Annotated in this window: 105 protein-coding genes, 4 tRNA genes, 2 pseudogenes and 1 riboswitch (2 of these 112 cut by a window edge); of the genes and pseudogenes, 92 read left to right on the top strand and 19 right to left on the bottom strand. The window is 63.5% G+C overall.

Annotated features, from left to right (window positions below; genetic code table 11):
- The 10 genes from AAGW05_RS10560 to AAGW05_RS10515 all read left to right on the top strand — a co-directional run.
- Nucleotides 1-788, top strand: partial view of a hypothetical protein gene (locus tag AAGW05_RS10560; RefSeq protein ID WP_411804472.1) — the 3' portion only. The gene continues 208 nt to the left of window position 1, outside the view; the window shows 788 of its 996 coding nt (coding positions 209-996); its start codon lies off the left edge, out of view; the stop codon is at nt 786-788.
- Nucleotides 789-866: 78 nt separating this feature from the next.
- Complete coding sequence (locus AAGW05_RS10555; protein ID WP_411804471.1) at nt 867-1,337, top strand: ribose-5-phosphate isomerase; 471 nt, start codon at nt 867-869, stop codon at nt 1,335-1,337.
- A gap of 179 nt (nt 1,338-1,516) precedes the next feature.
- Nucleotides 1,517-2,536 carry an Fpg/Nei family DNA glycosylase gene (locus tag AAGW05_RS10550; RefSeq protein ID WP_411804470.1) on the top strand — a complete coding sequence of 340 codons (1,020 nt, stop codon included), beginning with the start codon at nt 1,517-1,519 and terminating at the stop codon, nt 2,534-2,536.
- Nucleotides 2,537-2,659: 123 nt separating this feature from the next.
- Nucleotides 2,660-2,733: transfer RNA gene (locus AAGW05_RS10545), tRNA-Gly, on the top strand.
- Between the two features lie 200 nt (nt 2,734-2,933).
- Nucleotides 2,934-3,006, top strand: a tRNA-Pro gene (locus tag AAGW05_RS10540).
- An 89-nt stretch (nt 3,007-3,095) separates the two neighbouring features.
- The gene (gene tig, locus AAGW05_RS10535) at nt 3,096-4,469 is read left to right on the top strand and encodes a trigger factor (RefSeq protein WP_411804469.1); all 1,374 of its coding nucleotides are present in this window, start codon (nt 3,096-3,098) and stop codon (nt 4,467-4,469) included.
- 288 nt (nt 4,470-4,757) lie between these two features.
- Nucleotides 4,758-5,378: an ATP-dependent Clp protease proteolytic subunit gene (locus AAGW05_RS10530; protein WP_411804468.1), complete on the top strand. Its 621-nt coding sequence runs from the start codon at nt 4,758-4,760 to the stop codon at nt 5,376-5,378.
- 42 nt (nt 5,379-5,420) lie between these two features.
- Nucleotides 5,421-6,095 carry an ATP-dependent Clp protease proteolytic subunit gene (locus AAGW05_RS10525; protein WP_411804467.1) on the top strand — a complete coding sequence of 225 codons (675 nt, stop codon included), beginning with the start codon at nt 5,421-5,423 and terminating at the stop codon, nt 6,093-6,095.
- A 190-nt stretch (nt 6,096-6,285) separates the two neighbouring features.
- Nucleotides 6,286-7,572, top strand: coding sequence for an ATP-dependent Clp protease ATP-binding subunit ClpX (gene clpX / locus AAGW05_RS10520; protein WP_411804465.1), 1,287 nt, complete (start codon nt 6,286-6,288; stop codon nt 7,570-7,572).
- 114 nt (nt 7,573-7,686) lie between these two features.
- Nucleotides 7,687-8,313 (top strand): DsbA family protein, encoded by a 627-nt coding sequence (locus AAGW05_RS10515; RefSeq protein WP_411804464.1) that lies wholly within the window; start codon nt 7,687-7,689, stop codon nt 8,311-8,313.
- Between the two features lie 410 nt (nt 8,314-8,723).
- Here the strand turns inward: AAGW05_RS10515 and valS are convergent, their stop codons facing one another.
- Complete coding sequence (gene valS, locus AAGW05_RS10510; protein ID WP_411804463.1) at nt 8,724-11,345, bottom strand: valine--tRNA ligase; 2,622 nt, start codon at nt 11,343-11,345, stop codon at nt 8,724-8,726.
- A 350-nt stretch (nt 11,346-11,695) separates the two neighbouring features.
- On the opposite strand from valS, the gene AAGW05_RS10505 reads away from it, so the two are divergent.
- From AAGW05_RS10505 to ndk, 6 genes are all read left to right on the top strand, one after another.
- A complete protein-coding gene (locus AAGW05_RS10505) occupies nt 11,696-12,043 on the top strand; it encodes a DUF488 domain-containing protein (protein WP_411804462.1) in 348 nt (115 codons plus the stop codon).
- A gap of 711 nt (nt 12,044-12,754) precedes the next feature.
- Complete coding sequence (locus AAGW05_RS10500) at nt 12,755-13,510, top strand: SDR family oxidoreductase (RefSeq protein ID WP_411804461.1); 756 nt, start codon at nt 12,755-12,757, stop codon at nt 13,508-13,510.
- A gap of 323 nt (nt 13,511-13,833) precedes the next feature.
- Nucleotides 13,834-17,124, top strand: a complete 3,291-nt coding sequence (gene ileS / locus AAGW05_RS10495; protein ID WP_411804460.1) for an isoleucine--tRNA ligase — start codon at nt 13,834-13,836, stop codon at nt 17,122-17,124.
- Nucleotides 17,125-18,507 carry a bifunctional folylpolyglutamate synthase/dihydrofolate synthase gene (locus AAGW05_RS10490; protein WP_411804459.1) on the top strand — a complete coding sequence of 461 codons (1,383 nt, stop codon included), beginning with the start codon at nt 17,125-17,127 and terminating at the stop codon, nt 18,505-18,507.
- Nucleotide 18,508: 1 nt separating this feature from the next.
- On the top strand, nt 18,509-18,955 hold the full coding sequence (locus AAGW05_RS10485) for a DUF4233 domain-containing protein (protein WP_411804458.1): 447 nt from the start codon (nt 18,509-18,511) through the stop codon (nt 18,953-18,955).
- A 42-nt stretch (nt 18,956-18,997) separates the two neighbouring features.
- Entirely contained in the window at nt 18,998-19,414 is a 417-nt protein-coding gene (ndk, locus tag AAGW05_RS10480) for a nucleoside-diphosphate kinase (protein WP_411804457.1), read from the top strand.
- Between the two features lie 161 nt (nt 19,415-19,575).
- On the opposite strand, the gene AAGW05_RS10475 is transcribed toward ndk, so the two are convergent.
- Nucleotides 19,576-20,211 (bottom strand): vitamin K epoxide reductase family protein, encoded by a 636-nt coding sequence (locus tag AAGW05_RS10475; RefSeq protein ID WP_411804456.1) that lies wholly within the window; start codon nt 20,209-20,211, stop codon nt 19,576-19,578.
- A gap of 368 nt (nt 20,212-20,579) precedes the next feature.
- Between AAGW05_RS10475 and AAGW05_RS10470 the strand changes: the two genes are divergently transcribed.
- The 18 genes and pseudogenes from AAGW05_RS10470 (at nt 20,580) to AAGW05_RS10385 (ending at nt 39,351) form a co-directional block, all read left to right on the top strand.
- Nucleotides 20,580-24,134, top strand: coding sequence for an Rne/Rng family ribonuclease (locus AAGW05_RS10470; protein ID WP_411804455.1), 3,555 nt, complete (start codon nt 20,580-20,582; stop codon nt 24,132-24,134).
- A 117-nt stretch (nt 24,135-24,251) separates the two neighbouring features.
- Nucleotides 24,252-24,350: riboswitch (TPP riboswitch) on the top strand.
- Entirely contained in the window at nt 24,340-25,959 is a 1,620-nt protein-coding gene (gene thiD, locus AAGW05_RS10465) for a bifunctional hydroxymethylpyrimidine kinase/phosphomethylpyrimidine kinase (protein WP_411804454.1), read from the top strand. (Overlaps the previous riboswitch by 11 nt.)
- Nucleotides 25,960-26,351: 392 nt before the next feature.
- Complete coding sequence (gene rplU, locus AAGW05_RS10460) at nt 26,352-26,660, top strand: 50S ribosomal protein L21 (RefSeq protein ID WP_044573640.1); 309 nt, start codon at nt 26,352-26,354, stop codon at nt 26,658-26,660.
- A gap of 60 nt (nt 26,661-26,720) precedes the next feature.
- Nucleotides 26,721-26,975: a 50S ribosomal protein L27 gene (gene rpmA, locus AAGW05_RS10455; RefSeq protein ID WP_411804453.1), complete on the top strand. Its 255-nt coding sequence runs from the start codon at nt 26,721-26,723 to the stop codon at nt 26,973-26,975.
- A gap of 140 nt (nt 26,976-27,115) precedes the next feature.
- Nucleotides 27,116-28,492 (top strand): annotated as a pseudogene (obgE, locus tag AAGW05_RS10450) (GTPase ObgE); the annotation flags it as partial.
- Nucleotides 28,493-28,731: 239 nt separating this feature from the next.
- Entirely contained in the window at nt 28,732-29,913 is a 1,182-nt protein-coding gene (gene proB, locus AAGW05_RS10445; RefSeq protein WP_411804452.1) for a glutamate 5-kinase, read from the top strand.
- Between the two features lie 55 nt (nt 29,914-29,968).
- Nucleotides 29,969-31,249, top strand: coding sequence for a glutamate-5-semialdehyde dehydrogenase (locus tag AAGW05_RS10440; RefSeq protein ID WP_411804451.1), 1,281 nt, complete (start codon nt 29,969-29,971; stop codon nt 31,247-31,249).
- A 133-nt stretch (nt 31,250-31,382) separates the two neighbouring features.
- Entirely contained in the window at nt 31,383-31,631 is a 249-nt protein-coding gene (locus AAGW05_RS10435) for a hypothetical protein (protein ID WP_411804450.1), read from the top strand.
- A 13-nt stretch (nt 31,632-31,644) separates the two neighbouring features.
- Nucleotides 31,645-32,298, top strand: a complete 654-nt coding sequence (nadD, locus tag AAGW05_RS10430) for a nicotinate-nucleotide adenylyltransferase (RefSeq protein ID WP_411804449.1) — start codon at nt 31,645-31,647, stop codon at nt 32,296-32,298.
- Nucleotides 32,299-32,305: 7 nt separating this feature from the next.
- Nucleotides 32,306-33,850, top strand: coding sequence for a hypothetical protein (locus AAGW05_RS10425; RefSeq protein WP_411804448.1), 1,545 nt, complete (start codon nt 32,306-32,308; stop codon nt 33,848-33,850).
- Between the two features lie 26 nt (nt 33,851-33,876).
- Entirely contained in the window at nt 33,877-34,311 is a 435-nt protein-coding gene (rsfS, locus tag AAGW05_RS10420) for a ribosome silencing factor (RefSeq protein ID WP_411804447.1), read from the top strand.
- A gap of 39 nt (nt 34,312-34,350) precedes the next feature.
- Nucleotides 34,351-35,100 (top strand): histidine phosphatase family protein, encoded by a 750-nt coding sequence (locus AAGW05_RS10415; RefSeq protein ID WP_411804446.1) that lies wholly within the window; start codon nt 34,351-34,353, stop codon nt 35,098-35,100.
- A 110-nt stretch (nt 35,101-35,210) separates the two neighbouring features.
- Nucleotides 35,211-35,286: transfer RNA gene (locus tag AAGW05_RS10410), tRNA-Ala, on the top strand.
- A gap of 58 nt (nt 35,287-35,344) precedes the next feature.
- Nucleotides 35,345-35,420, top strand: a tRNA-Ala gene (locus AAGW05_RS10405).
- 87 nt (nt 35,421-35,507) lie between these two features.
- Complete coding sequence (locus AAGW05_RS10400; RefSeq protein ID WP_411804445.1) at nt 35,508-36,281, top strand: FadR/GntR family transcriptional regulator; 774 nt, start codon at nt 35,508-35,510, stop codon at nt 36,279-36,281.
- Nucleotides 36,278-36,679, top strand: a complete 402-nt coding sequence (locus AAGW05_RS10395) for a YchJ family protein (protein WP_411804444.1) — start codon at nt 36,278-36,280, stop codon at nt 36,677-36,679. Before AAGW05_RS10400 ends, AAGW05_RS10395 begins: the two co-directional genes overlap by 4 nt.
- Before the next feature lie 110 nt (nt 36,680-36,789).
- Nucleotides 36,790-37,974 (top strand): class I SAM-dependent methyltransferase, encoded by a 1,185-nt coding sequence (locus tag AAGW05_RS10390; RefSeq protein ID WP_411804443.1) that lies wholly within the window; start codon nt 36,790-36,792, stop codon nt 37,972-37,974.
- Nucleotides 37,975-38,145: 171 nt separating this feature from the next.
- Complete coding sequence (locus tag AAGW05_RS10385) at nt 38,146-39,351, top strand: ROK family protein (RefSeq protein WP_411804494.1); 1,206 nt, start codon at nt 38,146-38,148, stop codon at nt 39,349-39,351.
- Nucleotides 39,352-39,365: 14 nt separating this feature from the next.
- Here AAGW05_RS10385 and AAGW05_RS10380 read toward each other — a convergent pair whose 3' ends face one another.
- Complete coding sequence (locus tag AAGW05_RS10380; RefSeq protein ID WP_411804442.1) at nt 39,366-39,563, bottom strand: hypothetical protein; 198 nt, start codon at nt 39,561-39,563, stop codon at nt 39,366-39,368.
- A 58-nt stretch (nt 39,564-39,621) separates the two neighbouring features.
- Here AAGW05_RS10380 and AAGW05_RS10375 point away from each other — a divergent pair.
- The 4 genes and pseudogenes from AAGW05_RS10375 to AAGW05_RS10360 all read left to right on the top strand — a co-directional run.
- Nucleotides 39,622-39,801, top strand: a pseudogene (locus AAGW05_RS10375) (AAA family ATPase); the annotation flags it as partial.
- 783 nt (nt 39,802-40,584) lie between these two features.
- Nucleotides 40,585-41,568, top strand: a complete 984-nt coding sequence (locus AAGW05_RS10370; protein ID WP_411804441.1) for a methylenetetrahydrofolate reductase — start codon at nt 40,585-40,587, stop codon at nt 41,566-41,568.
- A 43-nt stretch (nt 41,569-41,611) separates the two neighbouring features.
- The gene (gene metE, locus AAGW05_RS10365; protein ID WP_411804440.1) at nt 41,612-43,927 is read left to right on the top strand and encodes a 5-methyltetrahydropteroyltriglutamate--homocysteine S-methyltransferase; all 2,316 of its coding nucleotides are present in this window, start codon (nt 41,612-41,614) and stop codon (nt 43,925-43,927) included.
- Nucleotides 43,928-44,106: 179 nt separating this feature from the next.
- Nucleotides 44,107-45,519, top strand: a complete 1,413-nt coding sequence (locus AAGW05_RS10360; protein ID WP_411804439.1) for an aldehyde dehydrogenase family protein — start codon at nt 44,107-44,109, stop codon at nt 45,517-45,519.
- Between the two features lie 42 nt (nt 45,520-45,561).
- On the opposite strand, the gene AAGW05_RS10355 is transcribed toward AAGW05_RS10360, so the two are convergent.
- Nucleotides 45,562-46,494, bottom strand: coding sequence for a LysR family transcriptional regulator (locus AAGW05_RS10355; RefSeq protein ID WP_411804438.1), 933 nt, complete (start codon nt 46,492-46,494; stop codon nt 45,562-45,564).
- Between the two features lie 256 nt (nt 46,495-46,750).
- On the opposite strand from AAGW05_RS10355, the gene AAGW05_RS10350 reads away from it, so the two are divergent.
- The 10 genes from AAGW05_RS10350 to AAGW05_RS10305 all read left to right on the top strand — a co-directional run bounded on the left by AAGW05_RS10350 (nt 46,751) and on the right by AAGW05_RS10305 (nt 54,755).
- Nucleotides 46,751-47,341 (top strand): TetR/AcrR family transcriptional regulator, encoded by a 591-nt coding sequence (locus AAGW05_RS10350; protein WP_411804437.1) that lies wholly within the window; start codon nt 46,751-46,753, stop codon nt 47,339-47,341.
- A gap of 8 nt (nt 47,342-47,349) precedes the next feature.
- On the top strand, nt 47,350-48,570 hold the full coding sequence (locus AAGW05_RS10345) for an MFS transporter (protein WP_411804436.1): 1,221 nt from the start codon (nt 47,350-47,352) through the stop codon (nt 48,568-48,570).
- 327 nt (nt 48,571-48,897) lie between these two features.
- The gene (gene nrdH, locus AAGW05_RS10340; protein ID WP_411804435.1) at nt 48,898-49,152 is read left to right on the top strand and encodes a glutaredoxin-like protein NrdH; all 255 of its coding nucleotides are present in this window, start codon (nt 48,898-48,900) and stop codon (nt 49,150-49,152) included.
- 128 nt (nt 49,153-49,280) lie between these two features.
- Nucleotides 49,281-49,757 carry a class Ib ribonucleoside-diphosphate reductase assembly flavoprotein NrdI gene (gene nrdI, locus AAGW05_RS10335; protein ID WP_411804434.1) on the top strand — a complete coding sequence of 159 codons (477 nt, stop codon included), beginning with the start codon at nt 49,281-49,283 and terminating at the stop codon, nt 49,755-49,757.
- Nucleotides 49,758-49,771: 14 nt separating this feature from the next.
- Nucleotides 49,772-51,892, top strand: a complete 2,121-nt coding sequence (gene nrdE, locus AAGW05_RS10330; protein ID WP_411804493.1) for a class 1b ribonucleoside-diphosphate reductase subunit alpha — start codon at nt 49,772-49,774, stop codon at nt 51,890-51,892.
- A gap of 109 nt (nt 51,893-52,001) precedes the next feature.
- Nucleotides 52,002-52,979, top strand: a complete 978-nt coding sequence (gene nrdF / locus AAGW05_RS10325) for a class 1b ribonucleoside-diphosphate reductase subunit beta (protein ID WP_411804433.1) — start codon at nt 52,002-52,004, stop codon at nt 52,977-52,979.
- A 288-nt stretch (nt 52,980-53,267) separates the two neighbouring features.
- Nucleotides 53,268-53,480 (top strand): YiaA/YiaB family inner membrane protein, encoded by a 213-nt coding sequence (locus tag AAGW05_RS10320; protein WP_411804432.1) that lies wholly within the window; start codon nt 53,268-53,270, stop codon nt 53,478-53,480.
- A 46-nt stretch (nt 53,481-53,526) separates the two neighbouring features.
- Nucleotides 53,527-54,078: an NUDIX domain-containing protein gene (locus tag AAGW05_RS10315; protein ID WP_411804431.1), complete on the top strand. Its 552-nt coding sequence runs from the start codon at nt 53,527-53,529 to the stop codon at nt 54,076-54,078.
- Nucleotides 54,071-54,340, top strand: coding sequence for a hypothetical protein (locus tag AAGW05_RS10310; RefSeq protein ID WP_411804430.1), 270 nt, complete (start codon nt 54,071-54,073; stop codon nt 54,338-54,340). The genes AAGW05_RS10315 and AAGW05_RS10310 overlap by 8 nt, the downstream gene beginning before the upstream one ends.
- A gap of 13 nt (nt 54,341-54,353) precedes the next feature.
- Nucleotides 54,354-54,755 carry a hypothetical protein gene (locus AAGW05_RS10305; RefSeq protein ID WP_411804429.1) on the top strand — a complete coding sequence of 134 codons (402 nt, stop codon included), beginning with the start codon at nt 54,354-54,356 and terminating at the stop codon, nt 54,753-54,755.
- Nucleotides 54,756-54,794: 39 nt separating this feature from the next.
- On the opposite strand, the gene AAGW05_RS10300 is transcribed toward AAGW05_RS10305, so the two are convergent.
- Entirely contained in the window at nt 54,795-55,400 is a 606-nt protein-coding gene (locus AAGW05_RS10300) for a class I SAM-dependent methyltransferase (RefSeq protein WP_411804428.1), read from the bottom strand.
- A 34-nt stretch (nt 55,401-55,434) separates the two neighbouring features.
- Nucleotides 55,435-57,069, bottom strand: a complete 1,635-nt coding sequence (locus AAGW05_RS10295; protein WP_411804427.1) for an AMP-binding protein — start codon at nt 57,067-57,069, stop codon at nt 55,435-55,437.
- A gap of 66 nt (nt 57,070-57,135) precedes the next feature.
- Between AAGW05_RS10295 and AAGW05_RS10290 the strand changes: the two genes are divergently transcribed.
- From AAGW05_RS10290 to AAGW05_RS10275, 4 genes are all read left to right on the top strand, one after another.
- On the top strand, nt 57,136-57,360 hold the full coding sequence (locus tag AAGW05_RS10290; RefSeq protein ID WP_411804426.1) for a hypothetical protein: 225 nt from the start codon (nt 57,136-57,138) through the stop codon (nt 57,358-57,360).
- 95 nt (nt 57,361-57,455) lie between these two features.
- Nucleotides 57,456-57,998 (top strand): DedA family protein, encoded by a 543-nt coding sequence (locus tag AAGW05_RS10285; RefSeq protein ID WP_411804425.1) that lies wholly within the window; start codon nt 57,456-57,458, stop codon nt 57,996-57,998.
- Nucleotides 57,999-58,043: 45 nt separating this feature from the next.
- On the top strand, nt 58,044-58,865 hold the full coding sequence (locus AAGW05_RS10280) for a thioesterase family protein (protein WP_411804424.1): 822 nt from the start codon (nt 58,044-58,046) through the stop codon (nt 58,863-58,865).
- Entirely contained in the window at nt 58,862-59,587 is a 726-nt protein-coding gene (locus AAGW05_RS10275; protein WP_411804423.1) for a biotin/lipoate A/B protein ligase family protein, read from the top strand. Before AAGW05_RS10280 ends, AAGW05_RS10275 begins: the two co-directional genes overlap by 4 nt.
- Nucleotides 59,588-59,675: 88 nt before the next feature.
- On the opposite strand, the gene AAGW05_RS10270 is transcribed toward AAGW05_RS10275, so the two are convergent.
- The 3 genes from AAGW05_RS10270 to AAGW05_RS10260 form a co-directional block, all read right to left on the bottom strand.
- Entirely contained in the window at nt 59,676-60,296 is a 621-nt protein-coding gene (locus AAGW05_RS10270; protein WP_411804422.1) for an MBL fold metallo-hydrolase, read from the bottom strand.
- Nucleotides 60,293-61,381: an S-(hydroxymethyl)mycothiol dehydrogenase gene (locus tag AAGW05_RS10265; RefSeq protein ID WP_411804421.1), complete on the bottom strand. Its 1,089-nt coding sequence runs from the start codon at nt 61,379-61,381 to the stop codon at nt 60,293-60,295. The genes AAGW05_RS10270 and AAGW05_RS10265 overlap by 4 nt, the downstream gene beginning before the upstream one ends.
- A gap of 90 nt (nt 61,382-61,471) precedes the next feature.
- Nucleotides 61,472-61,729, bottom strand: coding sequence for a mycoredoxin (locus tag AAGW05_RS10260; RefSeq protein WP_411804420.1), 258 nt, complete (start codon nt 61,727-61,729; stop codon nt 61,472-61,474).
- Between the two features lie 97 nt (nt 61,730-61,826).
- On the opposite strand from AAGW05_RS10260, the gene AAGW05_RS10255 reads away from it, so the two are divergent.
- The 5 genes from AAGW05_RS10255 (at nt 61,827) to AAGW05_RS10235 (ending at nt 65,680) form a co-directional block, all read left to right on the top strand.
- On the top strand, nt 61,827-62,552 hold the full coding sequence (locus AAGW05_RS10255) for an SOS response-associated peptidase (RefSeq protein ID WP_411804492.1): 726 nt from the start codon (nt 61,827-61,829) through the stop codon (nt 62,550-62,552).
- 150 nt (nt 62,553-62,702) lie between these two features.
- A complete protein-coding gene (locus AAGW05_RS10250; protein ID WP_411804419.1) occupies nt 62,703-63,749 on the top strand; it encodes a WXG100 family type VII secretion target in 1,047 nt (348 codons plus the stop codon).
- A gap of 87 nt (nt 63,750-63,836) precedes the next feature.
- Complete coding sequence (locus AAGW05_RS10245; RefSeq protein WP_411804418.1) at nt 63,837-64,502, top strand: hypothetical protein; 666 nt, start codon at nt 63,837-63,839, stop codon at nt 64,500-64,502.
- A gap of 89 nt (nt 64,503-64,591) precedes the next feature.
- The gene (locus AAGW05_RS10240) at nt 64,592-64,861 is read left to right on the top strand and encodes a hypothetical protein (protein WP_411804417.1); all 270 of its coding nucleotides are present in this window, start codon (nt 64,592-64,594) and stop codon (nt 64,859-64,861) included.
- An 87-nt stretch (nt 64,862-64,948) separates the two neighbouring features.
- Nucleotides 64,949-65,680 (top strand): VIT family protein, encoded by a 732-nt coding sequence (locus AAGW05_RS10235; RefSeq protein WP_411804416.1) that lies wholly within the window; start codon nt 64,949-64,951, stop codon nt 65,678-65,680.
- 13 nt (nt 65,681-65,693) lie between these two features.
- Here the strand turns inward: AAGW05_RS10235 and AAGW05_RS10230 are convergent, their stop codons facing one another.
- The gene (locus tag AAGW05_RS10230) at nt 65,694-66,116 is read right to left on the bottom strand and encodes a VOC family protein (RefSeq protein ID WP_411804415.1); all 423 of its coding nucleotides are present in this window, start codon (nt 66,114-66,116) and stop codon (nt 65,694-65,696) included.
- An 8-nt stretch (nt 66,117-66,124) separates the two neighbouring features.
- On the bottom strand, nt 66,125-66,631 hold the full coding sequence (locus tag AAGW05_RS10225) for a GNAT family N-acetyltransferase (protein ID WP_411804414.1): 507 nt from the start codon (nt 66,629-66,631) through the stop codon (nt 66,125-66,127).
- Between the two features lie 275 nt (nt 66,632-66,906).
- Between AAGW05_RS10225 and AAGW05_RS10220 the strand changes: the two genes are divergently transcribed.
- From AAGW05_RS10220 to pdxS, 6 genes are all read left to right on the top strand, one after another.
- Nucleotides 66,907-67,239 carry a hypothetical protein gene (locus tag AAGW05_RS10220; protein WP_411804413.1) on the top strand — a complete coding sequence of 111 codons (333 nt, stop codon included), beginning with the start codon at nt 66,907-66,909 and terminating at the stop codon, nt 67,237-67,239.
- Nucleotides 67,232-70,687: a DNA polymerase III subunit alpha gene (locus AAGW05_RS10215; RefSeq protein WP_411804412.1), complete on the top strand. Its 3,456-nt coding sequence runs from the start codon at nt 67,232-67,234 to the stop codon at nt 70,685-70,687. Before AAGW05_RS10220 ends, AAGW05_RS10215 begins: the two co-directional genes overlap by 8 nt.
- 53 nt (nt 70,688-70,740) lie before the next feature.
- Nucleotides 70,741-72,768: a threonine--tRNA ligase gene (gene thrS, locus AAGW05_RS10210; RefSeq protein WP_411804411.1), complete on the top strand. Its 2,028-nt coding sequence runs from the start codon at nt 70,741-70,743 to the stop codon at nt 72,766-72,768.
- A complete protein-coding gene (locus AAGW05_RS10205; RefSeq protein ID WP_411804410.1) occupies nt 72,765-73,367 on the top strand; it encodes an HIT family protein in 603 nt (200 codons plus the stop codon). Before thrS ends, AAGW05_RS10205 begins: the two co-directional genes overlap by 4 nt.
- Complete coding sequence (gene pgsA, locus AAGW05_RS10200; RefSeq protein ID WP_411804409.1) at nt 73,360-73,986, top strand: phosphatidylinositol phosphate synthase; 627 nt, start codon at nt 73,360-73,362, stop codon at nt 73,984-73,986. The genes AAGW05_RS10205 and pgsA overlap by 8 nt, the downstream gene beginning before the upstream one ends.
- A 103-nt stretch (nt 73,987-74,089) precedes the next feature.
- On the top strand, nt 74,090-74,992 hold the full coding sequence (gene pdxS / locus AAGW05_RS10195) for a pyridoxal 5'-phosphate synthase lyase subunit PdxS (RefSeq protein ID WP_411804408.1): 903 nt from the start codon (nt 74,090-74,092) through the stop codon (nt 74,990-74,992).
- A 112-nt stretch (nt 74,993-75,104) separates the two neighbouring features.
- Here pdxS and AAGW05_RS10190 read toward each other — a convergent pair whose 3' ends face one another.
- The 3 genes from AAGW05_RS10190 to asnB form a co-directional block, all read right to left on the bottom strand.
- On the bottom strand, nt 75,105-75,782 hold the full coding sequence (locus tag AAGW05_RS10190; RefSeq protein ID WP_411804407.1) for a GNAT family N-acetyltransferase: 678 nt from the start codon (nt 75,780-75,782) through the stop codon (nt 75,105-75,107).
- Nucleotides 75,783-75,786: 4 nt separating this feature from the next.
- The gene (locus AAGW05_RS10185; protein ID WP_411804406.1) at nt 75,787-77,799 is read right to left on the bottom strand and encodes a M3 family metallopeptidase; all 2,013 of its coding nucleotides are present in this window, start codon (nt 77,797-77,799) and stop codon (nt 75,787-75,789) included.
- A gap of 101 nt (nt 77,800-77,900) precedes the next feature.
- Nucleotides 77,901-80,585: an asparagine synthase (glutamine-hydrolyzing) gene (asnB, locus tag AAGW05_RS10180; protein ID WP_411804405.1), complete on the bottom strand. Its 2,685-nt coding sequence runs from the start codon at nt 80,583-80,585 to the stop codon at nt 77,901-77,903.
- Nucleotides 80,586-80,718: 133 nt separating this feature from the next.
- On the opposite strand from asnB, the gene pdxT reads away from it, so the two are divergent.
- The 9 genes from pdxT (at nt 80,719) to AAGW05_RS10135 (ending at nt 90,675) form a co-directional block, all read left to right on the top strand.
- Nucleotides 80,719-81,417, top strand: a complete 699-nt coding sequence (gene pdxT / locus AAGW05_RS10175; protein ID WP_411804404.1) for a pyridoxal 5'-phosphate synthase glutaminase subunit PdxT — start codon at nt 80,719-80,721, stop codon at nt 81,415-81,417.
- A gap of 2 nt (nt 81,418-81,419) precedes the next feature.
- Complete coding sequence (locus AAGW05_RS10170) at nt 81,420-82,175, top strand: YebC/PmpR family DNA-binding transcriptional regulator (RefSeq protein ID WP_411804403.1); 756 nt, start codon at nt 81,420-81,422, stop codon at nt 82,173-82,175.
- 3 nt (nt 82,176-82,178) lie between these two features.
- Nucleotides 82,179-82,766, top strand: coding sequence for a crossover junction endodeoxyribonuclease RuvC (gene ruvC, locus AAGW05_RS10165; protein ID WP_411804491.1), 588 nt, complete (start codon nt 82,179-82,181; stop codon nt 82,764-82,766).
- 76 nt (nt 82,767-82,842) lie between these two features.
- On the top strand, nt 82,843-83,478 hold the full coding sequence (ruvA, locus tag AAGW05_RS10160; RefSeq protein ID WP_411804402.1) for a Holliday junction branch migration protein RuvA: 636 nt from the start codon (nt 82,843-82,845) through the stop codon (nt 83,476-83,478).
- Nucleotides 83,479-83,490: 12 nt separating this feature from the next.
- Nucleotides 83,491-84,612 (top strand): Holliday junction branch migration DNA helicase RuvB, encoded by a 1,122-nt coding sequence (gene ruvB / locus AAGW05_RS10155; RefSeq protein ID WP_411804401.1) that lies wholly within the window; start codon nt 83,491-83,493, stop codon nt 84,610-84,612.
- 219 nt (nt 84,613-84,831) lie between these two features.
- Entirely contained in the window at nt 84,832-85,272 is a 441-nt protein-coding gene (gene yajC, locus AAGW05_RS10150) for a preprotein translocase subunit YajC (RefSeq protein WP_411804400.1), read from the top strand.
- 114 nt (nt 85,273-85,386) lie between these two features.
- Nucleotides 85,387-87,156 (top strand): protein translocase subunit SecD, encoded by a 1,770-nt coding sequence (gene secD, locus AAGW05_RS10145; RefSeq protein WP_411804399.1) that lies wholly within the window; start codon nt 85,387-85,389, stop codon nt 87,154-87,156.
- Entirely contained in the window at nt 87,156-88,160 is a 1,005-nt protein-coding gene (gene secF, locus AAGW05_RS10140) for a protein translocase subunit SecF (protein ID WP_411804398.1), read from the top strand. The genes secD and secF overlap by 1 nt, the downstream gene beginning before the upstream one ends.
- A 145-nt stretch (nt 88,161-88,305) precedes the next feature.
- Nucleotides 88,306-90,675 carry a RelA/SpoT family protein gene (locus AAGW05_RS10135; protein ID WP_411804397.1) on the top strand — a complete coding sequence of 790 codons (2,370 nt, stop codon included), beginning with the start codon at nt 88,306-88,308 and terminating at the stop codon, nt 90,673-90,675.
- Here AAGW05_RS10135 and AAGW05_RS10130 read toward each other — a convergent pair.
- From AAGW05_RS10130 to AAGW05_RS10120, 3 genes are all read right to left on the bottom strand, one after another.
- Nucleotides 90,642-91,280, bottom strand: a complete 639-nt coding sequence (locus AAGW05_RS10130) for a hypothetical protein (RefSeq protein WP_411804396.1) — start codon at nt 91,278-91,280, stop codon at nt 90,642-90,644. The two genes, AAGW05_RS10135 and AAGW05_RS10130, sit on opposite strands and share 34 nt — an antisense overlap.
- Nucleotides 91,281-91,528: 248 nt before the next feature.
- Nucleotides 91,529-93,031, bottom strand: coding sequence for a DUF349 domain-containing protein (locus AAGW05_RS10125; RefSeq protein WP_411804395.1), 1,503 nt, complete (start codon nt 93,029-93,031; stop codon nt 91,529-91,531).
- A gap of 120 nt (nt 93,032-93,151) precedes the next feature.
- Nucleotides 93,152-93,952: a peptidylprolyl isomerase gene (locus tag AAGW05_RS10120; RefSeq protein ID WP_411804394.1), complete on the bottom strand. Its 801-nt coding sequence runs from the start codon at nt 93,950-93,952 to the stop codon at nt 93,152-93,154.
- A gap of 235 nt (nt 93,953-94,187) precedes the next feature.
- Between AAGW05_RS10120 and hisS the strand changes: the two genes are divergently transcribed.
- From hisS to AAGW05_RS10105, 3 genes are all read left to right on the top strand, one after another.
- Nucleotides 94,188-95,534: a histidine--tRNA ligase gene (hisS, locus tag AAGW05_RS10115; RefSeq protein ID WP_411804393.1), complete on the top strand. Its 1,347-nt coding sequence runs from the start codon at nt 94,188-94,190 to the stop codon at nt 95,532-95,534.
- Between the two features lie 97 nt (nt 95,535-95,631).
- Nucleotides 95,632-97,428 carry an aspartate--tRNA ligase gene (aspS, locus tag AAGW05_RS10110; RefSeq protein ID WP_411804392.1) on the top strand — a complete coding sequence of 599 codons (1,797 nt, stop codon included), beginning with the start codon at nt 95,632-95,634 and terminating at the stop codon, nt 97,426-97,428.
- Between the two features lie 181 nt (nt 97,429-97,609).
- Entirely contained in the window at nt 97,610-97,732 is a 123-nt protein-coding gene (locus tag AAGW05_RS10105; RefSeq protein ID WP_411804391.1) for a hypothetical protein, read from the top strand.
- Between the two features lie 124 nt (nt 97,733-97,856).
- On the opposite strand, the gene AAGW05_RS10100 is transcribed toward AAGW05_RS10105, so the two are convergent.
- A complete protein-coding gene (locus AAGW05_RS10100) occupies nt 97,857-98,462 on the bottom strand; it encodes an acVLRF1 family peptidyl-tRNA hydrolase (protein ID WP_411804390.1) in 606 nt (201 codons plus the stop codon).
- Between the two features lie 40 nt (nt 98,463-98,502).
- Here AAGW05_RS10100 and AAGW05_RS10095 point away from each other — a divergent pair, with 40 nt between their 5' ends.
- From AAGW05_RS10095 to nusB, 14 genes are all read left to right on the top strand, one after another.
- Nucleotides 98,503-99,960 carry a replication-associated recombination protein A gene (locus tag AAGW05_RS10095; protein ID WP_411804389.1) on the top strand — a complete coding sequence of 486 codons (1,458 nt, stop codon included), beginning with the start codon at nt 98,503-98,505 and terminating at the stop codon, nt 99,958-99,960.
- A 351-nt stretch (nt 99,961-100,311) separates the two neighbouring features.
- On the top strand, nt 100,312-100,938 hold the full coding sequence (gene rpsD, locus AAGW05_RS10090; protein WP_411804388.1) for a 30S ribosomal protein S4: 627 nt from the start codon (nt 100,312-100,314) through the stop codon (nt 100,936-100,938).
- Between the two features lie 164 nt (nt 100,939-101,102).
- Complete coding sequence (locus AAGW05_RS10085) at nt 101,103-101,477, top strand: DUF948 domain-containing protein (RefSeq protein ID WP_411804387.1); 375 nt, start codon at nt 101,103-101,105, stop codon at nt 101,475-101,477.
- Nucleotides 101,478-101,501: 24 nt separating this feature from the next.
- A complete protein-coding gene (locus AAGW05_RS10080) occupies nt 101,502-101,747 on the top strand; it encodes a hypothetical protein (RefSeq protein ID WP_411804386.1) in 246 nt (81 codons plus the stop codon).
- Nucleotides 101,748-101,860: 113 nt separating this feature from the next.
- Complete coding sequence (gene alaS, locus AAGW05_RS10075) at nt 101,861-104,542, top strand: alanine--tRNA ligase (protein WP_411804385.1); 2,682 nt, start codon at nt 101,861-101,863, stop codon at nt 104,540-104,542.
- 7 nt (nt 104,543-104,549) lie between these two features.
- Nucleotides 104,550-105,140 carry a Holliday junction resolvase RuvX gene (gene ruvX, locus AAGW05_RS10070; RefSeq protein ID WP_411804384.1) on the top strand — a complete coding sequence of 197 codons (591 nt, stop codon included), beginning with the start codon at nt 104,550-104,552 and terminating at the stop codon, nt 105,138-105,140.
- A complete protein-coding gene (mltG, locus tag AAGW05_RS10065; protein WP_411804383.1) occupies nt 105,137-106,462 on the top strand; it encodes an endolytic transglycosylase MltG in 1,326 nt (441 codons plus the stop codon). The genes ruvX and mltG overlap by 4 nt, the downstream gene beginning before the upstream one ends.
- Entirely contained in the window at nt 106,463-107,386 is a 924-nt protein-coding gene (locus tag AAGW05_RS10060; RefSeq protein WP_411804382.1) for a shikimate dehydrogenase, read from the top strand.
- 5 nt (nt 107,387-107,391) lie between these two features.
- Entirely contained in the window at nt 107,392-108,591 is a 1,200-nt protein-coding gene (gene aroC / locus AAGW05_RS10055) for a chorismate synthase (protein WP_411804381.1), read from the top strand.
- Nucleotides 108,591-109,163, top strand: a complete 573-nt coding sequence (locus tag AAGW05_RS10050; RefSeq protein ID WP_411804380.1) for a shikimate kinase — start codon at nt 108,591-108,593, stop codon at nt 109,161-109,163. The genes aroC and AAGW05_RS10050 overlap by 1 nt, the downstream gene beginning before the upstream one ends.
- Nucleotides 109,164-109,166: 3 nt before the next feature.
- Nucleotides 109,167-110,276, top strand: coding sequence for a 3-dehydroquinate synthase (aroB, locus tag AAGW05_RS10045; protein ID WP_411804379.1), 1,110 nt, complete (start codon nt 109,167-109,169; stop codon nt 110,274-110,276).
- Between the two features lie 2 nt (nt 110,277-110,278).
- Nucleotides 110,279-110,779 carry a tetratricopeptide repeat protein gene (locus AAGW05_RS10040; protein WP_411804378.1) on the top strand — a complete coding sequence of 167 codons (501 nt, stop codon included), beginning with the start codon at nt 110,279-110,281 and terminating at the stop codon, nt 110,777-110,779.
- A 150-nt stretch (nt 110,780-110,929) separates the two neighbouring features.
- Nucleotides 110,930-111,493, top strand: coding sequence for an elongation factor P (efp, locus tag AAGW05_RS10035; protein WP_411804377.1), 564 nt, complete (start codon nt 110,930-110,932; stop codon nt 111,491-111,493).
- Nucleotides 111,493-111,939 (top strand): transcription antitermination factor NusB, encoded by a 447-nt coding sequence (gene nusB, locus AAGW05_RS10030; protein WP_411804376.1) that lies wholly within the window; start codon nt 111,493-111,495, stop codon nt 111,937-111,939. The genes efp and nusB overlap by 1 nt, the downstream gene beginning before the upstream one ends.
- 92 nt (nt 111,940-112,031) lie before the next feature.
- Here the strand turns inward: nusB and AAGW05_RS10025 are convergent, their stop codons facing one another.
- Nucleotides 112,032-113,387, bottom strand: coding sequence for a PrsW family intramembrane metalloprotease (locus AAGW05_RS10025; RefSeq protein WP_411804375.1), 1,356 nt, complete (start codon nt 113,385-113,387; stop codon nt 112,032-112,034).
- A gap of 187 nt (nt 113,388-113,574) precedes the next feature.
- Here AAGW05_RS10025 and pyrR point away from each other — a divergent pair, with 187 nt between their 5' ends.
- The 3 genes in view from pyrR to AAGW05_RS10010 are tightly spaced (each overlapping or abutting the next) and all read left to right on the top strand, a layout consistent with a single transcriptional unit that may run on beyond the window.
- Complete coding sequence (pyrR, locus tag AAGW05_RS10020) at nt 113,575-114,186, top strand: bifunctional pyr operon transcriptional regulator/uracil phosphoribosyltransferase PyrR (RefSeq protein ID WP_411804374.1); 612 nt, start codon at nt 113,575-113,577, stop codon at nt 114,184-114,186.
- Nucleotides 114,183-115,193 (top strand): aspartate carbamoyltransferase catalytic subunit, encoded by a 1,011-nt coding sequence (locus AAGW05_RS10015; RefSeq protein ID WP_411804373.1) that lies wholly within the window; start codon nt 114,183-114,185, stop codon nt 115,191-115,193. Before pyrR ends, AAGW05_RS10015 begins: the two co-directional genes overlap by 4 nt.
- Nucleotides 115,190-115,343, top strand: partial view of a dihydroorotase gene (locus AAGW05_RS10010; protein WP_411804372.1) — the start only. The gene runs 1,163 nt beyond the window's last position; only the first 154 of its 1,317 coding nucleotides appear in the window; the start codon lies at nt 115,190-115,192; its stop codon lies off the right edge, out of view. Before AAGW05_RS10015 ends, AAGW05_RS10010 begins: the two co-directional genes overlap by 4 nt.

The following is a 115,343-nucleotide window of genomic DNA, read 5'->3' as shown; positions in this document are numbered from 1 at the left end:
CAATCCTGGTCCTCGGCGCCGGACTGGGCAGCTTCGGCGCACGCACCACCCTGTCCCGCATGCTGCGGCGGATCCTACTGGGCCTTGCCATGGCCCTGCAATTGGCGGCCTGCACACTTTTCGCCGCGACCCTGCTGGCACAGGCAGGCCAAAGCCAGCCGCCAGTCGAGCGCGTCGACGGCTACGTCCTACTCATGGGCTGCGGCCTCGCGGCGGCCATGGGTGTGGTGCTCGCGCTGACCTTCAAACCCGAGGAACAATGGAGCCCGGCCGATGACGAGGCCCTCGCCGCCGTCCTGGCCGACGCCGCCGAGGACCCCGCCGCCAAGGACACCATGGCCTACTTCGTCCGCCCGCGCGGCTCGGTCATCATGATGATCCTGCTCGGCTTTATCCTGCCCGGGGTGTTCCTTGCGCTGATACTGCCGTGGATTCTGCCTGCCGCCATCGTTGCCGCCCTGCTGGCCGTCGGCATGCTGTCGGCAACCGTCCGGGTTGACAGGCGCCAGCTCACAGTGAAGCTGCTCGGCGTTGTCCCCGTGCTGGTGGCCCCCTGCGAAGGCGTGGATACGGCCCTCTCCCTTGACATCATCGCCGGTGACTACGGGGGTTGGGGTTTGAGGCGCCACGGCGCTTCCGCCAGCTTCCTTGCCTACTCCGGTGCCGCCGTCGTGCTTCACCTCACGGGGGGAGCCAGCGTTGTGGTGAGTGCGCCGAGCCTTGACATGGCCGATGACCTGTCGGCGATCCTGAACCGCCGCGCCGGGAAAACGCCTGGCCACCGGTAGCGGACGGGCGGCCGGGGCATGCCGCCGTCATGGGTAGGCTTGAGGGAGCATCACTTACCTCGAGAACAAGGAACCCTCATGCGCGTTCACATCGCAACAGACCACGCCGGCATGGAGCTCAGCGCCCACCTCATCACCGCCCTCACCGCCAAGGGCTACGAGATGGTTGACCACGGCCCGCAGGAATACGACGCCGAGGATGACTACCCCTCGTTCTGCATCACTGCAGCACTCGCCGTCGTGGCAGACCAGGCTGCCGGCGTCGACGCGTTGGGCATTGTGCTCGGCGGCTCCGGCAACGGCGAGCAGATTGCCGCGAACAAGGTCAAGGGCGTCAGGGCCGCACTGGCCTGGAACCTGTCAACGGCCCAGCTGGCCCGCGAGCACAACGACGCCAATGTTGTTGCCGTTGGCGGACGCCAGCACAGCGTGGAGGAAGCCACCGAAATCATCGAGGCGTTCCTGTCAGAACCCTTCAGTGACGCCGAACGGCACGTGCGCCGGATCCGCAAGATCGCCACGTACGAGACAACCGGCGAAGTCGTCTAACACCGCTTAGGGGGAGGAAACCATGGGCAGGCAGTTGAAATCCGGCGCTGGAGCAATAGCTGGAGCAATAGCTGGCGGCAGGACGCTGCGCATCGGAGCGTGGCCCGTGGTTCCCTCGGCGCCCGGGCGGTTCGCCCCGATGGCGTGCCAGGAGCCGGAGCCACATCCGGGGGGCCGCAATGCCTGAGGGCCATTCCGTCCACCGCCTGGCCCGGCAGTTCCGGGACGTCTTTGGCGGTGCTGCGCTCGCGGTCTCCAGCCCGCAGGGCAAGTTTTCCGCCGGCGCCGCCCGGATTGACGGGCACGTCCTGGAGCGCGCCGAGGCCCACGGCAAGCAAATGTTCCTTTACTTCTCCCACGACCTCGTCATGCGGGTCCACCTTGGCCTGTACGGCGCCTGGGACTTCGGCGGGGATTCCACCTTCACCGGAGCCTCAAGCATTGGCGCACCGCGGCGGATCGGCGAGCAGGAACTCGGGGCGGAATCCCCTGACGATGACCAGGCCTCCGTGTCCGGGGGACCCGCAGCGGGCTTGCTGACTGTGGCAGGACCGGGGGACTATGACGGGCCGCCGGAGCCCACGGGCGCCGTGCGTGTCCGGCTTGTCTCCGACCACGGGTGGGCTGACCTCCGCGGGCCCACCGCCTGCGAGGTTCTCACACCCGCCGAAGCGGCTGCGGTGCGCCGGAAATTGGGACCTGATCCGCTGAACCATGGGCAAGGCGATGAGGAGGAGTTCGTGCGCAGGATCCGCAAGAGCACTACCTCCACTGCGCTGCAGCTCATGAAGCAGGATGTCCTGGCCGGGGTGGGCAACGTCTACCGTGCCGAGGTCCTGTTCCGGTTGGGCCTTGACCCCATGCTGCCCGGCACGAGCCTGCAGCGTGAAGAAGCCCAGGCGCTGTGGGAGGACATCGCGCGCATCATGGCCGACGGCGTCCGCGACGGCCGCATTATCACCACCGAACTCCGTGACCGCCCCAGCGGCGTTGGGGTGGACGTGGGCTGCGGACCGGCGTCCCGCGGCGGGATGGGCGACGGCCTGCCACGTCGGCCCAACAAGGACGTCCCGGCGGAGGATTCCCACTACGTGTACAAACGTGAAGGCCTGCCCTGCCGGCACTGTGGCAGCCAAATTGCCATGAAGGACCTGGGCGGGCGGAAATTGTACTGGTGCCCGTCCTGCCAGGCGGGCTGATCCCAAAATCCCGCAAGCAGCGGCTTTTTTGAGGGATCCGCCGGTTCGATTTGCGAGACTGGCAAAGTCGTTGATAGTGTTACGGAGTTGATCCGGCGAAAGCCCGCAACAGCCCCAGAACATGGGGGCGTAGCTTAGTGGTAAAGCCTCAGTCTTCCAAACTGATGATGCGGGTTCGATTCCCGTCGCCCCCTCCAAGTATCAAGGAACCCCGGTCATCTGGCCGGGGTTTTTGCTTTTCGCTGCCCCGGTTTCCGCGGGAGAGGGCATCGCCCGGCGGTGTCCGGCGTCGGGCCTGGAAATCGCCGCATTGCGCGCATCGGCACGCGAAAAGCCGCACATGGATGGCCGATTGTGCATCTGGGAACTTTTGCCCGTAGACTGTTCCGGGCAACTACGGGGCGTAGCGTAGTGGCTAGCGCGCCTGCTTTGGGAGCAGGAGACCGCAGGTTCGAGTCCTGTCGCCCCGACTTCAGCATTATCCGGATCACGTTTGGTCAGTGACTGCCCATGTGCTGGGCCCTAATATCCATCAACAGACCATCAGGAGTACCACGCCGTGAAGAGCGCTGTCGAAAACCTCACACCCACTCGGGTAAAGCTCGATGTTGAGGTTTCCTTTGAGGAATTGAAGCCCAGCATCACTGAGGCTTATACGACAATCGGTGCACAGGTGCAGGTACCTGGCTTCCGTAAGGGCAAGGTCCCGAACACGCTGATCGATCAGCGTGTTGGCCGTGGCTACGTTCTGGAAACGGCAATCAACTCCGGCCTGAACGGCTGGTACCAGGAAGCTGTTGTCGAGAACAAGCTCATTCCCTTGAGCCGTCCCGAGGTTGAAATCACCGAGGTTCCGGACCCCACAGGCACCGATGGTGTGGTCAAGTTCCACGTTGAGCTGGACATCCGCCCCGAGATTGAACTGCCTGACTACGCCGGCATCGAGGTTGAGGTTGCCGCTGTTGAGGCATCCGAGGAAGACACCGTCAAGGCCCTGGATGAACTCCGCGGTCGCTTCGGCACCCTGAAGGCTGAAGACCGCCCGGCAGTCGAGGGTGACTTCCTCACCATCGACATCGCCGCCAAGATCGACGACGTCGAGGTCGACTCCGCAACGGATCTGTCCTACCAGATCGGTGCCGGCAACATGCTGGACGGCCTGGACGAGGCAGCAACCGGCCTGTCCGCCGGCGAAGAAGCCATCTTCAGCACCAAGCTTGCCGGTGGCGAGCACGCAGGCGAAGAAGCCCAGGTCACCGTCAAGGTTTCCTCCGTGAAGGTCCGGGAACTGCCCGAGGCAAACGATGACTTCGCACAGCTGGCTTCCGAATTCGACACCATTGCCGAACTGAAGGAAGACCTGGCCAAGCAGGCTGCCGAGTCCAAGACTGTCGAGCAGGGTGTTGAGGCCCGCGACAAGGTCCTCGAGAAGCTCGTTGAGCTCGTCGAGGTTCCCGTCCCGGACTCCGTGGTCGCTGACCAGCTGGAGCAGCACTTCAAGCCGGAGAACTCACACGGCGCCGAAGAGCACGACACCGAAGATCACCGCGCAGAAGTCAAGGAAAACACCGAGAAGGCGTTCCGCAACGAGATCATCCTCGATGCCATCGCCGAGAAGGAAGAGATCGGCGTCAGCCAGGCTGAACTGATCGACTACATCGTTTCCTCGGCCAGCCAGTACGGCATGGACCCGAACCAGTTCGCACAGATGCTCGATTCCTCGGGCCAGGTCAACATGATTGTTGGCGAAGTCCGCCGCCGCAAGGCCCTTGCCGCTGTTCTGGGCAAGGCAACAGTCAAGGACTCCGACGGTGCCGTCGTGGACCTGACCGACTTCGTGTCAGTTTCTTCCGACGAAGAAGAAGAGATTGTTGGCGAGGACGAGGTCATCGAACCTACTGCAGTGACCGATCCGGGCGAAGTCCGCATCTAACTGACTCCCCTCCGAGGGGGTAGTGAAGTCTTTCAAGCCGTTGCCGGCTCCTTGAACAAGGGGCCGGCAACGGCTTTTTAAGCACAGGGCGCAATCATGTTCTTGATGCTTCGCGGCCCCGGATTTATTCCCCCTCCCGTGCGTATTCGGGTATCGTGCGCCTACAGCGAACAGTGTCCGGATGGGCACCAAGGAGCCGCCAAATAGGGCTACTGTCCAAGTAGTGAACATTAGTGATGGTCACGTTGGGCACGCCCAACGGGCCACACGAAGGAGAGGTAAACCACCATGGCACAGCACACCACCCCCACGATGGCCAGCGCGGACCCGTCCGGATCGGACCAGTACATTTATAACCGCCTGCTCAAGGAACGCATCATTTGGCTGGGGTCCGAGGTTCGCGACGACAACGCCAATCTGATCTGCTCGCAGCTCCTACTGCTCTCGGCCGAGGATCCTGAAAAGGACATCTTCCTTTACATCAACTCACCCGGCGGTTCGGTGACTGCTGGCATGGCTATCTACGACACCATGGAGTTCATCCCGAACGACGTCGTCACTGTCGCCACCGGCTTGGCAGCCTCCATGGGGCAGTTCCTGCTCTCCTCCGGCACCAAGGGCAAGCGCTACGCGACGCCCAACGCACGCATCCTCATGCACCAGCCCTCAGGCGGCATTGGTGGAACGGCGTCGGACATTAAGATCCAGGCCGAACTGATCCTGCACATGAAGAAGGTCATGGCCGAACTGACGGCCGAGCAGACGGGGCAGACGATTGAGAAGATCCTGGTCGATAACGACCGCGACAAGTGGTTCACGGCCACGGAAGCGCTGGAATATGGCTTCTTCGACAAGATTGCCCGCCACGCAGGAACCGTTGCCGGTGGCGGCGGAACCAACGCCAAGTAAAGCAACGCCAAAGAAAATCTTAGATTTCAGGAGCAACCAGACATGACTTACAACTTTGGCAGCACAGCGTTTGGCCGCACTGCCGGCAACCTGCCCACCAGCCGCTACGTGCTTCCCCAGTTCGAGGAGCGCACACCCTACGGCTTCAAACGCCAGGACCCGTACACGAAGCTCTTTGAGGACAGGATCATTTTCCTGGGTGTCCAGGTTGATGACGCATCGGCCGACGACGTCATGGCACAGCTGCTTGTGCTGGAAGCCGACGACACCGACCGCGACATCACGCTGTACATCAACTCTCCCGGCGGATCGTTCACGGCCATGACGGCCATTTACGACACCATGCAGTTCATCCGTCCGGAAATCCAGACGGTCTGCCTGGGCCAGGCAGCCTCCGCGGCCGCTGTGCTGCTCGCGGCCGGTGCCCCCGGCAAGCGCCTGGCACTGCCGAACGCCCGCGTGCTGATCCACCAGCCGGCACTCTCCGGCGGCCAGGGCGGCCAGGCCTCAGACCTGGAGATCCAGGCCAACGAGGTCATGCGCATGCGTGAATGGCTCGAGAACACCCTTGCCGACCACTCCGGCCGCACGCCTGAGCAGGTCAGCAATGACATCGAGCGCGACAACATCCTGACGGCCGCGCAGGCCAAGGACTACGGCCTGATCGACGAGGTGCTGGCACCGCGCAAGATCAAGCCCGCAGCCATCACGCGCTAAACAGCCTGAAGCAACGCCGGGGCAGGGGATAAGGAAAATCCCTTGTTCCGGCGTTTGTCTTCCACTCAATGTCCATGCCGTGGCTTAGAGTGGAATGTAACTCGTAGGACGTTCTCCGGCACCGGCCGGGAACTAACAAGTTTCAGAGATAATTACGCCGCCGGCGGGTTATTCGCGGAAGGACACATCAATGGCCAGGATCGGCGAAAGCACAGATCTGCTGAAGTGTTCCTTCTGTGGAAAAAGCCAGAAGCAGGTTCGCAAGCTGATAGCCGGACCCGGCGTCTACATTTGCGACGAATGCATTGAATTGTGCAATGAGATCATCGACGAGGAACTGGCCGAAGTGGCCGACCTTGACGCCTTTGAACTGCCCAAGCCGCGTGAGATCTTTAACTTCCTGCAGGAATACGTCATCGGCCAGGAGCCCGCCAAGCGGTCCCTGGCGGTTGCCGTGTACAACCATTACAAGCGCATCCAGTCCGGGCACGCCGTCAAGTCGAACACCATTTCCTCCGGCATCCACGATGAAGTTGAGATCGCCAAGTCAAACATTCTGCTGGTCGGTCCCACCGGGTGCGGCAAGACCTACCTGGCGCAGACCCTTGCCCGGCGCCTGAACGTGCCCTTCGCCGTCGCCGACGCCACGGCCCTCACCGAGGCCGGCTACGTGGGTGAGGACGTTGAAAACATCCTGCTCAAGCTGATCCAGGCCGCCGATTTTGACATTAAAAAGGCTGAGCAGGGCATCATCTACATTGACGAGATCGACAAGATTTCACGCAAGTCCGAAAACCCCTCCATCACCCGTGACGTTTCCGGTGAAGGCGTGCAGCAGGCATTGCTGAAGATCCTTGAAGGCACCGTAGCATCGGTGCCGCCGCAGGGCGGGCGCAAGCACCCGCACCAGGAATTCATCCAGATCGACACCACCAATGTGCTGTTCATTGTTGCGGGGGCCTTCGCCGGACTGGAGGAGATCATCGGGTCCCGTGCGGGCAAGAAGGGCATCGGCTTTGGTGCCCCGCTGAGCGCACTGAAGCAGACGGAGGCAAGCTATGCAGACGTCATGCCCGAAGACCTGCTCAAGTTTGGCCTGATTCCGGAGTTCATTGGCCGCCTGCCAGTCATCACGACCGTCACACAGCTTGACCGCACGGCCCTGATCCAGATCCTGACCGAGCCCAAGAACGCACTCGTCAAGCAGTATCAAAAGATGTTCACGCTGGACGGCGTCGACCTTGAGTTTGATGAGGAGGCACTGAGCGCCATCGCCGACCTCGCACTGGCCCGGGGGACAGGCGCCCGTGGCCTGCGCGCCATCCTCGAAGAGGTTCTCCAGCCCGTCATGTTCGACCTGCCCAGCCGTGAGGACATAGCCACGGTTGTCATTACCGCCGACGCAGTGGGCAAGAAAGCGGAGCCCACACTCATAGCGCACGAGGTCATTGCCAAGCGCCGGAACAAGTCCGCCTAATCCCTGCCGGTCTGCTGCTTGGTGCGGAATAGATTCTCTGTGTCGCCTGTTACGCACTATGAGGGTGCAAACCCACCTAGCCTACGATTCCAAGCCCCATATAGGAGATTAGTCGTGTCCGAAAGTCTTGAAGTTGTCACTGAAACAGCGGATTTCTGGTTTGATCCCACCTGCCCCTTCGCCTGGGTCACCTCCAGATGGATTGGCGAAGTTGAGCAGGTCCGCAACATCAATGTGGACTGGCACGTCATGAGCCTCTCGGTTCTCAACGAAAACAATGAGGACCTCCCGGCCGAATACAAGGAGCACATAGCCAAGGCATGGGGACCTGTCAGGGTCATCACCGCGGCGGTTGCAGCCCACGGCAAGGAATTCATCAAGCCCCTGTACGACGCCATGGGCTCGCAGATCCACAACAACGGCAACAAGGACCTGGGCGACGTCATCGCCAAGTCACTTGCCGAGGTTGGCCTGCCCGCCGAGCTTGCAGCCGCCGCGACCACCGACGCCTACGACGTTGCGCTGCGCGCAAGCCACAACGAGGGCATCAGCCAGGTTGGCCAAGACGTGGGAACGCCCGTCGTTGCCTTCAACGGCACAGCATTCTTTGGCCCCGTCATCACCCGTATTCCGCGTGGCGAGGACGCAGGCAGGTTGTGGGATGCCACAGTGACACTGGCCAGCTTCCCGTACTTCTTCGAGATCAAGCGCAGCCGCACAGAGTACCCCCAGTTCGACTAGGGTTCGTGCCGGAAAAAAGACGAAGTTTCCTGCCGCCAAGGCTTGTTTTGCCTTGGCGGCAGGAGCATACTTGTTCTTACCCAATCCGCCAAGGAAAGGGCTGGAAGGCACCAGAAATTCAGTGGCCGAACCGCTTGATAGTAGAGTCACCGTTTCGGCGGGATACTCGAAAAGGTTCATTGGCACCGGTGACGCGGTGAAGGGTCCTGAAACTCAATGGCAGCTCTCCAGGCCGCCAACGTCACGTAGCGGCATGAAAGCCGAAGCCCCACCGACGGCAATGTAGCCGATGGGGCTTCCCCTTTGCCGAAAAACTTTTCCCCACCCAATGGAACCGGCCCGCAGAAAACGCCGAAAATCACGTCAAAAGTGTGAATTTTCGCCGTTGTCTGCGGGCCAGTCTGTTTAAGCTAAGCCTGCGCGGGCTCCTCGGCCGGCGCCAGCACGACGTCGGACACGGTGAGTTCGCCTTCGCCAACGCGAACGGTCAGCTCCAGCGCGTTGGCTGCAGCCTTGAGGTCGCCCAGGCCTGCGGCAAGCTGTGCTGCCTGAACCTCGCCAGCGGTCACAGTCGCGGAGAGCACCTGGGTGCGCTGCTTGACCTTGGCCTCCGACTTGGCCTTGCGGATGCCGCTGAGCGCGTCCCCGACCGTCGCGAGCAAGGAGGTGTCGCCGTCGTCCACGGAAACGGCGGCGGGCCACGGTGCGCGGTGCACCGAACCGGCACGCCACCAGCTCCACACTTCCTCCGTTGCAAAAGGCAAGAAGGGTGCGAACAGGCGCAGCAGCGAGTCGAGCGTGGTGGCGAGGGCGGCAAGCACCGAGGCCTGCCCCTCCTCGCCGGAAGCACCGTAAGCGCGGTCCTTGATGAGCTCGACGTAGTCGTCGGTGAAGTGCCAGAAGAAGCTCTCGGTGATCTGTAGGGCCTTGGCGTAGTCGTACTTTTCAAACGCGGAGCTTGAAGCCTTCACGACCTCCGCCAGCTGGGCCAGCAGCGCACGGTCCAGCGGGTTCCTCAGCTCTGCGCTGTCCGCGGTGAGCACGTTGGACTCCGTGGCGCCAAGGTTCAGCACGAACTTTGAGGCGTTCAGGAGCTTGATGGCCAGGCGGCGGCCGATCTTCATCTGCGCAATCTCGTACGCCGTGTCGGCGCCGAGCTTGGCGGAGGCTGCCCAGTAGCGGACGGCGTCGGCACCGAAGTCGTTGAGCACGTCGGTGGGGACCACCACGTTGCCCTTGGACTTGGACATCTTCTTGCGGTCAGGGTCAAGGATCCAGCCGGAGATGGCGGCATGCTTCCACGGGGCGCTACCTTGGAGGGCGTCGGCACGCACTGCGGAGGAGAACAGCCAGGTACGGATGATGTCGTGGCCCTGCGGACGCAGATCGAACGGGTACACGGTGGAGAACAAGTCCTCGTCCACGCCCCAGCCGCCCACAATTTGCGGGGTCAGGGAGGAGGTGGCCCAGGTGTCGAGCACGTCGGCATCGCCCACGAAGCCGCCGGCCACGTTGCGCTGGTCCTCGGTGTACCCCGGGGCCGCATCCGCTGCGGGGTCAACCGGCAGCATCTCGGTGGTGGGCAGGATCGGGTGGTCGTAATCAGGGTTCGCGTCGGCATCTAGCGGGTACCACACGGGAACCGGCACGCCGAAGAAGCGCTGGCGGGACACGAGCCAGTCCCCGTTCAGGCCCGAGATCCAGTTGTCGTAACGTGAGCGCATGAACGCGGGGTGGAACTCGATTTCCTTGCCGCGGCTGATCAGCTTCTCGCGCCGGTCCTCGTCGCGGCCGCCGTTGCGGATGTACCACTGGCGTGAGGAGACGATCTCCAGGGGCTTGTCGCCCTTTTCGAAGAAGTTCACCGGGTGCATGATCTTCTTGATTTCGCCGTCGAGCAAATCAGCCTCAGAAAGCATCTCAACAACTCCTTCCTTGGCGCTGAAGACTGTCTTGCCGGCAATCTTGGCGTAGTTTTCGCGGCCTTCCTCGGTGGTGATCCACTCGGGGGTGTCACCGAGGATGCGGCCGTCACGGCCAACAATGGCACGGGCGGGCAGCTGCAGTTCACGCCACCAGATGACGTCGGTCAGGTCGCCGAAGGTGCAGACCATGGCGATGCCCGATCCTTTGTCGGCCTTGGCCAGGGCGTGCGGGCGGACCTCGACGTCGACGCCGAACAGGGGTGAGGTGACCTTCTTGCCGAACAGCGGCTTGTAACGCTCGTCGTCAGGGTTGGCGACCAGGGCCGAGCAGGCGGCCAGGAGTTCCGGGCGCGTGGTCTCGATGTAGATCTTGGTGCCGTCTTCGGCGTAGAACGGGTAGCGGTAGTACGCGCCGGGCATTTCGCGGTCTTCAAGCTCCGCCTGGGCAACAGCCGTGCGGAAGGTGACATCCCACAGGGTGGGTGCCTCGGCCATGTAGGCGTCGCCGGCGGTCAGGTTTTCAAGGAAACCGCGCTGGGACACTGCACGTGAGTGCTCGTCAATGGTCCTGTACGTCAGGTCCCAGTCAACGGACAGGCCCAAGGTTTGGAAGAGGTGCTCGAAGACCTTCTCGTCCTCAACGGCCAGTTCTTCACACAGCTCGATGAAGTTCCTGCGTGAGACGACATCGAAATCACGCTGGTTCTTGGCCGGCGTCGCCGGAGCGCGGTAGTCGGCGTCGTAGGAAATCTTCGGGTCGCAGCGCACACCGTAGTAGTTCTGCACGCGGCGCTCGGTGGGCAGGCCGTTGTCGTCCCAGCCCATGGGGTAGAAGACGTTCTTGCCGTTCATGCGCTGGAAGCGGGCCAGCACGTCAGTCTGCGTGTAGGAGAACATGTGACCAACATGCAGGGAACCGGAGGCCGTGGGCGGGGGAGTGTCAATGGAGTACACCTGCTCACGGGTGGTCTCACGATCAAACTTGTAGGTGCCCTCTTCGAGCCAGCGCTTGGTCAGGGACTCCTCGAGACCCTCCAGGACGGGCTTATCGGGAACGTTGCTTGTGGTGGGTGCGGGCGTGTCTGTGCCCGGAATGATTTCAGCCATGCGGCAATTCTTTCATGAGTTGGTGCCGATACCGGATTCGGCATTAGTGGGTGGGTGGAGTTTCCGGAAAATGCTGTGAAAATATGGGAAATGGCGGAGCTGGAATGGGGCGGGATCGAACCCGAAAGTGCCGGGTACGCCGCCCGCACGCTGACGCTCTATGGGCGCCCGACGGCGGTGGCGGAAAACGGGCCATGCGTATCTACACGCCCAAGGGTGTGTCCTGTTGTGCGTTGAACTCGCAGTCGGCACAGGCGCAGAACAGTGTTGTGCGCCAAGACCGCCACCAATTCAACGCACAACGGGGCATTCGCACGCCTTGTCATCGGCTGTGGGGCTATGATGCGACTATGGGCACAGTACGGATATTGCGTGTTTATGAGGAGCCGGATCCTGGGGAGTTCAGGGTCCTGGTGGACAGGCTGTGGCCGCGCGGGGTCAGCAAGGACAGGATCGACCGCTGGCTCAAGGACGTGGCTCCCAGCGCCGAAGTCCGTAATGCCTTTGGCCACGTGCCGGAGCATTTCGAGGCGTTTGTCCGGGACTACACGGCGGAGCTGAAGGCCAATGCGGCCGTGGACCAACTGCGCGTGCTGGCGGCTTCCCACGAAAAAGTTGTCCTGCTCTATGGAGCCAGGGACCACCAGCAAAACCAGGCCGCCGTGCTGTTAGATTTCCTCCAGAGCACCGCAGGTTAGATGGGCCGTAGGAGCCACGCCACGACGATGATCGACAGCGATTTCCCCGTCGTCCCGGCGTCCGTCAAGGAAAAGAATCGGGAGCTGGCAGCAGTGATTCGTCAGAATCCGGAGGTCTTTGAAGCATGAGTTTCCGTGGCCTTGGGAAACCTTTCGGTTCAATCACCGGGATCACTGTGGCACAGGACAAGTTCGCGAAACCAGACGTGGTGATTTCAACGGACGGTGGCCTCCTTCTGGGATTGGAGGCAAAGTTGGCCCTTGGGCTGAGTCGGGAGCAGTTGCTGAGTCGGGAGCAGTTGGCGAAGGAAAGTGCCGCGGTCGACTATTTGTACCTCGTGGTTTTGGACCGCATGGATGTGCCCTCTCACCTGGGGGTCTTGTCCGTGGGGTCTTCCTCTGGAGCGAGCTGATCGACGCTTTCCCGGAATCTCGACTGAATCTTGAGGACGCGGCACAAACCTCGAACGATCCAAAGCTGGTTGCACCGCGACATTTCAACTGTGCACTGCAGGGCATTTCTGTCCCCGAAGGTTGGAGCTTGGAAGCAGGCGCTGGAAACGGTGGGCGTCCATCGATCACCATCACGGCGCCCAAGTGTTCCTCCGGGCGAATTCTCATGGCGCAAAATGAGTCCAAAGATCCGGTGGCCGGAGGATCCAGGTCCAGGACCTTTTCTGAGCGGAACCCCGGGCACGCTACATTTAAACCATGTCTGAAAACAATTCCAAACACGCAGTTGTCACAGGAGCCAGCACGGGCATCGGCGCGGCCACCGTACGCAAACTCCGCTCCGAGGGATGGCACGTTGTGGCAGTGGCCCGCCGCGCCGACCGGCTTGAACGGCTGGCCGAGGAAACCGGCGCGCTGCCGTTTGCCGCTGACATCACCAAGGACGACGACGTCGCCGCCCTGGCAAGGTTCGTTGCCGAGAACGGCGGACTGGACACCCTGATCAACATTGCCGGCGGAGCCCGCGGCGCTGACAAGGTGGGCGAGGCCCGCAACGACGACTGGGAATGGATGTTCCAGGCCAATGTCATGGGCACGATGAAGATGACCAAGGCCTTCCTTCCCGCCCTGCGCGCCAACCGCCGTGGCACAGTGCTGAACCTGACCTCCACCGCCGGGCTAGTCGCCTATGAAGGCGGCGCGGGCTACAACGCGGCCAAATTCGCCCAACATGCGCTGACAAACGCACTGCGCCTGGAGGAAGTCGAAAACAACCTGCGCGTCATCGAAATTGCCCCCGGCCTGGTCCACACCGAAGAATTCGCCCTGAACCGCCTCGGCGGGGATGCGGCGGCAGCAGAAAAAATTTACCAGGGCGTTGCCGAGCCCCTCACACCGGAGGATGTGGCGGAAGTGGTGGGATACGCCGTCGGGCTTGCGCACCACATCAACCTGGACCAGATCGTCATCCGACCCGTGGCGCAGGCCGCCAACCACAAGCTCATCCGCGCCTAGCAGTTCCCGGACTGCGTGCTGGCATTCCAAACAGCAGCAGATGCGATGAAAATGCCGGTTTCATCGCATCTTCTGCTGTTTGGAAGTGGGGGCGGATGTATCCGGTAGAATAGTCAACAAAGCGTTGACCCGGCCATCACCGGTGAGCTTCCGGAAGAACACGCCACCACAACGGCGCCAGTAGAACCGGACGGGTAAGCCCGTCACAGCAGCTAATGAGCGGCCGGACCTGGCATAAAAACCAGGGTCGGTAAGCGAGGTGGTACCGCGGCGCAAGCCGTCCTTGCATCCTGAACCAGTTCGCCCACCACCAGGATGATGTGATGACCCACTTCCCGAAGGCCTCCGCCGCCGCCGGCCTCCACGCCGAATCCAAGCACGTTCCCTCCTCCGTGAATTTTCCGAAGGTGGAAGAACTCGTCCTGAAGTACTGGGATGAAGACGGCACCTTCCAAGCCAGCATTGACGCCCGCGACGCCGGCGCCGACGGGTCCAACGAATTCGTCTTCTACGACGGCCCGCCCTTCGCCAACGGCCTGCCCCACTACGGACACCTGCTCACCGGCTACGCCAAGGACCTCGTGGCCCGCTACCAGACACAGCGCGGCCGCCGCGTGGAGCGCCGCTTCGGCTGGGACACGCACGGTTTGCCCGCCGAACTGGAAGCCATGAAGCAGCTGGGCATGACGGACAAGGCGCAGATCGAGGCCATGGGCATCGACAAATTCAACGACGCCTGCCGCGCCTCCGTCATGAAGTACGCCGGCGAATGGCAGGAATATGTCACCCGCCAGGCCCGCTGGGTCGACTTTGAGAACGATTACAAGACGCTCAACGTCGAGTACATGGAGTCCGTGCTCTGGGCGTTCAAGCAGCTCCACACGAAGGGTCTGACCTACAACGGCTACCGAGTGCTGCCTTACTGCTGGAAGGATGAGACGCCGCTGTCCAACCACGAGCTGCGCATGGACGATGACGTCTACAAGGACCGCCAGGATGCGACCGTCACCGTCACCTTCCCGATCCTCGCCGGCGAATCGGCACTGTCCCAGGAGCTGGCCGGCGTTGCCGCAATCGCCTGGACCACCACGCCTTGGACCCTGCCCACCAACCAGGCCCTCGCGGTCGGGCCCAAGGTCAGCTACGCCGTCGTGCCCGTTGGCCCGAATGGGGCCGCCCTGGGCGCCACGGGGGAGAAGTTCCTCCTCGCCGCAGACCTCGTCGGCGCCCACGCGAAGGATTTGGGGTACGACGACGCTGCTGCCGCGACTGCCGCCGTCGCCGCAACGTACACCGGTGCCGAGCTTGAGGGCCTGAAGTACGAGCCGCTGTGGGACTATTTCGCCGACGACGAAAAGTACGGCACGGCCAAGTCATGGCAGTTCCTGGTCGCCGACTACGTGACAACCACCGACGGTACGGGCATCGTCCACCAGGCACCGGCCTACGGTGAAGAGGATCAGAAGGTCTGCGAGCAGTACGGCATCCCCGTGGTCCTCTCGGTCGATGAGGGCGCGAACTTCCTGCCCGTCTTCGCCGAAGGCCCGCTGAGCGAGATCGCCGGGGTTCAGGTCTTCGACGCCAACAAGACCATCACCCGCGTGGTCAAGAATGCCGGACGCTTGGTCCGCCAGGCCAGCTATGTGCACAGCTACCCGCACTGCTGGCGCTGCCGCACACCGTTGATCTACCGAGCCATCTCCTCCTGGTACGTGGAAGTCACCGCGTTCAAGGACCGCATGGTCGAGCTGAACCAGGACATCAACTGGATCCCCGGCAACGTCAAGGACGGCCAGTTCGGCAAGTGGCTGGCCAACGCCCGCGACTGGTCCATCAGCCGCAACAGGTACTGGGGCAGCCCCATCCCCGTGTGGCAGTCCGATGACCCCGAATACCCGCGCACCGACGTGTACGGCTCACTCGCCGAAATGCAGGCCGACTTTGGCCGCCTGCCCGTGAACAACGAGGGCGAGGTAGACCTGCACCGCCCGTTCATCGACGAGCTGACACGCCCCAACCCGGATGACCCGCGCACCCCCGAAGAAGGCCAGTCCACCATGCGCCGCGTCGAGGACGTGCTCGATGTCTGGTTCGATTCCGGCTCCATGCCGTACGCGCAGGTGCACTACCCGTTCGAAAACGAGAACTGGTTCGGCACGCACAACCCGGCCGATTTCATCGTCGAGTACATCGGACAGACCCGCGGCTGGTTCTACATGCTGCACATCCTCTCCACCGCACTCTTTGACCGCCCGGCGTTCAGGAACGTCATCAGCCACGGCATCGTGCTGGGCTCCGACGGGGCGAAGATGTCCAAGTCGCTGCGCAACTACCCGGACGTCTCAGAGGTCCTTGACCGCGACGGCTCCGACGCCATGCGCTGGTTCTTGATGTCAAGCCCCATCCTGCGCGGTGGCAACCTTGTGGTCACCGAACAGGGCATCCGCGACGGCGTCCGCCAGGTCATCCTGCCCCTGTGGAACGTGTACAGCTTCTTCACCCTGTACGCCAACACGGCCAACGGCGGGGCCGGTTACGATGCGAAGCTGCGCTACGACGGCTATTCCGATCCCATGGACAACTACCTGCTGGCCAACACCGGTGATTTGGTCCGCGAGGTCACTGCCAAGCTTGACGACTACGACGTATCGGGCGCCTGCGAATCCCTGCGCCTCTACTTCGACATGCTCACCAACTGGTACGTCCGCCGCAGCCGCAGCCGCTTCTTCGACGAGAATGAAGACGCCTTCGACGCCCTCTACACAGCACTTGAAACTGTGTGCCGCGTGGCCGCCTCGCTGCTGCCGCTTGTCACGGAGGAAATCTGGCGCGGCCTCACCGGCGGGCGCTCCGTACACCTGACCGACTGGCCCAACGCCGACCTCTTCGTCTCAAACGCGGCACTGGTTCAGCAGATGGATAGGATCCAGCAGGTCTGCTCCACGGGCTCCAGCCTCCGCAAGGCTGCAAAGCTGCGCGTGCGCCTGCCCCTGCAGGAACTGACGGTTGTGACAGAGAATGCGGCGCTGTTGAACGACGGCGCGGCCATCGTCGCGGAGGAGCTCAACATCCGTTCCGTGCGTTTCGTTGACGCAGCCGATGCAACGCCGGAGGAATTCGGCATCAGCCAGAAGCTGGTTGTCAACGCCCGTGCAGCTGGCCCGCGCCTGGGCAAGAACGTCCAGCTGGCCATCAAGGGCTCCAAGTCAGGGGACTGGTCCATCGCCGACGGCGTTGTGACAGCCGGCGGCCTGGCCCTGGAACCGTCCGAGTACACCCTTGAGACGGTTGTTGCAGACGCGCACGACGGCGGCGCGAGCGCAGTTGCCATGCTGCCCGGAGGCGGCTTCGTTGTGCTCAACACCGAGCTGACACCCGAGCTGGAGGCTGAAGGAACGGCACGGGACATGATCCGAGCCATCCAGCAGGCCCGCAAGGACACAGGCCTTGATGTCAGCGACAGGATCCTCACCATCGTTTGCGCACCGCAGGAGACCATCGATGCCCTGCACGCCAATGCCGAGCTCGTGAAGAGCGAAACGCTCACGCTCAAGCTCGAACTCATCCCCGGTGACGTTGAAACCGCCATCACTGTTGAACGGACCATTTCCTAAATGACTGCCAACCACGACGAATTCTCAGTCGAGAGCGTTTACGCCGAGCTCCTTGGCCGCGCCCCTGAGAACAAGATGGAGCCGCGGCTTGCACCGTTGTTCCGGGCCATGGAAATTTTGGGCGAGCCGAACAATGCGTTCCCGATCATCCACGTCACCGGTACCAACGGCAAGACGTCAACAGCGCGGATGATCGAGTGCGGCCTGCTCGCCCACGACCTCCGCACCGGCCGGTACACGAGTCCGCACCTGACAAAGGTGACCGAGCGCATCAGCATTGACGGGGCCCCCGTCAGTGACGGGACGTTCGTGCGGATCTGGGATGAAATCCGCCCCTACATTGACATGGTCGACGCCGAGCTGACAGCTGCGGGCGATCCGCGCCTGACGTACTTTGAGTGCATCACCATCTTGGCGTTCGCCATCTTCGCCGACGAGCCTGTCGACGTCGCCGTCATGGAAGTTGGTCTGGGCGGCATTACCGACGCCACGAACGTTGGCGACGGCCAGGTCGCCGTGATCACCCCCATCTCCCTTGACCACACCGAGCTGCTCGGTGACACCACCGGGCTGATCGCGCAGGAGAAGGCCGGCATCATCAAGGAAGGCGCGTTCCTGATCAGCGCCGCCCAGCCCGCCGACGCAGCCCAGGTCATCCTGGAGACGGCGCGGGAGAAGCATGCCGAGTTCCGCTTTGAGGGTGTCGAATTCGGTGTGGAGTCACGCATCGTGGCAGTTGGCGGCCAGCAGCTAGACCTGCAGGGCCTGGCCGGGCGCTACCCGGGCATCCTGCTCCCGCTGCATGGTGAACACCAGGCCCAGAACGCCGCCGTCGCCCTTGCCGCCCTTGAGGCGTTCCTTGGCGGCGGCGAAAGGGAACTGAACCTTGAGCTGGTGCAGGAGGGCTTTGCCGCCGTCACCTCGCCGGGGCGCCTGGAGGTCATGCGCACCTCGCCCACCATTGTGGTCGACGCGGCGCACAACCCCGCCGGCATTGCGGCAACCGCTGCGGCCCTGCAGGAATCCTTCGCCTTCAGCAAGCTCGTTGTGGTGCTCGGGGTCCTGGCCGAAAAGGACGCCGAGGAAATCCTGAACACCATTAAGGAGTCCTACGGTGAGGAGGCATCGGAGATCTGCCTGACCCAGTCAAACTCCCCGCGGGCCATCCCCGCGGCGGAACTGGCCGAAATGGCCGTTGACCTGGGCTGGGACGAGGAAGACGTGCACATCGCCGAGAAGCTCGACGACGCCATTGAATGGGCCGTCGAACGGGCCGAGTCCAACAACGACCTCGCAGGCGGTGTGCTGATCACCGGATCCATCACGCTCGTCGGTGAGGCCCGCATCCTGCTGGGCCGCCCCGGTGAAAAGGAAGGTGCCTAAGATGGCAAAGCTGACAAAGGCCCAGCGCGAATGGAAGCCAAACACGCCCAAGAAGGCACGCTCGACGCGAATGATGTTCGCCTCAGTCGTGCTGATGCTTGAAGCGTTCGTGGCCTTGTTCCTCGGGCTGGCCCTGTTTGGTCTGCACGGCAAGAACCCCGCCTACCTTGTGGCGGCAGCAGTCATGGCCGTGCTGTTCATTGGGGCCTGCGGCGTTATCCGCAAGTCGTGGGGACCGGCCTTTGGCTGGCTGCTGCAGCTGGCACTGATCGCCGGCGGGTTCTGGGAACCGTCAATGGTTGTTGTGGGCATCCTGTTTGCCGTGGCCTGGTGGTACGCCCTCCACACCGGATCCCGGATTGACCGCGAAAATGTGGCCCGCGCACGGGCGCAGGCCGACTGGGATGCAGCGCATCCCGACGACAGCCCGACGGCGCAAGCCAAGTAAACTGAAAAGACTGTCCTTTCCACCTAAGTTATTGGAGTTACCGTGAGCATTGAGCGCACCCTTGTCCTGATCAAGCCCGACGGCGTGGCACGCAACCTCACCGGCACCATCCTGGCCCGCATCGAGACCAAGGGCTACACCCTGGTCCAGCTCGAGATGGTCAACGCCACCCGCGAGGTCCTTGAGGCACACTACGAGGAGCACGTCGGCAAGCCGTTCTACGAGCCACTCGTTGAATTCATGCTCTCCGGCCCCATCGTTGCCGCCATCTTCGAAGGCAACAGCGTCATTGCAGGCTTCCGTTCACTGGCCGGCGCCACGGATCCCACCGTCGCAGCCCCGGGCACCATCCGCGGCGATTTCGGCCGCGACTGGGGCCTGAAGGTCCAACAGAACCTGGTCCACGGCTCGGATTCCGTTCTCTCCGCAGAGCGCGAGATCGGCATCTGGTTCGACTAGGCCTCACCTGAGTACGACGGCGGGTGCTCACCTTTCACATAGAAAGGTGAGCACCCGTCGTCGTACTTTAACCACCTCTACCGTCTATGACGCAGTTACTGCACGAAAAATGCCCCAGGAAGCGCTTTCCAGTGCAATAACTGCGTCACAGACCGTGGGGGCTAGGCGTTGGAGGGGACGATCAGGTGCATGAACCTGAAGAAGATCGAGGCCAGCGTCGCCAGGTACAGCAGGCCGACGATAACCCAGGCCCAGTCGTTGAGGAACTTTGTCAGGGCCGCCGGGGCCGCGATGGCGCCGTAGTTGAGGTTGCGCACGGTAGTGAAGACAAAAAGCGGGATCATCACGGCCCACACGATCATGCAGTAGGGGCACAGGACGGCCAGGGTGTACAGGGCCGTGAACCAGAACCAGCCCACCAGGGCCATGCCGGCGGTGAGGCCGATCTGCGTGCAGATCCAGAACCAGCGGTTCATCCGGGCGCCGGCCAGCAGGACAACACCAATGGTGACGAGGATGGCGAAGCCAACTACGCCGATGAACGGGTTGGGGAAACCGAGGATGGCAGCCTGCGGGGTCTTCATCACGTCGCCGCAGGATATCCAGGAGTTGACATCGCAACTGATCTTGGCGTCAGGGTTTGTGTACAGGTGCAGGCGCTCAAGCACCAAAGTGAACGATGCAATCCACGCTATGGCGCCAGCAATGATCAGGAACCAGCCAAACGGCTTGGCCCGGACCATGGCGGGCAGGTCCGCTTCCGCCGGGTCGGAGGTGGCAACTTTGGTGCTGGGCATGGCGTCCTACCTGTTGGAACGGTGATTGTGTCCTGATTCTAGCGTGAGATTCTTGGCGCGCCATGCGTGGAAACGCGCCGGGGCGGGGAGCGTATGAGACAATGGTTTCGGCTGATCGGCGATCCACATGCGCCCTCCAGTCCAATGGCCCGACCACGGGCCGTCCGGTGACGACGCTGCCAGTGCGTGCGGCCATCCACCGGCCGGTTTCCGCAAACCATTGGCTTTTCAGAGCTTGCGCACCCAGAAGTTGGTGCCGCCTGTGAAGTATTTAGACGACTTCCGTCAACGCCCGCGGGTGTTGGCACATCTGCCGCATTCGGGGCCTGATGTGGGGGTTCCGGGTCGGCGCGAAAGTAACGCCCATAATGGAAAATGAACAGCCCACACCTGACATCGCCGAAGCAGCACCCGCCAAGGCAAGGGCCACCCGCTCACGCCGCGCAACCGCGGCCGTGACAAGCCCTGGGGCCGCAACCAAGGCGGCCGCCGCCGTTGAAACGGCCGCTGAAACAGTCGCCGAGACTGCAAGTGCACCCGCGGCAGCCGCCCCGGCTAAGAAGGCACCTGTGCGCCGCAGCCGGGCAAAAAAAGTTCAGGATCCGGTAGCGCCCCCCATCGCCGCGGCTCCGGCCGCCGGCACCGACGGACCGTCACTGCTTGACGGCATCACGGAAGCCGCGGCAGAACCTGCCGCCCCTGCCAAGCGGGCCACCCGCCGCCGGGCCTCATCACCGGTCACGGCTCCCACAGCCGTGCAGGCCGACCTCGGTGTTCAGGGCGAGTTGAGCCTTGCAGGCGACGACGCGCAGACCCCCGCCGTCGAGGTCCCCGCCGTCGAGACCCCCGCCGTCGAGGTTCCCGCCGCAAAGGCGCCGGCCAAGCGGACGAGGTCGGCCAAGGCCCCCGTCACCAGCACCGCAGCAGCAAGGACCGCAACCTCCAAGGCACCGGCCGCCGCAACCCCCGCAACAGCAACCTCCGAGGCCGCTGTTGAGGCCGAGACAACCGCAGTCGAGACGACCGCCGCCGAGCCGTCCGTTGAAGCCCCCGCCGCAAAGGCCCCCGCCCGCCGCAGGAGCCGGAAGGCAACGGCCCCGGCCGGATCCGCCCCTGTCCAGGCCGAAACTGCCGTACCCAGCGATGCAGTTGCAGCCGAGGCCGCCGCCGAACCGCCTGTTGTTGCCCAGGCCCCTGCCCGCGAGGGCGCCCCTGCCAAGGCAACCCGCAGCCGCCGGCGGACCGCCGCCAAGACCACAGCGGTTGAAGAAGTTCCCGAGACAGCTGCCGAAGCACCGGCCGAACAGGCACCGGCAGCTGACGAAGCAGCCAACGACGAAGGTGACGCAGCGGCCCCGACCGCAGCGTCGCCGTTCCTGGCACCCTCCACGGGGATGTCGGCACTCTTCCTGGCCCCCGACATGAGCCTTGCCGTGCCCGCGGCAGCCGGTCCTGGCGCCGATGATGACAACGAATCCGATGAGGGTTCCGACAACCAGGACGGCGACCGTCGCAGCCGCAACCGCCGCAACCGCCGCGCCCGTGGCACCGATGTCGATGCTGCTGACGCGGTCGAGACCGGCGACGCCGAGGACACGGACGCCGATGGGGCCGAGGACGGTGTGACCTCCCGCCGCCGCCGTCGCCGCCGCCGCGGCGATGCCGACCTGGAATTGACCGGCGGCACCGACGAGGATCCGCCCAACACTGTCACCCGCGTGCGCGCCCCGCGAACGCCGGCCGAGTCCACGTCCACGGCATCAAACCGTGTCACCAGCCTGCGCGGCTCAACCCGACTGGAAGCCAAGAAGCAGCGCCGCCGCGACTCGCGCGACTCCGGCCGCCGCCGCACGGTCATCACCGAGGCCGAGTTCCTTGCCCGCCGGGAATCCGTTGACCGCGTCATGGTTGTGCGCCAGAGCGAGGACAGGATCCAGATCGGCGTCCTCGAGGACGGCATTCTTGCCGAGCACTTTGTCTCCAAGACGCAGCAGGACTCACTGATCGGCAACGTATACCTGGGCAAGGTCCAGAACGTGCTGCCCAGCATGGAGGCAGCCTTCGTGGACATCGGACGCGGCCGCAACGCCGTCCTGTACGCAGGCGAAGTGGATTGGGATGCCGCGAACCTCAACGGCCAGCCGCGCCGCATTGAGAACGCCCTGAAGTCCGGGGACACCGTCCTCGTCCAGGTCTCAAAGGACCCCGTTGGACACAAGGGCGCCCGCCTGACGAGCCAGATCTCCCTGCCCGGGCGCTACCTGGTGTTCGTGCCCGGCGGCTCCATGACCGGCATCTCCCGCAAGCTGCCCGACGTCGAACGCAACCGCCTCAAGCGCGTCCTGAAGGACCACCTGCCCGAAAACGCCGGCGTCATTGTGCGCACGGCCGCAGAAGGTGCCAGCGAGGAAGAGCTGACCAATGACATCAACCGCCTGCGCGCCCAGTGGGAAGGCATCAACGAGCGGGCCTCCTCGCACAAGACGCTGGCGCCGGAGATGCTGTACGGCGAACCCGACCTGACCATCAAGGTTGTCCGCGACGTTTTCAACGAGGACTTCACCAAGCTGATCGTCTCCGGCGAGGACGCGTGGGACACCATCGAGGCCTACGTGACCTATGTTGCCCCGGATCTGCTTGACCGCCTCGAAAAGTGGAGCCAGCCCGAGGACATCTTTGCCGCGCACCGTATTGACGAGCAGATCAACAAGGCCCTTGAGCGCAAGGTGTTCCTTCCCTCCGGCGGCTCCCTTGTCATTGACAGGACCGAGGCCATGACGGTGGTTGACGTCAACACCGGCAAGTTCACCGGCTCCGGCGGCAACCTTGAAGAGACAGTCACCAAGAACAACCTTGAGGCTGCCGAGGAAGTCGTGCGCCAGCTGCGCCTGCGCGACATTGGCGGCATCATCGTCATCGACTTCATCGACATGGTGCTCGAGTCCAACCGCGATCTGGTGCTGCGCCGTCTTGTCGAGTGCCTGGGCCGTGACAGGACCAAGCACCAGGTGGCCGAGGTGACAAGCCTGGGCCTGATCCAGATGACGCGCAAGCGCATGGGCACCGGCCTGCTCGAGGTCTTTGGCGAGCAGTGCCCCACCTGTGCAGGCCGCGGCATGGTCACGCACGAGATCCCCGTCGAGCACCGCCGCACGCACAGCCCCGCCGTCGAAGTTGCGCAGGTCCATGCCCCCAAGCAGGAGAACCGCGACAACGACCGCACGGCCAACCGCTCGACCCGCAGCGAACGCAAGCGAAATCGCAACCGCACGCAGCAGCCCGAAACCGAGCAGCACCAGGAAATCGCCCCGGCGCCTGTCGCGGATGACGTGAGCGACGCCCAGAAGGCGCAGCGGGCCCACGAGGCACGTGCCGCGCTGGCGAACATTGCCGCTGCGGCTGCCGCCTCGCACCACGAGCACGATGGCGACGAGCACCACCACGCCCCCGCGCCCAGCGAGACAGTCTTTGCGGATGCGTCGGAACCAGCCGATGTGTCCGATGCGGCAACCCTGACGCTGGGCGGGGAAGCCATTGAGCTGCCTCGCGGACACCACAACGACGGCGGCAGCACGCCGGGCACGAACAATGCCGACCACGCTGCGGCCCTCGCAGGACTGGCCCAGGCCCTGGACCAGCTCGCTGCCCCCGGCCACGAGACGTCGCACGACTCCTCACACGAGAGCGATGCCGATGCTCCCGAAGCTGGCGGCGGCAACCGTTCACGTGCACGTAGGGGACGCCGCAACCGCAGCGCCCGCAGTGCACAGGGCGGGGCCGATACCGCAGTGGAGACCATGGAACAGGTTTCTGCCGGCCAGGGATCCGCAGCGCACAGCAGCGCCGCGGCTGCGCCACCCGTGGTGAAGAAGGCGGCCGAGCCGATCATCCTTGGGGTTGGAGTGCCGGCCTCGGAGCTCTAAAACGTCACACCCCTTCCAACTGACCCGCAGCCGTGGTCGAATATGACGCGTTTTCGCGTGTTATTCGACCACTGCTGCGGGTCAGTTGTTCAAAGGGGAGGGGACCGCACTAGGCTGGGGAGCGACACGGGGTGCCAGGCCACCAGGGCCGGCTGAGACAATACCCGTTGAACCTGCCCGGTTAGCACCGGCGAAGGGATGTCCCATGACAACCAGCACCTTTGTGGCCCCTGCCAGCGAGATTTCCGCACAGCCAGGGGAGGCTCAGCAAGCAAGTCACCCTGTGAACCATCCACGGGTCCTGAGCATTGCAGGCTCTGATCCGTCCGGCGGTGCCGGAATCCAGGCCGACATCAAGTCAATATCCGCCCACGGCGGTTACGCCATGGCGGCCATCACCGCACTTACCGCCCAAAACACCCAGGGGGTGCAGGGCGTCCACGTGCCGCCGGCAGCGTTCCTTGCGGCGCAACTTGATGCCGTCTCCTCGGACGTCATGATCGACGCCGTCAAGATCGGCATGTTGGGCACCGCGGAGGTCATGAACACCGTGGGGGAGTGGCTGAGGCGGACCCGGCCGGCCGTCGTCGTGCTTGATCCCGTCATGGTGGCCACCAGCGGGGACGTGCTGGTGGATCCGGAAGCCCGCGACGCACTGCTAGAGCTGTTCCGCAACGTACATCTGGCAACCCCGAACATCCCGGAACTGGCGGTCCTCCTTGACCGCCCGCAGGCCGCCGATTGGCAGGAGGCGCTTGAACAGGGCCGGGAGCTGGCGGCCGCGCACGGGATCCTCGTGCTGGTCAAGGGCGGGCACCTGCCCGGGGAAGAGTGCCCCGATGCACTCATCGGGCCCGACGGCACAGTCCAGGAATTCACTGCCCCCCGCATCGACACCCCCAATACGCACGGCACCGGCTGCTCGCTCTCGGCAGCCGTGGCCACACTCCAGGCCCATGCAACCCTCCGGCCCGCCGAAACCGGGGCTGAACGGGCCGGCGGCTGGTCCGAGAGTGTGCGCCTTGCCAAGGCCTGGCTGGGCATGGCACTTGAAACCTCGGACGCGCTTGCCGTGGGCAGCGGGGCGGGACCCGTCAACCACCTGCACGCCCTGTGGGAAAGTGCCCAGCCGGTGCCCGGCAGCTTCGCCCGGATGGTGTGGGAGGACTGTGCGCCGCAACGTGAAGCCATCTTTGCCCTTGGCTTCATCAAGGAACTGGCAGCCGGGACCCTGCAGCGCAGCCGTTTCGCCTACTACCTTGACCAGGACGCCCAGTATCTTGGCGCCTATTCACGCGTCCTTGCCCGCGCCAGCTCGCTCGCGCCGACGGAAGCAGAGCAAAAATTCTGGGCCGGCGGGGCGCAAAACTGCATTGACGTGGAAATGGCACTGCACCGCGACTGGCTCAGCCAGTACCCGCAGGAGCCGGCCACGTTGCCCGGCCGTGCACAGGGCCCGGCAACCAAACATTATGTCGACCACCTGCAGGCAATCGCCTTCACCGGCAGCTACGGCGAGGTGGTGGCCGCGGTGCTGCCCTGCTACTGGCTCTACGCCGAGGTGGGCCGGGTGCTGCATGCCGACTACCTCTCCTTTGACGGCGAGCACCCGTACGGCAACTGGCTGCAAAGTTATGCGGACGAGGATTTTGCCCGTGCCACGGAAACCGCCATTGGCTTCGCCGACGCGGCTGCGCGCGGGGGATCGGCTGCACAACGCGAACGCATGAGGGCGGCCTTTGCCCATTCCGCGCAGTACGAAGTGGACTTTTTTGCGGCCCCGCATGTCCATGTGGAAGCCGGCGATTCTGACTTGCGTGATTAACCACACCGCCTAGTGGGGCAAATAATTAGCGCGTCACCCCCCTAAATGACAAAAAGTCCGGCCAATCGCGCTAATGTTGCTAAGTGCAGTTTCAAGACCTCCAAGTTTTCCTGACAAACCATGTTTGTCAGGCGGCAGTGGAAGGACGCGAAACCAGTGTCATTTGCCCCCGGGGACAGAATTAGCGTATTCTTGTTCTTCGGTGCTTACGCCAACACCTAGGGCAACCACTCCATGGCAGAACTCCATTGAGGTCCACGGCGTTGAGGCACATAGTATGCACACCGCGTCTGTTCAATCTTGAACTGCGGCGCATGCGGTTGGCAATGGTCAAACATGATCAGTGCCGGCATAAAAACTTTGTAATAACGTCGAGAGAAGTGAGTTCCCCAGTGGTGTACGCGATTGTCCGCGCAGGCGGCCGTCAAGAAAAGGTTTCCGTAGGAGACCACGTGACCATGAACCGCGTCCCCGGAGGAGTCGGCAGCACACTTGAGCTGCCCGCTTTGCTCTTGGTTGATGGTGACAAGCTCACCACAGCCGCTAAGGACCTGGCTAATGTAAAGGTTACGGCTGAGAAGTTGGAGGATCTTCGCGGGCCGAAGATCGTCATCCAGAAGTTCAAGAACAAGACCGGCTACAAGAAGCGCCAGGGTCACCGTCAGGAACTGTCCAAGGTCAAGATCACTTCAATCGCTTAATCAAGCGCAACGAAGTTCGATCCACTTAGATACTTTTAGCAAAAAGGCAGGCATTTTCAAATGGCACATAAAAAGGGTGCGAGTTCCACTCGCAACGGTCGTGATTCCAACGCTCAGTACTTGGGCGTAAAGCGCTTCGGTGGTCAGGTTGTCAAGGCAGGCGAAATCATCGTTCGCCAGCGCGGCACACACTTCCACCCCGGCGAGAACGTTGGCCGTGGCAAGGATGACACGCTGTTTGCATTGGATGCAGGCGCCGTCGAGTTCGGCACACGTCGTGGACGTCGTGTTGTCAACATCGTCGCTGCGGTCTAATACCAAAGCTTTTTCAGTGGAGCGGGCCGCATGGCTCGCTCCACTGGCTTTTAACACAGCTTTACCGGCCTGACTCAGGCCAACGATTACTTGCGGACTAGAATGAGTGCGCAAGGCAAGTTCTATTCAAGGAGATTTCATTGGCCAGCTTTGTTGACCGGGTTGTATTGCATGTATCCGGCGGGACTGGCGGCCATGGCTGCGTCTCCGTGCACAGTGAAAAATTCAAGCCGTTGGGCGGCCCCGACGGCGGCAAGGGCGGCGACGGCGGCAGTGTCACCTTCCGTGTCAGCGACCAGACCACCACCTTGCTTGACTTCCACCATGCACCCCACCGCCGCGGCGGCAACGGCCAGCCCGGCATGGGTGACTGGCGCGACGGCAAGGACGGCAATTCGCTGATCCTTGAAGTTCCCGATGGCACGGTCATCAAGGACAAGGACGGCAACGTCCTGGCCGACCTCGTGGGCATCGGCACGGAATACGTCGCTGCCGCGGGTGGCCTCGGCGGGCTCGGCAACCACGCCCTTTCTTCGCTCAAGCGCAAAGCCCCGGGCTTCGCCCTGTTGGGCATCGCAGGCTCAGAGGCCGACATTGTCCTTGAACTGAAGTCCATTGCAGACATTGCCCTGGTGGGTTTCCCGTCCGCCGGCAAGTCCAGCCTCATCGCCGCCATGTCAGCTGCCCGGCCCAAGATTGCCGACTACCCCTTCACCACCTTGATCCCCAACCTGGGCGTGGTCCAGGCCGGCGACGTTCGCTTCACCATGGCCGATGTCCCCGGCCTCATTGAGGGCGCCAGCGAAGGCAAGGGCCTGGGCCACAACTTCTTGCGCCACGTGGAGCGTTGCGCGGCCATTGTGCACGTCCTTGACTGCGCCGCGCTCGAAGCGGACCGCGACCCCATCAGTGACCTGGCCATCATTGAGCGCGAACTGGACCGGTACGACGTCGACATGAGCTTTGCGGGAACCGACGGCGACGTGGTTCCCCTGAACGCCCGGCCCCGCCTGGTTGCGCTGAACAAGGTGGATTCCCCCGACGGCCGCGACATGGCCGGGTTCGTCAAGGCAGACCTGGAGTCACGCGGCTACCGAGTCTTTGAAGTATCCGCCGCAAGCCACGAAGGCCTGAAGGCCCTCGGCTATGCCATGGCCGAGATTGTTTCCGCCGCACGCCAGGCAGTCCTGGACACCCCCGTCAAGGTTGCACCCGTGGTGCTGCGCCCGCGTGCCATCAACGCGACCTCGTTCACCATTGTCAGGGAAGAGCGCAACCTCGAGCCCCTGTTCCGTGTCCGCGGAGAGAAGCCCGAGCGTTGGGTTGAGCAGACCGATTTCCAAAACGAGGAAGCAATCGGCTATCTGGCAGACCGGTTGGCGAAGGCCGGCGTCGAGAAGGAACTTTTCCGTCTCGGTGCCACACCGGGAGACACCGTGGTCATCGGCGGCGAGCACGGCATGATCTTCGATTGGGAGCCCACCATGATGGGTGGTGCCGAGCACCTCGCCGCACCCCGCGGCACCGACCTGCGCCTGCTCGATTTGGAGAGCCGCCCCACGCGTTCGCAAAAGCGCCAGGAGCAGCAGGACCGCCGCGATGCAAAGGCTGCCGCGCGCGCCGAGCTGGAATCCGAGCGCAAGGCCGGCATCTGGACAGAGCTCAGTGACAACCGGACCACGGCCAAGGCCCACAGCATCGCCGAGGACCTTGCAGCCGAAGGCGCATCCGATCAGACAGGTGCAGCGCAGGGCCAATGAGCACCGAGCTAAAGGGAGTCAGCGAACAGGGCACGGCAAGTCCGCTTGAATCACGACGCGGGATCGCCACCGCGGCCCGCATTGTGGTCAAGGTTGGTTCCTCGTCCCTGACCTCGGTTGCCGGCGGCATTTCCGCGGAGGCGCTCACCGCCCTTGTCGACGTGCTGGCGCAAAGGCGCCTGGCGGGAACGGAAATCATTCTTGTTTCCTCAGGCGCCATATCGGCCGGGCTGATGCCCCTGGGCCTGTCCCGGCGGCCCAAGGACCTGGCAACCCAGCAGGCGGCCGCCAGTGTGGGGCAGGGCTTGCTGATGGCGCAGTACAACCGGGCGTTCACGGCCCACGGGGTCACTGCATCGCAGGTCCTGTTGACGGCGGAGGATCTGACCCGGCGCCACCAATATGTCAACGCACACCGCGCCCTTGAGCGCCTGCTGCACCTCGGGGTGGTGCCCATCGTCAATGAAAATGACACGGTGGCTACGCACGAGATCCGCTTTGGCGACAATGACAGGCTCGCTGCCCTCGTTGCACACCTTGTGAAGGCCGACGCCTTGGTGCTGCTTTCCGACGTCGACTCCTTGTACGACGGTCCGCCGTCGGAAGGGGCCACCCGCATCAGCCAGGTCGACTCGCCCGAGGACCTTGAAGGCATCGTCATTGGCAGTGCCGGCAAGGCAGGGGTGGGCACCGGCGGCATGGCAACGAAGGTCCAGGCCGCAATGATTGCCGCCGAAACGGGCATTCCGGCGCTCGTGACCTCCACGGCACAGGCTGCAGAAGCTTTGGCGGGGGAGGACGTGGGCACCTGGTTCGGCATCAACGGAAACAAGCGTCCTGTTCGGATGCTGTGGCTGGCCCACCTGGCCGACATTCGTGGACGCCTAGTGCTCGACGACGGTGCCATGCGGGCCGTCAGCGAACGCCACAAATCACTGCTTCCAGCCGGAATCACCGCCGTCACCGGCGACTTTGACGCAGGCGACGCCGTCGAAATCAGTGATGCGCACGGCAACGTTTTCGCCCATGGGCTTGTCAACTACCGCCACTCGGATCTTCCGCAGATGCTGGGACGCTCCACGAAGGAACTGGCAAAGGACCTGGGCCGGGAGTTTGAACGCGAAGTTGTCCACGTCGATGACCTCGTGCTCCTGAACGCCAACCCCGCCGGCAAATGACCCAAGGCACCCGCACGGCACTGCACAGGCCGCGGCGGTGCCTTAGACTTGGGGCATGACCGAGCAGATTGTTGAACAAAATATTGCCGCCGAAGTTCGGGCCATCACCGACCGTGCCCGCAGGGCTGCGCGGCGCATGGCCGGGGCCAACCGTGCCTTCAAGGACAAGGGTCTGCGCGCCATCGCCAAGGCACTCCTTGATAATCAGGGCGCCATCCTTGCCGCCAACGCCAAGGATGTAGCGGCCGGCCGGGACAACGGCAGCTCCGCACCCATGCTTGACAGGCTCACGCTGACAGGCCCGCGGGTCCAGGGACTGGCCGATGCGCTGGAGAACCTCGCCACCCTGCCGGACCCTGTCGGCAACGTTGTGCGCGGACAGACGCTACCCAACGGACTGCGCATGCGACAGATCAATGTCCCCATGGGCGTTGTTGCTGCAATCTACGAAGCACGCCCCAACGTCACCGTTGACATTGCCGGTCTGGCGCTCAAGAGCGGCAACGCCGTCATCCTGCGCGGTGGAACCGCCGCAGCCAACACCAACGTGGCCCTGCTTGCCATCCTGCGTGACGCGCTGGAAGGCGTCGGGTTGCCCGCCGATGCCGTGCAGTCGGTTGACCAGTTTGGCCGCGAGGGCGCCAACCTCATCATGGCCGCCCGTGGCGCCGTTGACGTGCTGATTCCCCGTGGTGGCCGCGACCTCATCCAGACAGTCGTGCAAAACTCGAAAGTGCCCGTCATTGAAACCGGCGAGGGCAACGTCCACATCTTCATTGACGCCAGCGCCAAGGAGAAAATGAGCGTCGAGATCCTCTTGAACGCCAAGACCCAGCGACCCAGCGTCTGCAACACGGTCGAAACGCTCCTTGTGCACAAGGACTCCACCGTGCTCCCTGCCGTGCTGACGGCGCTCACGAAGGCAGGGGTCCGCCTGCATGTCGACGAGCGCATCCAGGCGGTCCTGCCCGCAGGCGTCACCGCGACGGCGGCCACCGATGAGGATTGGGCCACTGAGTACATGGACCTTGACCTGGCGGTGAAGATGGTCGACTCCATGGATGAAGCCATCAAGCACATCCGCACCTGGAGCACCGGCCACACCGAGGCCATCTTGACCAACGACCTCGGCAACGCGGAAAAGTTCATCGCAGAGATTGATTCCGCCGCCGTCATTGTGAATGCGAGCACACGCTTCACCGACGGCGGGGAGCTGGGCCTCGGTGCGGAAGTGGGAATCTCAACCCAAAAACTGCATGCCCGCGGGCCCATGGGCCTGACGGAGCTGACAACCACCAAGTGGATTGTGCAGGGCGAAGGTCAGGTCCGCGGCTGACGCCGTGCCGTCCCGGCAGCGGGTCGGTGTGTCGGCGCGCGCCGAATGCACGTACCATTAGAAGGAATTCAAGCAATAACCGGACCGGTTGTGGTGTTACTGCCGCCCGGCCACGTACCCAAGGGGAGAAATAATGCTGACCCAGCTTGCCGGCGTCGTACTGGCTGCCGCACAGGAACACGAAGAGCTTGCGCCGTTGATCGCGCCCCCGTTTGTGATTGGTGGCTCCATGCTTGCAGCCCTGCTGCTGCTGATGGTTGTCACTGTGTCGTTCATGAACCTGGGTAACCGCCACTCGGCTGTCAGCGCAACTGATGACCCCCACCGCCAGCACACGAATAAGCACATGCACGGCGACGATTCGGCGTCCTCCAATCACTAAGGGCAAACTCCGGGTGCCTTCGTTTGAAGGCGCCCGGAACCGTCTCCGCGTTGGAGTCATGGGTGGCACGTTTGATCCAATCCACCATGGTCACCTTGTCGCAGCCAGTGAGGTTGCGAGTGTTTTCAAGCTTGATGAAGTCGTTTTTGTGCCCACGGGCCAGCCCTGGCAGAAAGCCAAAAGCCAGGTCAGTGCGGCCGAACACCGCTACCTGATGACAGTCATCGCCACGGCGGCGAACCCCCAGTTCACCGTCAGCCGGGTTGACATTGACCGTCCTGGCCCCACATTCACCATTGACACCTTGCGGGATTTGCGCACCATGCGTCCGGATGCTGACCTGTTCTTCATCACCGGTGCGGACGCGATGTCCCAGATCATGTCGTGGAAAGACAACGACGAGCTGTGGGACCTGGCCCATTTTGTGGGCGTCACCCGCCCCGGGCATGTCCTTGATGACAGGGGCCGCACCGACGTCAGTTTGTTGGAGGTGCCCGCCATGGCGATCTCCTCCTCCGATTGCAGGAAGCGTGTTGCCGAGCACAATCCCGTCTGGTATCTGGTTCCTGACGGTGTGGTGCAATATATTGCCAAGTATGGGCTTTACGTTCAGCCCGGCACGGATGCCAGTGCAGGCCTGTTGCCGGTGACCTCGAGAACCGAATGAGTAAGTGATGAGCAAGGAAACGGAGCCGATTCTCAGCCGCAGGCAACTGCGTGAGAAATCGGCACAAGCAGTAGGCGCCGCGGGAACCCCGCCGGTGCCTGTTCGTCCTGCCCCGAAGGCAGCTGCCGTGCCGGGACCCGTTGAACCCGAAGCGCCCGACGCCGAATCGGCCGCGCCCGCACCCGCAATAGCCCCGCGCTCCGAGCCGGGGGCGCCCAAGGGCGAGCGGGAGTCCCAGACCAGGGCCCGCGACAGGGCGGCCCTGCGCGCCTACAAGGAGCTCATAGATCCTGCGGGAATGAGCCCGCTGCCGTCGCGCCGCGCCCTGCGCCAGGCTCAGATCGACGCCGAACGCGCGCCCATCACAGCCGTCAACCCCGTCGTTTCAGCCACACCCGTCCCGCCGTTGAACGCGCCAAGGACCCAGCCGTCGCCGCAGGTGTCAGCCCGCGCCGAAGCCGGGCAATCCATCGAAGCCACCCTGGGCGCACCAAAGGATCAGGTGCCGGCAACGACACCGGCGCCGGCCCCACGCACCCGCGGCGCCCGACGTTCTGCAGCAGTCACCGCGGCACCTTCCGGCGCCGCGCCGAACGGCGCAAGGCAGAAGCCTTCATCGGCGCCGGCTGTCAGGGACGGGATTGATGCGGCAGCTGCCGATGCGCCCGCGGAAGCCGTGCAGGACGCCGCAGCTGAAGAACCCGGGGCCAAGGAGGCGACAGCCGCCGTTTATCCGCCGCTGCCAGGGTTGGTCCCGGGTGGCGCCTACTACCCGGTGTCGGCAGGTCCGCCGCCGGCCGTGGTAGCACCCACCACCGAGGAACTCCGCGATCTCGCCGCCCAGCGGGCCGAGAGCGAACGTGCCGCGATTTTGGCCGAACGTGCCCAGGCCCGTGAAAGGCTCGCACAGGAAAGCGCCAAAAACCGGCGCCCCGCCGCGGACCCCACGGCAACAAACAACCTGGCCATGGTCACACCGCTCGACTTCATCGAGGTTCCCGGGGCCAGCCGTCCGGTGCTCCGCCAGCCGACCACAACCCACGTACCCATCGTGGCCAAGGCAACCGGCAGCGGAACGTCGAAGCGTCCGGCAACCAAGCGCACACCTCCCGCCAGGCCGCCGTCCACCCAGGCAGCATCGGGGCAATCCCATGGCGGCAGCCCCGCTTCACAGGACGAGCCACGGGCAACGGTGCCCAGCGTCAGCGCCGAACGGTTTGACGCCGCACTGGCATCACGTGCCGTGCACCGCCCCGGCCCGGGTAATCGCACGCTGACCGGAGGGCGCAGCAGCACGCTCTTGCAGGCCGAGGCCATGGCGACCGGCGGGCACCCAATGCTTCGCCCCTCCACCGAGCCGGTTGAAGTGCAACGCTCCCAGATGCCGCCGATGCCCGCAGACTACGCCCACGGCCTTGAACCGCTAGACGCCATGACTGCCGGGCTCCGACGCACCCAGCGCAACCTGCTCATACAGTGGGGAAGCATCATCGTTGGCGGTGCCGCACTAGTTGTCAGCGCCATCGTGATCCTCACCAACCTCGCACGCTAGATTTACACCAACCAAAGGAAACAGTAGTGACAGCAACAGATCAGTCCATCGAAATCGCACGGGCAGCGGCCCGCGCGGCCTCGGACAAGCTGGCATTGAACGTGACAGCCATCGACGTCAGCGAACGCTTGGCCATCACAGACATCTTCTTCATCGCCTCGGCAGCCACCGAGCGCCAGGTCAACGCCATCGTGGACGGCATCGAGGACGAACTGCACAAGTTCGAGCTGCGTCCCGTACGCCGCGAAGGCCGTTCAGGCGGCCGCTGGGTACTCCTTGACTACGCAGACATCGTCGTGCACGTACAGCACGAAGAGGACCGCGTGTTCTATGCGCTCGAACGCCTCTACGGCGACTGCCCCGTCATTGACCTGCAGTTGGCGGAATCAGACCCGTCGGCAAAGTCAACCGAGGGAGCCCCGGAAGAGGCAGCCCCCGAAGAATCAACCATCGAAAACTAACCCCCTCACAAGGGGCTCAGGATCGGATAAGGTCATTTAATGGCTTCCATTGCACCCGAGCGCTCAGTTTTGCAGCCCGCCGGCCCACGCCGGCGGGTTATTTTTTGGCGCCATGGACGCACGTCCTGGAATGCGGCGCGCCGTTTCCAGGGGCAGAGCGATATTCCCTTGGATTCGGTGGGTGAGTCCCAAGCCAGCCACGCAGCAGCACTTCTGGCTGGCAAACTCGTCTCAGGGGCCATCGGTGAAGTTCCCCTCCAAATTGTTTCCTCCGACCTGGCCCGCGCCTTTTCAACGGCCAAGGCGCTGGCGGCCCTGACAGGCACCGACGTGACGGTTGATTCCCGCCTGCGCGAGACGTTCGGAGGGGAATGGGAGGGCATGACCTTCGATGAGATCATCTCCTCCTACCCCGAGCAGATCCAAAGGTGGCAGCGCGACGAGCCGGGCATCCGGGCCGGCGGGGGAGAGACACGCGTTGAAGTGGCCCAGCGCATGGTTGACGCTATCTTGGAAGGCGTCGACCAGCTGCCCGACGGCGGCACCCTGGTGGTGGCAACCCACGGCGGCGCAACGCGCGTGGCCCTGGCCAAGCTGCTGGGCCTGCCCGAAGAGCTGTGGCGCACACTTTCGGGACTCTCCAACTGCCACTGGTCCGTGGTTGAGGCCTCCGGCTCCGCTGCGCGCGGGACAGGCGAAGGCGCGTGGCGGCTGCTTGAACACAATGTTGGCACGCTCCCTGAACCCTATGAGGCGCCGGAAGATTTGGCTGAGCCGGTGGAAGATTGAAGCGCGCAGCCACTCGATTTGGCACTAGGGCAATAGTCGTTCTAGGATAGACAGGTTGCTTCAGCCGGGACCGAAAGGTCAGGGGAAAAGGAACAGGAAATACAGTGTTTGGGGCTGTGGCGCAGCTGGTAGCGCACCTGCATGGCATGCAGGGGGTCAGGGGTTCGAGTCCCCTCAGCTCCACCAAACACGCAGGGCTGGAAACAAGCCGGAGTGTTATAACTAAATAGAGGTTTTACCTTTTGGGGCTGTGGCGCAGCTGGTAGCGCACCTGCATGGCATGCAGGGGGTCAGGGGTTCGAGTCCCCTCAGCTCCACCAAGAGATGAAAGAAACCCTGCACCGCATGATCGCGGTGCAGGGTTTCTTTCATTTTGCCGCCGACCGCCGCATGGGAGAATAGTCTACGTGTCCACGCCAGATTCCGCGCCCATCCCAGAGGCGCACCCCCACAGCCACCCCGCCCCGCCAACCCGCAGCTATGACGCCGTCCTGAAAAGCATCGAAGCCGACCTGCGGGACGGGCGGATCAAGGTGGGGGAGCAGCTGCCCGGCGAACGCGCGCTGGCACTGGAGCACGGGATCTCCCGGGCCTCGGTGCGTGATGCCATCCGTGTGCTGGACGCCATGGGCGTGGTACGCACGGGCGTTGGGTCGGGGCCGCAGTCGGGGGCGGTGGTGATCGCAAACCCCAGTGCAGGGCTGGCCTCAACCCTGAGGCTGCACATGGCCACCAACCACTTTCCGGTCTCCGACATTGTCCAGACCCGCATCATGATGGAGACCTGGGCCGCAGTGGAAGCCGCAGCCCGCCCCCACGATGCGGCGCAGGAGACGCAGCTGCGCAAGCTGCTCGAGGCCATGAACACCCCTTCTCTGGGACGCGAGGAATTCCACGTCCTCGACGCCGCCTTCCACGTGCTGCTCAGCTCCCTGGCGGGCAACGCCGTCGTGACGGCGATGATGGAGTCGCTGCGGTCGGCCATCCAGGGCTACGTCAGTGCCGCCATTGACAGCGAGACCAAATGGGCGCAGATGGTGCCATCACTGCGCCGCCAGCACGAAGGGATCGTGGCGGCGGTCCTGGCGCACGACGGCGTTGGCGCGGCCCGGGCGTTGAAGGAACACATCGAGTGGTTCCACGCACAAACCATGCCGACCCACGGAAAGCCAAACCCATGAGATGTCCCTGCCACAGCGGCGAAACGTACGAGGCATGCTGCTCCAGATACCTGCAGTCCATTGACGGGAAACGCACGGCCTTTCCGCCGACGGCCGAGGCCCTGATGCGTTCGCGCTTCACGGCGTTTGCACTCGGCGATGCGGCCTACCTTCTGGCCACCTGGCATCCCGAAACGCGACCCGGCGCACTTGAACTGGACCCCGACCAGCAGTGGTTCATGCTGGAAATACTCGGTACAAAGGACGGCGGGGTCTTCGACACGGAGGGTATCGTCAGCTTCCGTGCCCACTACCGGTCGGCCGCGAACCGCAAGCTGCGTGATGCCCTGACGGAGACGAGCAGCTTTGTACGTCAGGGCAGGCAATGGCTGTACGTCGCTGCACTCGAGATCAGCTGACCCCGAAACCTTTCGGAACCGGGGCCGCCCCCAGCCAGGGCCCTGTGATGTTTGGCACGCGCGCGGGCGGTGCCGGGCCTTGGTGAAATCCACCCCTGTAGAGTTGCCCGGTGGAGCAAAACAGCAACAGTGACAGTGGCGACAGCCCTGCAAGCAGTGACGGCATTGACTTTGATTTTGGCACCCTGCGTAGATATCCCGACATCGAAGCGGCGAATCTTTTTGCCCACGACGCCACCGATGAGCTGATTCTTGCCGAGGCGGCAGCGGCGCTGGCGGGAGCAGGTGATGGCAAGGTCGCCATTGTTGGGGACAGGTACGGTGCGCTGACCGTGGCCGCCGCCAGAATCCACGGCCTCGGCGGCCTGCGGGTCCACCAGGACGGGCTGTCAGGGGAACTCGCACTGCACGCCAATGCCCAGCGTGCCGGCCTGAACGACGCCTACTCCTCACTGCCGTTGGAGGGCGCGTTGTTCGACGGCGCAACCGTCGTGCTGTGGCAGCTGCCGCGCGGCCTGGAGGAATTGGCGGAAGTCGCCGAGCTCATCAGGGCCCACGCCTCACCCGACGTGCAGGTCATTGCCGGAGCCCGCATCAAGCACATGACCCTGGCCATGAACGCCGTGCTGCAACAGCACTTCTCCGATGTTTCCGCAGGCCGGGCGTGGCGCAAGTCCCGCCCCCTGAAGGCTTCGAAACCGCTGCGGGAACCTTCGGCGTCGAGCTTTCCCCGGAAGGAATTCCATGACGGGCCCGGGCTGTGGCTGTGTGCTCACGGGGCAACCTTTGGCGGGACGAAAATTGATGTCGGCACCAGGTTCCTGCTCGACTTCATTCCGCAGATGCGTACCGATGCCGTCGAGGCGATCGACCTGGGTTGCGGGAACGGAACCATCGCCGCGGCGCTCGCCAAGGCCCGGCCAGGGCTTCATGTCACCGCAACCGACCAGTCGGCCGCGGCCGTGGCCTCCACAACGGCGACCGCCCGGGCCAACGGCCTCGAGGCCCGCATCGATGCCGTGCGCGACGATGCCCTGGCAGGATTCCCGGCCGGATCGGCCGATCTGATTGTGCTGAACCCGCCCTTCCACGTTGGTGCAACCGTCCACGCGGGCATCGCCCTAAAGCTCTTTGCCGCGGCAGCCCGTGTCCTGGCACCTGGCGGGGAACTGTGGTGCGTGTACAACCGCCACCTGCAGTACAAGCCGTCACTTGAAAAATTGGTGGGCCCGACCGAGATTATGGGGCGCAACAGCAAGTTCACTGTCTCAGTGACAACCAGGCCGGGGACGTAGGAGGCCCTCCCGCCGTGGCGCGCACGCACGTGGCCCTGACCGGGGTACTGTGACTGCTGGGGGATTGGGGAACTCGCCCCGTTGAAGTGCCATTGAAGTGTCAAGGAGAAGATTTTGGGAGTTTCCGAGGCCGGGTTGCCGCAGCGCCGTCGCGGCACGAATCTGCCCAAGATGGGCGATTACAACCAGGCCGTGATTCTGGATTCCATCCGCCGCGCCGAAGAGGGACTGAGCCGCGTGGAGCTGGCCGCCTCGGCAGGCCTGGCCGCCCAGACAGTGTCCAACATCTGCCGCAGGCTCCTTGACTCCGGGCTCATCATGGAAGCCGGCAAGGAAACATCCGGTCCCGGAAAGCCAAGGACCATCCTGCGCCTGAGCCCGCGCGGCCTGTACGCGATCGGCGTCCACATTGACCCGGCACTGACAAGCTATGCCCTGCTTGACGCCGTCGGCACCGTTTTGGTGTCGGTGGATGAACCAACCAACCTGGCCGGCAACCCCGCCGACGTCGTGGCTGCCATGGGCGCTAGGATCCGCCTGATCATTGCAGAATCAGGCGTTGACGAGAACAGGATTGCCGGTGTTGGGGTGGCCACTCCCGGACCGATAGATGCCGCCAGCGGCACGGTGGTGGACCCGCCCCACATGCCGGGCTGGACACGGGTTCCGCTGCGGGAGATCCTGCACGAAGCCACGGGCCTGCCGGTGGTTGTCGACAAGGACGTGACGGCTTCGGCCGTGGCCGAGGTGTGGGCGGGCTCCTCCGACAGCGCCCGGGACTTCGTGTTTGTCTACATCGGCACTGGAATTGGTGCCGGGCTGGTCCTCAACGACGAGGTGGTGCGCGGTTCCTCGGGCAACGTCGGGGAAATCGGTCACATCATCGCCGACACCGACGGTCCCCTGTGCGACTGCGGCCGTCGGGGGTGCATCAAGGTCACGTGCATGCCCGAAACACTCGTGGCTCAGGCCCGGGAGGCAGGCATCCTGCCCGCAGCGGACCCGCAGGCGGAAACGGCCCTGCTCGATGACATGGCCTCCCTGGCGCAGGCAGCAGCGGAGGGCAATCGGTCCGCCGTCGACATTTTGGCACGCTCGGCGCAACGGCTCGCCAGCGCCGTTTCGGTGCTGACAAACCTGCTCGACGTCGAGCGTGTGGTGTTCGGCGGACCGTTCTGGCCGGCACTGGCGCCCACCCACCTGGTCCTGATCCCGCCACTGCTGGAACAACTCAGCGTCACCACCGGCGTGCATTCGGTGGACGTGGCCGGCACCATCGTGGATTCAGGCGGGGAAGCCTTCGGGGCCGCCTGCCTTGTCATGGAAAAAACCTTCAACCCGAACGCAGCCCTACTGCTCCTGGACGCCAAGGCGTAAAACCCACCGGTGGGTCAGTCGATGCCTTCGCGGATCTCGCCAAAGGGGATCGTGTCGTCGGTGTGCGCCTGGACCAGGTGCGGGCTGTTCAAAACATGGACGCCGTGCGTTTTTTCGGCGACTGACTGCAGCAGGACGGGCAGGACGGCGGCAACAAAGCCCTCGCTCTTGCCCTCAAGATATTCTGCATACGCGGCTGGCAACTGGTTCATGTTCCATACTGTAGCCCGAGCCCGCCGCGGCCAACAGGTGTTCATGGGAAGTTCTCCCCAGTGCGCCCCGGACCTGCTGCCAAAGGACATTGTGGGCACCCAGATCTACGACGCCGCCAAGGGCAGCCCCGTCACACGGCTGGGCCCCGTGCATGCGAACATCGTGCTGCTCGGTGAGATCAACTGCTCAAGCGCCAAGACCAGGCCGGCCATGCTAAAGGCCATGGCGGAGCGCCAGTATCGCCTCCGCCCAGGCCGCACGTTTCTTGGTGTGGCCGACGCCTGGGCTGAACGTGCCCGCGCCCTGAAGCGCTCCTGCGGGGCCAGCGCTTGACCGTTGCCCAGCTCAGGGAGACCCAGCTGCCCCGTGGCGGCCGGTGTCGGGGTCCATGCTGGACGCCGATGAGGCCCCCAAACTGCAGGGCGCCCCCAGAAGACTGTGCTCGATAACCCCGCCTGACCGTTGGGCCTGGCACTGCTGTCGCTGCCTGTGTTCGGCGCGGCTCATCTACTACCTCGCTGACGGTCATTGCCGGCCGGCTCAATGTCCCCCAAGCAGCTCCCCCTTCTGTAGGCAGGCGCCCGCGACGGGGCGGGCCGCCGGGAAGCACACTGGCTGCTCGCGCTCGCAGCCTTCGAAGCCTAGGTAGGCCCCGTAGGTGGTGTAGATAATTCGGCGGTACGGGATGAAAGTACACCGGGACCGAACGTAAACGGTGAAACATTGCGAAAAGTTGCGACATAGTTCGATTTCGTGTTGGTGTCGCGGGAGAAGCGTGCCTAGAATGAGTTGTACGTTATATCTGCAACGTGTGTCGGCGACTCCCGAGTGATTCGGGGGTGTGGGTGCCCCCATGTGGGCCTGACATTTGCTGGTGGATTGCAACGAAGAGCGAGTGCACCATGTGCAGCTGGGTCTTCGTGTCCGCCCCCTCTTTCTGAAAAAAATTGGCTGTCCGTGTCGTCGTGTTCTAGGCGCCTCCGGCAGGGACGGCCAACACACCCTCAAGGATCAAAGCAAATGTCTCCTCCGAGCCTTATACAGGCGACGGCGCCCTCGGTGCACAGCGCACCGACTGCCCTTTCCTACGAACTGTTCCCCCCGAAGAATCAGGCCGCCGAGGCCACTTTGTGGAACACCATCAGGGAACTGGAATCCACCAACCCCGACTACGTCTCAGTGACCTACGGTGCCAATGGCAGCAACCGGGACACCGCAGTTCAGCTGCTCAACCGGCTCCTGACCGAAACGTCACTGCTGCCCCTGGCGCACCTGACGTGTGTAGGCAACACTGCGGAGGAGCTCGAGGGGATCATCTCCGAGCTTCTGGACCACGGTGTCCGCGGCATCCTGGCCCTGCGAGGGGACCTGCCGCAGGGCGCCCCGGCCGAACCGCGGCATGGATCCCTCGCCTATGCACAGGACCTTGTCGAACTGATCCGCCGCGTGGAGCAGCGCCGTTCGGCACTGCTGTGCGCCGGCAAGGTGGCCATCGGTGTTGCCGCGTACCCGGCGCGGCATCCGGAGTCACCCTCGATCGAACACGACGTCGAGGTGCTGCTGGCCAAGCAGCGCTCCGGCGCAGACTTCGCCATCACCCAGGTGTTCTTCCACGCGGACCAGTACAAGGACCTGGTCAACAGGGCACGGAGGGCCGGTGTCAGCATCCCCATCATTCCCGGTGTCATGCCGCTGACAAGCCTGCGCCGCGTGCAGCGCCTGGGTGTCATCACCGGCGTCGAACCCTCAACGTCCCTGCTGGATGCGCTGGCCAGGGCCGATGACGCCGCGGAAAGCCGGCGCATCGGCGTCAAGGTAACGGTCGAGTTGGCCCGGGCGGCACTTGACGCCGGCGCCCCCGGCATCCACCTGTACACGTTCAACGAACACGCAGCGGCCCTTGAGGTCCTTGACAAGCTCCAACTGCTGCGCCCGGGACGTCCGGCGGTTCACCCGCGGGCATCCACCATCGCCGCAGGCACCTCACGCCTCGTGCGGGCCTGAAACCTTCATCAACTTTTGTTCCCCCATAGCTAAGGAATTTTCCATGTCAAACACCCCCGCATTCCCCACAGCCTCCCTGCTTGGCTACCCCCGCATCGGCCGCCGCCGCGAACTAAAGAAGGCCATTGAGGGCTTCTGGGCCGGCAGGATCGACGCCGCAGAGCTTGACGCCGCAGCCAAGGAAATCCAGTTGGGCACCGCCCGGCGCCTGAGCGAACTGGGCCTGGGCGAGGCAGCCGCCATCCCCGGCACCTTCTCCTACTACGACCAGGTCCTTGACGCCCTTACCCACATCGGCGCCGTTCCTGCCCGCTTCGGCGAGCTGCGCAACGCCGACGGCCAGCTCGACATCAACGCCTACTTCACCCTGGCCCGCGGCACGGTTGAGCAGCAGCCACTGGAAATGACCAAGTGGTTCGACACCAACTACCACTACCTCGTTCCTGAGATCGGCCCCGAGACCAACTTCTCACTGACCTCCACCCGGGTCGTCGAGCAGTTCGAACACGCCCTGGCCAACGGCTTCCAGACCCGACCGTACCTGGTTGGCCCCGTCACCTTCCTGCTCCTGAGCAAGGCAAGCGAGGACGCCCCCGCCGGCTTCAACCCGCTCTCCCGCCTCGAGGATGTCCTGCCGGTTTACGCCGAGCTGCTCTCCCGCCTCGGCGCAGCCGGCGCCTCCTGGGTCCAGCTTGATGAACCCGCACTGGTTGCCGACCAGGACGTCCCTGTCGCCGAGATCCAGGCCGCCGTTGCCCGCAGCTACGAGGTCCTTGCGGCCGCAGCCGGCCGCCCCGCCATCCTCGTCTCCACACCCTTCGGCGCGCTGAGCGAATTGCTGCCCACCCTGGCCGCAACTCCCATCGAGGCCCTGCACATTGACGCCTTCAAGGGTGCAGTCCCCTCCGCCGAAGAACTGGCCCTGCTCGCCGGCAAGACTGTTGTTGCCGGCGTGGTCGACGGACACAACATCTGGCGCAACGACCTGGCCGAGTCGGCCAACCGCCTCGAGGCACTCAAGGCATCGGGGTTGACGATTGCCGTGTCGACCTCCACCTCCACCCAGCACGTACCGCACGACGTCGATGAGGAGACCCAGCTGTCAGCCGAGCTGCGCAGCTGGTTGGCTTTCGCCGACCAGAAGGTCACCGAGGTCGTGACGCTCGCCGCCTACCTGGAGAACCCCGCAGGTGCGGCAGGGAAAATTGCCGAAGCCTCCGCCGTCATCGCCTCCCGCGCAGCGGCAGCCGGCGTCAAGCGCCCCGAGGTCCGTGCCCGCCTGGCGGCCCTGACCCCGGCCGACTTCAGCCGCTCCGAGTACTCGGTCCGCGAAGCCGCCCAGGACGAAGCACTGACCCTGCCGCCGCTGCCCACCACCACGATCGGCTCCTTCCCGCAGACGAGCGAGATCCGCAGTGCCCGTGCCCGTGCCAACAAGGGCGTCATCACCGGCGGGGAATACTCCCAGCTCATGAGGGATGAGATCAAGCGCGTCGTAGACCTGCAGGAAGAACTCGACTTCGACGTGCTGGTGCACGGCGAGCCCGAGCGCAACGACATGGTCCAGTACTTCGCCGAGAACCTCGAAGGCTTCGACGTCACTGTCCATGGCTGGGTCCAGTCCTACGGCAGCCGTTGCACCCGCCCCTCGATCCTGTGGGGCGATGTTACCCGTGAGAAGGCCATCACCGTCGAGTGGGCCGAGTACGCCCAGTCGTTGACGGCCAAGCCCATGAAGGGCATGCTCACCGGCCCCGTCACGATCCTTGCCTGGAGCTTCGTCCGTGACGACCAGCCACTGGGTGACACCGCCAACCAGGTGGGCCTGGCCCTGCGCGACGAGATCGCCGACCTGGAAGCCGCCGGCATCAAGATCATCCAGGTTGACGAGCCCGCCCTGCGCGAGCTGCTGCCCCTGCGCCGCGCCGACCAGGCCGCCTACCTCGACTGGTCGGTCAACTCCTTCCGCCTCTCCACGGCAGGTGCCGCCGACGCCACCCAGATTCACACCCACCTGTGCTACTCCGAATTTGGTGTCATCATCGACGCCATTGACGGCCTGGATGCCGACGTGACCTCCATCGAGGCCGCACGCTCCCGCATGGACGTCGTGAACGACCTCGAGGCACACGGCTTCGGCCGCGGCGTCGGCCCTGGCGTCTACGACATCCACAGCCCCCGCGTCCCCGGCCAGGCCGAGGTCACCGAACTGCTCGGCACCGCCGTCAAGCACGTTCCGGCCCGCCAGCTCTGGGTCAACCCTGACTGCGGCCTGAAGACCCGCGGCTACGCAGAGACCGAAGAGTCCCTGCGGAACCTGGTCAACGCCACCAAGGAAGTCCGCGCCCAGCTCGTGTAGTCAGCGTTGCCGGCGCCCCCTGTCTCCCGTTGTGGGGCAGGGGGCGCTTTTTGGCATTTCAGGGGCCCTTGGGCGGGGTGCGTGCACCTCCGGGCAACCCCGCAGGACCTGAATTCGAAGATATGTTCTAATTCGCTTTGGGTGGCCCATCGAGTTGACTGCGCGGGTAGATTGAAGGCATGAGCGTACAAAAGACGGTGGAAGCGGCACGGACGGCCTTCAATAGCGGCATGACACGGCCCCGTACCTGGCGGGTGGCGCAGCTGAAGGCCATGAACGACATGCTGGTCGACCACAAGGATGACTTCATTGCCGCGCTTGCCGCGGACCTGGGCAAGCATCCATCGGAAGCGTGGCTGACCGAGATCGGCTTCCTTACCGCCGAGATTGCCCACACCATCAAGCACCTTGAGGCCTGGCTCAGGCCGCAGAAGGCTGCCGTGCCGCTCGCCATGCAGCCGGCGCAGGCAACGACGGTGCTCGACCCACTCGGCGTCGTGCTTGTCATTGCGCCATGGAACTATCCCATCCAGCTGCTCCTTGCCCCCATGATCGGCGCGCTCGCAGCCGGCAACACGATAGTGGGGAAGCCAAGTGAGATGGCACCCGCCAGTTCCGCCGCCCTGGCCCGCTGGGTCCCCGAATACCTCAGCGGGGCCGTGTCCATTGTTGAAGGCGGCGTTGCCGAAACCACCGAGCTGCTTGAACAGCGCTTCGACCACATCTTCTTCACCGGCAACGGGCGGGTGGGACGGATCGTCCTGGCCGCCGCCGCCAGGAACCTCACACCCGTCACCTTGGAGCTGGGCGGAAAGTCGCCCGTCTACATCGATGAGACAGTCGACATGATCGCCGCCGCACGGAGGATCGCCTGGGGAAAGTTCATGAATGCAGGGCAGACCTGCGTGGCCCCCGACTACATCCTTGGCACCGACGCCGCACTGGCAAAGCTCGCTGCGGAACTGCCCAAGGCCATCGAGGACTTCTACGGCACGGAGCCCGCCCACAGCCTGGCCTACGGGCGGATCATCAACGACAACGCGTTTGCCCGCATTGCGGGGATGATGGCCGAAGACCTCGGCGAGGAATCAGGCTCCGCCCTCGTCAGCGGGGGACGCACGGACGCCGCCACGCGATACATAGAACCAACAGTCATCCACGTCGACGCCGAAGCCAAGCTCATGGAAGGCGAGATCTTCGGCCCCGTGCTGCCCCTTGTCACAGTGGGCTCGGCCGCCGAGGCCATCAGCTTCATCAACGGGCGGGACAAGCCTCTGTCCCTGTACGTCTTCACCGAAGACCTGGAGGTACGCCGCGACTTCATGGAACAGACGTCGTCGGGCGCCTTGAACTTCGGCGTCCCCGTGGCCCACCTGTCCATCCCCGGCTTGCCGTTCGGCGGGGTGGGGGAGAGCGGCATGGGCAGCTACCACGGCCAGCATTCCCTCGAAACGTTCTCACACCGCAAAGCGGTCATGGACAAGCCGCTTTCACCCGACACGCTGTCCATGATCTACCCGCCCTTCGGCTCCTTCAAGCAGCAGGTCATCAAGCGCTTCGTGGCACCGGCGAAAAAGCTCAGGAATCACTGACGCACGGGCGCTCGCGGACCGCTGCGCGGAGGGGGCAACGGCCTATGGGGTCACATCGACGTGGTTGGTGCCCGTGACGTCCGCCAGGATCGCCGCCAGCTTGTCAACGAACACCTCGACACGCGCCGTGCGGTTGTCCGTGATGCGCAGGGCAAAGATGTTGCGCGCCAGCCTGATCTCCGGCACGTCAAGCACCACAACATTCCCAGGACGGTTCGCAAGTGCCAGCTCGGGCACCAGTGCGGCACCAAGACCAACACTTGCAAGGTGCAGGCTCGCGTTGAAGTCGTCGCTGTAGGCGGCAACGCGCGGATGCAGGTTGCAACTGGCGAACAGGCGCTCAATGACCGTGGCATCACTTGTTCCCGGGTGGTGCATGATCCACGGCATGTCAGATAACTGCGCCGCCTCAACCACCGAGCCGGGCCGGATGCCCCAGGCCTTGGGCAGGACCACCCTGAAGTTGTCGTCCCCTATCCACTGCCGGTTCAGGCTGTGCGGCCAGGCAAGGCCCGACTGCCCCACCTGGTATACAAAGGCAACGTCCAACTCGCCCCCGGAGCGCAAACCCCCAATGGTCTGCTGCGGCTCACCCACGGACACATGCAGGTTGATCCCCAGCTCAGGCCACTGCGGACTGCGCAACAGGCGCGGAAGCACATGGGTTGCCAGGGACGGGAAGATCCCAACCCGCAATTCATGGCTCGTCCCCTCCGCTGTGCGCGCGCTCGCAGCCAGCAGCGCGTCAATGTCGGTCAGGACCTTGGTCGCATGCCGGGACATGACAAGGGCTGCGTCAGTGGGGACGATGCTGCGGGCCGAGCGGTGGAACAGCTCCACCCCTGAGTCGCGCTCAAGTGCTGACATCTGCTGTGACACGGCCGACGACGTGTACCCCAGTTGGGCGGCGGCAGCGGCAAAGGACCCGCGCCTGACAACTTCAAGCAGGGTCCGCAGATGCACGGGGTTGATCACGGGGCTCTCTTTCCTCGGTGGTTGCTCACTGTCTGCAAGCATAGGCGCCGGCGCGTGTAACGTGCCGCCGCCGGTCCTGGCCCGCACAGATCGTTATGTACATTTGTACATAACGATCGACAGCCAAGGAGGGGATTCCCATGCAGCACCCCAGTTGTGCCAATGACAGGCGCACCATGCGCGAACGCATGGAGGCCGGCGAGCTGCCGGCCAACGTTGTCGCCGCCGGGAATCCGGCCCGCATCACCAAGAACCTGTGAAAGTACCTGACTGGTCCGCAGCCACTGACGGCCCGGCCGAAAAGCAGCGCCGCCGCCACGACCCCCACCGGCGCGCAAGGATCCTCGATGCGGCCCTGGATGTCATTGCCGAGCACGGCGTGGCGCGGACAACCCACCGCAAGATTGCCGAGGCCGCCGGCGTGCCGCTCGGCTCGGTGACCTACCACTTCGAATCCCTCGAGGGGCTCGTTGGCGAGGCGTTCACCAAACTTGGCAACCGCACCGCCGACGGGTTTGAGGCGGCCATGGCCGCGGTGGGCAACGAGGCGCAGGCGCGAACCGCCGTCGTCAGCCTCATCACGGGGGAGATGCTAAACGATCCCCGCACCACGGCGCTGTCCTACGAGCTGTACGCGCTGGCCTCCCGCAGCCCGCAGATGCGCCACGTCACCGACGCGTGGATGGCGCGCAGCCGGGCCGCGATCGGACGGTTTTTTGACCCCGACACGGCCTTGATGCTCGACGCGCTCATCGAGGGCCTGTCCGTGCACAGGGCACTGTCCCTTGCCCCCATGCCCAGAACCACGGTCGAAGCGGCCGTTGAACGAATTGTGAGAATTTCTTGAGCCTGACAATGAACCGGCCCGCCGTGGCACGGCCCGTGAAGAATGCCCGAGCGGCCCTCGCGGCGCTGTTTCTGACCAATGGGGCCCTCTTTGCGAACATCCTGCCGCGCTTCCCCGCCATTAAGGACAGCCTTGGGCTCACCAACGCCCAGTTTGGAGTGGCCGTTGCAGCGTTCCCGCTCGGTGCCCTGCTGGCAGGGCTGGCCGCCGCGGCCCTGATCCGCCGGTTTGGCTCGGCAAAGGTCGCCGTGGCCGGCACCGTGCTGACCGCACTGGGCCTGGTGTCCGCGAGTTTTGCGCTGTCGGGCCTGCTGTTCGCCGCCGGGCTGTGCGCGGCAGGGGCCATGGACGCCATCACCGACGTCGCGCAAAACTCTCACGGCCTGCGCGTGCAAAAATTCTACGGCCGGTTCATCCTGAATTCCTTCCACGCCGTCTGGAGCCTAGGCGCCGTGACCGGCGGGCTCATGGGTGCTGCGGCCGCCGGGCTGGGCATTCCCGTCCAGCTGCACCTGGCGGTGTCGGGGATCCTGTTCGCCACAGTTTCGCTGTGCTGCCTGCGGTTTCTGCTGTCCGGGCCCGAGCCGAGGAACGAGGAGGCTGGCGCCCCTTCGCTTGTTGCTCCTGAAGCCGCGCACGACGCCGGCCTGCCTCCGCGGGTGCTGGGCAAATACGCTGTGCTGCTGGCGCTAGTGCTGATTGCCGCCTCGGGGTCACTGGTGGAGGACGCAGGCAACACGTGGGCCGCCGTATATCTCTCGGGCCAGTTCGGCGCCGCGGCATCGGTTGCCGGACTGGGCTTCGTTGCCCTCGTGGGAGCCCAATTCATCGGACGTCTGGTGGGGGATTCGCTGGTTGACAGGTTCGGCCAGCGCCGGGTGGCCCAGGCCGGCGGCCTCGTCGTGGCGCTCGGCATGGGGCAGGCGCTGATGTTTCCGACCGTCGCGGGCACCATCGCGGGATTTGCGGCGGCAGGCTTTGGCATTGCCACGCTCGTTCCGGCGGCCATGCATGCCGCCGACAATCTGCCCGGGCTGCGTGCAGGCACCGGGTTGACACTTGTTGGCTGGTTGATGCGCGTCAGCTTCCTCGTGTCCCCGCCGATCGTGGGGGCCGTTGCCGACGCCTCCTCCCTGAGGACAGGGCTCCTTGTGGTGCCCCTTGCCGGTGTCCTGGTTCTTGTGTTCGCCCGTGTCCTGGCCACGAGGGCCGACACGCCGCAAAACTAGACACGCCGCACATTAAATTGTGCCTAAGTACTCCACAGCCTGTGGACATCTGAGGTTAAACCTTGAGTTCTGGCGCTTTTAAATCTCCCAGCCTGTGGATGAGCGGTGCATAAAATAACAAAGGTGTAATACATCATGTTGGGGTCATTTACTGGACGGTGCACTAGATGTAGTATTGAATCATCAAATAAAGCAGTTCGGGTCAGCGCCTGAAACGCTGGCGAGGCTGTAGCCAAGAGCTTGCAGACCCCACCGACAGTGAGCGGGCCCCTGAGGTACGTGAACGCTAATTTAGAGAACAGTTTTTTCGACAAGGGGAACCCGATCATGACCGTTACGGTTTACACCAAGCCCGCGTGCGTCCAGTGCAACGCCACCTACCGCGCGTTGGATAAAAAGGGCATCACATACAAAAGCGTGGACATTTCCACCGATCCCGATGCCCTTGAGCACGTGCTCAGCCTGGGCTACCAGCAGGCACCTGTTGTGATCACCGACGCCGACCACTGGTCAGGGTTCCGCCCGGATAAAATTGCCGAACTCGCTGCAGCGGTCCAGAACAGCGCCTCGAGCGTAGCGTAGCGTCCTGCGGGCCGAATGGCCCGCGCGGAAACTCCACAATTTCACGTGCGCAGGGCGCACATGAGTGGGGCTGAGAAGTAAACCGCTCGGCCTCACAACAGCAAGCAAGCAGTTGGAAAGCGAAAGTCATGTCAGTCGTAGCAGCAGAACCCGCTGTTGGTCGGATAACCTCTCGAAAAACCGGCAGCCGGTTGATTTATTTCTCCTCGACATCCGAGAACACCCACCGCTTCATTCAGAAGCTGGGGATGGATGCAGCCAGGCTGCCGATTTACACCCGCGAAGAAACACTGTTGGCCCAAGAACCATTTGTCCTGGTCATTCCCACCTATGGTGGGGACTCCGGGCATGGGGCAGTTCCAAAGCAGGTCATCAAGTTCCTGAACGTTCCGGGGAACAGGGACCTGATCCGGGGCGTCATAGGCGCCGGAAACACAAATTTTGGCGAACACTTCTGCTCGGCCGGCGACATCATCGCCGCCAAGTGCAAGGTTCCGCATTTATACCGTTTTGAACTTATGGGAACGTCAGACGACGTGGCCCGCGTCGGCGAAGGATTGGAAGAATTTTGGACACGATTGTCTCAGAACAGGACGCAACAGTGAAGGCGTCCAAGGAGATGCCCGCAGCCTGGGAAGGTCTGGGCTACCACGAGCTCAACGCCATGCTCAACCTGTACAACAAAGATGGCGAAATCCAGTTCGACGCCGACAAGGCGGCTGCCCGCCAGTACTTCCTGCAACACGTGAACAACAACACCGTGTTCTTCCATGACCTGGAAGAGAAGCTGGAATACCTGGTCAAGAACGAGTACTACGAGCGCGAAACACTCGACCAGTACTCGATGAACTTCACCCGTGAGCTCTTCCAGCGCGCATACAAGAAGAAGTTCCGCTTCGAAACCTTCCTGGGCGCCTTCAAGTTCTACACGTCCTACACGCTGAAGACGTTCGACGGAAACCGCTTCCTTGAGCGCTACGAAGACCGCGTCTGCATGGTTGCCCTGCACCTGGCCCGCGGCAACGAAGAGCTGGCCAAGCGCATCGTCGATGAAATCATCGAAGGCCGCTTCCAGCCGGCGACCCCCACCTTCCTGAATGCTGGAAAGGCACAGCGCGGAGAGCTCGTCTCCTGCTTCCTGCTGCGTATCGAGGACAACATGGAGTCGATCGGACGCTCCATCAACTCCGCCCTGCAGCTCTCCAAGCGCGGCGGCGGCGTGGCCTTCGCACTGACAAACATCCGTGAAGTCGGCGCCCCGATCAAACAGATCGAGAACCAGTCCTCCGGCGTCATCCCCGTGATGAAGCTCCTCGAAGACAGCTTCTCCTACGCCAACCAGCTCGGCGCACGCCAGGGCGCAGGTGCCGTGTACCTGCACGCCCACCACCCCGACATCAACCGCTTCCTGGACACCAAGCGCGAAAACGCCGATGAAAAGGTCCGCATCAAGACCCTGTCCCTGGGCGTTGTCATCCCCGACATCACCTTTGAACTGGCCAAGCGCGACGAGGACATGTACCTGTTCTCCCCGTACGACGTCGAAAAGGTCTACGGCATGCCGTTCTCGGACATCTCGGTCACCGAGAAGTACTACGAGATGGTTGACGACGCCAGGATCAAGAAGACCAAGATCAAGGCCCGCGAGTTCTTCCAGACCCTCGCCGAGATCCAGTTCGAATCCGGCTACCCGTACATCATGTTTGAAGACACGGTGAACCGTGAGAACCCCATCGAGGGCAAGATCATCATGAGCAACCTGTGCTCAGAGATCCTTCAGGTTTCCGCACCCACCACGTACAACGACGACCTCTCCTACGCCGAGACCGGCAAGGACATCTCCTGCAACCTGGGTTCATTGAACATTGCCAAGGCCATGGATTCCCCCGATTTCGGTGCCACGGTTGAGACGGCAATCCGTACGTTGACTGCTGTCTCGGACATGTCAAACATCACCAGCGTGCCGTCCATCGCCAAGGGCAACCGCCAGTCGCGCGCCATCGGCCTGGGCCAGATGAACCTGCACGGCTACCTTGCCCGTGAGCGCGTCCACTACGGATCCGCTGAGGGCCTTGACTTCACGAACATCTACTTCTACACGGTTGTGTATCACTGCATCCGTGCGTCGAACATGTTGGCGATTGAAAACGACTCAACGTTCATCAACTTCGAGAACTCCAAGTACGCCTCGGGTGAATTCTTCGACAAGTACACGGACCAGGAATGGCTGCCGAAGACCGCCCGCGTTGCCGAGCTGTTTGAGGGCATGCACATCCCCACCCAGGAAGACTGGCGTGCGCTGAAGGCTTCAGTCATGGAGCACGGCATCTACAACCAGAACCTGCAGGCCGTCCCGCCGACAGGCTCAATCAGCTACATCAACAACTCCACGTCCTCGATCCACCCGATCGCCTCCATGATCGAGATTCGCAAGGAAGGCAAGCTGGGCCGCGTTTACTACCCCGCCCCCTACCTGACGAACGACAACGTCGAGTTCTACAAGGACGCGTACGAGATCGGCTTCGAGAAGATCATCGACACCTACGCTGCTGCCACCCAGCACGTGGACCAGGGCCTGTCCCTGACGCTGTTTTTCAAGGACACCGCCACCACCCGTGACATCAACAAGGCCCAGATCTACGCATGGCGCAAGGGCATCAAGACCATCTACTACATCCGTCTTCGCCAGCTCGCGCTGGAAGGGACGGAAGTTGAAGGTTGCGTCTCATGCCAGCTGTAGCACCTAGATAACTGAAGCGCACGACGGCGGGGGAGACCCGCCGTCGTGCCTTTGCCTTAAGATTGACTTGGCCTGCGTGGCCACCAGAATTTAGTGAAGAGGAAAAGCAATGACACCGGAGAAGCTGAAGTTGGCGAGCCACGTGACGGCCATCAACTGGAACCGCATCGAGGACGATAAGGACGTTGAGGTCTGGAACCGCCTTGTGAACAACTTCTGGCTGCCGGAAAAGGTGCCGCTGTCCAACGACATCCAGTCCTGGGCAACGCTGACACCGGAAGAGCAGCTGCTGACAATGCGCGTGTTCACCGGCCTGACGCTGCTTGACACCCTCCAGGGCACGGTTGGCGCCGTCTCGCTGATCCCTGACGCCATCACCCCGCACGAGGAAGCCGTCTACACGAACATTGCGTTCATGGAATCGGTGCACGCCAAGAGCTACTCCTCGATCTTCTCCACCCTGTGCTCCACGAAGGAAATCGACGAGGCGTTCCGCTGGTCGGTGGAGAACCCGAACCTGCAGAAGAAGGCTCAGATCATTGAGTCCTACTACTACGGCGACGATCCGCTCAAGCGCAAGATTGCCTCCACCTTGCTGGAATCCTTCCTGTTCTACTCGGGCTTCTACCTGCCCATGTACTGGTCTTCCCGGGCCAAGCTGACGAACACGGCAGATTTGATCCGCCTGATCATCCGCGACGAGGCCGTGCACGGCTACTACATCGGCTACAAGTACCAGAAGGGACTTGAGGGTCTCTCCGAAGAGCGCAAGGAAGAGCTGAAGGCCTGGACCTTCGAGCTCATGTTTGAGCTGTACGAGAACGAGGTCCAGTACACGCACGACCTCTATGACTCCGTCGGCCTGGCCGAGGACGTCAAGAAGTTCCTGCACTACAACGCCAACAAGGCGCTGATGAACTTGGGCTACGAGGCCATGTTCCCGTCCGCGGTGACCGACGTGAACCCGGCCATCCTGTCCGCCCTGTCGCCGAACGCGGATGAGAACCACGACTTCTTCTCCGGCTCGGGATCCTCCTACGTCATCGGCAAGGCAGTGAACACCGAAGACGACGACTGGGACTTCTAACCCCTATCTTCTCAATGCGCGCAAGCAGATCCGCGAGGGTCGGCTTGCGCGCATTTTTTTATGAGAACAACCGTCGTAGGGGGCAGTCGTTGGAAAGAGACTGCAACGAGTTTGGCTATATGATGGACAAACTCGTGCGGAGAGCCGGTGTGTCGCCTATGCTGGTGCTTTCAGGACCAGATCATGTCATCACAAGGATAGGGGAACGCGCCAGGAGTGAAGCAAATCAGCTGGGAAAACCAACAGGGGCATTCATAGGGGCGTCCTGGATTGCCCTGGGGGCTGGGCATGGCTGTCTACTTTATTGGCCTGTGGAACGCTGAGCTGCTGCTGTCGGAGAAGGGCTTCTACGGCATCGGCTTCGCCATGAGTTTGTTCGCTGTCGTGGCGGTGCAGAAGAACATCAGGGATCTTGCCGCGCACCGGGCCATCTACCCCGATCAGCGCGAGCCGGCCAAGCCGGATTATCTTGAGAGGCCAGGGCTATATACGGCCCAATAGGCCGCGTCGCGGAAGCTTCGCCCGCACACTTGATACCGTGGAAGTCATGGATGAGGAAAAGGCCGACGGCGACAAGAGCACGGCGACGGCACGCTTCATTCGTGACGCCGGCGCCGCTGTTCGTCCAGGGCGTTTAGGTAGCAACCGTGATCCCGGTGATGCCTGGGTTTCGGGGGAGCAGGGCAAGTTCTGGGGCAGCTTTGGCTCCGCCGGCCTTCTGGTGTTCGACGCCGCACGTGGAGTCCTGCTCCAACACCGGGCACTCTGGTCCCACCATGGAGGCACATGGGGGCTGCCAGGCGGCGCCCTCCACCAGGACGAAGCTGCAGTAGATGGAGCACTGCGTGAGGCGTGGGAAGAGGCCGGGGTGCCGCGTGAGAACGTGCAGCTGATGTTCACCTCCGTCTATGACGTGGGCTATTGGAGGTACACCACAGTGGCCGTTGCCGCGGTGGTGCCTTTTGAAGCCGTCATCAGCGACCCGGAAAGCCTGGCCCTGGAATGGGTTGCCCTTGATGAGGTCGCAGCCCGCCCGTTACATCCAGGTTTTGGCGCGGCCTGGCTGGCGCTGCGGGAGCGGTTGCTCAACCATGCCTGAGCCGGAAACAGCCCAACCCTCCATCGTGGGCAGGCTCCTTGAAGAGATTTCCTGGGAGCGCGCCGCTAGCTACCGTGAAGGCGGAAGAGGCCGTGAGAACGTGCTCAGTGCTGAGGTTCTGTTAGCGCTGAACTTCTTGCCTCGAGAACATTTCCTCGGCGCCGTCATACGAGCAGCCCACGGGGCAGAAGCAGCCCGGGCCTTGTTGTTGGCAGAAATTGAGGACGCCACCATGGTTCCGGCCCGGTGCGCTGCTCACTAGCCCCGGGGTGTTCGTGTTGGTCGAAGCCAAACGCATCCGATTCAGCGCATTCCAAATTCATCAGTTGGCGCGAGAGTATGTTGCTGTCATGGCCCATGCTGGCGATCGACTACCGGTCATTTTTTTGTTGGGAGTCAAACCACCATTTTCGGTGCGCGGCAAGGGGAAGATGAGTGTTGAAGGAGCAGTCGCCAGTGAACTTGAGTCAGTTTTGGCTGAAACCAACAATGATCAGCTGGTTCTCCAGGAGCTGCTCGGAAGAATTGACGACGTGTTTTGTTGGATTTCCTGGGCAGAGATTGATGCCCTCATTCACCAACAAACGGCCAGTTTCACTTCACCTGATGCCTCTGTGTGCACGTCCATTGAGCGGCTGGCAGCGTCAATTAGTGCTGCCATCGTGTGGCATTCCTAACCAAGGAGCTTTTTGGGCCCCCACACGGGCCCATACTTCTTAGTTGGAAGTCGCCGGGCGCTCCAGCAGTGCCACGAGAAAATCAGCGTCCGGCGTCAGGGGATGCAGCTGCCATGTGGTGAAGCGGCCCGTCGAGGTGAGCCCTGCATTCTGCGCATCACGGAAGAAATCGTCAAAGTCGTAGCCGCGGCCTGCTCCGAAGCCCACAAGCGCACGGCCGCCCGGGGCCAGATAGTCACGGAAACGGGTCAGCACCGCCTGTGCGGTGCCCGGGGCAAGGAACGGCATAACGTTGCCGGCGCACACGATCAGATCGAACGTCTCCCCGGGCAGGGACAAATCGCTGAGGTCTCCGAGCCGCCAGTCAACGTCGGGGTAGTCCAGCCGGGCGGCCTCGATGAGTTCGGCATCCAGGTCCACTCCCACCACATGGTGCCCGCGCCGGGCCAATTCCCCACCCACACGGCCGGTGCCGCAGCCTGCGTCCAAAATCCGGGAGGCCCGGCCCGCCAGTGCGTCGATCAGCCTGGCCTCGCCATCCAAGTCAACCCCGTCGGCACGCATACCCGCGAAGCGGGCAATGAACCACGCCGAATGGCCGGGATTTTCCCGCTTCTTTGCTTCCCATAAATTCTCGCTGTCCATGGACCAAGGCTACCGCCTGCGGCATGCATTGGCCTCAGGCGCCGATCCCCAGAATCTCCACGGTCTTGGAGCGCATGTCCATCTTGCGCACCTTACCCGTGACGGTCATGGGGAACTCGTTGACCACCAGGACGTAGCGCGGCACCTTATGGCGTGAGAGGTGGCCCTCGCAGTAGGCGGCCACGGCGGCAACATCCAAGGGTTCGGTGCCGGCTTTCATTATGATCCAGGCGCACAACTCCTCGCCGTACCGATCATCGGGGACCCCAATGACCTGCACATCGGCAATGTCGGGGTGCTGGTAGAGGAACTCCTCGATCTCGCGCGGGTACAGGTTTTCCCCGCCCCGGATCACCATGTCCTTGATCCGGCCCACAATGTTCACGTACCCGTCCTCGAACATCACCGCCAGATCCCCTGTGTGCATCCACTTCTCGGCATCAATGGTGGCCGTTGTCCTCTCTGGATCATTCCAATAGCCGAGCATGACCGAGTAGCCCCGCGTGCAAAACTCGCCAGTGGTTCCGCGCGCCACGGTCTCCCCGGTTTCGGGGTCCACGATCTTCACCTCAAGGTGGGGGTGCACCCGGCCCACGGTTTCGGTCCTGTGGGCCACGTCGTCGTCCATCAGGGTCTGCATCGACACGGGCGAGGTCTCCGTCATGCCGTACGCGATCGACACGCCGGCCATGTGCATCTCCGTCATGGTGCGCTTCATGACCTCAATGGGACAAGGCGAACCGGCCATGATTCCCGTACGCAGGGACGAGAGGTCGAAGGAGGAAAAATCGGGCAGGTTCAGCTCGGCGATGAACATGGTGGGAACCCCGTACAGCGCCGTGCAGCGTTCTTCCTGTACGGCGCGCAGGGTAGCCGACGGATCGAAGGACGCCGCCGGGATGATGATCGCTGCGCCGTGCGTCGTGGCGCCCAGATTGCCCATGACCATGCCGAAGCAGTGGTAGAAAGGCACGGGCACGCACAGCCTGTCCTGCTCGGTGAAGTCAATGGTTTCCGTCACGAAGAAGCCATTGTTGAGGATGTTGCTGTGGCTCAGCGTTGCGCCCTTGGGATACCCGGTGGTGCCGGAGGTGTACTGGATGTTGATGGCCTCCCCGGCATCCAGCGAGGCCATGGCACGTTCGACGGCGTCTGCCGGCAATCCTTCCCCGCCCGCCACGAGCGCGTCCCAGGAAGGCGTGCCAATGTAGACGGCCGCCACCAGGTCGGGGCACTCGGGGCGGACCTGGTTGACCATGTCCTGGTAGTCGGAGCCCTTGAAGTCGGGCAGCGCCACGATCATTGACATGCCTGACTGCTGAATGGCGTATTTGAGCTCGTGGACCCGGTAGGACGGGTTGACGTTGACCAGGATCGCGCCGATCTTGGCCGTGGCAAATTGCAGGATCACCCATTCGGGCACATTCGGCGCCCAGATGCCCACCCTCTCGCCCTTGACCACCTTGGCGGCGAGCAGGCCGCGGGCCAGGGCATCGACGTCGTTGTTCAACTGTGCATAGCTCCAGCGCCTGCCCGAGGGCTTGTCGATCAGGGCGTCGCGGTCGGCGAAGCGCACTGCCGTGTCCTGGAAGTTGGAGCCAATGGTGTCAGCCAGAAGCGGTGTGGTGGTGGTGCCTGACGCGTAGGAAGCATGAACATCGGTGGTCATGTGATGATGCTAATACGTCCTTGGGTTAATGCCTACTAACTCAGCGCCCGCGGCGCACCAACGGGCGTGTCGACCCTGGAGTTGTTCCATGAGCTGGGAGAAGCCCCGGCCTTGGACGGCGCCCAACAGGTTTTCAACCGGGACGCGCATGTCGGTAAAGTTCAGTTCCTTGGTGTCCTGGGCCAGTTGGGGAACCTGTTCCTGCAACCGATGATCGACACCATGTGGAACCTGCTGGAAATCCGGGCGGCCGCCCCTGCAAAAGCGAGCAGTCTCACCTTGTGGCATTAGGGCAAGCTGCGCTGCCTTCGGTACGATAAGGTAAGACTAATAGCTCAGTCTTCTGTAGCTATATTATTTTCTTCCCCAGGGGGTAGCAAGCGCTCATGATGGACAGCATCGTCTCCCTCCCCTTTGTCTGGGCCTTCCTGATCCTCTTCGTCATCGTCATGCTGCGCTCCAACGCAACCTACTGGGCCGGCCGGGGCCTCGCCGCCGGCGGACGCATGACCAAGGTGCAAAAGCACCTTGACTCGCCGGCCGTGCAGCGCGCCGAAAAAATCGTTGCCCGTTGGGGCGCCCCTGCCGTGAGCGTGAGTTTCCTGACCATTGGTCTGCAGACGGCCATCAACATGTCCGCTGGACTGGGTCGCATGCCACTGCGCCGCTACATCCCGGCCACAGTGGTTGGCTCCATCGCCTGGGCCACCATTTACGCCACCATCGGGATCGGCGCGTTTGAAGCCGCCATTGCAGCTGCGGCAGGCTCCCCGCTGGCGTTGGTTGCCCTTGTTTTGCTGGCAGGCGCCGCAGTTCTGGGAATCCACCTGTTCCGCGTATCACGCACCCGCAGGCTTGACCGCAGCGCCATGGAAGACTGCCCCGTGATGAGCCCCGAAGTAGTCCTACCCGCCTCCGTCAAGGCCTAGTCGACACACATCTGCTGGTCGTTACCGTCGGGTAGAGTACGTCTCATGGAAGACACGACGACACTCACGGCTGTTGAAACCTCGACTTATTACCGCCATCTTGGCGCGAATCGATACGAGTCGACCATTCACGCTCAAGGCGCATGGAACCCCACCGAGCAGCACATGGCACCCGTTGCCAGCATCATGGTACATGCCCTGGAGCAGTTCCAGCCGCGCGCCGACATGCGCATTTCACGCATCAATTTCGACATCCTGGGCCTGATACCCGGCGGCGAATTCACCATCGAAACAACGCTTCTGCGCCCCGGGCGGACCATCGAACTGATCCAGGCCGAGATGCTGGCCGAGGGGCGGGTCGCGGTGCGCGCCACCGCCTGGCGTCTCCAGGGAAATGACACATCGGCCGTTGCCGCCTGCGAGGATGAGCCCCTGGGCCGCCTCGAGGACGCTGTCCCGTGGGATGGCATGCGCAGCTGGCCGGGCGGCTTTATCGAGACGCTCGAGGGCCGTGCGCTGCCCGAGCACCGACCGGGCCGCGGCCGCGCCTGGCTGCACACACCGTTTGCCGTGCTCGACGGCGCAGAGCCCGCCTCGCCGTTGGTGCGGCTGCTGGGTCTTGCCGACTGTGCCAACGGCGTATCGGCCAGGGTTTCCCCCCTGCCCGGCGGCTACATGTTCCCCAATGTTGACCTGTCGATCCACCTTTACCGCAATCCTGTGGGTGAGTGGCTCGGACTTGACACCCGCGTCACGATTGCCGACGACGGCGTGGGGCTGACCTCCTCGGTGCTCCACGACGTCAACGGCCCGTTCGGGCGCAGCGAGCAAATCCTGACGGTCCGTCCCATCCCCGCCGCCCAGTGAGTCTTTCACTCGCCCCGCAACTTGAGGTCCGCAGGCAACGTGTCAACAGCGGCGCCGAGGCTGACCTCAACCACGCCCTTGACCTGCTTCAGCAGGTGAAGGAAGGCAGCCAGGGCGCCCTGCTGCGGCTCTACCGGCCGGAGCCCACCGTGGCCTTCGGCCAGCGTGATGCCAGGCTGCCCGGCTTTGCCGCTGCGCAGGATGCTGCCAGGCGCAACGGCTTTGTGCCTGCCGTGCGGCGTGCCGGTGGCCGGGCAGCCGCCTACCATCAGGGCACCTTGATCGTTGACCACATCCAGCCGGAGAGCGACGCCATCGCAGGGGCAAAGGCACGTTTTGGCCTCTTTGGCGACATGTTTGCACAGGCGCTGCGATCCCTGGGCCTGGACGCGGGTGTTGGTGAGATTCCCGGTGAATACTGCCCCGGTGAATTCAGTGTTTACGGCCGCAGCGGCACCTTCAGCACGAAGCTCATTGGAACGGCGCAGCGCGTAGTGTCAGGGGCGTGGCTGTTCAGCTCGGTCATCGTGGTGGAGAACTCGGCGCCCATCCGCAGGGTGCTCGTTGACAGCTACGCGGAGCTTGGCCTCGCGTGGGATCCGGCCACCGCAGGCGCCGCTGAGGACCTGGTTCCCGGGATCACCGTCGATGACGTGGAAGCAGCAGTCCTGGCGGCGTACTCAGGGCACACGGAACTGCTGCAGCCCGAACCCTTGCCTTAGCCCTTCCTCTCATTTGAAATCGCAGCTGATGCGATAAACCAGGTGGATTTATCGCATCAGCTGCTGTTTCGAACCGGGAAGGGGCCGGTTACTGCCCGGCGGCCAGGATTCCGGGTTCCTCGGCGCCAATTGTGGTCGAGTCGCCGTGGCCGGTGTTCACAACGGTCGACGCCGGCAGGACCAGCAGGCGCCCGGTGATTGACTTCACGATGGTGGGGAAGTCGCTGTAGGAGCGGCCAGTTGCCCCGGGGCCGCCGTTGAAGAGGGTGTCGCCGGAGAATACGGTGCCCAGGGATTCAGCGTAGAAGCACATCGATCCGGGGGAGTGTCCGGGGGTGTGCAGCGCGGCCAGAACGGTGCCTGCAATCTCGAACGTGTCGCCGTCGGCGATGGCCCCGTCGGGTGCGGTGCCCGGGTACACGTCCTCCCACAGCATCTGATCGGCAGCGTTCATCAGCACCGGCGCACCCACCAGGGCCGCGAAGTCGCGGGCGTGGCGGATGTGGTCGTCGTGCCCGTGCGTGAGCAGCACGGCCTTGACCGTGCGCCCGGCCACGGCGGCGGCGATGGCACCGGGGTCGTGCGCGGGATCGATCACGTAGACCGACTCGTCATCGCCGACGATCCACACATTGTTGTCCACGTCCCAGGTGCCCCCATCAAGGGAGAACGTGCCGGAAGTAATCAGGCGTTCAATGCGGGCGCTCATGAGAACTCCACCACAGATCGCAGCACAGAGCCCTCGCGCATCTTGGCGAACGCGGCTTCGATGTCGTTGACGGTGATGCGTTCGCTGACGAAGGCGTCAAGGTTGAGCTTGCCCTGCTTGTACAGTTCAACGAGCATGGGGAAGTCGCGGGAGGGCAGGCAGTCCCCGTACCAGGAGGACTTCAGCGATCCGCCGCGGCCAAAGACGTCGAGCAGCGGCAGCTCAAGGGTCATCTCGGGGGTGGGTACGCCCACCAGGACAACGGTGCCGGCCAGGTCGCGGGCGTAGAAGGCCTGCTTGTAGGTTTCGGGACGTCCGACGGCGTCAATCACCACATCTGCGCCGAAGCCGCCGGTGAGGTTTTGAATGGCGGTGACGGCGTCTTCAAGCGAGGAATCCACCGTGTGGGTGGCGCCGAGTGTCAGGGCCGCGGCCAGCTTCTTCGGGTCGCGGTCAACGGCGATCACGGTGGTTGCCCCGGCCAGGGCGGCTCCGGCAATGGCCGCAGAGCCCACGCCGCCGCAGCCGATAACAGCCACGGTGTCGCCGCGCTTGACGCCGCCTGTGTTGATGGCAGCGCCAATGCCTGCCATGACTCCGCAGCCCAGCAGGCCAACGGCGCCCGGATCAACGTCTGGGTCGATCTTGGTGCACTGGCCTGCCGCAACAAGGGTCTTTTCAATGAACGCGCCGATGCCCAGTGCGGGGGAGAGGACTGTGCCGTCCTCGAGGGTCATCTTCTGCGTGGCGTTGGCGGTGTTGAAGCAGTATTGGGCCTGGCCCTTAGCGCACGCCCTGCATGTGCCGCAGACGGCGCGCCAGTTCAGGATGACCCTGTCTCCCGGCACCACGTTGGTGACACCGGCACCGACGGCGCTGACAATGCCTGTGGCTTCGTGGCCCAGCAGGAACGGGAAGTCGTCGCTGATGCCGCCCAGCTTGTAGTGCAGGTCCGTGTGGCAGACGCCGCTGGTCAGGATGTCGACCAGGGCCTCGCCGGGACCGGGATCCGGCACCAGGATGGTTTCCAGCGTGACAGGTGCATTCTTGCTCAGAACGACTGCGCCCTTGACCTTGTGAACCATGAAAAACTCCTTAAGCGGCTGTGTACCCTAATCGGGAATGTCCATTGGGGTTCCTGACAGGGTACACGCCTTCACGGTTCACACTGTGCGTTAGACGCCGAGTTTTGCCTTGACATCATTTAGCGACGGGTTGGTTGCTGCCGAGCCGTCAGGGTATAAAACCGTGGGGACCGTCTGGTTGCCGCCGTTGAGGCTCTCGACCAGTTCGGCCGTGCCGGGGACGTCCTCAATGTTGATTTCGGTGTAGCCGATCCCGGAGGCGTCCAGCATCTTCTTCAGGCGTTTGCAGTATCCGCACCAGGTGGTGGAGAACATGGTGATGGTACCGGCGTCGGGGGTGAAATCCACGGGTAGTGCTCCTTGCGTCATGAATATTTATGCTGCTGTTGAACACAACGCTACCGGGTCGGGAACATATTCCTGATCTTGTGTCACGATGGATTCCATGTGCGGACGATATGTAATGGCAAGGGCTGTGGGGGACTTGGTTGCGGAGCTGGAAGCGGAGGCCGACGCCGCCCTTGAGCTGCGGGCTTCCTGGAACGTTGCCCCCACCACCGATGTGCCTATTGTCCTCGAGCGGATCATTGACGGGGAACTGCACCGCCAGGTCCACGTTGCCCAGTGGGGCTTGGTGCCGGGGTGGGCCAAGGACCCCGCCGTGGGGGTGCGTGCCTTCAACGCGCGCAGTGAAACAGCTGCGCAGAAACCCACCTTCCGGGCTGCCCTGAAGTCCAGACGTGCCGGCGTGCCGGTGCAGGGCTATTACGAATGGAAGAAGTCGCCCGACGGCAAGACCAAGCAGCCCTACTTTGTGCACAGTCCGGACGGAACCCTGATCACCTTTGCCGGACTTTACGAATGGTGGAAGGACCCGGCCAAGGCCGACGGCGATCCCGAACAGTGGCTGCTGTCGTGCAGCATCCTCACGATGGCTTCCCCGCCCGACGGCGAACTGGCCACCCTGCACGACAGGCTCCCCGTGCCCTTGAACCGTGAGGGGTTGGCGGCGTGGCTGGATCCGCAGGCGCCGGCACCAGCCCAGCTGCTGGAGATGGTGCTCGCCGATGCGTATGCACAGGCCGCAACATGGGTCCTTGATCCCGTCAGTGCCGCCGTCGGCAATGTGCGCAACAACGGCCCCGAACTGATCGAACCCGTCACGGCGTAGGAAGCGATTGGTCATCGGCTCTGCCCTGGTTTGAGCTAATTTTGGGGCGCCTTCCCTGATCCGCGGTGGGAAGTTCTACCCATTGGCAGTCGGTCGCACACGTGGTTTTGTGTAGTCTGACATGAATGAAATCCGCTGGAAGGTCCCCTAATGAATGATTCGATGCTTGGCGCAGATCCGCAGCAATTGCGTGCGCTCGCAAAGGACTTTTCGCGTGTAGCGTCCCAGTTAAGCCAGCTAAGTACAGCGCTGACCCAACGGATCAACCACAGCGGCAACTGGACGGGCCCGGATGCCGATCGCTTCAGGCAACGGTGGAACTCTAATTCCCGTCTTGTCCTTTCGGGGGCTTCCACCTGCCTCGCCACAGCCTCCACGGAACTCATTCGCAACGCAGATGAGCAAGACAGGGCAAGCTCGCTCGACAGCCTCGACGGTATGGCACCCAACGGAGCGGGTGTCGGCTTTGGCGGTAGTGGCGGCTCCTTTGCAGGGGAGCAACCCGAGGAGAGCGATTTTGCCGAATTCGAGCACGGATTCGACGTTTTTACCGATTGGAAGGCCGTCCTTTTGGATGTTCCCGGATGGGCGTCAACGGCACTGAAGGGCGTCGATTTCTGGCGCGATCTTGATCCCGTGCTTGGGTGGAAGGCCACCGGTCAACTCTGGGACGTGCTGCCTTCCAGCGGATTGAAAAATTGGGGAGAGGCACTTGCCGGTGATAACTGGAGTGCGCTGAGCAAAGGTGCTGCAGCCTTCCTCAACGACAAGGCATTCTTCGCCGGACTCAATGACAGCAAATTTGCCGGCGTCCTCTCCGGAGCAGGCGAGGGGCTGGGCGGGGCGGGAAAGGCGCTGGGCGCCGTCGGAAAGGCGTTGGGGCCGCTAGGTGTGGGAATCGGCGCCGTCACAACTATCAATGACTTCGTCAAGGGGGAACCCGGACGGGGCGTGTACGACGGCATCATGACGGGCCTTGGCACGGCCGCATTGCTGACACCTCCACCTGCGGACCTGATTCTTGGCGGCGGAGCCCTGGTCATGGGCCTGGGTGAACTTGCGTACGACAAAATTCCCGGCTTCAAGAACGTTGTTGATGGGGGCGTCGGTGCAGTTGAGGACACCGCAAAGAACGTGACCAAGGGGCTCGAGGATGGCTGGAACAATGTCACTCATGGCAAATGGCCGTGGGGCTAAAGCAATGAATTGCCCCCTAGACATCTCCAGGAACCCTGGGCCTTTCCCCGTAATGTACGTACACGAACCTATGAATGAAGGTAGTAAATGACCGAGCTTCTTGACGGAACCGAGTTCGCGGGAGTTCAGCTGCCCGAGGACGTTGTGGGTTTTGGCTTTGCCGAGGTGGCCTACCTGCTTGGCCGACACGACTCTGTGCAGGCCGATATGCTCCGTGCCAAGTTGATTCTTGACCAGGAAAACAACTCTGAGGCAACCAAGGCCTCTGGGTTGTCGTCCCTTGTTGCCCGTGGCTGGGTCGCCGCACGGAACCAACAAGTGCAAAGCCGATCGGCCGCCGCCCTTCTGGAGTACGTTGGCGCCCGTGGAGGTCGTTGGACCACCATGGGTATTGCAAATGCGCAGCAGCCCGATCTTGCCCTTGTGGTGGAATCAGCCGGTCTGATTGCCATGCTGCAGCCGCGGGCCTATGGCACCTGGTTTGCCGGGTTTTCCTCGGATGAAAGCCCGGCCGGCGCCCTTTTGACAAGCACCTTGCGCGAGAGGGTCAGGGGAAACCCGGCAACTGCCATGTATTTTGTCAGTGAAACTTTGGGGCAGGCGCCACGCAGCGTCTTTGTGCGCCGCGACCATGAACAAAACAAGTGGGACGCCGTCCTGGATGCAGATGGCCCGGGTACCGGGGTGCGGAAATTAGTGGACGACGCCGGCCTTGACTTGCTCTTTGCCGCTTTCCTTCCGGCGCGCCGATGAACGCCGGATTTGTCCCCCGCGGCAATTCCGAGTCTCAGGAGCCGAGGAATTCGAAGGGGCAGCTTATCCCGGCTGAGCCATTTGCCTACATGAGCCGTCCCGGTGGCTCACGGCCCAAGATTCGCAGCCCGCGGGGCCTTCTACTCTTTGGAATTTTTCTGCTGTTCGCCGGAATCGTGGCAGTGGTCATTGCGGCGGCGGCTCCCGAAGTGTTGCCCAACGGCGGTGCCATAGGTGCGGGAATTTTTATTTTCATCATTTTCGGTGGTCTTGGACTTGCAGCAGTCATCATGGGTGCCAAGCGCATTCGTTGGAAACGGGAGTATGTCAAGGTGACAGGCCACGAGCCTTGGCAATAGCAACCGGAGGCCGCGCTGGAGCCCTCACGACCAACATGAAGCGAACCGGTGCTGGCATCGCGGGGCCAATGGTGCTTGGCTGGGAGCATGAGCGCGCACCCTGAACCGGCAGCCCACGACGGCGAGCCGCACCGCCCGGACCTCGCCCAGCGGCTCAATTGGCTGCGTGCGGGCATTCTGGGCGCCAATGACGGGATCGTCTCCGTCGCCGCCATCGTGGTTGGCGTGGCCGGGGTGACCTCCAACAGCGGTGCGATCCTGACAGCCGGCGTCGCCGCGTTGGTCGGTGGTGCGATCTCCATGGCGCTGGGGGAGTACGTCTCTGTCAGCAGTCAAAGCGACAGCCAGAAAGCGCTGATCGAGAAGGAACGCCGGGAGCTAGAGGAGCAGCCTGAGGAGGAACTGGCGGAATTGGCGGCCATGTACCGGGCCAAGGGGTTGAGTCCGGAGACTGCCCTGAACGTGGCCGAGGAACTCACCGCCCATGATGCCCTGTCGGCACACCTGTCCATTGAAATGAACATTGACCAGGACGACGTCGTCAGCGCCTGGCACGCCGCATTGGCATCAGCGATCGCCTTCACGCTGGGTGCAATCCTGCCCCTGCTGGCGATCCTGCTGCCACCGGAGTCCTGGCGGGTTCCCGTCACCTTCGTTGCCGTCATCGTGGCGCTGGGACTGACGGGCTGGATTGGGGCCTACATCGGCGGGGGCAACAGGGTACGTGCCGCCACCAGAGTTATGGTGGGCGGTGCCGTGGCCCTGGCGGCGACGTTCATCATCGGGAACGTGCTGGGCGCCAGCGGCATCGTCAGCTGATGGAGCCGGCGTCTCAGACAGTGACGTTGCCGGCGTCGTCCACTGCCCAGGTGGGGTTGAAAGCGACTTCCCAGCGGAAGCCGTCGGGATCGGCAAAGTAGCCGCTGTATCCGCCCCAGACCTGCTGGACCGCGGGACGGCCGACGACGGCACCCGCCTCAACTGCCTGCGCCAGGACGGCGTCGACTTCGGCCACGCTGCCAACGTTGTGGCTAAGAGTGATGGGAGGGACGCCGTCGGACGGTTCAACGCCAAGCTCAGCTGCCATGTCGGCACGATTCCACAGGGACAGGATGAGCCCGTGGTTCAGCTGGAGGAAAATGACTTTGCCGGGGACTTCCTGATGGGCGCTCCAGCCAAGGCCTGTGAGATAAAACTCGCGGGAGCGGGACACATTCGCCACTCCCAGTGAAATAAACGTCAGACGCTGCTCCATTGTGGAGCCTAGTCGTCGGACTCTTCGGGGGACCAGCGGTGGAAGTCAAGCGAGAGGTACAGGGCCAGTGCGGCGGAGTTGGTGGCTTCCACCCGCAGTGCCACATCCTTCTGGCCTTCGTTGAACAGGGTGTCCAAGGTGGCCAGCACCAGGTCCTCGGCCAGGCCGCGACGTCGGTGGTCGCGGTCGGTGATCAATTCAATGATGAAGGGGGTGTCGGGGGTGTCATCGCCGATGGCGCGCTCCACGACCAGCACGGCTGCCACGATCTTGCCGTTCTCATCAAGGGCCACGTGGGAGGCCTCAGGGAGGAAGTTGCCGTACTTTCCAGCCATGGAAGCCTGAATGTCAGCCAAGGCAACGTCAAGGGTTTCGCCGGCAACGCCTGCATCGTAGGCAGTGAAGTAGAGCTCGCCCAGACGTGGAACGTCGGTTGCCTGCACAGTCCGGGAATCAATCTTGAGTTCCCGTTCCAGTGGGGTGGTCTTGGCGATGAGGGTGACCATGTCAGTCATGGAACGCTCCTTAAAAATCGTTGTGGTGCCAGCAGCACGACCATGGCAATCGCGATAAGGCCATGCTAGACGCCTGTTGCGTTGACAGCTATCTACATAAGGCTTTCTGCGCAGAACAAAATGCCTGTCGATGCGTTTTTTCCCAATTGAGGCGGTTACTTTCCGCGTGAAATTGAGCGTACACTGAAATTGGATTCGAATATATGTACTAATACAAAAGATTTACCTAAAAGGTATGTCGTGTTTTTGTCCTGCCGGGCGGGGAAGGGGTGCGGATGGGCATCTTCAGCGAAGCCGTCGAGGTGGAGCGTTCGCCCGGGGGAGCGCTTCTGCGGCTGCGGTGGCGCGGGGCCTGGCACGCCATTGCGCCGCACCCCCTGTGCTGGTATGAACGGCGCTCCTGGTGGGAGAGCGAAACACGCATGCCGCCGGGGGAGGGGGTGGGGGCTGTTGACACCGAAATGTGGCGGTTGCAGGTCAGGCGTGAAGGTGCGGATGAGGACTTCACCCTTGATGTGGTGAGGTACCGGCCGGGTGAACGGTGGCGCGTCATAAAGATTTATGACGCCGTTGATGAAAAATTCAAGGAGGTGCAGGAGGGTGCGTAACTTCGTCCACCTGCACAGCTCCTCCGCCTTTAGCGCCCACTTCGGGGTGTCCTGGCCCGAGGACCTGGTGCAGGTCGCGGCCGCTGACGGTGATGCACTCGCTGTCACCGACAGGGACGGGCTGTATGGGGCGGTCAAGCATGTCAAGGCGTGCATGGCCGCAGGGATCGACCCGATCATTGGTGTTGATCTGGCCGTCTTGGAGGAAGGTGCGCACGGGCTGCACGTGGCGGGACGGGTGGTTGTCCTGGCCCATGGAAGTGCCTGTGCGACGCCGGGAACGGGCTACGCGCGGCTGTGCCGACTGATCTCGACAGCCCACGCCCAACCCACGGTGGGGGTGACGCTTGAGCAACTGGCCGCCGGGGTGCTTGATCCTGAAACCGGAAAGCCCGCACTAACTGTCATGCTGGGCCCCTTTTCCCCTGTTGGCAGGGCCCTGAACGGCCACAAATATCTGCTCCCGCGCACAATGTTCCGCACCTGGCGCAACGCCATGCCTGCGGGTTCGCTGGTTGTTGAGGTTCTCAGCCACCAGAGCACACCCGGCGCGCCCATGAGCACGGCGCATGCGGTGCGGATGCTCAAACTCGCGCAGGAATTCGATGTCCCCGCCGTGCTGAGCAACGCTGCGCGCTACAGCCGCGAGGAAGATGCCCCCACCGCCGACGTCCTGGATGCGGCAAGGAACATCGCATCCCTTGACCAGCTGAACGACCTGCAGCCCACAGGCCAGGCCTGGCTGAAAAGCGCCGCGCAGATGGCGGAGGTGGCCCGGGAGATCGTGTACCAGGGCGGGTACGGCGGCGCTGAGTTGGAGCAGTTGTGGGCCAACACTGCCCAATTGGCTGACAAGTGCCGGCTAGACCCGGCCGGCGACCTGGGCTGGAAAAAGCCACGCACCCCTGAAGCGCAGGTCCTGGGACTGTCCCGGCCGGCGGCCGTGGAATTGCGCCAGCGCACCGAAGCCGGGCTGAACCGGCGCTTTGGCGATCTTCCCGCCGCAACGCTGCGGCAGGCCCGCAACAGGTTGGACACCGAATTGGCCACCATTGGCGAGCTGGGGTTCGACTCGTATTTTCTCACTGTGGCGGAAGTCTCCGAAATGATCCGCGAAATGGGGGTGCGCCGGGCCGCAAGGGGTTCGGGGGCGTCCTCGCTTGTCAACTACCTTCTGGGCATCAGCGCCGTTGACCCCATGGCCAACGACCTCCTCTTTGAAAGGTTCCTCTCCCACGACAGGGCAACCCTGCCTGACATTGACCTTGACGTGGAAAGCGCCCAGCGCCACAACGTGTACAGGCGCATTTTTGAGCGTTTTGGCGCCCATCGCGTGACCCTGATGAGCATGCAGAACAGCTACCGTGCCCGCGGCGCCGTCAGGGACGCGGGCCTTGCCCTGGGCATGGAGAAGGGTGACATCGACCAGATAGCCAAGCAGCTGTGGCGGTTCTCGGCCGGTTCCTTCAGGGAGGCGCTGGAGGAAAAGCCTGAGCTGCGCGACTTTGCCCAACGGGTCCGCCAGTCCAGAGCGGATGACGGCGACGGCGACCGCGATGGCCGGCAGGTGCATGGCGGCGGCGCCCAGCTTGACCTGCTGGTGGATCTCACCGAGCGGCTGGACCGCCTGCCCCGGCATATTTCAATGCACCCGTGCGGGGTGATCCTGGGGGACTCCTCCCTGCTTGACCGCACGCCCGTCCAGCCCAGCGGCATGGGGCTGCCCATGAGCCAGTTCGACAAGCACGACATGGATGCCATGGGCATGCTCAAGCTCGACGTCCTGGGGGTGCGGATGCAAAGTGCCATGGCGTATGCGGTGCGGGAAATCATCCGCCTGCATCCGTCGAGAGCGGCCGTTGCGGCTGAAGGCGGGCATGACGTCGATGCGCCCTTCATCGCCGAGGACGGCGGCATTGACCTTGACGCCGTTCCGCTCGATGATGAGCCAACCTTTGAACTGATTCGCAGCACCCATACCCTGGGGTGCTTCCAGATCGAGTCGCCCGGCCAGCGTGAACTGGTGGGAAAGATGGCCCCGAGGGAGTTCAGCGACCTTGTCATAGACATTTCGCTGTTCAGGCCCGGCCCCATGAAATCCAACATGGTCAAGCCGTTTCTGGAGTACAGGGCAGGCTTTGCGTCGGAGCATTACGCCCACCCGGACCTCATTGGGGCGTTGGCGGAAACACATGGGGTGACTGTTTTTCACGAACAGGTACTGCGCACCCTGCACATTATGACCGGTTGCACCCTGTCCCGGGCCGATGAATTCAGGCGTGGTTTGGGCAACCCTGCGGTGGAGCCCGCAGTGGAAAAGTACTTCAGGGAGAAGTCGGCATGCCGTGGCTACAGCGAAGCCGTCATTGACGAGGTGTGGGGGACGCTGGCGGCCTTTGGCAGCTTTGGCTTCTGCAAGGCGCACGGCGCGGCCTTTGCCATCCCCACCTACCAGTCGGCGTGGCTGAAGGCCCACCACCCCGCCGAATTTTTGGCCGGGCTGTGGGAGCACGATCCTGGCATGTACCCGCGGCGCCTGCTGGTTGCCGAAGCCAGGCGGCTGGGCATCCCCATCCTGCCTCTTGACGTCAACGCCAGCACCGGGGAATACCGTGCCGAGCGGACGGTCAGGGAAGTGGCCGGGAACGCATCCGGCGGGACCGTGACGGGCATCCGGCTGAGTCTTGCCGACGTCTACGGGCTATCCGGCACCGAACTCAAACGCATCGTGGCACATCAGCCCTACGATTCCCTGGCGGATTTGCGCGACAGGGGCAGGGTGTCCCGGCCCATCCTGAAGCGGCTGGCCCAACTGGGTGCCTTGGACTCCCTGCAGCGCCAAGCCCAGGGAATCACCGGCAACACGGCCAACCGGGCGGACCTGGTGGCTCACGTCAACAGCCTCCCCGCCGCAACGCCCAGCCGCCGCCAGGTCATGGCGGGCCAGTTGCACCTGCCGTTGGGGGAACTGGAACTGGGCGGCCTCCCGGCGCTGCTTCCGGCCCCCACCCTGGCCGAGACAGTGCGCACGGAACTGGACCTGTTGTCCATGGATGCCAGCGCCCACCTGATGGGAAGCTACGCCCCACTTTTGAATCAGCTGGGCGTGCGGCGGGCGGATGAATTGTTGGGCCTGCGCAACAATACAGAGGTGCTGGTGGCCGGCGTGCGGGTTGCCACCCAGACCCCGCCCATGCGCGGCGGAAAGCGGGTGGTGTTCATCAGCGTTGACGACGGCACCGGCTGCATTGATGCAGTCTTCTTCAGCGAAGCGCAGGAAAGGTCCGGGCCGCTGCTTTTTGGCACCCGCATGCTCCTGATCCGCGGGCTGACGCGACGCACCGGTCCCAAGGGAATCACGGTGCAGGCGCTGGAGGCCTGGGACCTGCAGGACACCGCCGGACTGCCCGCGCCGCCCGGGTTGGAAGGGGTCCCGACAACCCGATAACATCAAGGAGGCTCACAGCAACCACCGTATGTTGCTTGGACATGGAGCCGTACATGACAAACAAGGAGTTAGACGTGCCAGTGGATTCACAAATCACCATCAATGTCGACGGCGAGACGACTGCGGTGGCCACAGGCACCACCGGTGCGGAGCTGTTCTTTGAGCGCCGCGACGTTGTTGTCATGCGCGTTGACGGCGCCCTGAAGGACCTCTCAGCTGAAATCGTTGAAGGTGCTGCCGTGGAAGCCGTCACGATCGATTCCCCGGCCGGCCTGGACGTGCTGCGCCACTCCACCGCCCACGTCATGGCCCAGGCCGTGCAGCAGTTGCGTCCCGACGCCAAGCTCGGCATCGGCCCGTACATCACCGACGGCTTCTACTTCGACTTCGACGTCGCCGAACCCTTCACTCCCGAAGACCTGAAGACGCTTGAGAAGATGATGCTCAAGATCGTCAACCAAAACCAGAAGTTTGCCCGCCGCGTGGTCTCCGAGGACGAGGCCCGCCAAGCCATGGCCAATGAGCCCTACAAGCTGGAGCTTTTGGGTAAGAAGAACGACGGCGACACCGCCGAAGGCGTCAACGTCGAGGTCGGCGCGGGCGACATCACCATTTACTCCAACATTGACCGCAAGAGCGGCGACGAGGTGTGGTGCGATTTGTGCCGCGGCCCGCACCTGCCCAACACGAAGCTGATCTCCAACGCCTTCGCGTTGACCCGCACCTCCGCCGCCTACTGGCTGGGCAACCAGAACAACCAGCAGCTGCAGCGGATCTACGGCACGGCATGGCCCACCAAGGAAGCCCTGAAGGCCTACCAGGAGCGCATCGCAGAAGCTGAGCGTCGGGACCACCGCAAGCTCGGCGTCGAACTTGACCTGTTCTCCTTCCCCGACGAGCTTGGCTCGGGCCTGCCCGTGTTCCACCCCAAGGGCGGCATCATCCGCAAGGAGATGGAGGACTACTCACGCAAGCGCCACGTTGAGGCCGGCTACGATTTTGTCTACACCCCGCACATCACCAAGGCCAACCTCTATGAGGTCTCCGGACACCTTGACTGGTACCGGGACGGCATGTTCCCGCCCATGCACGTTGATGCGGAGCTGAACGAGGACGGCACGGTGCGAAAGCCCGGCCAGGACTACTACCTCAAGCCCATGAACTGCCCCATGCACAACCTGATCTTCCGCTCCCGTGGACGTTCCTACCGCGAACTGCCGTTGCGCCTGTTCGAATTCGGTTCCGTCTACCGCTACGAGAAGTCGGGTGTGGTCCACGGCCTGACGCGCGTGCGCGGCATGACCCAGGACGACGCCCACATCTACTGCACCAAGGAGCAGATGAAGGATGAGCTCACTGAGACACTGAACTTTGTCCTGTCGCTCCTGAAGGACTACGGCCTGGAGGACTTCTACCTGGAACTCTCCACCAAGGATCCGGAAAAGTTTGTTGGCGATGACGCCGTCTGGGAGGAAGCAACCCGGACGCTGGAGGAAGTTGCCAAGGCCTCAGGCCTTGACCTTGTCGCCGATCCCGGTGGAGCCGCGTTCTACGGCCCCAAGATCTCCGTGCAGGCCAAGGACGCCCTGGGCCGCACCTGGCAGATGTCAACCATCCAGCTGGACTTCAACCTGCCCGAGCGCTTCGAGCTCGAGTACCAGGCGGCCGACGGCACCCGCCAGCGCCCCGTCATGATCCACCGCGCGCTCTTCGGCTCGGTTGAGCGCTTCATGGGCGTGCTGACCGAGCACTACGCCGGCGCCTTCCCGGCCTGGCTGTCACCCGTGCAGGTCGTCGCCATCCCGGTTGCCGAGGCGTTCAACGACTACATGTTCGACGTCGTCGCCAAGCTCAAGGAGCAGGGCATCCGCGCCGAGGTTGACATCTCAAGCGACAGGTTCCCGAAGAAGATCCGCACCGCCAGCAAGGACAAGATCCCGTTCGTCCTCATTGCCGGCGGCGACGACGCTGACGCCAATGCGGTGTCCTTCCGCTTCCGAGACGGCAGCCAGGACAACGGCGTGGCCGTCGAAGAGGCAGTCAGGCGCATTGTTGAGGCCGTCAGGAACCGCACCGCGTGAGTGAATTCGGTGGGGCGCCCGAGCCCGTTGCAGTAGATGATTTTGAACTCCCCGGGGTTCCTGACGCCTTCCAACGACTCTGGACGCCCCATCGGCTCGCCTACGTCAAGGGCGGCGAGCAGGTCACAGGAAAGAACAACTGCCCGTTTTGCGAGGCCCCGGAACGCAGCGACGAACAGTCCCTGATCGTCCACCGCGGCAAGCTGGCCTACGTAGTCCTGAACCTATACCCGTACAACCCGGGGCACCTGCTGGTGTGCCCGTACCGCCACGTGCCCGACTACTCGGACCTGACACTTCAGGAGACGGCGGAGTTTGCCGCCCTGTCCCAGCAGGCCATGCGCGTGCTGCGCACGGTCGCCAACCCGTCGGGCTTCAACCTGGGCATGAACCAGGGCGTCACCGGCGGAGCCGGCATTGCCGCGCACTTGCACCAGCACATTGTGCCGCGCTGGGGCGGCGACGGAAACTTCATGCCCATCATCGCCGGGACCAAGGCGATCACGCAGACTCTGGGCGATGTACGCGAGCAGGTCGCGGCCGCCTGGGCAGGCGCCGGGGCGCAGACGCCCGCGGGCGAAAAGGATGGCAATGCTTAACAAATATGCCCGCGCACTCTTCGCGGCAATCTTCACCCCTGTCGCCGCATTCCTTGTGCGCATGAAGGTCTCACCCGACGCCGTCACCATCATCGGCACCCTGGGTGTGGCAGGCGGCGCCCTCATCGGATACCCGCTGGGTGAGCTGTTCTGGGGCACGGTTGTCATCACGGTCTTCGTGTTTTCGGACATTATCGACGGGCTCATGGCCCGCATGCTTGGCCGTTCGGGCAAGTGGGGCGCCTTCCTTGACTCCACCCTTGACCGCGTGGGCGACGGAGCCGTCTTTGCCGGCATCGTGGTGTGGTTCTACACCGGCGGCAACAACCATTTCATCGCCGCCATGGCACTGACCTGCCTTGTGCTTGGCTCGATTGTCTCCTACGCCAAGGCCCGCGCCGAAGGACTGGGCATGAGCGCCAATGTCGGCATTGCCGAACGCTCCGACCGGCTTGTCGTGGTGCTCGTGGCGACCGGGCTGGTAGGCCTGGGAATCCCCGAAGCCGTGCTCGCCGTCGTCCTTGTCCTGCTCGCTGCAGCCAGCCTTGTCACTGTGTTCCAGCGCGTCGGAACGGTGCGGCGCCAGGCCATGGAAGCCAACCAGCCGGCGGGACAGTAACACTGATTTATTGACGACTCCGGGGCGGGAATAGACTGGCCGAACCCGTGCGATGACTGACATTGGCGGGTTCAACTATTGGTTCCTTCCCAGAGGGGTTTTTGTGTCTACACCCGATGTAACACCGGTGACCGGCAGCAGCCGCGTCAAGCGCGGCATGGCGGATATGCTCAAGGGCGGCGTCATCATGGACGTCGTTAACGTTGAGCAGGCAAGGATTGCCGAAGATGCCGGCGCCGTGGCCGTCATGGCTCTGGAGCGCGTGCCCGCCGACATTCGTGCCCAGGGCGGCGTGTCCCGCGCCAGCGACCCCGACATGATCGACGCCATCATTGCCGCCGTGTCCATCCCCGTGATGGCCAAGGCCCGCATCGGCCACTTCGTTGAGGCCCAAGTCCTGGAATCCCTCGGCGTCGACTACGTTGACGAGTCGGAGGTCCTCACCCCTGCCGACTACGAGCACCACATCGACAAGTGGAACTTCAAGGTTCCCTTCGTCTGCGGAGCCACGAACCTGGGCGAGGCCCTGCGCCGCATCAACGAGGGCGCCGCCATGATCCGCTCAAAGGGCGAGGCCGGCACCGGTGACGTCTCCAACGCCACAGGCCACATGCGCAAGATCCGCACCCAGATCGCCCAGCTCGCCGCACTGCCCGAGGATGAGCTGTACGTTGCGGCGAAGGAACTCGCAGCCCCGTACGAACTGGTCAAGGAAGTTGCCGCATCCGGCAAGCTTCCCGTTGTCCTGTTCACCGCCGGCGGCATTGCCACCCCGGCCGACGCCGCCATGATGATGCAGCTCGGCGCTGACGGCGTGTTCGTCGGCTCCGGCATCTTCAAGTCAGGCAACCCGGCACAGCGCGCAGCAGCAGTGGTCAAGGCCACCACGTTCTTCGACGACCCATCAGTGATTGCCAACGTATCCCGCGGCCTCGGCGAGGCCATGGTCGGCATCAACGTCGCAGACATCCCCGAGCCGCACCGCCTGGCCGAGCGCGGCTGGTAACCTCCGGCCCGCTCAGGCTGAACGCCGAGTCAGCGGGTCAGCGTCGAGGCTGCGGGCAATTTCCCGCTGTCTCGACGCTGACCCGCTGACTCGGCGGTTTTGTGCCCGAGGGTTACTGTTCCAGGTGCAGCCACCAGGTCTGGCCCTTGCCAATGAGCTCGAAGCCGTACTGGCGGTAGAGGCGCTGGCCGTCGGGTGTGGCGTTCAGGAGCAGATGTTCGGCGCCGGCATTAAACGCCGCCTCCGAGAGCGTGTTGAGCAGGGCCGTGCCCAGCCCTGTGCGGCGGTGTTCGCGGGCAACGACCATGTCGAAGATGCCCGCCAGGTGCTTGCCGCCCTGGTCCGGAGGCAGATAGGCATAGGAGCGTCCCGCCCACTCATCGCCGCTGCGGGCCGTTGCCAGCCAGACCTGGTGGTCCACCACTGCGGTGAGCCCGATCCGGCCGTCGAGGCTTTCGCTGGCGGCGGCAACCTTCTCCACATCAAGGGAGCGGGTCATCCACCAGGGCTGCCAGCCGCGCTCAAAGCGGTAGTGCGGCAGGATGCCCTCGCGCACGGCGGCGTTCATCCACACGCCAACGGACGCGGCGCCGCGGCGTTCGGCCTCGGCCAGGGCAGGCTGCAGCCCCGCCTCGGTGATCTGGGTCGGGAACAGGCACAGCATTTCCCTGGTCTCGGGAAGCCACACCCAGTCCATTTGGTGCGTGGAAAAGCAGCGTCCGCCTGTTGCCTCGGCCAGCGCCCTGAACCAGGCATGCTGTGTGCGCTGGCAGTCTGAAAGTGTCACCATAGTCCTAGACCAGCCCCCGTCGTGCAAGCAGGGGAGCGGGGTCGGCGTCGCGGCCGGCAAAGTCGTGGAATGCCTCCAGCGGGTCGACGGAGAATCCGCGGCGCAATAAGGTGTTGCGGAAGTGCTCCCCCTTGGCCCGGGTCAGTCCGCCATTGGCCTTGAACCAGGCAACGGTGTCGGCGTCGAGCACCTCGCTCCAGATGTAGGAGTAGTAGCCCGCAGCATAGCCGCCAGCGTAGATGTGGTTGAAGTAGCCTGTGCGGTAGCGCGGCGGCACGGCAGCGAGGTCTACGCCGGCGGCTGCCAGTGCCGCGGCCTCAAACGCGAGCGGGTCCTGGACGACTGTGCCCGGGGCAAGCTCGTGCCAGGCCAAATCCAACAGGGTTGCACCAAGGTACTCGGTGGTGGCGAACCCCTGGCCCCACAGGGATGCTGCCGCCAGCTTTTCGTCCGTTCCCGCCGGCAAAGGCTCGCCGGTGACGTGGTGCCTGGCGTAGTTGGCCAGGACCTCGGGCCACAGGATCCACATCTCGTTGACCTGTGAGGGGTATTCGACAAAGTCACGCGGCACGTTGGTGCCAGAGAACCTTGGATAGCGGACGTCGGAGAAAAGTCCGTGCAAGGCGTGGCCGAACTCGTGGAAACACGTCACCACCTCATCAAAGGTCAGCAGGGCAGGCTCCCCGGCCGGCGGGCGGGGGATGTTCAAGTTGTTGACTACGACGGCGTGGGTGCCCTCGAGTGCCGACTGCTCCACAAAGGAGTTCATCCACGCCCCGCCACGCTTCGTCTCACGCGTGTGGAAGTCCCCAAGGAACAGCCCCTGCGTTGAGCCGTCGGCGTTGAACACCTCCCAGACGCGGACGTCCGGGTGGTAGCCGGCCAGGTCGCTTCGCTCGATGAAGGAGAGCCCGTACAGCTTGGTTGCAGCATAAAACACACCGTTCGCCAGTACCGATTCCAGCTCAAACCAGGGGCGCAGGGCCGCAAGGTCGACGCCGTATTCGTCCCTGCGGACCTGCGCGGAGTAGAACGCCCAATCCCACGCCTCAATGGCGTGACCAGCCGTGGCGGCCAGCTTCACTTCCTCGGCGCGTGCATTGCGGACGGCGGCGGCGGTGATGGGGGAGAGCATGGCGTGCACGGCCTCAAGCGAGGGGGCGGTCTGCGGCTCGATGGAACGCTCTGCCTCCGAGGCAAAGCCGAGGAGAGCCGCCTTTTCGGCGCGCAGGGACGCCATGGTCGCGGCCAATTCCAACACGTTGGTTCCGCCGGCCGCGCTGCCCCGGCCAACCGAGGCGGCATGGAGCCTGCGCCGCGTCTCCCTGTTGGTGAGCACCTCAAGGGCGGGCTGGGCGGTGGGCAGGACGAGGGTCAGCAGGAAGCCGCTGGCGTGTCCGGCCGCGAGGGCGGCCGAAGCCGCCGTTGCCAGGTCATCGTCGGTGAACCCGTCGAGTTCTGTGGCGTCAGCCACGTGCAGGGCCGCCTCGTTGCCTGCCTGCGTGACCTTTTGGGAAAATTCAGTGCTGAGGGCGGAAAGCTGTCCGTTCAGTTCCCGCAGCCGTTCCTGCCCGGCCGCATCCAGGCCCACGCCGGCCCGGGTGAAGGACTTGCGGTATTCGACCACCAGCCGGGCAGACTCGGCAGCCAGGCCGTCAACCTGAACAGCAAGCATGCGCTGGTATAGATCAGCATTGAGCAGCACCGCGTCGGCGTGTTCGGCGAGCCGCGGGGCGATCCTCTGCTCAATCTCCTGGACCGGCACCGTGCCATCGGCTCCGGCGATGTTGAAAAACACGTTGGTAACGCGCGTCAGGATGGCCCCGCTGCGCTCCATGGCCAGCACGGTGTTCCCAAACGACGCCGGTTCAGGGTTGGCGATGATGGCTGCGATCTCGGCGAGCTGCTGGGCAAACCCCGCCTCAAAGGCAGGGAGGTAGTCCCCGGTCTCGATGGCGGCAAAGTCAGGCAGCTGGTGGGGCAGCACACTGGGTGCAAGGAACGGATTTTCTCTCATGGCGGGGTGCTTTCGCTTCCTGAAGCAGGAACGGCGGCGAAACCGAGGGTTTCGCCGCCGAACGTGGCTGACAGCCGGTGGGTACAGCCGGGAACTGCTTGTTACTTCTGGGTGAAAACCAGCGACATGGGTGTTGTCTCCGTGGTCTGGCCCTGCGGGTTGTCGCGGAAGATGTCTTCCAGGACGGCCTTGGGCAGCTTGGTGTCGTGGCCAAGGGCCACCACGCCGAGGTCGTTGGCATCCATGATGGCGGTGCCGGCGAAGGTTGCGGCGTACTCGGCCGGGACCAGGGCGCGGATCTGTGCGCTCAGGCGGGCAGCCACGCCGTCGGGGTCGATGGGTGCATACTTCACCGAGTGGGTGGAGGTGCCCACCTGGTAGCCTGCGGCGCCGTCGATCGCGTTGATGTTGTGTCCCACAACCTCGTAGAACACGCCCGACTTGCCCTGGAGCTTGCCGATCACCGAGCGCGCGGACGCGTACATGATTTTCGGCAGTCCCACCTCGTCAATGGCCAGCTGCATGGACCAGGGACTGGCCAAGCCGATGCCGCCGGGGTTGCGGGTGACGAATTTTGAGAAGATGCGTGCCGCGTTGGAGACCTTGATATCCCATACCGGGATGGACCTGCCCTGCGTCATGGCGACGATCTTTTCCGAAACGAACAGGTACCAGGGGGTGGCGGATGTGGCTGCCCCGTGGTCCCCGCCCGCGGTGGGCAGGCCGTCGAAGAAGCGCTTGACGTACGTCATCACTGCCGGGTCAAAGTCGGTCTCCTTGTAGAAAACCTCGGTGCGCAGCGGATAGCGACGGAACGTGCCCGCGCCGTTGTCAACCGTGATGTCAAGGTCCTTGTCGGCGTTGGGGATGTAGTCGCTCTTGCCCTCGATACCGGCCTTGACCTCCGGGGCATCGAAGAATTCACGCAGCCACAGCTCGGTGTTGATCAGGCGCCAGAACACCATGGTGGAACCTGCGGACTTGCCGCTGAGGTATTCCTCGAACGCGTAGATGACAGCGTCCTGGTTCCAGTACGGTCGGTTGCCGAAGGAGGAGGAAAGGAAGATCTCGTAGATCTTTTCCTTCATCAAGCCAAACCATTCGGCCTCGGGGGTGGTGAAGCCGATCTTGTTCCGGCGGTTGCTGATCATCTCGGGCAGAAGTTCGCGGGTGGCGTCGCGCAGGATGCGCTTGTTCCAGCCGCCCTTGATGATGGACTCGTCGTCGAGGCTGAAGAGGAACTTCACCACTTCCTTGTCCAGGAATGGCACGCGGCCCTCCAGGGAGAAGCGCATGGTGTTCTTGTCCTCGTAGCGCAGCACAGCCGGTAGGGACTTGTGGAAGAGGTCGTCGATGAGGCGAAGCTTCAGGTTGTCGGGGATGTTCGAGAACGTCTCCGACTTGTATTTGGCCGTGAACTTCTTGTTCAGCAGGGGAGTGATCCCGCTGGCCTTTTTCAAGGTGAGGGCGCCTTGGATGCGGAAGCGGGCCAGGCGGAACAGGATGTCCGAGCTGGACACGAGTTCCTTGGCAAGCTTTGCGTTGTGGCCGTTCTTCTTCAGCTGGCGCAGGTAGGCGAAGTAGTAAGGGATGTAGCCGGCCATCATTTCGTCGGCGCCCTGGCCGTCGAGCAGCACCTTGACGTGCTTGGAGGCCTCGCGCATCACCTGGTACTGGGCGTACGGGCCCGAGGAGATGATGGGCTCCTCCATGGTGCGCACAAAGTCCTCAAGGTCATCGACAAATTCGGTGGCCTGCGGGCGGATCTTGTGGCTGATGACGTTGCCTTCGCAACGTGCCAGCACGGCATCGGCGTACTTTTCCTCGTCATTGAGCGAGTTCGGGAACACCGCGGAGAACGTCTGCTGCCGGGCGCCGAGGGAATCGGTGGCGACGGCTTTTTCCTGCATGAGCTTGTTGATGGTCACCACGACGGCGGAGGAGTCAAGTCCGCCTGACAGTGCGGTACCCACGGGGACCTCTGACTGCAGGCGCAGGCGCACGCCCTCGGTAAAGCGTTCGCGGTACTCGTCGATGACTGCCTGCGAGTAAGGGGTTTCGACGTTGGCCAGTTCGGCCAGTTCCTCCTTAAAGCGGGTGTAGGAACTGATCGTGACCGTCCCGGCAGGGCCGGCGTCGGAATCGACCGTGTTCACCACAAGCTTCTCGCCGGGCATCAACTTCTGCACGCCGGCAAAGAACGTTGCGGGCTCGTCGTCGTGGATCCGGAACTGAAGGTAGCGGTAGAGGATGCGCTCATCCACCCCGGGCTCAATCTTGTTCGCGGCAAGCAGCGGCTTGATCTCCGAACCAAACAGCAGCGTGGGGGCCTCGGTGGTGCCGGCCGTTGCGTAGTACAGCGGCTTGATGCCGAAGTGGTCGCGGGCCAGCACCAGGCGGTTGCTCCGGCGGTCGTGGATGGCGAAGCCAAACATGCCGTTGAAACGGTCAAACGCGGCGTCGCCCCACTCTTCGTAGGATTGCAGCACCACTTCGGTGTCCGACTTGGTGGTGAAGGTGCGCCCCAAAGCCTCGAGCTCGGCCCGCAGCTCCAGGTAGTTGTACACCTCGCCGTTGTAGACCAGCACGATCTGCCCGTCGGCACTGTACATGGGCTCCTGGCCGTGGGCCACGTCAATGATGGAAAGGCGGCGGTGTGCCAGCCCTACGTTGCCCTGCGTGTAGACGCCCTCACCATCAGGGCCGCGGTGCACCATGCACGCATTCATCTGCTGCAACAGGGGTTCGTTCTCCCCATAACCGTAGTAACCGGCGATTCCGCACATACTTACTTACCTCATCTTTAGTACGTCAGTCCTGCTGACCAATGCTACTTGCTTGCGGGGCCCTCCCCGCCCACCCCGCACGGCGAGTAACGGAAGTTATCCGTGTGAGATAGCGCCCATCTAAGATGAAATCGTGACTTTTGACTCCGTTTCCAGCGCCCCTGTCCCATCCCGCACAGGACCCGTCGTGGGCGTCCTGGCGCTTCAAGGCGACTTCCGTGAACACGCCCGTGCCATCGAGGAATGCGGCGCGCGGGCGGTCACCGTCCGCCGCCCCGGCGAGCTGGCAGGCATTGACGGGCTGATCATTCCCGGCGGCGAGTCAACCACCATCGACAAGCTCAGCCGCAGCTTTGGCCTGCGCGAGCCCATGGTTGAGCGCATCGCCGGCGGGCTGCCCGTCTACGGAAGCTGCGCGGGCATGATCATGCTGGCCGATGAGATCGCCGATCCCGCCACCGACCTGGCCGGAAACCCGCAGCAAACCCTGGGCGGCCTCGACATCACGGTGCGCCGAAATGCCTTCGGCCGCCAGGTTGATTCCTTTGAAACGGAACTTGATTTCAGGGGCCTGGCCCCGGCAGGTGAGCCCGAATCGCCACTGCATGCCGTGTTCATCAGGGCGCCCTGGGTTGAGCGTGTCGGACAGGGCGTACAGGTGCTGGCCGCGGTGAATCTGCCCGGCGCCGCGCAAAACGCTAGGATTGATTCAGAAGTTCGTGCTGTTGCCGTTCGTTCGCAACATTTGCTGGCCACCTCATTCCATCCGGAAGTGACAGGGGAGCGCCGCATCCACGAACTGTTTATTCGAATGATTAAAGGAGAAGCGTAACCATGTCAGGCCACTCCAAATGGGCAACAACCAAGCACAAGAAGGCGATTCTTGACAGCCGTCGCGCCAAGTCATTCGCCAAACTGATCAAGACCATCGAAGTTGCCGCCCGTGGCGGCGGGCCTGACATGGCCGGCAACCCGGCACTGGAACTTGCCGTATCGAAGGCGAAGAAGACCTCCGTTCCGGCAGACAACATCGACCGCGCCATCAAGCGCGGCGCCGGCCTTCTCGGCGAGGCCGTCGACTACCAGACCATCATGTACGAGGGCTACGGCCCCCAGGGTTCGGCGATCCTGATCGAGTGCCTCACGGACAACAAGAACCGTGCAGCCTCCGAGGTGCGCCTGGCCGTTGGCCGCAACGGCGGCAACATGGGCGATCCCGGTTCGGTTGCCTACATGTTCACCCGCAAGGGCATCGTGGGCCTGCCCAAGAACGGTCTCAGCGAGGATGACCTGCTCATGGCAGTGCTCGACGCAGGCGCCGAAGAGGTCAAGGACCAGGGCGACAGCTTCGAGATCATCTGCGACACCCAGGACCTGCCGGCCGTCCGTGCAGCCCTGAACGAGGCAGGCATTGAATATGAATCAGATGAAGCAGGCTTTGTACCCTCCATGCAGGTTGAACTCGATGTCGAGAACGCCCGCAAGTTCATGAAGATCTACGATGCGCTGGAAGATCTGGATGACGTCCAGAACATCTACTCCAACGCCGACATGAGCGCCGAAGTTCTCGCTGCCCTCGAAGAGGACTAGGACCTGCGAGTAATAGGGGTTGACCCGGGTCTGACCCGGTGCGGGCTCGGCGTCGTCGACGTGGCCCCCAACCGTACGGCCACCCTGGTGGGTGTCGGTGTGGTGGGCAGCACGCATGAACAAACCCAAGCCGTCCGGCTGCTGGTCATTGCGGATGCGATTGACCAGTGGCTGGACGCGTTTAAGCCCGACGTCCTGGCCATCGAGCGTGTCTTCGCCCAAACGAACCTCAGCACCGTCATGGGCGTCGCGCAGGTGTCCGGCGTCGTCATGGTGGCTGCCGCCCGGCGCGGGATCCCCGTGGCCATGCACACGCCCTCGGAGGTCAAGGCCGCCGTGACGGGCAACGGCCGCGCGGACAAAGCCTCGGTTACCGCCATGGTCACCAGGCTGTTGCGTCTGTCCGAGCCGCCCCGCCCGGCGGATGCCGCCGACGCCCTGGCTCTGGCCATTGCCCATGCCTGGCGCAGCGGCAATTCCTTTGCCGCCAACTCCGAAGGGACGACGGCGGCCCAGCAGCTGTGGCGCGACGCCGAAAGCAAGTCGCGGGTCAAGAAGAACAAGGAAAAGCCGGCTCCGAAGTGGAACTAGTTGCTAGTAAGTATGTTCGATACACTGGTTGTACTTCAGTGGTCCAAAAGTTCGGTTTTTCCAAGGAGCAGTTGCAATGATCAGTTTTGTCCGTGGTCCGGTCGCCCAGCTTTCCCTGGCCCATGTAGTCCTTGACGTCAACGGCGTCGGAATGCTGGTCCATGCAACGCCCAAGACCCTTGGCAAGCTGCGCGAGGGGGAGGAGGCCACGATCACCACCGCCATGATCGTGCGTGAAGACTCCATGACCCTCTACGGCTTCGCCGACGAGCAGGAACGTGAGGTGTTCGACGCCCTGCTGACAGTCAGCGGCATCGGTCCCAGGCTCGCACTGGCCGTCCTGTCAGTGCTTGAACCGGAAAGCATCAGGATCAGTGTTGCCAACGGCGACGGCAAGGCGTTCACCAAGGTTCCCGGGGTCGGGCCAAAGGTCGCCGGCCGGATTGTCCTGGAGCTCAAGGGCAAGCTGAAGCCCACGGGTGCCGCCCCTTCCTCGGCGCCCGAAGCTTCTGCGGCGATGGAATGGAAGGACCAGGTTGTGGCCGCCATGACGAGCCTGGGCTGGAACGAAAAGGACGCGCTGAAGGCGATCGATGCCGCGGTGGCTGCCGATCCCGAGCTGGCCGAGGGTGCCAATGTGCCCGCCGTGCTGCGGGCAACACTGCGCTGGCTGGGCCAGGACAACACCCGGACCAGGACGGGTGTGCGGTAGGCAATGGCTGGCATGGAAGATGCAATCCCGCTCCTGCCGGGACAAATAAGCATCGGCGGCGATACGGCGTCCGCCGGGCGCGGGGCGGCCCATGAGCTGGCAGTTCCCGCGGCCGAGCCCGAGGAACGCGAGCTTGAGGCCGCGCTGCGGCCCAAGAACCTCGATGACTTCGTCGGCCAGGAGCGGGTGCGCAAGCAACTGGCCCTCGTCCTTGCGGCATCGAAGATCCGCGGCCGCAGTGCCGACCATGTTCTCATGTCGGGCCCTCCCGGGCTGGGCAAGACAACACTTGCCATGATTGTCGCGGCCGAAATGAACGCGCCGCTGCGGATCAGCTCCGGACCTGCCATCCAGCACGCGGGGGACCTGGCCGCCATTCTGTCTTCGCTCACCGAAGGTGAGGTGCTCTTCCTTGACGAAATCCACCGCATGTCCAGGCCTGCGGAGGAAATGCTCTACATGGCCATGGAGGATTTCCGTGTGGACATCATCGTGGGCAAGGGTGCCGGGGCAACCGCGATTCCCCTGGAGCTGCCGTCCTTCACGCTGGTGGGGGCAACAACCCGTGCAGGGTTGCTGCCCGGGCCGCTGCGTGACCGGTTTGGTTTTACCGGCCACCTCGAGTTCTACTCGGTGGCCGAGCTGGAGCTTGTCCTGCGCCGTTCGGCCGGAATGCTCGACCTGAAGCTGACAAGTGCGGGATTTGCCGAAATTGCCGGCCGGTCACGCGGAACACCCCGCATCGCCAACAGGCTCCTACGGCGCGTGCGTGACTGGGCGCTGGTCCATGGCATCGAAACCATCGACGCGAGGTCATCCTCCGCCGCCCTTGACATGTATGAGGTGGATGCCAGGGGCCTTGACCGCCTGGACAGGTCGGTGCTTGAGGCGCTTGTCACCAAGTTCAATGGCGGGCCGGTTGGCTTGTCAACACTGGCGATTGCCGTCGGGGAAGAGCCCGAAACGGTGGAAACCGTCGCCGAACCATTCCTTGTCAGGGAGGGCCTGCTGGGCAGGACGCCGCGTGGGCGCATCGCGCTGCCCGCCGCCTGGGAGCACCTTGGCCTAAAGATGCCCGGAAATGCCGTGGCATCGGCCATGCTGCCCTTTGACGGGGACGGCGCCGACTCCTGAACATGACGCGACAGGTCATTGGGTGCGGGCCAAGGGGCGCAAAACCGCCTTATTACGCCAGTGGCTGACGTATTTTGCCGTCGTTGCATCAGATTAGGGGTCATTGTTGGTGTTATTAACATCCGACGTCCAGCTTTACCGCGTAGACTGGTATGACGTCCGGCACGTTTGCGGCGTGTTCGACATCCACTGATTACCTTAATGAATGGAACTCCAGCTGTGTCTTTCAGCAGTATTTTGGCCACTGACCCCGCCCCCCAGGCAGGTCTCCTGAGCCCCATGAACCTCCTTTTGTTCGCCATGTTTGCCCTGCTCATCATCATGATGATCCGCAAGCAGAAGAAGACCAAGGCCGCCGCGCAGGAGAAGCGTTCAAAGCTGGCCCCCGGCGTCGAGATGATGACCAACTTCGGACTGTTCGGAAAAGTCCTCGCCATCGACGAGGACGAGAACAAGATCCTCTTGGAAATCTCCCCCGGAACCACTGCCACGGTGCACAGCCAGACGGTCGCCAAAATCATTGAGCCGCAGGACGTCGACGCCATCGTGCCCGACGACGCCTCCTCGCTGACCATCGGTCTGGAGAAGAAGAACGTGGAAGGGGAAACCGTTGAGGATTCCCTCGAGCGCCTGAAGAACGAAAACAACAAAGACAACTAGCCTTTTCCGGGTTGGCCGCTGCTTCGCCACAGACTGTGTGGCGAGGCAGCATCGCCATGTTCATCGTTGCGCACTGCGCACACAAAACCCGTGACAAATAAGAAGGATCCCTTGATGGCACGAACCGGTCCGACGTCCACAGCCCGCAGAACTCTTCTGTGGCTCGCGGCGATCATCATTGCATGCACCGTGGCAGTAGGTGGCGGCGTTCTTGCAGGGGCCGTCAACTGGGCGCCAAAACTCGGCCTTGACCTTGAAGGCGGCACCCAGATGATTCTGGCGCCGAAGATTGATGGCAAGGACAGTATCTCCGCAGAACAGCTGGACCAGGCCGTGTCCATCATTCGCCAGCGTGTTGACGGTTCGGGTGTTTCCGAAGCCCAGATCACCACCGAGGGTGGCAAGAACGTTGTTGTGAGCATGGCAGGCAAGCCCACTGATGAAGAGCGCAACCTCATCAAGGCCTCGGCCAACATGAACTTCCGCCCCGTCATCGTGGCAAGCCAGGGCCCTGCCGGTGCAACACCGGTGGCTGGCCGGACACCTGCCGACAAACTTCCCGTGCCCACCGCGGCACCCCTGAATGCGAGCGATCCGAACTGGATTGATGCAGCTGTCATGAAGGACTTTGAGGCCACCAGCTGCGTCCCGCCCTTGACCGAGCGTCCGACAACCTCGGATCCGGCCAAGCCGCTTGTCAGCTGCGAGCCGGGCTCCGGCATCAAGTACATCCTTGGACCTGTGGAGATCCCCGGCAAGTGGATCAAGAATGCCACCTATGGCCTGAAGCCCGGCGCCAACGGTGCCACCACCAATGAGTGGTCCGTCCAGCTGACCCTTGAGAAGCCTGAGGGCGCCGCAGCATTCAAGGCCGTCACCCAGCGTCTGTACTCCAAGTACATGGCCAACCCGAACGACCCCCAGGCCCGCTTTGCGATCGTCCTGGATGACAGCATTGTTTCGGCACCGGCTTCCCAGGCCGTCATATCCGACGGGCAGTCTTCCATCACGGGACAGTTCACCGAAGCCAGTGCCAAGGCCCTCGCGGACCAGCTGAAGTTCGGTTCACTGCCGATCAGCTTTGGCATCCAAAGTGAAATTCAGATTTCCGCGACACTTGGCCTGCAGCAACTTGAAATGGGCCTGCTGGCCGGTTTGATCGGTCTGCTCCTGGTGGTCATCTACTCACTCTTCCAGTACCGTGCACTCGGCCTCGTCACGATCTTCTCGCTCGTCATTGCCGGCCTTCTGACCTACCTGGCCATCCTCCTGCTTGGCTGGACCGAAAATTACCGCCTGACCCTTGCCGGTGTCGCGGGTATCATCGTTGCCATCGGCCAAACCGCCGACTCGTTCATTGTCTACTTTGAACGTGTCAGGGATGAACTGCGCGACGGCCGCGGCCTGATTGCCGCCGTGGAGAACGGCTGGGCGCGTGCCAAGCGCACCATCCTTGCCTCAAAGGCCGTGAACATCCTGGCATCGCTGGTCCTGTACTTCGTATCGGTGGGCAGCGTGAAGGGCTTTGCCTTCACCCTGGGCCTGACAGCAGTCGCCGACCTCATCGTCGTCTTCATGTTCACCCACCCCATGCTGCAGTTGCTGGCACGCACCAAGTTCTTTGGTGAGGGCCACCACTTCTCCGGTCTTGACCCTGTCCAGCTTGGTGCCATTCCGCTGTACCGCGGTGCAGGCCGCTTCCGCACCCCGGAAGAGAGCGTGGAAGTGGCCAAGGGCAAGAACGCCCGCGCCGCAGGAGAAGCCGAACGCCGGCAGACCATCGCCGAACGCCGCCTTGCGGCCAAGGAAAAGCAAATGGTTGGCAGCCGGGGCGCAGGAGCCGCAAAGTCCGAGTCAAGCGACGACTCCAAGGAGATCAACTAATGAAGAGCTTCGCCACTTTCGGCAACGAACTGTACACCGGTGAACGGTCCTACGAGTTCGTTGGCAAGCGCAAGATCTGGTTCAGCATTGCCGGGTTGGCCGTCCTGATTTCCATCCTGATCCCCATTCTCGGAGGCGGCTTCAACTTCGGCATTGATTTCCGCGGCGGGTCGCAATTTACCATCTCCTCGGTGTCCAAGCCCGATGTCACGATCGGTGCGAAGGCCGTTGGCGAAGTAGCGCCGGGCGCGGATGCCGTTGTCACAAACATGGCCAGCGACACCATCCAGGTGCAGACGAACACGCTGACAGACGACCAGACCATCAAGGTCAAGAACGCGCTGAAGTCCGCCTATGGCGTGACGGAAGACCACATCACCTCGACCTTCGTCGGGCCCACCTGGGGTGCCGACGTCTCACGCCAGGCCGTCATCGGATTCATCGTGTTTGTGCTCCTTGCCACGATCCTGATGGCCCTGTACTTCCGCACCTGGCGAATGTCGATTGCCGCCATGGTCGGACTGCTGGTTGTCATGGTTGTGACGGCGGGAATCTACGCAGCCTCCAGCTTCGAGGTCACGCCGTCGGCCATCATCGGATTCCTGACGATTCTGAGCTATTCCCTGTACGACACAGTGGTGGTGTTCGATAAGATCCGTGAAAACACCCATGACATCACCAAGTCGACACGGCGCACTTTTGCAGGTGAAGTCAACCTTGCAGTGAATCAGACGCTGGTGCGCTCCATCAACACCATGATGGTTGCGATCCTTCCGGTTGGCTCGATCCTGTTCATCGGTGCACTGCTGCTGGGTGCAGGCACGCTCCGCGACCTGTCCCTTGCGCTGTTCATCGGCATCATCGTGAGCACGTTCTCCACGATCTTCGTGGCCGCCCCCATGTACTCATGGTTGCGCGAGCGCGAGCCGGAACTGATCAAGCAGGCCAAGAAGGTCCAACAACATCAAGTAGCTGTCAGCGCCGCCAGGGTCGACGCCGTTTAGCAGTCCAGTGCCCGGCCCGCCAGGGCCTGGGGAATAGCCGGGGTCCGATGCCATGCATCTGGCCCCGGCTTTATTTTGGTCAGGATTTCCCGCAGCGCACCTTAGACTGGATTAATGCCCCGCAGCGGGGGCGCATGGTGTGCAAATGCGTAAGGGAGGTAGTGCGTTGAACGGTGACCCGCCCTCGCATGAAATTGTGACTGGGACCAGCGGCGGGCCGGCATCCGATGCCGGCAGTTCCGTTGCGCTCCCGGAGGAACCGCGCCCCACCTTTCCCGGGCGCCGCGAACGGACACGGTCCCGGCTTGCCCGGTTGACCGGATGGTCCACGGAAAGCTACTCGCCTATTTTGGAGCCTTTGCTGCGCATTGTGCGCGCAAGGAATCCCAAAGAGGACTTTGACCTGATCCAACGGGCGTTTTCCGTTGCCGAAAAATACCACGAGGGCCAAAAGCGCAAGAGTGGCGACCCGTATATCACCCATCCCGTTGCCGTTGCAACGATCCTCGCGGAAATGGGCATGACCGGAAGCACCCTTGCGGCCGCGCTGCTGCACGACACGGTCGAGGACACTCCCTACACGCTGGCCGAGCTGGAACGGGACTTCGGCCACGAAATCACCGTCCTTGTGGACGGCGTGACGAAGCTTGACAAGGTCGAGTTTGGGGACGCCGCACAGGCCGAAACGGTGCGCAAGATGGTCATTGCCATGGCGAAGGACATCCGCGTGCTCGTCATCAAGCTGGCAGACAGGCTGCACAACGCGCGTACGTGGCGCTTTGTCTCGGCCGCCTCCTCGGGGAAGAAGGCAAGGGAAACCCTTGACATCTTCGCCCCGCTGGCGCACCGCCTGGGCATGAACGCCGTCAAGTGGGAGCTCGAGGAGCTCTCCTTTGCCGCGCTGTACCCCAAGGTGTATGAAGAGATTGTCAGGATGGTCCAGGACCGTTCCCCGGAGCGCGAGAAACAGCTGAGCATCATCAGGCGCGAAATCGTTGATGCGATGCGGGTCTCCAAGCTCAAGGCCGATATCACGGGCCGGCCCAAGCATTACTATTCCATCTACCAAAAGATGGTTGTCCGCAACAAGGACTTTGACGACATCAACGACCTGATCGGTGTCCGCGTCATTGTGGATTCCGTGGGTGACTGTTATGCGGCACTGGGCCAGATCCACGCCCTGTGGACCCCGCTGGTCGGACGCTTCAAGGACTACATTGCGCTGCCAAAGTTCAACATGTACCAGTCACTGCACACCACCGTGGTTGGCCCCGGCGGCAAGCTTGTTGAAATCCAGATCCGAACCCTTGAAATGCACCAGCGTGCCGAGTACGGCGTTGCCGCGCACTGGAAGTACAAGTCAGGCAACAAGGCCCCTGTCACCGTCCAGGAGGACATGAACTGGCTGCGGTCCCTGCTTGACTGGCAGCAGGAGACAAGCGACTCCAACGAGTTCCTTGAGTCGCTGCGGTATGAGATGAATTCCAAGGAAGTGTATGTCTACACGCCCAAGGGAAAGATCATTGCGCTGCCCGAGGGGGCAACCCCCGTCGACTTCGCCTATTCCGTGCATACCGAAGTAGGCAACCGGACCATTGGGGCACGCGTCAACGGCAAGCTTGTGCCGCTGAACAGCGAATTGTCCCATGGCGACACGGTGGAGATCTTCACCAACAAGGCCGAGGGTGCCGGGCCAAGCCAGGACTGGCAGAACTTCGTCAAGAGCGCCCGCGCCAGGAATAAGATCCGCCAGTGGTTCACCAAGGAACGCCGCGACGAGTCCATTGAAAAAGGCAAGGAACTGCTGACAAAGCAGATGCGCAAGCAGAACCTTCCGCTGCAAAAAATGATGACCCACGACGGACTCCTTGCCGTCACGGAGCACTTCCACTACCAGGACATCGCAGGCCTTTACGCGGCAGTCGGCGACGGCCACACATCGGCCCAGTCGGTGGTTGAGCGCCTGCGCGACATGCTGGGCATCAGCGACTACGTCGAGGACGCGCCGGCGCTCGTTGACACTCACGTCTCCAACGCCCGTTCGCGTATTTCCGAATCGGGCGTGATAGTCCATGGCATGGGGGATGTGCTGGTCAAGCTGGCGCGGTGCTGCACCCCTGTCCCGCCCGACCCGATCTCGGGATTTGTCACCAAGGGATCGGGCATCTCGGTGCACAGACAGGACTGCCCCAATCTGGTGCACATGAAGAACGAGCCCGACAGGCTCGTGGATGTGGAGTGGGCGCCCACCCAGTCAGGGGTGTTCCTGGTGGAAATACAGGTTGAGGCCCTTGACCGAAAGAGCCTGCTTGCCGACGTGACACGTGTGCTCGCCGAGAGCCACGTGAACATCCTTGCCGCCGGCGTCAGCACCACACGCGACCGTGTGGCCATGTCAAAGTTCGCATTCGAGATGGGCGATCCGAAGTACCTTGACCACGTGCTCAACTCGGTGCGGCGCATTGACGGGGTCTTTGACGTCTACCGCTCAACCGGCTCCCACCGCCGCGCCTGAATCACGGCACCGGGACGCCTCTGGAGCATGCCCCGAAGCAGTTCCTGGCCCCTGAGCTTTCCTGGCACGTGGGCGGCTGTGCGCAGTGCCTCCCCGACACGTTCGAGGGGGCAGCGCAGTGCCGCCCTGGCGGCCATTCGCTCCAGAACTTCCCTGGCAATATCTTCCGGAGCCGTACGTGCGACGTCAAGTGCTGTGCGCAGCGGGCCGGTGACCTGGATGCCGCCAATGGTTTGCACGTCGCCGGCCTCCAGGTTTACCTGCCGCAATGTGCAGCCGCTGAAGGGTGGCAGGGAAGCACTCTTCCCACCGTGGCCCTGCAGGAGGGAAATGACCTGCGGCGGGGAAGCGCAGCCGTAGACCCATGCGGCCGACAGTTGCCCCAAAGCCGCCCTGTGGGCCAGTGCGGCGGGAACATGGAACGCCAGTGCGGCAGCGCGAAGCCCCGGCGTCTCAACGGCCCCGGCGGGGTGGAAGGCCTGGCCAAAAACCGGTGCGAGGACTCCGTCGATCGTCATGGCCTGAAGTTCGGCCAGCACAAACAGCGTGCCCGGGACCATCAGGTCCACGTCGGAAGGTGTATCGGAAGCAGCGGGATCGTTCATAAGCCCACACTGCACCTTAGCGATGGCAAGCAAAAGGCCCCCGTGCCAGATTGTGGACAACCCGGCCCGGAGGCCCCGTAAATATGAAATGGAACGTTGGGCCCACGCGCCCGATATACAGTTCTGTTGGGCCCACGCCGGGCCCACGCGCCCGATAGACAGCTCTGTTGGGCCCACGCTGGGCCCACGCGCCCGAGGGACCCAATGTGTTGGTCGCTCGCGACCAACACATTGGGAGGGCGTGGGGACTACGAGAAGTCCGCTGCTGCCTTCTGGATCTGCTCCAGCCACAGCTGGCGGGCTGCCAGTGCGTCGGTTGCCTTGGCGACCTTGCGGGCGTCTCCGGCCTTCTCTGCCGCTTCGAGGTCTTCCTTCAGGCCGGCGATGGTGGCTTCGAGCTGGCTCAGGGCGCTGCTGGTGCGTGCCTTGGCTTCGGGATCGCTGCGGCGCCAGTTGTCTTCGTCGGCGGCGCGAACGGCGTCCTCAACCTTGCGCAGGCCTGCCTCAACACGCTGCATGTCGTTGCGGGGAACCTTGCCGGCTTCCTCCCACCGGTCGCGGATGTTCTGCAGGGCCTTCTTGGTGGAGTTGAGGTCCTTGATCGGAAGCAGGGCTTCTGCCTCGGCAATCAGGGCCTCCTTCACCACAAGGTTGGCACCGAATTCCTCATCGAGGGCGTTGTTGGCTGCCTGGCGGGCGGCGAAGAACTTGTCCTGTGCGCCGCGGAAACGGGCCCAGAGGGCGTCATCGTCCTTGCGGCTGGCGCGGGGTGAGGACTTCCACTGATCCATGAGACGGCGGTATTCCCCTGCGGCGAAGCCCCACTCGGTTGACGTAGCCAATTCCTCGGCGGCCTCGATCAAGGACTCCTTGGCGGACTTGGCGGCAGCGTTGTTGTTGTCAAGCTGCGAGAAGTAGGCGCGGCGGTGGCGGTCGAACACGGTGCGGGCGCTGCGGAAGCGCTTCCACAGTCCCTCTTCCGTTGCACGGCCCAGGCGCATGCCCGACTTCTGGGCCTGCTTCCAGAACTCAAAGAGTTCGTTCATGCGGGAGCTGCTGACCTTCCACTGGATCGATGTGGGGTCTTCGGCGGCGATGGCTTCTGCTTCGGCAACGATTGCCTCGCGTGCTGCAAGTTCCACTGCGCGGGCGGCGTCGTGGGCGGCGCGCTCGGTGGCGGCCAGGGCCTTGATGTTTGCCTCAAGGGCGTCGAGGCGGGCCAGTGCGGTGTTCACGTCGCCGACGGAGGTGCGTTCGCCAAGCTGCTCACGCAGGTGCACAACAGTCTTGTTCATGTCTGTGGTGGGTGCCTTGGCCTCGACGCGCTGCTCAAGCAGGGCGACCTGAGCCAGGATCTCATCGAACTTGCGCACGAAGTAGGCCAGTGCCTCGTCCTTGGTGGCACCCGGGTACTGGCCCACGGGGAACTCTTCGCCGTCAAGGATCAAAAAGACGTGGCCGTCTTCCTCTGCGCGGCCAAACTTGGCAGCTTCTGCCAGGTCGACGGCGGGCGCGGCGGCGGCTGCGGCCGGAGCCGGGGCGGCAGTCGCGGCGGGGGCCTTGGGCCGGGCGGCAAATGCTGCCGGCGACGGTGAGGCGGCGGGCGCGGGAACCGGGGCGGGAACGGCAGGGGCCGCCGTCGTGCCTTCCTCGGCAATAACTACTGCCTCGATAGTTGCGTCATGCCCCTCAGTTGAGCCGGGCTCAGTTGTTGAGGCAAGTGTTTCGTCGGATTCTTGACTGTGTGTCACCGCTAAAAGTCTTTCGCTTGATGGAAACTGGCAGGTTTTGCGTGGGGGTCTGGCCGGGACCCCGATGCTGCTTTTCCTGACGTGGGCACGCGAATGCCACACCGGAAGGCCGCTTGAAAATTACTTGAGCTGGAACGAGTCTATCGTCACTGGGGTCTTGGGTGCACCGTCGGTGGCGCCATCCTTGATCCCGTCCTTGGCAATGGCTGAGACAACGTCGAGGCCGCTGGTGACCTTTCCGAGAATGGTGTAGCCGCCGTCCTGCTGGCCAAGGGTGGTGTCCTTGAAGGTGATGAAGAACTGCGTGCCATTGCTGTTAACGCTGCTGGAGCGGGCCACCGCAATGGTTCCGGCGGGGTACATGCCGTTGGCCGGGGTGTTTTCAACCGGGCCCCACTGGTAGCTGGGATCGCCGGCGCCGTCGCCCTTGAGCGAGCCGCACTGCAGGACGCCGAAGTTGGGCGCGTCGGCCAGGCGGTGGCACGTCTTGCCCGTCATGAAGCCGGTGTCGGCCAACGACTTGAACACGGCGGCGGCCTGGGGCGCCTTGGTGCCGTCAAGTTCCACGCCAAGCGGCTGGCCGTTCAGGCTCAGCGTTCCGGTGAACGTCTTGCCCTTGGCCGTGTCGGCCTTGGGGACCGAGGGGCTGTTGGTTCCGGGAGCGGCGCTCTTGGACGCCGTGGCACTTTCTGAAGGGGCACCTGGGGCTGCGGGGGCGGCGTTACCTGTTGTGGCGTCCTTGGGTGAGAACACCGTCAGGGCCAGCACGATGGCGATGGCCAGGGCGGCTCCAATGGCGATGAAGGCGATCAGGTTGTCGCGCTTGCGGCGCTTCAACTTGTCCTGGTGCACGGCCTGATTGGCCTTCATGCGTGCCACACGTGCCTTTGCCTCATGGTTGGACTTGTTGCTGTTGACCAACTGTGCCTCTCCTTCAATGTGAGCGGTATGTTTACCCGGCGCGGCAATGAAACCAGCGGGGTAGGTTAGGGGTGGACCGCCAAACCTTATAAAATGGCAGCCGGTGCCAGTTTACCCATGCAACGCTCGCACAGCGTCGAGCATGACAGGGTCAACCACGCACCATGACGAATACCCGCCCCGCCGGATCCTGTGACAGACCCATGATCCGGTGCATGTTAGGAGAGCAACACCCATGGCACGCAACGCCTCCTTGTCAGGTTTTCCCGAGTGGCTTCCCGAGGAGCGGCTGGTGGAACAGCACGTGTTGGATACGCTGCGGCGCACCTTCGAGCTTCACGGCTTTAGCTCCATCGAAACCCGGGCGGTGGAAACCGTGGGGCATCTGCTGCGCAAAGGTGAGATTGATAAGGAAGTGTACGGCCTGTCCCGGCTGCAGGACGACGACGGGAACACCGCCGTGGCAGCCAAGGACGACCCCAACGCGCTGGCCCTCCACTTTGACCTCACTGTGCCCTTTGCCCGCTACGTAGTGGAAAACGCCGGCTACCTCTCCTTCCCGTTCCGCCGCTACCAGATCCAGAAGGTGTGGCGCGGCGAGCGTCCGCAGGAGGGCCGCGCCCGCGAATTCACCCAGGCCGACATCGACGTGGTGGCCGACGGCGAACTTCCTTTCCGCTATGACGTTGAGCTTGCGCTTGTCATCGCCGAGGCGCTCTCCGCACTTCCCATCCCGGCCTTCAAGCTGCGGATCAACAACCGCAAGCTCGCCGAGGGTTTCTACCGCGGCATCGGCCTGACCGACACCGCAGGGGTGCTGCGCAGCATCGACAAACTGGAAAAGATCGGCGCCGAGAAGGTTGCCGAGCTGCTCAAAAACGAACTCGGCGCCACCGATGAACAGGCCGCCAAGGCACTGGCCCTTGCCTCCATCCGCACCGAAGACACCTCCTTCGTTGCCGCCGTGCGCGCCCTCGGCGTCACCGAGGAACTGATGGAGGAAGGCCTGAACGAGCTCGAACAGGTCATCGCCGCAGCCGTAAAGGCCGCACCCGGCTCCGTTGTGGCAGACCTGTCCATTGCCCGAGGACTGGACTACTACACGGGCACTGTCTACGAGACAGTGCTGGTGGGCCACGAGGCCCTGGGGTCCATCTGCTCCGGCGGACGCTACGATGCCCTGGCCTCCAAGGGCAACCGCAAGTTCCCCGGCGTCGGCCTGTCCATCGGCGTCACCCGTCTCGTGGCCCGAATCCTGAGCCAGGAATTCGCTGCCGCTTCCCGCAGCGTTCCCACGGCTGTTCTTATCACGCTGGCCGATGAGGACAGCTGGTCCGAGGCACAGGACGTGGCTGCATCCCTGCGATCCCGCGGCATCTCCACCGAGGTCGCCGCAAAGGCCGACAAGTTCGGCAAGCAGATCAAGTACGCCGACAAGCGCGGCATCCCGTACGTCTGGTTCACCGACGAGGACGGCGCGCACCAGGTCAAGGACATCCGCTCCGGCGCCCAGGTTGCCGCTGACCCCGCCGTCTGGATGCCGCCAGCCGTTGACCTGACACCGCAAATCGTCAAGGCCTAGCCCGACCACCGGCACATCGAAACACCGGTAAACTTTTAGACAAACACTCTTTGAAGCCCGGAATCGCGGGCTGAAAACCACCATTGAAAGGAATGCTGTGCTGCGCACACATGACCTGGGCTCCCTGCGGGCAGAACATATTGGCCAAACCGTCACACTTTCGGGCTGGGTAGCCCGACGCCGCGACCACGGCGGAGTGGCCTTCCTTGATCTGCGCGACGCCTCGGGCATTGCCCAGATCGTGGTGCGTGAGGAAGAAGTGTTCCACGCGCTGCGCAACGAATTCGTCCTGCAGATCACCGGAACAGTGTCCCGGCGCCCCGAAGGCAACGAAAACCCGGCCCTCGCCACAGGTGAGATCGAGGTCATGGCCGATGACGTCGTGGTGCTTAACGAAGCAGCACCGCTGCCGTTCCAGGTTGATGAGCACGTTGAGGTTGGTGAGGAAGCACGCCTGAAGCACCGCTACCTTGACCTGCGCCGCCCGGGCATGCAGCGCAACATGCGCCTGCGCTCCGAGGCCAACCGGGTTGCCCGCAACCTGCTGCACGATCAGGGCTACATCGAGATCGAGACCCCCACGCTGACGCGTTCCACCCCCGAGGGCGCCCGCGACTTCGTGGTGCCTGCACGCCTGGCTCCCGGCTCCTGGTACGCTCTGCCGCAGTCCCCGCAGCTGTTCAAGCAGCTCCTGCAGGTCGGTGGCTTCGAGAAGTACTACCAGATTGCCCGCTGCTACCGCGACGAGGACTTCCGCGCGGACCGCCAGCCGGAATTCACCCAGCTCGACATCGAGGCTTCCTTCGTTGACCAGGATGACATCATCGCCCTGGGCGAGAAGATTGTCGCCGAGCTGTGGAAGCTGATCGACGTTGAAATCCCGATGCCGATCCAGCGCATGACCTACCGCGACGCCATGGCACGCTTCGGCTCGGACAAGCCGGACCTGCGCTTCGGCCAGGAACTGACCGATTTGACCGAGTTCTTCAAGGACACCGAATTTGGCGTCTTCAAGGCTCCCTACGTTGGCGCCGTCGTCATGCCCGGCGGCGCCTCACAGCCCCGCCGCCAGCTCGACGCCTGGCAGGAATGGGCCAAACAGCGCGGCGCCAAGGGCCTTGCCTACGTCCTGATCAAGGAAGAGGGCGAGCTCACCGGGCCTGTCGCCAAGAACCTGACTGACGCCGAGCGTGCCGGCCTGGCCGACGCCGTGGGCGCCACAACCGGCGACGCCATCTTCTTCGCAGCCGGCGAGGTCACCCCCTCACGCGCCCTGCTCGGTGCAGCCCGGGTCGAGATCGGCCACCGCACCGGCCTGATCAACCCGAAGGACTGGGCCTTCGTCTGGATTGTTGACGCACCCATGTTCGAACCAACCAGCGTTGCCGTCGGTTCAGGGGACGTGGCCCTTGGCCACAGCGCCTGGACGGCCGTGCACCACGCGTTCACCTCACCCAAGCCCGAGTTCATGGACAACTTCGACACCGATCCGGGCGAGGCGCTGGCGTACGCCTACGACATCGTCTGCAACGGCAACGAAATCGGTGGCGGTTCCATCCGTATCCACCGCCGCGACATCCAGGAGCGCGTGTTCGGTGTCATGGGCATCTCCGAGGCGGAGGCTGACGAGAAGTTCGGCTTCCTGCTCGACGGCTTCAAGTTCGGCGCCCCGCCGCATGGCGGAATCGCCATTGGTTGGGACCGTGCCGTCTCCCTCTTGGCCGGTGTCGACTCCATCCGCGACGTCATTGCGTTCCCGAAGTCCGGTGGCGGCTACGATCCGATGACCGAGGCTCCGGCCCCGATCACGCCGCAGCAGCGCAAGGAAGCCGGCGTTGACTTCAAGCCTGAGGCCAAGAAGGCTGAGCCTGAGGCCAAGCCCGAAGAGAAGTAGCACCAGTAAAAAATGCCGGTCACCCCCCTTGGGTGGCCGGCATTTTTGCGTCCTGGTCACCCTTTAGCGACCTCCGATGGTGAACCCGGCGGGAACCGGGCTCACTTTTAGCGCATGTGGCGTTATTCATCGAAAACGACGACGGACTCCCCGCCCATGAGGTGCCCGATAGGCGTGTGCGATGACCAAAACGGCAACCGTCAGCCTTGACTGCCTTGAGCACCTCATGAACGTGGCCTGGCCCGCCGCTGCGCCGGTTGACCCGGAAGCCGCTCACCAGGCGTCCTCAAAACGCAGGCCTTGAGCTGTGGTGGCGCGTCGACGGCAGGGGAGGGGACCCCGAACGTGACATCGCCAAAGTGATTCTGTCGGGGGCGCCTTCCACTAACGCAACGGCCGCGGCCCAGGCCGGTGCGGCAGCCACCGCCTCAGGTCCCGGCGTCGGTGATTCTGATCCGGATGGCGCAAAAGTCGGCCGCTGCGCGTGTCAGGACATCCATCTTCGGATCCGTCACCGGCAGGGGGGCGAGCCTGGGCAGTGGCGCATGCTTGCGCAGGGGTTGTGAAGCAAGCACGGACTCCACCAGCTGCCTGTCCCCGCCCGTCGCCAGATATTCAAAGCTGTGGCCGGCAAAAATTCGGGCCGCTTCGGCGGCGGCGCGTTCCACCGTTGCGGCGCCCGCATCCCCGCCGCGGGATCGGGCCGAGGCGGTGCCCACCTTGTGGGCCTCCAGCTTTCCGGCGGTGGCGACGCCAACGGCAAAGCCTGCGCGCCGCACCAGGACCAGGCCCATGGAGCGTTCCTGGGACGCCAGCGAAACCAGCCGTTCGAGCAGGTCGGCGCCGCGCCCGGGGCGCCCGTCGTCGGGCCATGGCGGGGTGAGCACCGCCGCGGCGCCGTCGCACATTCGCAACAGCACGCCGTCGTCCGTGTCCTGCAGGGACTCCCGCCCATCATGGGCTGCGGAAAAGCGCTCCAGCCAGCCTGTCAGGCGGGAGGCGGGAACAAGTGCGGTGCGGGTGGCGGCATTCACGCCTGCCAGCCTATCCGCATCGGGGCGATAGCCTAGAGGGGTGAGTGACCTTTTTAGCAGCGCCTTTGACAGCGACGACGCAGACGACGCCGGATCCCTCACCTTTGGGGGCACCCGCGACGGGCAGGTGGCGCGGCCGCGCAGCCCGCTTGCCGTGCGCATGCGCCCGCGCTCCTTGGATGAGGTGGTGGGCCAGCAGCACCTGCTTGGTTCCGGATCGCCGCTGCAGATGCTGGCTGCCGGTGGCAGTGCGGGCGGGCCCGCCGGACCGGCGTCGGTCATGCTGTGGGGACCTCCGGGAACAGGAAAGACCACTCTGGCCCATGTGATTGCCCGCGGGCCGGGCCGTAAATTCGTTGAGCTGTCGGCCATCACGGCCGGCGTGAAGGATGTCCGCCGGGTCATGGACCAGGCGCTGAGCGACAGGGACCTGCACGGGCGGACCACGGTGTTGTTCCTGGATGAGATCCACCGCTTCAACAAGGCCCAGCAGGATGCACTGCTGCCTGGCGTGGAAAACCGCTGGGTGGTGCTGATCGCCGCGACCACCGAAAATCCGTCGTTCTCCGTCGTGGCCCCGCTGCTCTCGCGCTCGATCCTGCTGACCCTGCAGCCGTTGACGAATGCCGACATCCAGGGACTACTTGAACGAGCCGTTGCCGACCCGCGCGGCCTCGACGGGCTTGTCAGCGTCACCGACGAGGCCATGGACCACCTGGTGCGCCTGGCCAGCGGCGACGCGCGGCGCGCCCTGACCACGCTGGAAGCGGCCGCCGGTGTGGCGTTGTCCGAACTCGAGGACGCCGATGCAGGGGGCGCGGGGGATGTGCCCGGCGATGGCGGGCCGGTTGTTGTCGACCTGGCCATTGCCGAACGGGCCATTGACGCCGCCGCCGTGCGCTACGACAGGGCTGGCGACCAGCACTACGACATCATCAGTGCCTTCATCAAGTCGGTGCGCGGCTCGGATGTGGATGCGGCCCTGCACTATCTGGCGCGCATGCTTGAGGCTGGGGAGGACCCGCGCTTTATCAGCCGACGGATCATGATCTCCGCCGCAGAGGACGTGGGCATGGCGGATCCAACGGCGTTGCAGACTGCCGTTGCCGCCGCCCAGGCCGTGGCGCTCATCGGCATGCCCGAGGCCCGGATCATTCTCGCCGAGGCGGTGGTCCATGTGGCGACGGCGCCCAAGTCGAACGCGGCCTACAACGGCATCAACGCCGCCATTGCCGATGTCAGGGCTGGGCGGGGGACCACGGTTCCACCGCCGCTGCGCGACGCCCACTACGCCGGATCCGCAGGATTGGGGCACGGCAAGGGCTACATCTACTCCCACGATTCCCCGCACTCGATCGCCGCCCAGCAATATGCCCCGGATGACCTGGTGGGCCGCAACTACTACGTTCCGACGGCGAACGGCCACGAACGGGACCTCGGCCCCAGGCTGGCAAGGCTGCGGGAAATCATCCGAGGCACCCCGCCCGCCAAGGGTTGAGCGGCGGGGCTGATCCGGCAAGATTAGTGGCGCCCGCACGCCGAAGACGGTCCCAACCTGCGAAACACCCGTCGGGCCACGTCGTTTTCGCGGCTTGGCCCAGTCTTGGCGCAAGAGGCCGGGCTACGGCGCCCTCGAACTGCGGGCTCCCGCCGCTGGATGGTAGAGTTAAGGCCGCACTGGCAAGCCCTGGCTCCATGCACAACACAAAAGCTGAATCGGCGGGTATTTTCCGCGCCCTTTCGTGGTTTGTTGTTCATGCCCAGGTGCTGCAGCGAAGGGCCGCAACAGCCCCAGCTCTCCACAATGGAGGCCAGAACACATACAAGTTGCAATATTGGAAGGACACAAGTGGCTAACAACACACGTGCCCGCCGTCAGGCACGCCTTTCGCGTGCCCTCGGCATTGCCCTGACTCCCAAGGCCGCCAAGTACCTGGAACGCCGCCCGTACGGCCCCGGTGAGCATGGCCGCGCCCGCAAGAAGCAGGACAGCGACTACGCGGTACGTCTGCGTGAAAAGCAGCGTCTGCGCGCCCAGTACGGCATCCGCGAAGCACAGATGACCCGTGCCTTCGAAGAAGCCAAGCACACCAAGGGCATGACCGGTGAAAACCTGGTTGAGATCCTGGAAACCCGTTTGGATGCCCTCGTCCTGCGTGCCGGCTTCGCCCGCACCACGGCACAGGCCCGCCAGCTGGTTGTGCACCGCCACATCATGGTCGACGGCGCCCGCGTGGACCGCCCGTCGTTCCGCGTTGCCGAGGGTCAGCTGATCCACGTGCACCCGCGCAGCCAGACCATGGTTCCGCTGCAGCTTGCTGCAGCCGGCGCCCACCGCGACGTGCTCCCCGCCGTCCCGGCATACTTGGATGTGAAGCTGGAGAGCCTGCAGGCCCGCCTGGTTCGCAAGCCCAAGCGTGTTGAGGTTCCCGTAACCTGTGAAGAGCAGCTCGTCGTTGAATTCTACTCACGCTAAATTTCCTTAGCGCGCAGTAGGGCTCGAATCATTCGAAGCTTGAAACACAAAACAGCCCGTGGCATCCGCCACGGGCTGTTTTGTAGCCAAGACACCCGTACTCTTCGGTAAGGTACATAGGTGCAGACAATCAGGAACGAGCAAGGAACAGAGGCGGCGCGAGCATGAGTGGTGGCGATATTGCAGGACTGATTGCGGCTGGCGTCTTTGCCATCCTTGTGGCCATGCTGGCCGTGCCGATCTTTAAGCTCGGCCGCGTATTTGACGAAATCCGCACCACGATCAGGCAAATTGGCGACGGCACCACACCTCTCATAGACGAGGTCACGGCCACGGTTGCCACAACCAACACCCAGCTGGGCAAGGTTGACGGTATATCCAACAACGTTTCCGATGCGACCGCCAACATTTCGGCTCTCTCAGCCCTCGTGGCCGCCACGGTCGGCTCACCGCTGATCAAGGTTGCAGCCTTTTCCTACGGTGTCCGCCAGGCTTTTGCCGGCCGGGGCAAGCCCGTCCGTGCCAAGCGCAGCCGCTAGCAGAAGCCACCTAAGGAAAAGACCATGAAGAAAATCTTTTGGCTCGGCGTCGGCATCACCATCGGCGTGATCGCGGCCCGCAAGATTGCCGCCGCACAGGGCGCCATCGGCCCCGAAGGCCTCAACCGTGCCGTCGGCCGGGTGAGCGACGCCGTCCATGACTTCGCGGACGCCCTGCGTGAGAACATGGATGAACGGGAAAACGATTTGCGGCTCGCCCTGGGGATTGACCAGGCACCCAGCGTTTCACGCTTCGACGCACGCCGTTAAAGAATTCACAACGCAATATTTTTCGAACCACGCAAACTTAAGCACCGCACATCCAGGCGTTCCGCCTGCCGGAACTTTTGCCAGCCAGAACCATTGAAGGAGCCACCAGGCTAATGAAATCCCATGACATTGCACAGCGCTGGATCGAATTTTTCGCCGGCAAGGGCCACGCCCCCGTGCCGTCAGCGTCCTTGGTGTCCTCCGACCCGTCGCTGCTGTTCACAGTGGCCGGCATGGTTCCCTTCATCCCTTACCTGACAGCCCGCGAGGTTCCACCCTTCAAGCGCGCCACGAGCGTGCAGAAGTGTATCCGCACCGGCGACATCGACGAGGTCGGCAAGACAGTCCGTCACGGCACCTTCTTCCAGATGGCCGGCAACTTCTCCTTCGGCGACTACTTCAAGGAAACAGCCATCCCGTACGCCTGGGAGCTGTTGACCTCATCAATTGCCGACGGCGGCTTCGGCCTTCCCGTTGACCGCCTCTGGGTTACCGTGTACACCGAGGACACCGAAGCCCTGGAGATCTGGCGCGATAGGGTCGGCGTCGCCGAGGACCGCATCCAGCGCATCGGCAAGGAAGACAACTACTGGTCCACCGGCCAGCCCGGCCCCGCAGGCCCCTGCTCTGAAATCTTTTACGACCGCGGCCCGGAATACGGTGTGGAGGGTGGCCCCATCGCCGATGAAACCCGCTACATCGAGATCTGGAACCTTGTGTTCATGCAGTACCAGATCGACAACGTCACCTCCAAGACAGAGTTCGACGTCGTCGGCGAACTGCCCAACAAGAACATTGACACTGGCCTGGGCCTGGAGCGCCTGGCCATGATTCTCCAGGGCGTGGAGAACATGTATGAGACCGACCAGGTCCGCCCCGTCCTTGACAAGGCAGCAGAACTGGCTGGCAAGGAGTACACCTCCACCGAGGACCCCGCGGACCCGCACCACACAGACGACGTGCGCATGCGTGTTGTGGCCGACCACATCCGCTCCTCGCTCATGCTGATTTCCGACGGCGTCAGCCCCTCCAATGAGGGCCGCGGCTACGTGCTGCGCCGCCTGATCCGCCGTGCAGTGCGCGCCATGCGCCTCCTCGGCGTGGAAACAGCCGTGCTGCCCGAGCTCCTGCCCGTCTCACGGGACGCCATGAAGGGTGCCTACCCGGAGGTCGAGACCGACTTCGCCCGCATCGCCCGCATCGCCTACGCGGAAGAAAAGTCCTTCCTGCGCACCATCGCCAGCGGCACGGCCCGCCTCGAAGAAGCCGTGAAGGAATCCAAGGCAGCCAACACCAACCTGTCCGGCGCCGAAGCGTTCGCCCTGCATGACACGTACGGCTTCCCGATCGACCTCACGCTTGAAATGGCCGGAGAGGCCGGCCTGGCGGTCGACGAGGCCGGATTCCGCTCCCTCATGCTCGAGCAGCGCACACGCGCCCAGAAGGACGCCAAGGCCAAGAAGAGCGGCCACGCGGACCTCTCGGTCTTCCATGAGTTACACGCCCAGGGCGAGACGGTCTTCACCGGCTACACCGAACTTGAGGGCCAGGGCCGTGTCCGGGCGATCCTCGCCAACGGCGCCAAGGTGGCCCACGCCTCCACGGGGGATGAGATTTCCGTCGTCCTTGACGAGACCCCGTTCTACGCCGAGGCCGGCGGCCAGGCAGCGGACACCGGCCTGATCACCGGTGACGGCTTCGTCGTCGAGGTCCTCGACGTCCAGCGCCCCATCAAGGGACTGAGCGTGCACCAGGCGATCGTGCGCGAGGGCGAGCTGCCTTCGGACGCGCTGGTCCGCGCCGCCGTCGACCGTGAACGCCGCCATGCGGGCGAGCAGGCCCACACGGGCACGCACATCGTCCACGCGGCCCTGCACCAGATCCTCGGCCCGGAGGCGCTGCAGCGCGGTTCCTACAACAAGGCCGGCTACCTGCGCTTTGACTTCGCCTGGGGCGAGGGCCTGAGCCCGGCGACCCGTTCGGAGATCGAAGAGGTGGCCAACCTTGCCATCCGCAGCAACTTCCGCGTTGACACGACCGTCATGGACCTCGATGCCGCCAAGGCGCTCGGTGCGACGGCCCTGTTCGGGGAGAACTACGGCGCCCAAGTGCGTGTCGTGGAGATCGACGGCGCATGGTCCCGTGAGCTGTGCGGTGGCACACACGTTGCCAGCACGTCAAACATCGGTTCGCTGACCCTGCTGGGGGAGCAGTCGGTTGGCTCGGGAAACCGCCGCGTCGAGGCCTTTGTCGGCATGGATGCCTTCCGCCACCTGGCTGCGGAGCGTGCCCTCGTCAGCTCGCTGTCGGACATGCTCAAGGTGCCCTCGCACCTGGTGCCCGAGCGTGTTGCAGCAACCCTTGCCAAGCTCAAGCACGCCGAGAAGGAACTTGAGCGCCTGCGCAAGGAACAGCTTGGCGCAGCGGCGGCGAACCTTGCAGGCTCGGCCGTTGACGCCAATGGCGTGCGTGTCATTGCGCACGACGCCGGTGACATCGCCAGTGCCGACGACCTTCGCGCCCTGGCACTTGACCTGCGCGACCGGTTGGGCTCGTCGGCATCGACCATTGCCGCGGCAGGCGCCAGCAACGGCCGCCCGGTCATCCTGGTTCTCACCAACGAGGCAGCCCGCGAGGCAGGCGTTAAGGCCGGAAACCTGGTCAAGCTCGCATCGGGCATCCTTGGCGGCGGTGGCGGCGGCAAGCCCGACATGGCACAGGGCGGCGGCAGCGACGTCACGGCCATTGCGGCGGCACTGACCGCAGTGGTCGACGCCGTGAAGAACCGGTCCTAGGGTTTCCGTGTCGGAGAAGACTTACCCGCAGGGGGTCAAGCTTGGCGTGGACGTTGGAATGGTCCGCGTCGGCTTGGCTTCCTGCGATCCCGACGGCATCCTGGCAACACCCGTGAAGACCCTGGGCCGGGATGCAAAAAAGAACAGCGACATCAAGGTGCTCCTGAAGGAAGCCGACAACCGTGGCGCCTGCCAAATTTTCGTTGGCCTGCCACGGACCTTGAAGGGCGAGGAAAAAGCCTCAGCGGCGATGGCCCGCAGCTACGCCAAGCTGCTAGTTGCGGCGCTGGCATCGGCCGAAATGGCCATTGAAGTGCGCCTGATTGACGAGCGCTTGACCACCGTCAGCGCGCACGCTGCACTGCACAGCGCTGGATTGAGCAGCCGTGAACACCGTAAAGTGGTAGATCAGGTGGCAGCAGTTGAAATATTGCAACATGCCATCGACATGCAAAAAGCGCGCAATGCCAACGTAGGGGAGCTGGTGCGCGGCCCGATGCCGGGCGTAGTGGGGGCTGCCTGGGCATCCGAACACGAAGAAGTTTCCACCATTACCACGCAAAATGGCGTGCCTGAAGAAACGAAACTGGCACCATGAATGAGCTTTTCCGCGGCCCGGCGCACGCTCCCGTGCCCGGCGACCATGAACCACGCGACCATGAGGCCGGTTACCCCGACGACGGGCACTACCCAGGCGGGCGCCACGAACATGGCCGCCACGGGGGTGACGTCCACGAGGAAGCGTTCCACGAGGAAGCCTTCCATGAGGCAGACGGCCACGAGACGCGGTTTGAAGAGACGCACGCGGAGGAAGAATACGCGCTGCTGCCTTCACGGCGCAGCAGCCGAGTGTCCAAGCGCGTGCGCAGGCGCCGGCGCAGCCTGGTCTTCCTTGTCATCCTTGTCATGTTCGTTGCCGTCGTCTATTTCGCTGTCCAGGCGGTCAAGCCCATGCTGGCAGGTTTCCAGGTTGCCGACTACCCCGGCCCCGGCACCGGCACAGTGCAGCTTGTGGTGCCGCAGGGCGCCACCGGGCGCACAGTTGCAGCCGACTTGAAAACCCAGGACGTCGTCGCCAGCGAGCAATCGTTCCTTGACGCCCTCAAGGCCGCCGACGGTTCAGCGTCCCTGCGGCCGGGAACCTTCTCCATGAAGCACCAGATGAAGGCGGCCGACGCCGTCGGGATACTGCTGGCCACCAACAATGACAAGGTCCACTACGCGGCCGTGGCCCAGAACCTGCGCATTGGCGACACCCTCGCTGTCCTGGCCGGCGGCACGGGCATTCCAGTGGGCGAATTTGAGGCGCTGTCCAATCAGCCCCAACTGTTCGGACTGCCGGCCCAGGCCAAGAACCTCGAAGGTTACCTGTCCCCGGGGGAGTACCGCTTCCCGATCGAGCTTGACGCCAAGGGCATCCTTGCCCAGATGGTTGCCGCCACGAAGAAGTCACTCGTTGAGACGGGCATCACGGATCCCGCCGAACAGTACCGAGTACTGACCATTGCCAGCATCATCGAGTTCGAGGGCAATCAGGCGAACTACGCCAAGATTTCTGGTGCCATCGAGAACCGCATCAACAACCCCAACGGCGAAACCGGCGGCCGGCTGGAATCGGATGCCACGGTTGCCTACGGCCTTGGCCTGAAGACGTACAACATCACTGCCGCCCAGAAGGCGGACAAGTCGAACCTGTACAACACCTTCGCCAACCCCGGCCTGCCCGTGGGGCCCATAGGTTCACCCGGTCTCAAGGCCATCCAGGCGGCTGCGCACCCGGAGACCAACCCGTACTACTTCTGGGTGACAGTGAACCTGAAGACGGGCGAAACGCTGTACGCCACCACGTTCGCCCAACATCAGGTAAACGTTGCCAAGTACGTGGCATGGTGCGATGCCAACCCGGGGGAGTGCAAGTAAGTGAACACCCCCCTCCAAGGGGCGGTCCTGGGGCACCCGATTGGGCATTCCAAATCGCCCGCGCTGCACAACGCCGCCTACGCGCTGCTCGGTGCAAACTTCAGCTATCGAGCCATTGACGTTGAGGTTCCCGGGCTGGCCGGTTTCCTGGCCCAGGTCCGTGCCGAGGGCAACTGGTACGGGCTGTCGGTGACGATGCCGCTGAAGAACGAGGCCGCCGAACTTGTCGACGAGCTCACGGCCGTTGCAAGGGTGCTGGCCTCGGTCAATACGATCATCGCCACCACGAACGACGCCGGGACCACCACCCTGCGAGGCGAGAACACCGATGTGGCGGGCATTGTGAACGCGCTGCGCCACGCCGGGGCCCGGGAGCGCCCGCGCGCCGCCATCTTAGGTGGCGGGGGAACTGCTGTTGCGGCCGTTGCCGCGCTGGCGCAGCTCGGTGCGGTCGAGACCGTCGTGTTCGTGCGCAACCCGGCCAAGGCTGCAGGGACGCTTGATGTTGCAGCGGCACTTGACACCCCGGTCGCCCTTGAACTCTTCGAAGGTGCCGCGCATGTGCTCGGCGGGTTCGACGTCGTGATTTCAACGCTGCCACCGCGCGGCGCCGACGGGCTCGCCGCAGAGTTTGCCGCAGACATGCACGCCAGGGGTGCCATGCTTGAGCGTGCGGTCCTGCTCGATGTCGCCTACGACCCCTGGCCCAGTGCACTGGCACAGGCGTGGGAGTCGTGCGGGGGCACTGTCGTGGCCGGCATTGAAATGCTTTTGTACCAAGGTGTGGAACAAGTCAAACTGTTTGCGGAGGCCGGAGGTTACGGCACCCTCGCAACAGACCAAGTCGGGGACGTCATCAATGTGATGTGCGACGCAATTGGCGTCCACAGGCGAAATCCCCACGAACAGAACATGGCAGGATAGAGAGTATGTTGCGTTGGTTGACCGCCGGAGAATCACATGGCCCGGCTCTCGTGGGAATTATTGAAGGCGTCCCGGCCGGTGTGGAGCTTACGAGCTCCCACATCCAGGACGCCCTGGCTCGCCGCCGCCTCGGCTATGGCCGCGGCGCCCGGATGAAGTTTGAGCAGGACGTGGTCACCATCCTGGGCGGTGTGCGCCACGGCCTGACCCAGGGTGGCCCCGTTGCCATCCAGATTGCCAACTCAGAGTGGCCCAAGTGGGAGCAGATCATGTCTGCGGACCCCGTGGACGCCGATGAGCTGGCCGGCCAGGCACGCAATGCGCCGTTGACGCGCCCGCGCCCCGGCCATGCCGACTTCACGGGCATGCAGAAGTACGCCTTCGAGGAGGCCCGCCCCGTCCTTGAGCGTGCCAGCGCCCGCGAAACCGCCACCCGGGTGGCGCTCGGTGTTGTCGCATCCCAGATTCTTGCCGCCGTCGGCGTCGAACTCGTCAGCCACACGGTCCAGATCGCCGGCATCGCATCCCCCGGGGACGCCGCACTGCCTGTCTTCACCGACGTTGCCGCCCTTGACGCCGATCCGCTGCGCTGCTTTGACGCAGCCACCTCGGCCGCCATGGTCGAGGAGGTCAACACCGCCCAGAAACAAGGTGAAACCCTCGGCGGCGTCGTCGAGGTCCTGGCCTACAACCTGCCGCCAGGACTGGGCAGCTACGTGCACTGGGACCGCCGCCTCGACTCACGACTGGCCGGCGCCCTCATGGGCATCCAGGCCATCAAGGGCGTTGAGGTCGGCGACGGCTTCGCCACCGCCGCACGCCGCGGCTCTGCAGCGCACGATGAAATCGTGCGCGATGACGACGGCCGGATCATCCGCACCTCCAACCGAGCAGGCGGCATCGAGGGCGGGATGAGCATCGGCGACGTCCTGCGCGTCCGCGCGGCGATGAAGCCCATTGCCACTGTCCCGCGCGCCCTGCAGACCATTGACGTTGCCACCGGCGAACCCGCCAAGGCGCACCACCAACGCTCAGACGTCTGCGCCGTGCCGGCCGCCGGCGTCGTGGCCGAAGCGATGACGGCCCTCGTGCTTGCCGAGGCGCTCCTCGAGAAGTTCGGCGGGGACTCGATGGCCGAGACCAAGCGCAACATGGACAGCTACCTGGCGGCCATCCCCGCCAACCTGGACACGCTGGGCCACTGATGGAACAGGGCACGGATCCGGTGGGGGCGCCGGACTTCACGCCCCTTGGGCCCATTGTCATGATCGGTCCCATGGCCGTGGGCAAGTCGGTGATTGGTGCCGAACTTGCCCGTGTGCTCGGGATCGACTTCCTCGACTCGGACCAGAAGATCGTGGCCAAGCACGGGCCCGTCGCGCGGATCTTTGCCGCCAGGGGCGAGCACCACTTCCGCCAGCTTGAGGCCCGTGCGATCGCCGATGTCCTGCAGGCCCCCAAGGCCAAGGCCGTCGTCCTGTCACTGGGCGGCGGGGCTGTCCTCGACTCCGGGACGCAGCAGCTGCTGGCCGGGGCCACGGTTGTCTTTTTGAGTGCAGAGATCGACACCGTGCGTGAACGCATCACCCGCAACACCGGCCGGCCGCTGCTGGCCGCGGACCCGGTTGCCACCTGGGAACGCCTGGCCGCCGCCCGCGGCCCCGTGTACGCCCGCCTCGCCGACATCACCCTTGATGTCAACCATTCAAATGTGCCGCAGCTCGTTGAGCGCCTCATCCATCTGCTGGCGGCAGACTCAAGGAAAGAGAATTCGTAAATCGTGAACACCGAGAACACCACCGCAGTCCCCAACACAGTCATCAAGGTCACCGGCGTCCTGCCGCATGAAAACTACGACGTCGTAGTGGGCCGCGGTCTGTTGGCCGAACTCCCGCCGTTGCTGGGCGAGCGGGTCAAAAAGGTCTTGGTTGTCCACCCACGCGCCCTGCGCATGACGGGCGAGGCCGTCAGGGACGAGCTTGAGGCCGCCGGGTTCACGGCGCTGACAGCTGAAATCCCCGACGCCGAGGAGGGCAAGCACATCCAGGTTGCCTCCTTCTGCTGGGAGGTCCTGGGCAAGAACGACTTCACCCGTTCAGACGCCATCGTGGCTGTGGGCGGCGGTGCCGTCACCGACCTCGCCGGCTTTGTCGCAGCCACCTGGCTGCGTGGCGTCAAGCTGGTGAACATCCCCACCTCGCTGCTCGGCATGGTCGACGCCTCGGTCGGCGGCAAGACTGGCATCAACACGGCGGAAGGTAAGAACCTCGTCGGGTCCTTCCACCCCCCGGCCGGCGTTCTCGTTGACCTTGACACCTTAGCGACCCTGCCGCCGAACGAACTCATCTCCGGCATGGCCGAGGTCATCAAGTGCGGCTTCATCGCCGACCCCGTGATCCTTGACTTGATCGAGGCTAACCCTGAAGCCGTCAAGGACCCCAATTCGGCAGTCCTGCGCGAACTCATCGAACGCGCCATTGCCGTGAAGGCCAAGGTTGTTTCCGCTGATCTGAAGGAAGAGGGGCTGCGCGAGATCCTCAACTACGGACACACGCTTGGCCACGCCATTGAGCTGACCGAACGCTACTCCTGGCGCCACGGTGCGGCCGTCTCCGTTGGCATGATGTTTGCCGCCGAGCTGGCCCGCAGCGTGGGACGCCTCAGCGACGAGGACGCCGACCGCCACCGCTCAATCCTTGACCTGCTCGGCCTGCCGCTGAGCTACCGCCGCGACCGCTGGCAGGCACTCCTTGATGCCATGAAGCGTGACAAGAAGACCCGCGGTGACCTGCTGCGCTTCGTTGTCCTTGACGGCATCGGCCGCCCGCGCGTCCTGGACGTGCCGGACCAGTCGCTGCTCTTTGCCGCCTACCAGGAAATCGCCTCTTAGCCATGAGTCTGAAGGATTGGCCCTCGGCCGGCTTCCCTGGAACCGCAGTGAATCCCGAGACCCTGTTGCCCGAGGTTGTCGACGAGGAAGCGTGCAACGCCGCTCTTGCGGAGTCCTCGGACGCCGGCGACAGGATCTTTGTCCTGCTGGCACGGGGGCTGACGGCCGAGGCCGCGGAGGCAGCGGCACAGGCGCGCCTGGTAGACCCAGAATCCATCAGGTTGCAGGTCCTTGACGCCGAGGTGTTGCGTGCAAGCCGGCACTTTGATCGGGCCGAACTGGCCTTGAAGTCAATCCTTCCCGCCGTTGCGGGCAAGCCGATGGAGGCCTGGCTGTTCCAGCAGCTCGGCAAGGTGCATTTCAGCAACGGCCAGTTTGAGGCGGCCGCCAAGTACTTCGCCACATCCCTGGAACTTCGGGTTGTCGCCGGCTCCGACGCCGCGGCCATCTACTCGGCCACTGTCTCGCTCAAGCGAGCCCTGGACCTGGCTGAGCGGCAGTAACCCTCCCGGCGGGCCGCCGTCGTGCGATTTCCGTCGGTCATGTGACGGGGAGGACGTGCCGTGGTGGTGCGAATCATGCTGTGTGCGGCGGCTGTGTGCGGTAGTATGGTCAATGGATTTTTGATAACACTTATACGCTAAGAGGCTGATGTGGCAACGACTAACGACATTAAGAACGGCACCGTTCTCAAGCTTGAGGGCCAACTCTGGAACATCATTGAATTCCAGCATGTCAAGCCCGGCAAGGGTGGCGCATTCGTCCGCACCAAGATGCGCAACATCCTCTCAGGCAAGGTCGTTGACAAGACGTTCAATGCCGGCCTGAAGATTGAGACGGCCACAGTTGACCGTGGCGACTACCAATACCTGTACCAGGACGGCGAAGACTTCGTCTTCATGGACACCCAGAACTACGACCAGATCACGGTTTCGGCCAAGACTGTCGGCGACGCCACGAACTTCATGCTGGAAAACATCAACGTGACCATCGCGTTGCACGAGGGCAACCCCTTGTACATCGAGCTGCCCCCGTCGGTCCAGCTGCGTATCACCTACACCGAGCCGGGCCTCCAGGGTGACCGCTCCTCCGCAGGCACCAAGCCCGCAACCGTTGAAACCGGTTACGAGATCCAGGTTCCCCTGTTCGTGGAGAACAACACCCTCGTCAAGGTTGATACCCGCGACGGCAGCTACCAGGGACGTGTAAGCGAGTAGTGGCAAGCAGTCAATCCAGCCCTTCGGGCAAGCCAAATTCGGCGCGCAGCAAGGCCCGCCGCCGTGCCTTGGACATCCTGTTCGAGTCAGAGCAGCGCGACGTAACAGCCATGTCGGCGCTGATCGCACGCCGCGAAAAGACCGACCAGATCATCAACCCGTACACGGTTGACCTGGTCGAGGGCGTCACCGCCATGGGCGAGAGCATCGACGAGTTCCTCCAGACCTACTCCCAGGGTTGGACGCTTGAGCGCATGCCCGCCGTCGACCGCATCATTTTGCGCATCGGCACCTGGGAACTGCTCTACAACGACGACGTCCCCGACGCCGTTGCCGTCAGTGAGGCCGTGGAACTGGCCAAGATCCTCTCCACTGACGAGTCCCCGCAGTTCATCAACGGCCTGCTGGGCCGTTTGCAGCAGATCAAGCCCACGCTCCTGGCGTAGCAGCCCAAACAACTGACCCGCAGAAAACGGCGAAAGTCACGTCAAAATCGTGAATTTTCGTCGTTTTCTGCGGGTCAGTTTGTGTTGCAGGGCTAGAAGCCGGGCTGTTGCATGTTCTTCGCCTGCCACACAACCGAGGCGTGCCGGCCCAGGAGTTCGCTGCGCACGGCAGTGATCTTGTTCAGCAGGTCAAGCTCCTGCTCCTGGCCCGCCGCAAACCGTGCAGCCGCCACGCCGTGGCCCCTGGCGTCAACCAGCAGGCGCTGGCGGGTGAAGGCCAGCCGGGTGGCGAGCCGGATGAATTCCTTCATGACGGGACCTGCGCCGAAGGTCTTCGACCAGGCCAGGGCACGACGTCGGCCGGCACCCGTTGCGAGCATCGGAACCTCCTGCTGGGTAAACCACCCTGACGGGACGTAGTCGGAGAGGCGCCTGCGTGTCAGCCTCGCCTCCGAGCGGCGCAGCAAGATGATGCCCACGATGAAGAGGGCGAACAGGGGCATCTGCAACACCACGTACTCAATGAAGAAGCTGCCGCCCAGGAATGAGGAACTGTTCCACAGACCGTGCAGGAACATGGCGGGAATCAGGCCCGCAACCCACGCGCCAAGAACAAGCAGGGTTCCGCCATTGCGGGCAGCCCAGCCCACACAGACACCCAGTGTTGCCGTAAACATGACGTGGGCAAACGGGGACATGAGCCCGCGCATGAGGAAGATCCCCACAAGGCCCGTTGTTGTGCCGTTGGCCTCCTGCAAGGCCTGTCCGAAGTACAGAACGTTCTCCGTAAACGCGAACCCCGCAGCGATGATGCCGGCGTAGACGACGCCGTCGACGGGCCCGTCGAAGGTGCGCCGGCGCAGGAAGAACAGCAGCAGCAATCCGGCACCCTTGCAGATTTCCTCCACGATCGGCGCCTGGATGACGGCGTTGACCATGTCGGGGTCGGCCGCGGAACTTCCGCTCATGAGCAGCGGCTGGACCCAGCTGCCCAGCACAAGCGTAGTCACGACTGACATGCCCGCACCCCAGCAAAAACCAAGAATCAGGGCGGGGACTGGTTCCGGCTCCCACCTGTCAACCCACCTCAGGGTGGCCACGCAGATCGCCAGCGGAACAAGTGCCAGGGCGCCGCAGATCAGGAACACATTCGCGCCGATGGAAACGGCAAAGAACGCCAGGGTCAAGAGTGCGACAAGACCAAAGACGCACAGCAAGATGATGTTCGTCACCTTCACGGCGGTGCCGCGTGCTTTTCTTCGATGCGCCGCAGGCCCCTGATGGGCCCAGTATGCGGAGGTGTGGCTCAGCCCCGTGCCGGGTCCTTGGTAGGGATCGCTGTGTCCCGGGAGTGGAGGCGGAAGCTGTGGAAGCGGGGCGTGGGCAGGGTGCGGTTGGTGCTGCGGGCCGCCTGCGGCGGGGTCCTGCCAATGGCCGGTTTCACTCATGCCTTAAAGACTAGGCCAGTGCCTGGCGCCCAACCGGCTGGCGCGCGCAGGCAATGCCCGGTTGCGGCCCGGTCGCAGCCGTGCGCGGCCCGCCCTGGCGGGCGGTCGCGGTGCCTGTGGTAGTTTGAACTGTACGCAATCAACCTTTTAATTCCGTCCTGTGAGGCGGGGAAAGGGGACGCGAGAAATGACTACTTCCTCCGAAGCGTTTGGGGAAAAGCAGCAATCCTCTGCGGCTGTCGCTGTGTCCCGTGTGGTTCTGAACGCCGCGGACATCGAACGGGCGCTCACTCGTATCGCCTATGAGATTCTCGAGGCAAACAAGGGCACGGCGAATCTGCTGTTGCTTGGCATCCCGCGCCGGGGCTATCCGCTGGCCCAGCGCCTGGCGGCCAAAGTTGCCGCCAGCGATCCCACAGTGGATCCGGCCGCCATCGTCGGACAGCTCGATGTCACCATGTTCCGTGACGACCTCGCCCGCCAGCCAACCCGGGCCCCGGAGCGCACCGAACTTCCCGCATCCGGCATTGACGGAAAAACAATCATCCTCGTTGACGACGTGCTGTTCTCGGGCCGCACCATCCGAGCAGCCCTGGACGCCCTCGTCGACCTCGGCCGCCCCCGCGCGGTCCGCCTGGCCGTGCTGGTTGACAGAGGCCACCGCGAACTGCCGATCAGGGCAGACCACGTGGGCAAGAACCTGCCTACCTCCTCCAGTGAAAAGGTGCGGGTCCACCTGGCCGAGATAGACGGCGGCGACGCCGCAAACGACGAAGTAGTCATTGAGGCCGGCGCATGAGGCATTTGCTGTCAACTGAACAACTCAGCCGTGAAAATGCCATCCAGATCCTGGATACGGCCCACGAAATGGCTGCCGTGGGGGAGCGGGAAGTCAAGAAGCTTCCGGCACTGCGTGGCCGCACGGTCGTCAACCTCTTCTTTGAGGATTCAACCCGCACACGCATCTCCTTTGAAGCCGCAGCCAAGCGCCTGTCGGCCGACGTCATTAACTTCAGCGCGAAGGGTTCCTCGGTCTCCAAGGGCGAATCCCTGAAGGACACGGCGCAAACCCTTGAAGCCATGGGTGCCGACGCCGTCGTCATCAGGCACTGGGCATCGGGTGCGCCCGCACGCCTTGCCAACTCGGGCTGGATCGATGCCGCCGTGATCAACGCCGGCGACGGAACCCACGCGCACCCCACCCAGGCCCTGCTCGACGCGTTCACCATGCGCGCCCACTGGGCCAAGCTCGGCGGCACTTCTTCGATTGGCGCCGACCTGACGGGCATGCGCGTCATGATCGTCGGCGACGTGCTGCACTCACGCGTGGCCCGCTCCAACGTGTGGCTGCTGCGCACCCTCGGCGCCCACGTGACCCTGGTGGCCCCGCCTACCCTGCTGCCCGTCGGTGTTGAACACTGGCCCTGCGAGATCAGCTACGACCTGGACGCGACCCTTGAGGCCGGCGTCGACGTGGTCATGATGCTCCGGGTGCAGGCCGAGCGCATGAACGCTTCCTTCTTCCCCTCGACCCGGGAATATGCCCGCCGCTGGGGGTTCGACGACGCAAGGCTGGCAAGGCTCGATGCGCTGAACCTCAAGGACACCATCATCATGCACCCGGGCCCGATGAACCGCGGCCTGGAGATCTCCTCCGCGGCCGCCGATTCACCCCGCTCCACCGTGCTGGCCCAGGTCCGCAACGGCGTTTCGGTGCGCATGGCCACGCTGTACCTGCTGCTTTCGGGCGCTATGCGCGAAACCGCACCCTCCTCAACTCTCCCTTCAGTAAAGGACCCTTCATGAGTTTCCTGCTTCGTTCAGCATCCCTGTTGGGCCAGGACACAGCAGACGTGCTGATCCGCGACGGCGTCATCGCCGCCGTCGGTGTTGACCTGGACGCCGACATCGTTGGCGATGCAACCGTCATCGACGCCAAAGGCCTTGTTGCCTTGC

Origin of the sequence: Arthrobacter sp. LAPM80 (genome assembly GCF_046736435.1) — a bacterium.
Taxonomy (GTDB): Bacteria; Actinomycetota; Actinomycetes; order Actinomycetales; family Micrococcaceae; genus Specibacter.
The sequence above is the reverse complement of the archived record's forward strand: the minus strand, read 5'-3'. Positions and strand labels throughout refer to the sequence as shown.

What these genes read in the sequence shown, in the direction of transcription:
- AAGW05_RS10245 (WP_411804418.1), top strand. Translation starts at nt 63,837, where the DNA reads ATGACCGAGCTTCTTGACGGAACCGAGTTCGCGGGAGTTCAGCTGCCC.
- AAGW05_RS10230 (WP_411804415.1), bottom strand. Translation starts at nt 66,116, where the DNA reads ATGGAGCAGCGTCTGACGTTTATTTCACTGGGAGTGGCGAATGTGTCC.
- AAGW05_RS10475 (WP_411804456.1), bottom strand. Translation starts at nt 20,211, where the DNA reads ATGCCCAGCACCAAAGTTGCCACCTCCGACCCGGCGGAAGCGGACCTG.
- nrdI (WP_411804434.1), top strand. Translation starts at nt 49,281, where the DNA reads ATGTCAGTCGTAGCAGCAGAACCCGCTGTTGGTCGGATAACCTCTCGA.
- AAGW05_RS10235 (WP_411804416.1), top strand. Translation starts at nt 64,949, where the DNA reads ATGAGCGCGCACCCTGAACCGGCAGCCCACGACGGCGAGCCGCACCGC.
- AAGW05_RS10415 (WP_411804446.1), top strand. Translation starts at nt 34,351, where the DNA reads ATGGCTTCCATTGCACCCGAGCGCTCAGTTTTGCAGCCCGCCGGCCCA.
- metE (WP_411804440.1), top strand. Translation starts at nt 41,612, where the DNA reads ATGTCAAACACCCCCGCATTCCCCACAGCCTCCCTGCTTGGCTACCCC.
- AAGW05_RS10530 (WP_411804468.1), top strand. Translation starts at nt 4,758, where the DNA reads ATGGCACAGCACACCACCCCCACGATGGCCAGCGCGGACCCGTCCGGA.
- aroC (WP_411804381.1), top strand. Translation starts at nt 107,392, where the DNA reads ATGTTGCGTTGGTTGACCGCCGGAGAATCACATGGCCCGGCTCTCGTG.
- ileS (WP_411804460.1), top strand. Translation starts at nt 13,834, where the DNA reads ATGACCCACTTCCCGAAGGCCTCCGCCGCCGCCGGCCTCCACGCCGAA.
- rpmA (WP_411804453.1), top strand. Translation starts at nt 26,721, where the DNA reads ATGGCACATAAAAAGGGTGCGAGTTCCACTCGCAACGGTCGTGATTCC.
- AAGW05_RS10170 (WP_411804403.1), top strand. Translation starts at nt 81,420, where the DNA reads ATGTCAGGCCACTCCAAATGGGCAACAACCAAGCACAAGAAGGCGATT.
- AAGW05_RS10300 (WP_411804428.1), bottom strand. Translation starts at nt 55,400, where the DNA reads ATGGACAGCGAGAATTTATGGGAAGCAAAGAAGCGGGAAAATCCCGGC.
- alaS (WP_411804385.1), top strand. Translation starts at nt 101,861, where the DNA reads ATGAAATCCCATGACATTGCACAGCGCTGGATCGAATTTTTCGCCGGC.
- AAGW05_RS10500 (WP_411804461.1), top strand. Translation starts at nt 12,755, where the DNA reads ATGTCTGAAAACAATTCCAAACACGCAGTTGTCACAGGAGCCAGCACG.
- AAGW05_RS10225 (WP_411804414.1), bottom strand. Translation starts at nt 66,631, where the DNA reads ATGACTGACATGGTCACCCTCATCGCCAAGACCACCCCACTGGAACGG.
- ruvB (WP_411804401.1), top strand. Translation starts at nt 83,491, where the DNA reads ATGGAAGATGCAATCCCGCTCCTGCCGGGACAAATAAGCATCGGCGGC.
- AAGW05_RS10490 (WP_411804459.1), top strand. Translation starts at nt 17,125, where the DNA reads ATGACTGCCAACCACGACGAATTCTCAGTCGAGAGCGTTTACGCCGAG.
- valS (WP_411804463.1), bottom strand. Translation starts at nt 11,345, where the DNA reads ATGGCTGAAATCATTCCGGGCACAGACACGCCCGCACCCACCACAAGC.
- hisS (WP_411804393.1), top strand. Translation starts at nt 94,188, where the DNA reads ATGGCACGCAACGCCTCCTTGTCAGGTTTTCCCGAGTGGCTTCCCGAG.
- AAGW05_RS10105 (WP_411804391.1), top strand. Translation starts at nt 97,610, where the DNA reads ATGACCAAAACGGCAACCGTCAGCCTTGACTGCCTTGAGCACCTCATG.
- AAGW05_RS10315 (WP_411804431.1), top strand. Translation starts at nt 53,527, where the DNA reads ATGGATGAGGAAAAGGCCGACGGCGACAAGAGCACGGCGACGGCACGC.
- AAGW05_RS10220 (WP_411804413.1), top strand. Translation starts at nt 66,907, where the DNA reads ATGGGCATCTTCAGCGAAGCCGTCGAGGTGGAGCGTTCGCCCGGGGGA.
- asnB (WP_411804405.1), bottom strand. Translation starts at nt 80,585, where the DNA reads ATGTGCGGAATCGCCGGTTACTACGGTTATGGGGAGAACGAACCCCTG.
- secD (WP_411804399.1), top strand. Translation starts at nt 85,387, where the DNA reads ATGGCACGAACCGGTCCGACGTCCACAGCCCGCAGAACTCTTCTGTGG.
- AAGW05_RS10285 (WP_411804425.1), top strand. Translation starts at nt 57,456, where the DNA reads ATGATGGACAGCATCGTCTCCCTCCCCTTTGTCTGGGCCTTCCTGATC.
- clpX (WP_411804465.1), top strand. Translation starts at nt 6,286, where the DNA reads ATGGCCAGGATCGGCGAAAGCACAGATCTGCTGAAGTGTTCCTTCTGT.
- AAGW05_RS10470 (WP_411804455.1), top strand. Translation starts at nt 20,580, where the DNA reads ATGGAAAATGAACAGCCCACACCTGACATCGCCGAAGCAGCACCCGCC.
- AAGW05_RS10270 (WP_411804422.1), bottom strand. Translation starts at nt 60,296, where the DNA reads ATGAGCGCCCGCATTGAACGCCTGATTACTTCCGGCACGTTCTCCCTT.
- AAGW05_RS10370 (WP_411804441.1), top strand. Translation starts at nt 40,585, where the DNA reads ATGTCTCCTCCGAGCCTTATACAGGCGACGGCGCCCTCGGTGCACAGC.
- AAGW05_RS10435 (WP_411804450.1), top strand. Translation starts at nt 31,383, where the DNA reads ATGCTGACCCAGCTTGCCGGCGTCGTACTGGCTGCCGCACAGGAACAC.
- AAGW05_RS10250 (WP_411804419.1), top strand. Translation starts at nt 62,703, where the DNA reads ATGAATGATTCGATGCTTGGCGCAGATCCGCAGCAATTGCGTGCGCTC.
- AAGW05_RS10385 (WP_411804494.1), top strand. Translation starts at nt 38,146, where the DNA reads ATGGGCGATTACAACCAGGCCGTGATTCTGGATTCCATCCGCCGCGCC.
- AAGW05_RS10380 (WP_411804442.1), bottom strand. Translation starts at nt 39,563, where the DNA reads ATGAACCAGTTGCCAGCCGCGTATGCAGAATATCTTGAGGGCAAGAGC.
- AAGW05_RS10015 (WP_411804373.1), top strand. Translation starts at nt 114,183, where the DNA reads ATGAGGCATTTGCTGTCAACTGAACAACTCAGCCGTGAAAATGCCATC.
- AAGW05_RS10345 (WP_411804436.1), top strand. Translation starts at nt 47,350, where the DNA reads ATGAACCGGCCCGCCGTGGCACGGCCCGTGAAGAATGCCCGAGCGGCC.
- AAGW05_RS10240 (WP_411804417.1), top strand. Translation starts at nt 64,592, where the DNA reads ATGAGCCGTCCCGGTGGCTCACGGCCCAAGATTCGCAGCCCGCGGGGC.
- AAGW05_RS10525 (WP_411804467.1), top strand. Translation starts at nt 5,421, where the DNA reads ATGACTTACAACTTTGGCAGCACAGCGTTTGGCCGCACTGCCGGCAAC.
- ruvA (WP_411804402.1), top strand. Translation starts at nt 82,843, where the DNA reads ATGATCAGTTTTGTCCGTGGTCCGGTCGCCCAGCTTTCCCTGGCCCAT.
- AAGW05_RS10040 (WP_411804378.1), top strand. Translation starts at nt 110,279, where the DNA reads ATGAGTCTGAAGGATTGGCCCTCGGCCGGCTTCCCTGGAACCGCAGTG.
- AAGW05_RS10505 (WP_411804462.1), top strand. Translation starts at nt 11,696, where the DNA reads ATGGGCACAGTACGGATATTGCGTGTTTATGAGGAGCCGGATCCTGGG.
- AAGW05_RS10320 (WP_411804432.1), top strand. Translation starts at nt 53,268, where the DNA reads ATGGCTGTCTACTTTATTGGCCTGTGGAACGCTGAGCTGCTGCTGTCG.
- AAGW05_RS10050 (WP_411804380.1), top strand. Translation starts at nt 108,591, where the DNA reads ATGGAACAGGGCACGGATCCGGTGGGGGCGCCGGACTTCACGCCCCTT.
- AAGW05_RS10440 (WP_411804451.1), top strand. Translation starts at nt 29,969, where the DNA reads ATGACCGAGCAGATTGTTGAACAAAATATTGCCGCCGAAGTTCGGGCC.
- AAGW05_RS10485 (WP_411804458.1), top strand. Translation starts at nt 18,509, where the DNA reads ATGGCAAAGCTGACAAAGGCCCAGCGCGAATGGAAGCCAAACACGCCC.
- AAGW05_RS10395 (WP_411804444.1), top strand. Translation starts at nt 36,278, where the DNA reads ATGAGATGTCCCTGCCACAGCGGCGAAACGTACGAGGCATGCTGCTCC.
- AAGW05_RS10555 (WP_411804471.1), top strand. Translation starts at nt 867, where the DNA reads ATGCGCGTTCACATCGCAACAGACCACGCCGGCATGGAGCTCAGCGCC.
- nrdF (WP_411804433.1), top strand. Translation starts at nt 52,002, where the DNA reads ATGACACCGGAGAAGCTGAAGTTGGCGAGCCACGTGACGGCCATCAAC.
- AAGW05_RS10025 (WP_411804375.1), bottom strand. Translation starts at nt 113,387, where the DNA reads ATGAGTGAAACCGGCCATTGGCAGGACCCCGCCGCAGGCGGCCCGCAG.
- AAGW05_RS10310 (WP_411804430.1), top strand. Translation starts at nt 54,071, where the DNA reads ATGCCTGAGCCGGAAACAGCCCAACCCTCCATCGTGGGCAGGCTCCTT.
- AAGW05_RS10280 (WP_411804424.1), top strand. Translation starts at nt 58,044, where the DNA reads ATGGAAGACACGACGACACTCACGGCTGTTGAAACCTCGACTTATTAC.
- nrdH (WP_411804435.1), top strand. Translation starts at nt 48,898, where the DNA reads ATGACCGTTACGGTTTACACCAAGCCCGCGTGCGTCCAGTGCAACGCC.
- AAGW05_RS10550 (WP_411804470.1), top strand. Translation starts at nt 1,517, where the DNA reads ATGCCTGAGGGCCATTCCGTCCACCGCCTGGCCCGGCAGTTCCGGGAC.
- AAGW05_RS10085 (WP_411804387.1), top strand. Translation starts at nt 101,103, where the DNA reads ATGAGTGGTGGCGATATTGCAGGACTGATTGCGGCTGGCGTCTTTGCC.
- thiD (WP_411804454.1), top strand. Translation starts at nt 24,340, where the DNA reads ATGACAACCAGCACCTTTGTGGCCCCTGCCAGCGAGATTTCCGCACAG.
- AAGW05_RS10080 (WP_411804386.1), top strand. Translation starts at nt 101,502, where the DNA reads ATGAAGAAAATCTTTTGGCTCGGCGTCGGCATCACCATCGGCGTGATC.
- pyrR (WP_411804374.1), top strand. Translation starts at nt 113,575, where the DNA reads ATGACTACTTCCTCCGAAGCGTTTGGGGAAAAGCAGCAATCCTCTGCG.
- AAGW05_RS10185 (WP_411804406.1), bottom strand. Translation starts at nt 77,799, where the DNA reads ATGAGAGAAAATCCGTTCCTTGCACCCAGTGTGCTGCCCCACCAGCTG.
- AAGW05_RS10360 (WP_411804439.1), top strand. Translation starts at nt 44,107, where the DNA reads ATGAGCGTACAAAAGACGGTGGAAGCGGCACGGACGGCCTTCAATAGC.
- AAGW05_RS10425 (WP_411804448.1), top strand. Translation starts at nt 32,306, where the DNA reads ATGAGCAAGGAAACGGAGCCGATTCTCAGCCGCAGGCAACTGCGTGAG.
- thrS (WP_411804411.1), top strand. Translation starts at nt 70,741, where the DNA reads ATGACAAACAAGGAGTTAGACGTGCCAGTGGATTCACAAATCACCATC.
- proB (WP_411804452.1), top strand. Translation starts at nt 28,732, where the DNA reads ATGAGCACCGAGCTAAAGGGAGTCAGCGAACAGGGCACGGCAAGTCCG.
- AAGW05_RS10190 (WP_411804407.1), bottom strand. Translation starts at nt 75,782, where the DNA reads ATGGTGACACTTTCAGACTGCCAGCGCACACAGCATGCCTGGTTCAGG.
- AAGW05_RS10295 (WP_411804427.1), bottom strand. Translation starts at nt 57,069, where the DNA reads ATGACCACCGATGTTCATGCTTCCTACGCGTCAGGCACCACCACCACA.
- AAGW05_RS10265 (WP_411804421.1), bottom strand. Translation starts at nt 61,381, where the DNA reads ATGGTTCACAAGGTCAAGGGCGCAGTCGTTCTGAGCAAGAATGCACCT.
- AAGW05_RS10255 (WP_411804492.1), top strand. Translation starts at nt 61,827, where the DNA reads ATGTGCGGACGATATGTAATGGCAAGGGCTGTGGGGGACTTGGTTGCG.
- mltG (WP_411804383.1), top strand. Translation starts at nt 105,137, where the DNA reads ATGAATGAGCTTTTCCGCGGCCCGGCGCACGCTCCCGTGCCCGGCGAC.
- AAGW05_RS10130 (WP_411804396.1), bottom strand. Translation starts at nt 91,280, where the DNA reads ATGAACGATCCCGCTGCTTCCGATACACCTTCCGACGTGGACCTGATG.
- nrdE (WP_411804493.1), top strand. Translation starts at nt 49,772, where the DNA reads ATGCCCGCAGCCTGGGAAGGTCTGGGCTACCACGAGCTCAACGCCATG.
- secF (WP_411804398.1), top strand. Translation starts at nt 87,156, where the DNA reads ATGAAGAGCTTCGCCACTTTCGGCAACGAACTGTACACCGGTGAACGG.
- pgsA (WP_411804409.1), top strand. Translation starts at nt 73,360, where the DNA reads ATGCTTAACAAATATGCCCGCGCACTCTTCGCGGCAATCTTCACCCCT.
- AAGW05_RS10135 (WP_411804397.1), top strand. Translation starts at nt 88,306, where the DNA reads ATGCGTAAGGGAGGTAGTGCGTTGAACGGTGACCCGCCCTCGCATGAA.